The sequence below is a fragment of the Rhodosalinus halophilus genome, assembly GCF_003298775.1.
GTDB classification, from domain to species: Bacteria; Pseudomonadota; Alphaproteobacteria; order Rhodobacterales; family Rhodobacteraceae; genus Rhodosalinus; species Rhodosalinus halophilus.
This window is the reverse complement of sequence record NZ_QNTQ01000006.1, coordinates 335,219-443,721: the sequence shown is the minus strand read 5'-3', so window position 1 is coordinate 443,721 and position 108,503 is coordinate 335,219. Positions and strand designations below refer to the sequence as shown.

Genomic DNA, 108,503 nt, shown 5'->3' with positions numbered 1-108,503 from the left:
AGCATCGCGTGCATCTGGCCGCGGTGCTGCGTGGCATGGTTGAACATGTGCACGATGCAGAGCGCACGGGGGCGCCGGACCTCGCGCCCGGCCGCCCCGGACCACCAGGTCAGATCGCCCTCGACCTCGGTCGGCTCCAGCCCGTCGGCCCAGACGATCAGCCGCGCGTCCATCTCTGCGCGCGCCGCGCCCCAGTCGGCGGCCGAGGGACACAGCTGCGCGCTCTCGCGGATCGTGCCCCCGGGCCCCTCCGCGCCCTCCAGCCGGGCGAGCCAGACCCGGTCCGCCCAAAGCACATGGTTCGCCGTGCCGAGCAGCGAGCCGAAGAAGGCGCCGCGGTCGCGCGTCGCCGCCTCCGCAGGCATCGCCTCCAGCCGGTCGCGCAGCCAGGCGTTCTGCCAGGCGCCGTAGCGCGCCAGCATGCGGCAGTAGTCCGGCCCGATCATCACGGCCCCTGCCAGTCGATCTGGCAGATCTCGGCGCTGCGCCCGTCGAAATCCCAGACCCGGCCGTAGGCGCGCACCCGCCCTTGCGTGGCCGTCGCCACGGTGATGTCGGGCCCCATCCAGTATTGCGTGTTGGTCACCACGATCTCGCGCTCGGGGTCGGCGCCGCGCACCGGTTCCACCGCGCCCTGGATCTTCTTGCCGACCATCAGCCGGCGCGTCGCGCCCTCGGTCTCGAAGACCACCGGCGCGCGCTCGGCACCCAGGAACTCGCTCACCAGCACCGAGAACAGGCCGGTCGTTCCCTTCGCCGCGCCGGAGAATATCCTGACGAGCGCGGCGAAGGCGGCCTCGCTCGCGCGTTCGTCGATGAAGGCCGCCGCCTTCCAGTTGCCGCGCGCCATCTGCCCGGGAATCTCCAGCAGAAGACCCACGTTGAGCCCCGAAAGAACCTCGGCACCGTAGTGGCCTTCGTCGATGCGCACGCCCGCCCAGGCCTGGCACACGCCTTCCGTGGGCGGATGCTTGCCGAGGCTGACGACGCAGGGACAGAACACGGTGCAGTTGCAGTTGAGGATCAGCTCGCCCCGGATCGCCCAGGGCTCGGGCGGCCGCGGGCGCGGGCCGGCCGCGGGGTGGCGGCTGTCGATGGGCTCACGAACGGCGATCCTGTCGGTCATCTCTTTCTCCGGTCATGGGGCGCCGGCCGCGACGAGCGCCGCGGCGGCGAGGAGGGCGATCCCGAGCGGGCGCGTGAGCGCCCGGCCGAGGGAGAGCTTCTCGACGGCCATGAGCACCATGCCCGCCGCCATGAAGCCGAGGTTCATCGTCCCGCCCACGAAGGCGAGCGCCATCAGCGCCCAGCAGCAGCCGAGACACACGGCGCCCAGCCTTAGGCCCATGCGCCAGGGCCCCTCGTCCCAGTGCTGCATGAAGAAGGTGAGCGGCGCACGGCATTTCGACAGGCAGGCGTGCTTGAGCGCGCTGAACTGGTAGAGGCCGGCGAGCGCGAGCAGCGCGGCGGTGAGGGCCGCCGACGTGCTCGCGCCCAGCGGATCGAGCAGACCGGACTGCCAGAGGGCGGTCTGCACGAGCGCCGCCACCGCGGCGAAACCCGCCCAGACGGCGAGATAGCCCCCTGCCAGGGCGCCGAAGCGGGTGCGCGTCGCGCGGCCGAGATCCTCGTAGGTGGCGAAGGCAGGCAAGGCGGTGGGCGTCATCATCGCCGCCCCCATCAGCGCCCACATCGCCCAGAGCCGGGCAATGCCGGCTGCATCGGCGGCCGGCGCGCAGAGCGTCTCCCAGAGCGCGGCGCCATAGGCGCCCGAGAGCGCCGCGAGGTCGGACGCGGCCGCAGCCATCGCCCAGAGCGCGGCCCAGGCCGCGAGGATCGCGGCGTAGAGTGCTCCCCAGTGCGGCGCGCCCATCGCGCGGATGCGGTCTGCCAGCATCGCGGCCCTCCCTCCGGCATTTAGGATTCGCGGCTTTTTCCTGCTTTGTCCACCGCCGCGCGCCCTGCAAACCCCTTGAAATCGCGGCGGCGGGCGTCAATATTGACGGTGTCCCCTCGGGGACTATGGGCATAAACGCGCACGCAATAAGCGGATCGGACCCGGGGGCGGTACCCGGCGGCTCCACCAATACCCCTGTCGTTGGCGGGATCATGGGGCCGAAACAGGATCGACGAACGTGTAAAGGTGTGGCTTTGCCCCGGTGAGGTACCACCGTTATCGGTCCGTAAAGCATAATTGCCAACGACAATCATGCTCCGGTCGCCGTTGCCGCGTAAGCGGTAACGAGACCGAAATCTCGAAGCCCTGACCTCTAGCAAGGTCAGGCGGGGTTCGCAGGCACCTGGCAACAGAAGCCTGCACTTTCCTTCCTACGACAGCTGCAAGCCCGCCAGCGGCGCTGCTTGCGTTGCGCGCCTCCGGGGGGATCCGGTCCGCATGAAGGCGTGGAACAGCGGCGCCGTGGATTGCGGATCGATCGCGGCGCGCTATCACCTCCCTGTCACATCAGGCACCTATGGGCGGGGGTCATGCCCGACGCCGCGCTTTCAGAGATCACCCGCGCCTTCCTGCGTATCGGCGTGCTCAGCTTCGGCGGGCCGGCGGCGCAGATCTCGCTCATGCATCGCGAGCTCGTGGAGGAGCGCGGCTGGCTCTCCGAAGCGGAGTATCTGCGTGCGCTGAGCTTCTGCATGCTGCTTCCCGGGCCCGAGGCGATGCAGCTCGCCACCTATGCCGGCTGGCGGCTTAGGGGCGTGCCCGGCGGGCTGATCGCGGGCGGGCTCTTCGTGGCGCCCGGCGCCGTGGTGATCGGGGGGCTGGCGGCGGGCTACATCGCCTTCGGAGAGGTGCCGCTGGTGCAGGCGGTCTTCGCGGGCGTGCAGGCGGCGGTCGTGGCGATCGTGCTGCAGGCGCTCCTTCGGCTGGGCGGCAAGGCGCTGCGCGGACCCGGAGACTGGACGGTGGCGGGGCTCGCCTTCGCCGCGATCTTCATCCTGGGCTTGCCGTTCCCGGCGATTCTCGCGGCGGCCGCGCTCTGGGGTGCATGGGCCGCGCGCGACGAAGCGGCCGGCCCCACGCCTCCGCCGGGCGCGCGGCCCCGCACCCTGGCGACGGTCGCGCTCTGGGGGGCACTCTGGGCCGCGCCGCTGGTGCCGCTCTGGCTCGCCGGCGCCGGATTCCTGACGGACCTCGCGCTGTTCTTCGGCTGGCTCGCGCTGGTCACCTTCGGCGGCGCCTACGCCGTGCTGGCCTACATGACGCAGGCCGTGGTGGGCGAGTTCGGCTGGCTGACCACGGCGCAGATGATCGACACGCTGGGTCTGGCCGAAACCACGCCGGGGCCGCTCATCCTGGTCACGCAGTTCGTGGGCCATCTCGCGGGACATGCGCAGGGCGGGTGGGCGCTCGGGCTGCTGGCCGGCCTTCTCGTGCTGTGGATGACCTTCGTGCCCTGCTTTCTCTGGATCTTCGCCGGAGCGCCCTATGTCGAGGCGCTCGCGTCGCGCCCGCGCCTGCAGGGCGCGCTCTCGGGCATCACCGCGGCGGTTGTCGGCGTGATCCTCAACCTCGCGCTGTGGTTCGCGCTGCACGTCCTTTTCGGAGACATGCAGGCAGGCCCGGCCTGGCTCGCCGCGCCGCTGCCGGTCTGGAGCAGCCTCGACCCTGTGCGGTTCGGGCTGGTCCTTCTCGCGCTCGCGCTGATCGTCTGGCGCGGCATGGGCGTGGCGCCCGCGATCGCGGCGATGGGCGCGGCGGGCGCGCTCGCCGGGCAGGTGGCGGGATGAGCCCTGCGGCGGCCCCTTTCATATTGTCCCGAATCCCCTATGCTCAGCGACATCGGAGGCGGAGACGGCATGGCGGAGCGGATAGACTACGGCAAGCTCATGCATCACGCGATGCGCGGACTGATCCGTCAGGTTCTGTCCGATGTCGCCCGCGACGGCCTGCCCGGCGAGCATCATTTCTTCATCACCTTCGACACGCAGCATCCGGGGGTCGAGCTCGCGCCTTGGTTGCGAGAACGTTACCCCGAGGAAATGACGATCGTCATGCAGCACTGGTTCGACGCGCTCGAGGTCGATGACGAGGGCTTCGCGGTCACGCTGAGTTTCGGCAATCAGCCCGAGCGGCTCGTCGTGCCGTTCGACGCGCTTCGGACCTTCGTCGATCCGTCGGTCGAGTTCGGCCTGCGTTTCGAGAGCCCGGGTGCGTCCGGGGACGACCTCGACGAAAGCGAAGACGCGTCCGGCCCCGCGCCGGAAGAAGAGGACGACGCGGCCGAGCGCAAGGACGCGGACGTCGTGAGCCTCGACCGCTTCCGCAAGTGAACGTTGCCCTTTCCGGGGGCGCGCGCTAGACGGCATGCGACCGCATACGCGAAGGAGGGGCGCATGACCGCGACGCGCACGGAAACCGACAGCTTCGGCCCGCTCGAGGTGCCGGCGGATCGCTACTGGGGTGCGCAGACCCAGCGCTCGATCATGAATTTCCCGATCGGCTGGGAGCGCCAGCCCGTCGCCATCGTCCGCGCGCTGGGCGTGATCAAGAAGGCCTGCGCGATGGCCAACACCCGCGCAGGCAGGCTGCCGCAGAGGGTGGGCGAGGCGATCCAGCAGGCCGCGCAGGAGGTCGTGGACGGCAAGCTGGACGACCACTTCCCGCTCGTCGTCTGGCAGACCGGCTCGGGCACGCAATCCAATATGAACGCCAACGAGGTGATCGCGAACCGCGCCATCGAGATTCTGGGCGGTCAGATGGGATCGAAGGATCCGGTCCACCCGAACGACCATTGCAACATGGGGCAATCGTCGAACGACACCTTCCCGACGGCCATGCACATCGCCACGGCCATGACGGCGCGCGATGTGACGCTGCCGGGGCTCCGCAAGCTGCACGCGGCGCTCGAGGCGAAGGTCGCGGCCTTCGAACACATCATAAAGATCGGGCGCACCCACACGCAGGACGCCACGCCCCTCACGCTGGGACAGGAGTTCTCGGGCTACGCGCATCAGGTCGCCATGGGCATCGCCCGGATCGAGGCCGCGCTGCCGCGCATCCACGAGCTCGCGCAGGGCGGCACCGCCGTGGGCACCGGGCTCAACACGACCCAGGGCTGGGCCGAGGAGGTCGCGGCGAACATGGCCGAGATCACCGGCATGCCCTTCGTCACCGCGCCCAACAAGTTCGAGGCGCTGGCCGCCCACGACGCGATGGTAGAGATGTCGGGCGCGCTCAGGACGGTGGCCGCGAGCCTCTACAAGATCGCCAACGACATCCGCTTCCTCGGGTCCGGCCCACGATGCGGCCTGGGCGAGCTGATCCTGCCCGAGAACGAGCCGGGCAGCTCGATCATGCCGGGCAAGGTGAACCCCACCCAGTGCGAGGCGCTCACGCAGGTCTGCGCGCACGTCATGGGCAACGACGCCGCCGTGGGCTTCGCCGGCAGCCAGGGGCATTTCGAGCTCAATGTCTACAAGCCGATGATGGCCTACAACGTGCTGCAGTCCATGCAGCTCCTGGGGGACGCCTGCGCGGCCTTCACCGACAACCTCGTCGAGGGGCTCCAGGCCAACGAGGCGCGGATCGACAAGCTGATGCGCGAGTCGCTCATGCTGGTCACGGCGCTCGCCCCCGAGATCGGCTACGACAACGCCACCACCGTGGCCAAGACGGCGCACAGGAACGGCACGACACTCAAGGAAGAGGCGATCCGCCTCGGCTTCGTGGACGAGGCGACCTTCGAGCGCGTCGTGCGACCCGAGAACATGATCGGGCCCAAGCCCGCCTGACGCGACCGGAGACAGCGATGGCCGACGCCCCGATCAACCTCAACCGCTACCGCAAGGCCCGGGCGCGCGCCGAGGCGAAGCGCGAGGCCGACGAGAACGCGGTCAGATTCGGCCGCAAGAAGGCGGAACGCGAGCGCGCCCGCGCCGAAGCGGAGCGCATCGCGCGCGCGCTGGACGGGCAACAGCGCGACGAATGAAGGGCCGGCCGGTCAAGCGTTCGCTCACACTGCGGGGGCACCGCACGTCGGTCTCGCTGGAAGACGAGTTCTGGAAGGCCTTCCGCGAGATCGCGGCGAAGCGGGGCGTGACCGTGAACGCCCTGGCCACCGAGGTCGACGAGGCCCGCGGCACGCAGGCGGGCCTCGCCTCCGCGATCCGGGTCTTCGTGCTGCGGCACTACCAGGACAGAGGAGGCGGCGATGGATGAGACGCGTCTGGAGCGGATCGAGCGCCATCTCGCCGAACTCGCGCGCACGGTGGAAGATCTCTCCGACGCCGTGACGCGTCAGGAGACGGAGCTCGCGCGGCTGTCCCGGCGTGTCGATCTGCTGATGCAGCGCGAGGCCGAACGCGAGGCGGAGGCGGGCACAGCGGTCTTTCCCGACCGCCGCCCGCCGCACTGGTGAGCGGGCGAGACAGGGGCGAGAGTCGGCGTCGCGCACGGCTCGTGGCTCGCTGCTCGTTGGCCCTTGCAGGCCGCCTCGCTGCGAAAAGGCCCACCAGGGCCGATAAGCTCCCCCTTGGCCCGCCCGGCGCCTTCGACCCCGGCTGCGGTCTCAACCGCTCTTGATATCGACCGCGAGAACCTGGCCGTCGTGGAGAAGCAGGTTCTTCCAGATCGGATTGACCCCGAAGCGCTCGTAGATGCTCACGAAGGCGGTGTTCCGCTCCAGACGGTCGATACGCGGCCCGCAGGGCTGGCCGCGGCGCGCGCCGCAGACCTGCCGCTTCAGGCTCTCGTAGGCATCGTCGGTCGCGGAGAAGGGCTGAACCTCGGCGGGCTGCCCGTAACGCAGGAACTCGTGCGTCGAGGGGGCGCCGAACATCGCGAGCGCGGCAGTGAACTGGCGCACGCAGCCGTCGGAAAAACCGGTGATGTAGAAGGCGTGCGGCGCGGTGTTGCCCGGATCGCTGTCGTAGAGCCGATACATCGGCCGTCGCTCGGGAAAGCGCGCGATTTCGCGGCCGAGCCTGCGGTTGGGCACGTCGCAGAGACGGCCGATCGTGCCGTAGGCCAGCCGGTCGCCGAAGGCGATGTCCTGAACCTCGGCGGCGCCGTCCGTCCTGGGCCGGCCGCCCGTATCGCCCCCGAAGAGCCGAGAGAGAAATCCGCCCCCTGCCCCGCCGGTGGCCGGCGCCTCGGGGTCAGCCGCCTCCCGCGCCGCCCCTGCCTCCGACACCGAAGAGGCGGGCGCATCGCGGGCGCCGAAGAGCCGCGAGAAAAAGCCGGCGCCGGCCTTGTCCTGCTCGGGCAGAGCCCGGGCAGCGCCGGCCTCTCCGGCGACCTCGACCTCCGAGAGGCGCTCGACATCGGACACACCACTGCAGGCGGCGGCAACGAGCGCGAGGGCGAACGCGCAGCCCGTCCGCGCCCTGTCACGCCTCCTGAACATCCACGACGCCCGGAAGGCTCTTGAGCGCGCGCCGGATCTCGGCGCTGGCGGCGATCCTGCGGCCGATGTCCACCTCGACCTCGCCCGGCAGACCCTCGCCGATGAGGCACAGCTTGAGCGGCCCCGGCCGGTGGCCGGCGACCTGCGCCACCGGCTCGTCGATCAGGCCCGCCACCGCCTGGATCGCCTCGGGGGCCTCGACGAAGATGCGAAGGCCCGTGGCGCCTGCCTGCGCCACCTCGCCCTCGGCACGCATCACCCCACGGCCCAAAAGCTTGAGCTGATCCGCCTCGAGCGTCGCCTCGACACGCACCACCACCTTCCCCCCCGGCTCCAGCAGTTCGCGCGCGGCCTCCAGCGCCTCGGAGAAGAGCGTGACCTCGTAGGCGCCCGTCGGGTCCGAGAGCTGGACGAAGGCGAAGCGATTGCCGCGCGCCGACTTGCGCTCCTGCCGGCCGGCGACGACGCCGGCCATCTTCACAACGCAGGGGCCGCGCTGCACGCGCTCCTGCACCTCCTCGAGGGTCAGCACGTCGCGCCGGCGCAGCGCCGCCATGTCGTCGTCGAGCGGGTGTCCGGACAGGTAGAACCCCACCGCCGCGAACTCCTCCGCCAGCCGCTCGGCGGGCAGCCAGTCGGGCACATTGGCCAGCCGCGGCTCGGGCAGGTCGTCGCCCGCCTCGCCGAAGAGCGATACCTGCGCCGAGGTCTTCTGCTCGATCACGGCCGCAGAGTAGGCCATGAGCGCGTCGAGGCTCTCCAGCACGCGGCGGCGGTTGGGGTCGAGCGCGTCGAAGGCGCCCGCGCGCGCCAGCATCTCCAGAGGGCGCTTGCCGATCCGCTTGAGCTCCACCCGCCGCGCGACATCGAAGAGCGAGGCGAAGGGCGTCTCGCCCCGCCCCTCCACGATGAGCCGCATCGCGTCCACGCCGACGTTCTTGAGCGCGCCCAGCGCATAGACCAGCCGCCCCTCGCGCACGGTGAAGGTCGCCTCGGAGCGGTTCACGCAGGGCGGTTCCCACGGGAGCTTCAGGCCCTTGGTCACCTCCTCGAAGTAGACGGCGAGCTTGTCGGTCAGGTGGATGTCGCAGTTCATGACGCCGGCCATGAACTCGACCGGGTGGTTGGCCTTGAGCCAGGCGGTCTGGTAGCTGACGACGGCGTAGGCGGCGGCGTGGGACTTGTTGAAGCCGTAGTTGGCGAACTTGTCGAGGAGGTTCCAGACCTCGAGCGCCTTGGCTTCGTCCACGCCGTTCTTCTTCGCGCCCTCGAGGAAGAGCGGGCGCTGCTTGTCCATCTCGGCCTGGATCTTCTTGCCCATGGCGCGGCGTAACAGGTCGGCTTCGCCAAGGCTGTATCCCGCCATCTCCTGCGCGATCTGCATCACCTGTTCCTGGTAGACGATGATGCCCTGCGTCTCGTCGAGGATGTGGTCGATGGACGGGTGGATCGATTCGCGCTCGCGCAGGCCGTTCTTGACCTCGCAGTACTTGGGGATGTTCTCCATCGGGCCGGGGCGGTAGAGCGCCACCAGCGCGACGATATCCTCGATGCAGGTGGGCTTCATGCGCTTGAGCGCATCCATCATCCCTGAACTTTCCACCTGGAACACCGCGACGGTGCGCGCCTTGGCGTAGAGCTCGTAGGTCTTTTCGTCGTCGAGCGGGATCTGCCCGATGTCGTTCTCGGCCCCCTCGAAGGGTTCGTAGATGGTGCTGCCGTCGGCGGCCGTGTGCAGGTCGCGGCCCGAGGCGTGGATCAGGTCGATGGCGTTCTGCACGACCGTCAGCGTCTTGAGGCCGAGGAAGTCAAACTTCACCAGTCCGGCCTGCTCCACCCACTTCATGTTGAACTGGGTGGCCGGCATCTCGGAGCGCGGATCCTGATAGAGCGGCACCAGCTCGTCGAGCGGCCGGTCGCCGATCACCACGCCGGCCGCGTGGGTGGACGCGTTGCGCAGCAGCCCCTCGAGCTGCATCCCGTATTTCAGCAGGCGGTCCACCACCTCTTCGGATTTCGCCGCCTCGGCGAGGCGTGGCTCGTCCTTCAGCGCCTGTTCGATGCTGACAGGCTTCACGCCCTCGACGGGGATCAGCTTGCTGAGCTTGTCCACCTGCCCGTAGGGCATCTGTAGCACGCGGCCCACGTCGCGCACGGCGGCCTTGGAGAGCAGCGCGCCGAAGGTGATGATCTGGGCCACCTTGTCGCGGCCGTATTTCTCCTGAACGTAGTCGATGACCTCCTCCCGCCGGTCCATGCAGAAGTCGATGTCGAAGTCCGGCATGGAGACCCGCTCGGGATTCAGGAACCGCTCGAAGAGCAGCGAGTAGCGCAGCGGGTCGAGGTCGGTGATGGTGAGCGCATAGGCCACGAGGCTGCCCGCGCCGGAGCCGCGGCCGGGGCCCACGGGGATGTCGCGCGCCTTCGCCCACTTGATGAAGTCCGCGACGATCAGGAAATAGCCGGGAAAGCCCATCCCCTCGATGATGCCCAGCTCGAACTCCAGCCGCTTCTCGTAGTCCTCGACCGGCGCCGCGTGCGGGATCACGGCGAGACGCGCGGCCAGCCCCTCCTTCGCCTGCCGGCGGAGCTCCTCCACCTCGTCCTCGGCGAAACGCGGCAGGATCGGGTCGCGTTTTTCGGCGGCGTAGGCGCAGCGGCGGGCGATCTCGACGGTGTTCTCGATCGCCTCGGGCAGGTCGGCGAAGAGCGCGGCCATCTCCTGCGGCGTCTTGAACCGGTGCTGCGGCGTGAGGCGAGGGCGCGGCGCGGACTGGTCCACATAGGCGCCCTCGGCGATGCAGATCAGCGCGTCGTGCGCCTCGTAGTGCTCTTCCCTGACGAAATGCACGTCGTTCGTGGCCACCAGCGGCAGATCCATGGCGTAGGCCATCTCGACGAAGCCGCGCTCCGTCGCCCGCTCGGGCGCCCAGAGGCCTCCGTCCTCGGGATGACGCTGAAGCTCGATGTAGAGCCGCGTGGGGTAGGCCGCCGCGAGGCGGCGGATCAACGTCTCCGCCTCGGCGCGCTTGCCCTCCTGCAGGAGCCGGCCCGCCGGACCGTCCGGCCCGCCACTCAGGCAGATGAGCCCTTCGGCGTAGCGTTCCAGTTCCTCGACCGTCACATGCGGCTCCTGCCCGTCGCCGCGCAGGTAGAGGCAGGAGTTGAGCTTCATGAGGTTCATGTAGCCCGCCTCGGACTGCGCCAGCAGCACCACGGCGCCGGGCCGATCGAGGCTCTGGCGCTGGCCCGGCCGCTCCTCGCGCGGCAGCGCCACGGGCACCTCGCAGCCGATGATCGGCTGGATGCCCGCGCCCATCGCGGCCACCGAAAACTCCAGCGCGCAGAACATGTTGGCTGTATCGGTCACGGCCACGGCAGGCATCCCCGCCTGCCGGCAGAGCTCGGGCAGCTTCTTCAGCCGCACGGCGCCTTTCAGAAGCGAGTATTCGGTATGCAGGCGGAGGTGGACGAAGCGCGGCTCTGTCATGGGCCAAGCCTAGCCTGCCCGGAGTCGGCGCACAATCGGCGACGCAGGGGCCGTCAGCGATGCGCCGCCATCGCCCGCCGCGCAGGCACTTCGCGCCAATCGATGCCGCCGGCGCGTCACGCCGATTGCGGAGCGCCGCCGCCTTCGGCTAAAGCGGACGGGTGCGCGAGCGGGGGACGGCAGCGGCATGACGCGACAGGCCGAGCAGGTGTTGAGCCTCGAAGGGCTGACCAAGGCCTATCCCGGCGTGCTCGCCTGCGACGATATTTCCTTTTCGATCGGACGCGGCGAGATCCACGCCCTGCTGGGCGAGAACGGCGCAGGCAAGTCCACGCTCGTCAAGATGATCTACGGGCTCGTCGCCCCGGATTCGGGACGCATGACGCTCGAGGGCCGCCCCTTCGCCCCGCCCGAGCCACGCGCCGCGCGTGCGGCGGGCGTGGCGATGGTCTTTCAGCACTTTTCGCTCTTCGACGCGCTGAGCGTCGCCGAGAACATCGCTCTGGGCATGGAGGAGGCACCGCCGCCGCGCCGGCTGGCCGCGCGCATCCGCGAGGTCTCGGAACTCTACGGCCTGCCGCTCGACCCGGCGCGCACCGTGGGCACGCTCTCGGCCGGCGAGCGGCAGCGGGTGGAGATCGTGCGCTGCCTGCTTCAGGAGCCCCGGCTGCTCATCATGGACGAGCCGACCTCGGTGCTCACGCCGCAGGAGGTGGAGATCCTGTTCGAGACGCTGCGCCGGCTGGCGCAGGACGGCACCGCGATCCTCTACATCTCGCACAAGCTCGAGGAGATCCGCGCGCTCTGCGACAGCGCCACGATCCTGCGCCGCGGCCAGGTGGTGGCCACCTGCACGCCCGCCGAGACGACGGCGCGCGAGATGGCAGAGATGATGGTGGGCGCGAGTTTCGCCGCCGTCGAGCGCGCCCCGCGCGCGACCGGCGAGGTGGTGCTGGAGGCGCGCGGGCTTTCCGCGCCCGCACCCGGCGCCTTCGGCACGCCCCTGCGCGACATCAGCTTCTCGCTGCGCGCGGGCGAGGTGCTGGGCCTCGGCGGCGTGGCGGGGAACGGGCAGGACGAGCTTCTCGCGGCGCTGGCGGGCGAGCGTCCGTCGCCGCGCGGGATGCTCTTTCTCGACGGGCAGGACATCGGGCGCCTGGGTCCGCAGACCCGCCGCGCGCAGGGGCTGGCCACCGCGCCCGAAGAGCGGCTGGGCCACGCCGCGGCCCCCGAGATGAGCCTGACGGAGAACGGTCTTCTGACCGCGGCGCAAAGCCGCGGTCTGCTCCGGCGCGGCTTCATCGACTGGCCGGGGGCCAGACGTTTCGCCGAGGCGGTCATCTCCCGCTTCGACGTGCGCACGCCGGGGCCGCAGGCTGCCGCGCGGGCGCTGTCGGGCGGCAACCTGCAGAAATTCGTCATCGGGCGCGAGATCGCGCAGAGGCCGCGGGTGCTCGCGGTCAACCAGCCGACCTGGGGCGTCGACGCGGCCGCCGCGGCGGCGATCCGGCAGGCGCTTCTCGACATGGCGGCCCAGGGCGCGGCGATTCTCGTCATCAGCCAGGACCTGGACGAGCTCTTCGAGGTGGCCGACAGGTTCGGCGCGCTGGTGGGCGGGCGGCTGAGCGAGATCCGCCCGATGGCCGAGCTGAGCCTCGAGCGCGTGGGGCTGATGATGGGCGGCGCCCACGACATGGAGGTGGCGCATGTGGGCTGAGTGGTGCGCGCCGCCGCGGCCCGTGCGCCCGGGGCCGGCGCCGCATGGGTATTTGGGGACCATTGAAAGGGCGGGCGCAGCCCGCGCGAAGAGGGACCGTCAGGGACCGATGAGCGCCGCGGCGCGCCGCAGGGGGGCGCGGGCATGATCGCGCTCGAGAAGCGCCCGCAGCCCTCGCGGCTCTGGCGGGCGGCGACGCCGTTGCTGGCGGTCGCGCTGACCATGCTGGCGGGCGGCGTGATGTTCGCGGCCCTCGGCGCCGACCCGGTGGAGGCGATCCGCGTGATCTTCTGGGATCCGCTCTTCGACCCCGACTTCGCCGCCTATTCCCGCCCGCAGCTCCTGGTGAAGGCCGGGCCGCTCATCCTGATCGCGATCGGGCTGGCGATCGGCTTCCGGTCGGGCGTGTGGAACATCGGCGCCGAGGGGCAGTACATCATGGGCGCGATCTGCGGCGCGGGCGCCGCGCTCGCGCTCTACCCGGCCGAGACGCGCGCGATCCTGCCGCTGGCCGTGCTCGCGGGCGCACTGGGCGGCTGGGCCTGGGGCATGATCCCCGCGCTTCTGAAGGTCCGCTTCGGCACCAACGAGATCCTGGTGTCGCTGATGCTCGTCTATGTCGCCGAATCGATCCTGGCCTCCGTGAGTTCGGGGCTTCTGCAGAACCCCGAGGGCATGGGCTTTCCGGGCTCGCGCAACCTCGCCCAATGGGATGCGGCCGCCAACCGCGAGCTGATCGCGGGCACCGGCATGCACTGGGGGGTGCTCACGGCCTTCGTCGCGGTGATCGCGGCCTATGTCCTGATGAGCCGTCACATCCTCGGCTTCCAGCTGCGCCTGTCCGGCGAGGCGCCGCGTGCGGCGCGCTTCGCGGGCGTCGTGCCGGGGCGGGTGGTCGTGATCTGTTTCGCGATCTCGGGCGCCCTGGCCGGCATGGCCGGCTTCTTCGAGGTGGCGGGGCCGGCGGGACAGATCAGCATCGACTTCGGCTCGTTCTACGGCTTCACGGCGATCATCGTGGCCTTCCTCGGGCGTTTGCATCCGGTGGGCATCCTGCTCGCGGGGCTGCTGATGGCGTTGACCTACATCGGCGGCGAGCTCGCGCAGCTGATGCTGGGTCTGCCCGCCGCGGCGATCCAGCTCTTCCAGGGCATGCTGCTCTTCTTCCTGCTCGCGACGGATGTCTTCGTGAACTACCGGCTGCGGCTGGGCCGGCGGGAGGCCGCCTGATGGACCTGACCGCGATCCAGCCCGCGATCCTGATCGCCTCGCTGATGGTTTCCTCCACGCCCATCCTGCTGGCCGCGCTGGGCGAGATGGTGGTCGAGCGCGCGGGCGTGTTGAACCTGGGCGTCGAGGGGATGATGATCACCGGCGCGGTGGCGGGCTTCGCCGTGGCGATCAATTCGGGCAGTCCCGCGCTGGGATTCCTCGGCGCGGCGGCGGCGGGGGCCGCGCTGTCGCTGGCCTTCGCGGTGCTCACGCAGCTTCTGCTGTCCAACCACGTGGCGACGGGGCTCGCGCTGACGCTGGCGGGGCTGGGGCTCTCGGCGCTGGTCGGCAAGCCCTACGAGGGGATGAAGGCGCCCAGCCTGCCGAAGCTCGACCTCGGGCCGCTGGCGGAGATCCCGTTTTTCGGCCGCGTTCTCTTCTCGCACGACGTCATGGTCTATCTCAGCCTCGCGCTGGTCGCCGGCGTCTGGGCCTTCCTGCGCTACACGCGCGCCGGGCTCATCCTGCGCGCGGTGGGCGAGAGCGCCGAGGCGGCCCACGCGCTGGGCTATCACGTGATCCGGGTGCGGATCCTGGCCATCCTCTTCGGCGGCGCCCTCGCGGGGCTGGGCGGGGCCTACATCAGCCTTGTGCGCGTGCCGCAATGGACCGAAGGCATGACGGCCGGGGCGGGCTGGATCGCGCTCGCCATCGTGGTCTTCGCCTCCTGGCGGGCGGGCTGGGTGCTGGTGGGCGCCTACCTTTTCGGCGGCGTCACTGTCCTGCAGCTCAACCTGCAGGCCGCGGGCGCCGCCGTTCCGGTCGCGCTCTTGTCGGCTTCGCCCTATCTGGTAACGATCCTCGTGCTGGTGATCATCTCGGCAAGGGGCCTGCAGGGCGCGCCCGCCGCCCTGGGCCGCAGTTTCCACGCCTCGGGCTAGGCCGGGGCCGACCGCCGCGCGCCCGCGGCGCGATACGTTCAACAGAAGGGGGTATCCCATGCATCGCAGAACGCTTCTTTCCACCGCTGCCGCGCTGGCGATGGGCCTGGGCCTGCCGGCCGCGGCGCAGGACGATCCGATGAAGATCGGCTTCATCTACGTCGGCCCGATCGGCGACGGCGGCTGGACCTATACGCACAACCAGGGCCGCCTCGCCGTCGAGGAGCACTTCGGCGACGCGGTCGAGACCGTCTATCAGGAAAGCGTGCCCGAGGGCGCGGACGCGGTGCGGGCGATGACGCAGATGGCGCTGTCGGGCGCCGACATGATCTTCGCCACCTCCTTCGGCTACATGGACCAGGTGCTCGAGGTGGCCGAGAAGTTCCCCGAGGTGAAGTTCGAGCACGCCACCGGCTACAAGCGCGCCGACAACGTCTCGACCTATTCGGCGCGCTTCTACGAGGGCCGGGCGGTGCAGGGCCACATCGCCGGCCGGATGACCGACACCAACGTGATCGGCTACATCGCCTCCTACCCGATCCCGGAAGTGATCCGCGGCATCAACTCGGCCTATATCCACGCCAAGAAGGCCAACCCCGACGTCGAGTTCCGCGTCGTCTGGGCCTACACCTGGTTCGACCCCGCGAAAGAGGCCGACGCGGCCACCGCGCTTATCGAACAGGGGGCCGATGTGATCCTGCAGCACACCGACTCCACCGCGCCGCTCGCCGCCGCCGAGGCGGCCGGCGACGTGATCGGCTTCGGGCAGGCCTCGGACATGGCCGAATACAAGCCGTCCCCCCGCGTCTCCTCGATCCTCGACATCTGGGGTCCCTACTACATCGACCGTATCCAGGCGGCGATGGACGGTACATGGGAGAGCCAGGACACCTGGCACGGCATCGGCGACGGCATGGTCGGCATCGGCGAGATCACCGACGCGGTGCCCGCAGAGGTGCGCGAGGAGGCGCTGGCGCTCAAGGAGTCGATCGCGTCGGGCGAATATCACCCCTTCACCGGACCGATCAATCGCCAGGACGGCAGCCCCTGGCTGGCCGACGGCGAGACGGCCGACGACGGCACGCTCCTGGGCATGGACTTCTATGTCGAGGGGCTGACCGGCGAGATCCCGAACTGAAGACCGCGCCGCCCCGGCACAAATGTCGGGGCGGCCCTGCCCGCGGGCGGAGCGCTGCGATCGCCGCTATCGCTTTGGTCGTTGCCGCGCCGCCCGCCCCCTTCCGCCCCGCGGCGCCGCGTGCCATCTTCCGCGCCATGACAGCGATCACCTCTCCTGACGGCACACCTGCGAGCCGCTTCGCCTTCGGCGCCATGCAGTTCGGCGGCCGCGCGGACGAGGCCGCCTCGGCCGCGATGTTCGAGGCCGCGCTCGCCGCCGGCATAACCCATTTCGACACCGCCTGGATCTATACCGACGGCCGGTCGGAGGAGATCCTGGGCCGCCTCGCCCGGCCGCACCGCGACCGGCTGACCATCGCCACCAAGGCGGGCTACGCGGGCGGCGCCGGGCCGGACAACCTGCAGGCCCAGTTCGACGCGAGCCGCCGCAGGCTGGGCATGGACCGGGTCGAGATCCTCTATCTGCATCGCTTCGACCCCGAGACGCCGCTCGCGCGAACGATGGACTGGCTGGCCGAGACCCAGGCCGCCGGCGGCTTCGCCCATGTCGGCCTGTCGAACTTCGCCGCCTGGCAGGTGATGAAGGCGCAAGCCCTCGCCGCCGAGCGTGGCACGCGCATCGACGTGATCCAGCCGATGTACAATCTCGTCAAACGCCAGGCCGAGGTCGAACTGCTGCCGATGTGCATGGCGGAAGGCATCCTGCCGGTGCCCTACTCACCGCTGGGCGGCGGGCTGCTCACCGGCAAATATGCGCGCGCAGGCGCGAGCGGGCGGCTTACCGAACAGGAGAACTACGGCCGGCGCTACCGCCTGCCCTGGATGCATGACGCGGCCGTCGTGCTCGGCGATCTCGCCGAGGAGCTGGGCACCCACCCCGCCACGCTCGCCGCGGCCTGGGTCGCCGCGCACCCCGCCCGGCCTGTGCCCATACTCTCGGCCCGCTCCGCGGAACAGCTCGCCCCCTCGCTCGACGCGCTGGCCTATCCGATGGATGCAGCCCTGCGCGCACGGCTCTCCGCGCTCGCGCCCGCGCCGCCGCCCGCCACCGACCGGCTGGAGGAACAGGAATGACCCGACGCCTCGATCTGCCCGACAGCGCCTCTGTCGCCACACCCGGCGCGGGCGGCAAGCTCACCGCGCCCTCCGCCGAGCGCAACGCAGGCCCGATCTGCGACCTCGTCGCGGCGTATGGTCCCGAAGAGGGCCGCGCACTCGAGCTCGCCTCGGGCACGGGGCAGCACGCCGTCGCCCTCGCCCGCCGCCTGCCGGCGCTCGACTGGCAGCCGAGCGAGATCGACGCGGAACGCCGCGCCTCGATCCGCGCATGGGCGGCGGAGGCGCAGCTGCCCAATCTCCGCGATCCGGTCGAGATCGACGCCGCGACCCCGGGCTGGGCGGCACGGCATGGCCCCGCCGACCTGATCCTGCTCGTCAACCTCTTCCATCTGATCCCGGAGGCCGACGCGCGCACCATCGTCGCAGAGACCGCGCAGGCGCTCGCCGCCGGCGGCACCTTCATCCTTTACGGGCCATTCATGCGCGGCGGCGAGCTCACCTCCGAGGGCGATCGCAGCTTCCACGCGCGCCTCGCGGCGCAGGATCCGGAAATCGGCTACAAGGACGATTTCGACGTTGTGGACTGGCTGCACGCGGCAGGCCTCACGCTCGACGCGCTCGTCGAGATGCCGGCCAACAATCTCGCCTTCGTCGCGCGGCGGCCCGGCTGACCCATCGCTTGTCCGCCGTCAATGCGCAGCCGCCCGCGGCCCTCCACGCTCGCGGCACGGCTTTGGCGGAAGGAGATCGACATGAAGGGTTCGGCCATCATCATGGCGGCGGCAGTCGCCGCGCTCGGCACCTGCGCGGCGGCGCAGGACATGAGCCTCGGCGAGGCGGAATACATGAACAGCTGCGCGAAGTGCCATGGCGCCGACGGAACCGGCGACGGGGTGCTCGCCGGCTACCTCAACACCCCGATGCCCGACATCACGCAGCTTCAGGCCAACAACGGCGGCGTGTTCCCGGTCAGCCGCATCTACGACGTGATCGAGAATTCGGTCGAGGTCGCGGGTCACGGCTCCTCGGACATGCCGGCGTGGGGGATGCGCTACAAGTATCGCGCCGACGATGCACTGGGCGAATACGCCGGGCTCCCCGAGCGCGAGGCCTTTATCCAGACGCGGATTCTCGCGCTCATCGAGCACCTCTCGTCGCTGCAGGCGGATTGAGCCGGTAGGCCGCCGGCCGGCTCATCCGGCCGGCCGCGCGAGCCCGCGTGCGACGACGAGGAAGGCCCCGGCGAGCAGCGCGGGAAGCACGAAGATCTTGAACACGAAGACCGCGAGGATCGCGATGAAGCTGCCGATCAGCTCGTCGCCCCGCTCGTAGATCCGCCCGGCCAGCGCGGTGTAGTCGGCAATCCGGTCGAACTGGCGGCGCATCGCCTCCCAGTATCCCTCGTCGTCCTCGGCGACGGGCGCCTCGATCTCGACGCCGCCGGCGATCTCGGACACCACGGCGCTGTGCCGGTCCCAGACATCCTGCGTCAGCCGGTCGGCAACCAGCGCGGAGAGGACGAAGGCCGCCGGCAGCGCCAGGGCGAGAAATCCGCCGTAGGACAAGAGGCGCCGCCCCACCCCGGCCACTCCGCCGGTGATCGCGTGGATGGCAAGCGCGGCGGCCACCATGGACCAGCCCACCGCCCAGACCGGGCCCATAGCGACGGCAAGCACGCCGGTCAGAACCATCACCCCGAAGACGACCCCGGCGATCCGCTCCACGGTGTCGTCCACCGGCTCCAGCACCTTGAGCGGCTGCGCGCTGCCCTCGACGATCAGCCCCGCGCCGACCTCGACCTCCTGCGCGCTCGACAGCACCGCGTTCAGCGTCCGCAGGGTGACGTAGACCGCCGCGCTGGCCGCCGCCACCTCTCCGGCGTAGCCCTCAGCGCCCTGCGTCGCCGGGTTCTCGCGCCAGAGCATCGCCACCGCCAGCGCGAGCACCGCCAGCAGGGCAAGCGCCCAGCGCCGCAGGCCCGCGCCGCCCCGCCCCGTCCCGTAGCTGCTGCCCATCGCCCTCGCTCCCGCTGCCCGCGCACAAGATGCCCTCGCGCGGAACGGCCCTCAACCCGCGACGGACCGCCCCTTCCTCTTGCCCGAAATACCCCGGGGGTGTGGGGGCAGCGCCCCCACAGGCACGCAGTGCCAGAGAACACGCGCGCGGCACGCGCGCGCCGTCAGGAAAGGCGCGGTCAGCCGTCGGCGCGGATGCGGGCGTTCTCCGGGTCGTAGGGGCTGTCGGGCTGCACCTCGGCGTCCCAGAGCCCGTCGAGCATCTTCACCTTCAGCTTCGTGCCGGGCGCTGCCTGCTCCGGGCGGACGTAGCCCATCCCGATGGACTTGCCGAAGGCCACCGAGTAGCCGCCCGAGGTCAGCCGCCCGACGCGCTCCTCGCCCGCGTAGAGCGCCTCGCGCCCCCAGGGGTCGGCGTCCTCCGGCCCGTCGATCAGCACGGTGACGCATTTCGAGCGGATGCCGGTCGCCTCCATCGCCGCCTTTCCGCGGAAGTCCTTGGAGAGGTCCACGAAGCGCGGCAGGTCGGCCTCGAGCGGCGTGGCGTCGCGGCCGAGCTCATGGCCGAACGCGCGGTAGCTCTTCTCCTGCCGGAGCCAGTTCTGCGCCCGTGCGCCCACGAGCTTCAGCCCGTGCGTCTCGCCCGCCCCCTCCAGCAGGTCGAAGAGGTAGTTCTGCATCTCGATCGGGTGATGCAGCTCCCAGCCGAGCTCGCCGGTGTAGGCCACGCGGATCGCGCGCACAGGGCACATGCCAAGCTCGATGGTCCGCATCGAAAGCCACGGGAACCGCTTGTTGCCGAGCACACTCGCGGGGTCCGCGTCCTTCACCACCTCGCGCAGCAGATCGCGGGATTTCGGGCCCGCCACGGCGAAGACGCCCCATTGCGTCGTGACGTCGTGGACGTCGATCCAGCCGAAGCGGTCGCGCCCCTCCTCGGCGGCCTGGCGCAGCCAGTCGCCGTCATAAGCCGTCCAGGCGCCGGCGGAGACGAGGTAGTATTCGTCCTCGGCCAGCCGGACGATTGTGTATTCCGTCCGCGTGGTCCCCGCCTCGGTGAGCGCATAGGTCAGGTTGATGCGCCCCACCTTCGGCAGGCGGTTGCAGGTCAGCCAGTCGAGGAAGGCCGTCGCCCCCGGCCCGCGGACGAGGTGCTTGGTGAAGGCCGAAGCGTCGATCAGGCCGACGCCCTCGCGGATCGCCTTGGCCTCTTCGACCGCGTATTGCCACCAGCCGCCGCGTCGGAAGCTGCGGGCCTCGTGGTCGAAATCCTCGGGCGCGTCCAGCGGGCCGAAGTAGTTCGGCCGCTCCCAGCCGTTGACCTGCCCGAACTGCGCGCCGCGCGCCTTCATGCGGTCGTAGGCGGGCGCCGTGCGCAGCGGCCGGCAGGCCGGGCGCTCCTCGTCCGGGTGATGCAGGATATAGACGTGCTCGTAGGCCTCCTCGTTCTTGCGGGCGGCGTATTCGGTGGTCATCCAGTCGCCGTAGCGGCGCGGGTCGAGGCTCGCCATGTCGATCTCGGCCTCGCCGTGTACCATGACGTCGGCCAGATACTTGCCCGTGCCGCCCGCCGCCGTGATGCCGAAGCTGAAGCCCTCGGCGAGCCACATGTTGCGCAGCCCCGGCGCGGGCCCGACCAGCGGGTTGCCGTCGGGGGTGTAGCAGATCGGGCCATTGTAGTCGTCCTTGAGCCCAACCTCCTCGGACGAGGGGATCCGGTGGATCATCGACATGTATTCCTCCTCGATCCGCTCGAGGTCGAGGGGGAAGAGGTCCGCGCGGAAGCTGTCGGGCACGCCGTATTCGAAGCGCGCCGGGGCGTTCCGCTCATAAGGGCCGAGGATCCAGCCGCCGCGCTCCTCGCGGACGTACCACTTGGCGTCGGCGTCGCGCAGGACCGGGTGCTCGGGGTTGGACTTGCGCCACTCCACCAGCGCCGGGTCGGGCTCGGTGACGATGTACTGATGCTCGACCGGGATCGCCGGCATCTTGATGCCCAGCAGCCGCGCGGTGCGCTGGGCGTGGTTGCCCGTGGCGGTGACCACGTGCTCGGCCTTCACGACGACCTGCTCCTCCGAGGGCACGAGGTTGCCGCCCTTTTCCACCATCTTCGTGCAGGTGACCTCCCAGTGGTCGCCGGCCCAGGCGTAGCCGTCCACCTGCCACCTGCGCTCGATCGTCACGCCGCGCTGGCGCGCGCCCTTGGCCATCGCCTGCGTCACGTCGGCGGGGTTTATGTAGCCGTCCTCGGGGTGGAAGATCGCGCCCTTCAGATCCTCGGTGCGCACCAGCGGCCAGCGCTCCTTGATCTCGGCAGGAGTCAGCCACTCGTAGTGGATGCCCACGGTCTCGGCCGTCGAGGCATAGAGGCGGTATTCGTCCATCCGTTCGTCGGTCTGCGCCATGCGCAGGTTGCCCACCACGTAGAAGCCGGCGTTGAGGCCCGTCTCCTCCTCCAGGGTCTTGTAGAACTTCACGCTGTAGTCGTGGATGTGGCTGACCGCGTAGGACATGTTGAACAGCGGCAGGAGCCCCGCGGCATGCCAGGTCGATCCCGAGGTAAGCTCGTCGCGCTCGAGCAGCATCACCTCGGACCAGCCGGCGCGCGCGAGGTGATAGGCGATGGAGGCGCCGATGGCGCCGCCGCCCACGACGAGGGCCTTCACGTCAGTCTTCATCTCGGGCCGTCTCCCTTCTGCGTTCGGCCCCGTGCTTACTCCTGCAGCCGGCCGGCGCGCGCGACTGCCCCGACGCCTCGAGGCGGGAAAGCGACATGCGGGCCGCACGCGGAAAGGTGCCGGTCGCGCGAGTGGCCGCCCTTTCGCCGACTGCGCTGTCGCCCTATAAGGGCGCACCGCCCGCGCCGGAGAATCGCGGGTCTTCGGGGTATGGCGAGCGGGGTCGACGAGCGCGAATGTTTGGACTGGCGAATCTCACGGGCATCTTCTCGCAGGACATGGCCATCGACCTCGGCACCGCGAACACGCTGGTCTATGTCAAGGGCCGCGGCGTGATCCTGTCGGAACCCTCGGTCGTCGCCTATCACGTCAAGGACGGGGTCAAGAAGGTTCTGGCCGTGGGCGAGGACGCGAAGCTGATGCTGGGCCGCACCCCCGGCTCGATCGAGGCCATCCGCCCCATGCGCGAGGGCGTGATCGCCGACTTCGACGTGGCCGAGGAGATGATCAAGCACTTCATCCGCAAGGTCCACAAGCGCTCGACCTTCTACAAGCCCAAGGTGATCGTCTGCGTGCCCCACGGCGCGACGCCGGTGGAGAAGCGGGCGATCCGTCAGTCGGTGCTGAGCGCGGGCGCGCGCAAGGCAGGCCTGATCGCGGAACCCATCGCGGCGGCCATCGGCGCGGGGATGCCGATCACCGATCCCACCGGCAGCATGGTCGTGGACATCGGCGGCGGCACGACCGAGGTGGCGGTGCTCTCGCTCGGCGACATCGTCTATGCCCGCTCGATCCGCGTGGGCGGCGACCGCATGGACGAGGCGATCGTGAGCTACCTGCGCCGCCAGCAGAACATCCTGGTGGGCGAGGCGACGGCAGAGCGCATCAAGACCTCGATCGGCACCGCGCGGATGCCCGACGACGGGCGCGGTGCCTCGATGCAGATCCGGGGCCGTGACCTGCTGAACGGGGTGCCCAAGGAGACCGAGATCAACCAGGCGCAGGTCGCCGAGGCGCTGGCAGAGCCCGTGCAGGCGATCTGCGAGGCGGTGATGACCGCGCTCGAGGCCACGCCGCCCGACCTTGCCGCGGACATCGTGGACCGGGGCGTGATGCTGACCGGGGGCGGTGCTCTGCTGGGCGATTTGGACCTTGCCCTGCGCGAGCAGACCGGGCTTGCGGTGAGCATCGCGGACGAAAGCCTCTCCTGCGTCGCGCTCGGCACCGGCAAGGCGCTGGAATACGAAAAGCAGCTGCGCCACGCCATCGACTACGACAGCTGAGCCGTCTGCGCCGCCCGAGTTGATTTTGCCGATTGGCAGGACGTGGTTAGATAGGACGCAGGAGCGCAGCGCGGCAGAGGGCGACCGGGCTTGGCACGCGACAGGAGCACGTCGGAGGATTTCGCGACACCGCTGAAGCGACTGCTTCTCGCGGTGCTGGTGCTGTGCCTCGTCGCGATCTTCATCCTCTGGCGGATCGATTCCCCCCGGGTCGAGCGCTTCCGCGCACAGGTCGTGGACGCGGTGATGCCCAGCTTCGACTGGGCGATGGCGCCTGTGACGGCGACGATCGACCTCGCCCGCGATTTCCGCAGCTACCAGCGTATTCACGAACAGAACCGAGAGCTCCGGCGCGAGCTTCAGCAGATGCGCGCCTGGAAGGAGGCCGCGCTCCAGCTCGAGCAGGAGAATGCGCGCCTGCGCGACCTCAACAACCTCGCGCTCGATCCGCAGCTCACGCATGTCACGGGCGTCGTGCTGGCCGATTCGGGCTCGCCCTTCCGCCAGTCGGTCCTGATCAACGTGGGCGCGCATGACGGGATCGTGGACGGCTGGGCCACGATGGACGGCCTCGGCCTTGTCGGGCGCATCTCTGGCGTGGGCGAGACGGTGAGCCGGGTGATCCTGCTGACCGACAGCTCGTCGCGCATCCCGGCAATCATTCAGCCCTCCGGTCAGCGCGCCATGGTCGTGGGCGACAACAGCGCCGCACCGCTGCTCGACTTCGTCGAGAACGCCGAGGCGGTGCGTCCGGGCGACAGGCTCGTGTCCTCGGGTGACGGCGGCGTCTTTCCGCCGGGACTGCTGATCGGGCAGGTCGCCGAAGATCCGCAGGGGCGGCTGCGCGTGCGCCTCGCGGCGGACTACTCGCGGCTCGAGTTCCTGCGCGTCCTGCGGCATCACGGCACGCCCGCCGTCGAGGGGCCGGGCGCCCTAATCCTGCCGCAGGATCTTGCAGAGGCCGAGGAGCCCGGCGATGGCTGAGGCGGCGGGGAGCGGACTCTGGCTGCGGCGCGCGCTTTTCGTGGCGCTGGCCGTGGGCGTGATCTTCTTTGCCCTCCTGCCGCTCGGCAACGCCGCGCCGCGGTGGGCGCCGCCGGACCTGCTGCTGGCGCTCTGCCTCGTCTGGTCCGCGCGGCGGCCCTCCTACGTCCCTGCGCTCTCGATCGCCTTCGTCGCGCTGCTGGCCGATTTGCTTTACCAACGGCCGCCCGGCCTCTACGCGGCCCTGACCCTCGTGGGCTGCGAGTATCTCAAGACCCGCGCGACCATGCTCAGGGATTCGGGATTCTGGATGGAATGGGCGACCGCCGGGGCGGTCATCATCCTGATCGCCTTCGGCTACCGGGTGGTGCTCGCGCTGCTGGCCGTGCCGCAGCCGCCCCTGGGTCTCAGCCTGATGCAGGCCTTCGCGACGGTCGCGGTCTACCCGGCCGTCGTCGTCGTATCGCACGTGGTGTTCGGTCTGCGCCGACCCACTGCCTCGGATCCCTCCGGCACGAGGCTGGGAACATGAGGCGAAGCCCGAAAGAGACCGAGACCAGCGTTCGCCGGGTCAGCAGGCGCGGCCTCATGGTCGCCGGCCTTCAGGCCGGGTTCATGAGCCTCCTGGCGCTGCGGCTGCGCCACATGCAGGTCGAGCAGGCCGACGCGTTCCGCCTGCTGGCCGAAGAGAACCGGATCAACATCCGCCTGATCCCGCCCCGCCGCGGGCGTATCTTCGACCGGCAGGGGCGGCTCATCGCGGGCAACGAGCCCTCCTACCGCATCACCGTGGTGCGCGAGGACGCCGGCGACGTGGCGGAGGTGCTGGCCCGGCTGGCCCACATCGTGCCGCTCACGCAGGACGATATCGACCGCGTGCTCGCCGAGACGGCGCGCTCGGCCCCCTTCCTGCCGGTGACGGTCGCCGACCGCGTGAGCTGGGAGGACATCAGCCGCGTGGCGGTCAACGCACCCGCGTTGCCGGGCATCACCCCCGAAGTGGGCCAGTCGCGCGTCTATCCGATGGGGCACGATTTCGCGCATGTGGTGGGCTATGTCGGGCCGGTCAGCGAGCGCGACCTCGAGCGCTACGCAGATCCCGCGCCGATCCTGCGCATCCCCCGCTTCCAGGTCGGCAAGGTCGGGGTCGAGGCGCGCTACGAAGAGCATCTGCGCGGCCGTGCCGGCACCCGCCGCGTCGAGGTCAACGCGGTCGGCCGCGTCATGCGCGAGCTCGACCGGCAGGAGGGCGAACCCGGCGCCGACATCCAGCTTACCGTCGATCACCGGCTTCAGAACTACGTGCGCGCGCGGCTGGGTCAGGAAAGCGCGAGCGTCGTCGTGATGGACGTGGCCAACGGCGATCTCCTGTCCATCGTCTCCGCGCCCTCCTACGATCCCAACAAGTTCGTGCGCGGCATCTCGGTCGACGATTACGCTGTGCTGCGCGACAACGAGCGCCGCCCGCTGGCGTCCAAGACGGTGCAGGACGCCTATCCGCCCGGCTCCACCTTCAAGATGGTAACGGCGCTCGCGGCGCTCGAGGCGGACGTGATCACCCCGGACGAAACCGTCTGGTGCCCCGGCCACATGGAAGTGGGCGGCCGCCGCTTCCACTGCTGGAAGCGCGTGGGCCACGGCCACATGGACCTCGAGTCGGGTCTGCGCGAAAGCTGCGACGTCTATTTCTACGATCTCGCGCTGAAGGTCGGCATCGACAACATCGCCGCCATGGCGCGGCGGCTGGGGCTGGGCCACGCCTTCGACATTCCGATGTCCGCGGTGGCCGACGGCCTGATTCCCGACCGCGAATGGAAGGCGCGCACGCGCAACGCAGAGTGGCGGATCGGCGACACGGTGAACGCCTCCATCGGGCAGGGCTACGTGCTCTCGTCGCCGCTGCAGCTCGCGGTGATGACGGCACGACTCGCCACCGGGCGCGACCTCGCGCCACGGCTGGTGAAGTCGGTGAACGGGGTCGAGACGGCGCCGCGCACGGGTGCCCCTCTGGGGCTCAACGAGAACCACCTGCGCCGCATCCGTCAGGCGATGTTCACCGCCACCAACAACCGCCGGGGCACCGCCTACAGCTCGCGCATCGTGGCCGAGGCGATGGCCATGGCCGGCAAGACCGGCACCAGCCAGGTTCGAAACATCACCGCGGCGGAGCGCCGCGCCGGCGTGATCCGCAACGAGGATCTGCCCTGGAACCGCCGCGACCACGCGCTGTTCGTCAATTTCGCGCCCTTCGAGGCGCCGCGCATCGCGGTCTCGGTGGTGGTCGAGCACGGCGGCGGCGGCTCGGCGGCCGCGGCCCCGATCGCGCGCGACGTGACGCTTCAGGCGCTCTACGGCGGCGATCCCCCGCTCGAGGCCTATCCCAGCGCCGACCGCTCGCGCATCCGCGCCCAGCAGGAGCGGCTCCGGCGCGAACGCGAGGCAGCCGAGGACGAGGACCGGAGCCGCGCATGAGCTATCTCGAGTATACCGTCAAGACGGTGCCCGCGGGCCCGCGCAAGCTCCTCTTCCTCAACTGGCCGCTCGCCGTGACGCTGATCGCCGTCGCGGGCATCGGAGCGGTGATGCTCTACTCGGTCGCCGGCGGGGACTTCTCACGCTGGGCCGAGCCGCAGCTCGTCCGCTTCACCGCCGGCTTCGGCCTCATGCTGATCGTGGCGATGGTGCCGATCTGGTTCTGGCGCAACATGTCGGTGCTGGCCTACACGATCTCGCTCGCGCTGCTCGTGGCGGTGGAGTTCGTGGGCGTCACCGGCATGGGCGCACAGCGCTGGATCGACCTGGGCGTCATGCGGCTGCAGCCCTCCGAGCTGATGAAGATCACGCTCGTGATGCTGCTGGCCGCCTATTACGACTGGCTGCCGGTGGCCAAGGCCTCGCGCCCGCTGTGGGTGCTGGTGCCCGTGCTGATCGTGCTGCTGCCCACCGCTCTCGTGCTGATCCAGCCCGACCTGGGCACCGCGCTGCTGCTGCTGATCGCCGGCGGGCTGGTGATGTTCATCGCCGGCGTGCACTGGGCCTATTTCGCCGGGGTGCTCGCGGCGGGTGCGGCGCTGGTCGCCACGGTGTTCCAGAGCCGCGGAACCGACTGGCAACTGCTCAAGGACTACCAGTTCCGCCGCATCGACACCTTTCTCGACCCCGCGACCGACCCGCTGGGCGCAGGCTATCACATCACCCAGTCGAAGATCGCACTCGGCTCGGGGGGCTGGACGGGCCGCGGGCTGATGCAGGGCACGCAGACCCGGCTCAACTTCCTGCCCGAAAAACACACGGACTTCATCTTCACCACGCTGGCGGAGGAACTGGGTTTCGTGGGCGGCGTCACGCTCCTGTTTCTCTACGCGCTGATCCTCGCCTTCTGCGTGATCAGCGCGCTGCAGCACCGCGACCGCTTCGCGCAGATCCTCGTCTTCGGCGTGGCCGTCACCTTCTTCCTGTTTTTCGCCGTGAACATGTCGATGGTCATGGGACTGGCACCCGTGGTGGGTGTCCCGCTGCCGCTGGTGAGCTATGGCGGCTCCGCCATGCTGGTGCTCATGCTGGGCTTCGGCCTGGTGCAGAGCGCCCATGTCCACCGGCCGCGTTGATCCCGCATCTCAGGAGAATCGCCTTGCCCGTCACCGTGCTCTTCGCTGCAAAATCCGAACGCTGGGAGGAATACGAGGCGCCCCTGCGCACGGCCCTCGCCGAAAAGGGCGTGACGGCCGACCTTGTCACAGAGGCCGCGCCGGAAACCGTCGACTACATCGTCTACGCGCCCAACTCCGGGCTCGACGACTTCCGCCCCTACACGCGGCTCAAGGCGGTCCTGAACCTCTGGGCCGGCGTCGAGGATGTGGTCGGAAACCCGACGCTCCGCGTGCCGCTCGCGCGCATGGTGGACGACGAAGGCCTCACGCAGGGCATGGTCGAATGGGTCACGGGCCATGTCCTGCGCCACCATCTCGGGATGGACCGGCACATCCTCGGCCAGGACGGCCTGTGGCGCACCGGCGCGCCGCCGCTGGCCTTCGACCGGCGCGTCACCATCCTCGGCCTCGGCGCGCTGGGCGCGGCCTGCGGGCAGGCGCTGGCCCGGCTGGGCTTTCCCGTGACGGGCTGGAGCCGCTCTCCGAAACAGGTCGAAGGGATCGACTGCCTCGCGGGCCCCGAGGGGCTCGACGCCGCGCTCGCCCGCGCCGACATCCTGGTGTTGCTGCTCCCGCTCACGCCCGAGACCGACACCCTGATGGATGCCGCCCGCCTCGCGCAGCTGCCCCGCGGCGCCGTGCTGATCAATCCCGGCCGCGGGGCGCTGATCGAGGACGAGGCGCTGATCGCGGCCCTCGACGCGGACCATCTCGCACACGCCACGCTCGACGTCTTCCGCGAGGAGCCCCTGCCGCCCGAGCATCCCTTCTGGCCGCACCCGAAGATCACCGTCACGCCGCATATCGCCTCGGAGACACGCGCGCCCTCCGCGGCCCGCGTCATCGCCGAGAACATCCGCCGCGCGGAAGCCGGCGCGCCGATGCTGCACCTCGTGGACCGCGAAAAAGGGTACTGAGCGGCCCCTGCGGCCGCGCGGACAGGATACTTCCTCTTGCCGGAAATACCCCTCGGGGGAGTCGGCGCAGCCGACGGGGGGCACCGCCCCCCGACCGCACGAAGTGCCAGAAGGTGTCGCGCCGCAGGCGCGCCATTCAGGGAACCCGCCGCAGGCGCGCCATTCAGGAAACCCGCCGCAGGCGCGCCATTCGGGGAACCCGCCGCTGATGCGCCGCGCGAGGAATACGCCGATAGCGCCCTCGCCCGAGGGGATCAGGCGAAGCGGTTGTCGCGGGGAAAGCCGCGCGGGGCCATGCGGCCGGCCGAGGCGCGCGCGCCCTGCCATTCCGAGAGGTCCGTCTCGCTCCGCGTGCGCCCGGCGGGATCCTTCCAGGCGAGACCCTGCGCCGCCTCGAAGGTCGTCGCGTCCGACAGCCCGCCGTCCTTGTACTTCTGCAGGCGCACGCCCTTGCCCCGGCCCATCTCGGGCAATTCGGAGAGCGGAAAGACCAGCATCTTGCGGTTCTCGCCCACCACAGCGACCATGTCGCCCGCCACGCGCCGGGCGACCTTCGCCACCGCAGGCGCACGCAGGTTCAGCACCTGCTTGCCCGCGCGCGTCTGCGCCACCACCTCGTCCTCCGGCGCGATGAAGCCGTCGCCCGTTGAGGACGCCACCAGCAGCTTGCCGCCGGGGCGGTGGATCAGCAGCGTCACGATGCCCGCCTCGTTGGGCAGGTCGACTGACAGGCGCACGGGCTCGCCCATGCCCCGGCCGCCGGGCAGGTTGGCGACCGACAGCGTGTAGGCCCGCCCGTTCGTGCCCATCAGGATCAGCCGGTCGGTCGTCTCGGCATGGAAGATGAAGCGCGGCCCGTCGCCGTCCTTGTATTTCAGCTCGCGATCCAGCGCGACGTGGCCCGACAGCGCCCGGATCCATCCCATCTGCGAGCAGACCACGGTGACCGGCTCCCGCTCGATCATCGCCTCCAGCGGCACCTCCTCGACTTCGCCGGCCTCGGCGAAGCCGGTGCGCCGCGCGCCGCCCTCGGCCCCTGCGCCGAAGTTCTTCTTCACCTCGCGGAGTTCTTCGGCGATCCGCTTCCACTGAAGCCCTTCGTCGTCGAGCAGATCCTCGAGCTCCGCGCGCTCCTCCATCAGACGGTCGCGCTCGGCGATCAGCTCCATCTCCTCGAGCCGGCGCAGGCTGCGCAAGCGCATGTTGAGGATCGCCTCGGCCTGGACATCCGAGAGCTTGCCCTCGTCGTAGCGGCGCGGCGCCTCTTCGGCACCCGGCACCGCCTCCGCGTCCGGCACCGCCTCAAGGCTGCCCGGATCGACGCCCGCGAGGGGCGAGACGTAATCCGCCTCCGATGTCGCGCGCGTGATCGTCGCCTGATGCGCGCGCGACCAGTCCTCGTACATGAGCGCGGCCTTGGGCGCGTCGTCGTAGCGGATGATGTCGATCACCCGGTCGAGGTTGAGGAAGGCCAGGATGAAGCCCTCGAGCACCTCGAGCCGGTGGTCGATCTTTCCCAGCCTGTGACGCGAGCGGCGCAGGAGCACCTCGCGCCGGTGGTCGAGAAAGGCGCGCAGCACGTCGCGGAGCGAGCAGACGCGCGGCGTCACCCCGTCGATCAGCACATTCATGTTGAGGGGAAACCGCACCTCGAGATCCGAGTTGCGGTACAGCAGTCCCATCAGCACGTCGGGGTCCACGTTGCGCGAGCGCGGCTCGAGCACGATGCGCACGTCGCCCGCGCTCTCGTCCCGGATGTCGGCCAGAAGCGGCACCTTCCGCGTCTGGATGAGTTCGGCGATCTTCTCGATCAGCTTCGATTTCTGCACCTGGTAGGGGATCTCGGTGACGACGATCTGCCACTGGCCGCGGCCCAGATCCTCGCGCTCCCAGCGCGCGCGCAGGCGGAACGCGCCGCGGCCCGTGCGGTAGGCTTCGGCGATGCTCTCGCGCGGCTCGACGATCACGCCACCGGTCGGGAAATCGGGGCCGGGAATGTAGTTGAGCAGGGTGTCGTCCCGCGCCTCGGGCGTCTTGATCAGATGCAGGCAGGCGTCGATCAGCTCGCCCAGGTTGTGCGGCGGGATATTGGTGGCCATGCCCACGGCGATGCCCGAGGCCCCGTTGGCCAGCAGGTTCGGAAAGGCCGCCGGCAAAACCGCCGGCTCACGCAGCGTGCCGTCGTAGTTGTCGCGGTAATCGACCGCGTCCTCGGCCAGCCCCTCCATCAGCGCCTCGGCCAGCACGGTCATCCGCGCCTCGGTGTAGCGGGAAGCGGCGGGGCTGTCGCCGTCGATGTTGCCGAAGTTGCCCTGCCCGTCCACCAGCCGGTAGCGCATGACGAAATCCTGCGCGAGCCGCGCCATCGCGTCGTAGATCGCGGCGTCGCCGTGCGGGTGGTAATTGCCCATCACGTCGCCCGCGATCTTCGCCGACTTGCGGAAGGCCCCGCCGGAACCCAGCCGCAGTTCACGCATTGCATAAAGGATGCGGCGCTGTACGGGCTTCAGCCCGTCGCGGGCATCCGGCAACGCGCGATGCATGATCGTCGAGAGCGCGTAGGTCAGATACCGCTCGCCCAGCGCCCGGCGCAGGGGCTCGGCGGCGGGCGGCAAGGGCTCTTTCGCATCGTCGCGGGGATCGTCCATGCGTCGGACATATCCGCGCCGCGCCGGCCGGTAAAGCCGGTTGGAGGAGGCCGCCGCTTCGTTGCGATTTCGCTTCGGCGAATCTGCAGAATCGCTTAAGAACCGACTCCGTGCCCGCTTTGCGCTGCCTTGGGCACGCGTCGGTACCAGGTTTGGGGGGTTGCGCCCATGTGGGGTTTCATCATCGCGACATTCGTGTTGCTCGCCGTGGTCTTCTATCAGGCGAGCGGCGGGGCCGATTACGCGCCGTCCGCCACGTCCATTCAAGCACAGGAACGCGCCCCAGGGCCCGAAGAGCGGGCCGAGCCCGCATCGAGCGGCGCCGTCGATCGCGTGCCCGCGGCGGCCGACGCCCCCACCTCTGGCGTGCCCCTGGCCTCTGCGCGCACCCAGCCCGAGCCGCCGCGCGGTTTCGATGCCCGGGAGCCGGGCGATGGCGGTCTCTTCACCCGGGTGGTCATGCCCTCGGGCGAGGTCGCGGCGCCGCAGGCCCCTACCGTCGCCACGCCTGTCGTCTCTGCCTCGGCCACCGACATACGGGCCGTCGACGCCGGCCGCGTCAACATGCGCGCGGGGCCGGGCACGGGCTACGGCGTCCTGGCCACCCTGTCGCGCGGCGACCGGGTCATCGTGCTCGACGACCCGGGACAGGGCTGGGTGAAGCTGCGGGTCGAGGACGGCGGCCGGGTGGGCTGGATGGCCGCCTCCCTGCTCGAGCCCATCGACTGAGGCGGTTGCACGTCTGGCCGCGGCGTCCTACCCCCGTCCCCGGGAAGGGACAGGGATGGCGCAGCGCAGGATCCTGATCACCGGCTGTTCGAGCGGCATAGGCCTCGATGCCGCACGGACGCTCGCAAAGCGCGGCTGGCGTGTCTTCGCGGCCTGCCGGACCGAGGCGGATTGCGCGCGGCTGCGCGCCGAAGGGTTTGAAAGCCCCCGCATCGACTACGAGGACGGCGCGAGCGTCGAGGCGGGATTGGCCGAGGTGCTCGCGGCCACCGACGGACGGCTCGACGCGCTCTTCAACAACGGCGCCTACGCGATTCCCGGCCCGCTGGAGGATGTGCCGACCGAGGCGATGCGCGCGATCTTCGAGGCCAATCTGCTGGGCTGGCACGATCTCACACGCCGCGTGCTGCCGGTGATGCGCGCACAGGGCGGCGGGCGGATCGTCAATTGTTCCTCGGTGCTGGGCTTCACCCCGGCGAAATGGCGCGGCGCCTATGTCGCCACGAAATTCGCGCTCGAGGGGATGACGGACGTGCTGCGTCTCGAGATGGCGGGCACCGGCATCCATGTCGTCCTGATCCAGCCCGGCCCGATCGACACGCCCTTCCGCGAGAACGCCGTGAAGCAGTTCGAGAAATGGATCGACTGGGAGAGCTCCCCGCGCGCCGACGACTACCGCGCCACCCTGCTCGACCGGCTCTACAAGGGGGCCGACATGCGCTCGTGGCCGGCCTCGGCGGTGACCGAGGCGCTGATCCGCGCGCTCGACAGCCCGCGCCCCCGCGCCCGCTACGCCGTGACCACGCCGACACGCGCCGCAGCGGTCGTGCGCCGCGCGCTGGGGGGGCGGCTGCTGGACCGCGTGCTGGATCGGTTGTGACGCGCGGGGTTCGCTTTTTCCCCGCAGTCCGCTATCTGCGCCCTTTGACTGCGATCGAAAGGACGGCTCATGGCTTCCGACCCGCTCTTCTACGTCATGGCGATCGCGATGCTCGCCGTGGTGGCGATCCTGCTCACCGGCATCGGCGGCTTCGCCCGCGGCGGGGAGTTCAACCGGAAATATGCCAACAAGCTGATGCGATGGCGGATCATCGCGCAATTCGTCGCCGTGATGCTGATCCTGCTGTTCGTCTGGCTGCGCGGAGGGAACTGAGAATGGTGGTTCTGAACAAGATCTACACCCGGACGGGCGACACGGGCGACACCGCCCTTGGCGACGGCAGCCGCGTGGCCAAGCACGCGCTGCGCGTCACCGCCTACGGCACCGCGGACGAGCTGAACGCAACGCTCGGCGTCGCGCGGCTGCACGCGGAGGGCGAGATGGACGCGCAGCTCGCGCGCATCCAGAACGACCTCTTCGATCTGGGCGCCGATCTCTGCTGCCCCGACATGGAGCGCGACGCCGAGGCCGAGTACCCGCGCCTGCGCATGGCCGACGCGCAGGTGACGCGGCTGGAGAACGAGATCGACGCGATGAACGCGCGGCTCGAACCCCTGCGCAGCTTCATCCTGCCGGGCGGTTCGGCGCTCTCGGCGCATCTGCACATTTGCCGCACGGTGGCGCGGCGCGCGGAGCGCCAGGCGGTCGAACTCGCCACGATGGAGCATGTGAACCCCGCCGCGGTGAAATACCTCAACCGCCTGTCGGACTGGTTCTTCGTCGCGGCCCGCATCGCCAACGACGAGGGCCGCGCCGACGTGCTCTGGGTTCCGGGGGCGAACCGGTGAGCGCAGCGAACCGGCGGGCCGTCCGGTGGACGGACCGGCCAAGGCAAGCGCGAAGCGCCGGCCCGAAGGGCGGGGGCGAACCGGCGGGCCGGAACGAGGCGGCGGCAGGGATGCGCGAACGCGACGTTCCGCGCGCCCCGGGTGACGATTTTGCCCTGTCGCCCGGCGGAATGAGACGCTAAGACCCCGCGGCAGGACGGAGACGCAGCCGGGACGCCGGCGCGCCAAGCAAGGGAGAGACACGCCGATGAAGGTACTCGTGCCTGTGAAGCGCGTGATCGACTACAACGTGAAGGTTCGCGTGAAGGCGGACGGATCGGGCGTCGATCTCGCCAACGTCAAGATGTCGATGAACCCCTTCGACGAGATCGCCGTCGAAGAGGCCATCCGCCTGAAGGAGGCCGGCAAGGTCGAGGAGGTCGTCGCCGTCTCGATCGGTGTGAAGCAGGCGCAGGAGACGCTGCGCACCGCGCTCGCCATGGGCGCCGACCGCGCCATCCTGATCGTCGCCGCCGACGACGTGCACCAGGACATCGAGCCGCTCGCCGTCGCCAAGCTGCTCGCCAAGGTCATCGAGGAGGAAGAGCCCGGTCTCGTGCTCTGCGGCAAGCAGGCCATCGACAACGACATGAACGCCACCGGGCAGATGCTCTCGGCGCTTCTGGGCTGGAGCCAGGCGATGTATGCCAACAAGGTCGAGATCGAGGGCGATCATGCAGTCGTCACCCGCGAGGTGGACGGCGGCCTGCAGACCGTGAAGGTCAAGATGCCCACGATCATCTCGACCGACCTGCGCCTCAACGAGCCGCGCTATGCCTCTCTGCCCAACATCATGAAGGCGAAGAAGAAGCCGCTCGACGAAAAGACCGCCGCCGACTACGGCGTCGACGTCGCGCCGCGCCTCGAGGTGGTCAAGACCGCCGAGCCGCCGACGCGCAAGGCGGGCGAGATGGTGGGCTCGGTCGACGAGCTGGTGTCGAAACTCAAGGAAGCGGGGGTGGTGTGATGGCCGTTCTCCTGATCGCTGAAATCAACGACGGCACGCTGGCGATGGACGCCACGTCCAAGGCGATGACCGCGGCGAAGCAGCTGGGCGAGGTCACGGTTCTGGCCGCCGGCGCCAAGGCCGCCGACGCCGCCGCCGAGGCCGCCAAGATCGACGGCGCGGCCAAGGTGCTTTGCGCCGAGGATCCGCTCTACGGCCACCGCTTGGCAGAACCCACCGCGGCGCTGATCGCGGAGCTGGCCAAGGACTACGATCACATCGTGGCGCCGGCCACCACCGACGCCAAGAACATCCTGCCGCGCGTCGCGGCGCTGCTCGACGTGATGGTGATCTCGGACGTCACGGCGGTGGTCGATGCCGACACCTTCGAACGCCCGATCTACGCCGGCAACGCCATGCAGACGGTGAAGTCCTCGGACGCGAAGAAGGTGCTCACGGTGCGCACCTCGACCTTCGACGCGGCCGGCCAGGGCGGCTCCGCCCCGGTCGAGACCATCGGCGCCGCGGCCGATCCGGGCCTCAGCGAATGGGTCGAGGACAAGGTGGCCGAAAGCGACCGGCCCGAGCTGACCTCTGCCGGGATCGTCGTCTCGGGCGGGCGCGGCATCGGCTCCGAGGAGGACTTCAAGATCATCGAGCAGCTCGCCGACAAGCTCGGCGCGGCCGTGGGCGCAAGCCGCGCCGCAGTCGATTCGGGCTTTGCTCCGAACGACTGGCAGGTGGGCCAGACCGGCAAGGTCGTGGCGCCCGAGCTCTATATCGCCGTGGGCATCTCGGGCGCGATCCAGCATCTGGCGGGCATGAAGGATTCCAAGATCATCGTCGCGATCAACAAGGACGAGGAAGCGCCGATCTTCCAGGTGGCCGACTACGGTCTGGTGGCCGATCTCTTCCAGGCCGTCCCGGAGCTGACGGAAAAGCTCTGAGCCGGACCACCGGCTTGGACAGGCCCGCGCCGGTGTCCCCGGCGCGGGCCTTTCTCATTGTTGAGGCAGATGCGCGCGCAGCACCGGCAGCAGCGCATCCGCCACCTCCTGATGCGCCTGCGGCCCCGGAAGCTGCGCGGCGGCAGGCGCTTCGAGCGGCGGGAAGACCATGCCACAGGTGCCCTCGCCCCGCGCCGCCGGCCCCGGCACCGCCTCTACCACAGCGGCGAGACGCGGCCGCAGGGCCTCGATCATCCCGCGGTCGACGAAGAGCGGCTCGGGCGATTGCGGGCTGCCCGCACGCTCGGGGGGCGGCGCGGCCGCGAACCAAAGCAGCACGACCGGCGCTTCGACACGATCGAGCAGCGCCTCCATCCGGGCCACCCAGGTCTCGCGCAGGCCCGAGCGCAGGCGCCCGAAATGCTCGGGCGCGCGCCGTGCGAGCGCGCCGGTCATGTGGCGCGTGAAATGGAACTCGGTGAAGTCGGTCGCCGGAAACAGGTGGCGCATCAGCGGCGTGGGCCCCAGGAACCGATCGTTGCGGCGCGGGTGCACGCGGTAATAGCGGTTGCTGAGGTTCTGCGCGCCCATCGCCTGAACGATCGTGAGCCTCGCGCGCGACGCCGCCTCGAGCACCTGCGGCTCGCCGAGGAAGCTGTCGAGTCCGGCGTTCACCCCGCCGAAGTTGACGCAGGGAAGCCCCGCCGCCGCTTCGAGCCGCGCAGGCCAAGGCCGCGCCACATATTTCCCATAGGTTTCCGTGCCGCCGAGACAAGCGACGTAGTCGCCCGAGAGCGGTCGGGCCGGCCCGCGGAACAGCATCCGCGAGCGCCCGTAGCGGCACGGCGCATAGTCGAGCCCCCCCGGGCCCGGTGCGTCGTAGCTCATCTTTCCCACCAGTCTTCGTCACCCGGCGTGCAGACTGCGCGACGGATCTTGCGAAAGGCTTAAGCCGCGAAATCCCGACAAATCCCACGCACCCGCGCGGCCTTGGCATCCGGGTCCGCGCTGCATATGGTCGCGGCGCAGCGAACAGGGGATGAAACGCATGGATATCCGGAGCGTGGGGGTCGTCGGCGCGGGGCAGATGGGCAACGGGATCGCCCATGTGATGGCGCTCGCCGGCTACGAGGTGCTGCTCAACGACCTCGACAAGGAGACCCTCGACGCCGCGCTCGAACGGATCGCGCGCAACATGGATCGACAGGTCAGGGGCGGCAAGGTTTCCGAGCAGGACAAGGAAGCCGCGCTCGCGCGGATCAAGACCACGCTCGAGCTCACGGATCTGGGACGCTGCGACCTGATCATCGAGGCGGCCACCGAGCGCGAGGAGATCAAGCAGAAGATCTTCGACACCCTTCTGCCCCACCTCAAGCCCGAGACGATCCTGACCTCCAACACCTCTTCCATTTCGATCACCCGGCTGGCGAGCCGCACGGACCGGCCCGAGCGCTTCATGGGCTTTCACTTCATGAACCCGGTGCCTGTGATGCAACTCGTCGAACTGATCCGCGGGATCGCCACGGACGAGGCCACCTTTCAAGCCTGCAAGGCCGTGGTGGACCGGCTGGGCAAGACGGCGGCCAGCGCCGAGGACTTCCCCGCCTTCATCGTCAACCGCATCCTGATGCCGATGATCAACGAGGCGGTCTATACGCTCTACGAGGGGGTGGGCAGCGTGCAGTCCATCGATCAGTCGATGAAGCTCGGGGCCAATCATCCGATGGGGCCGCTGGAGCTTGCCGATTTCATCGGGCTCGACACCTGCCTCGCCATCATGAACGTGCTGCACGACGGGCTCGCGGACACGAAGTATCGCCCCTGCCCGCTGCTGACGAAATACGTCGAGGCGGGCTGGCTCGGGCGAAAGACCAAGCGCGGCTTCTACGACTACCGGGGCGAGACGCCGGTGCCCACGCGCTGAGCGGCGCGCTCTTCGCCCCTGCCGGGGCTCATCGCCGGGACAGCGAGGACGCCCGTCAGGGCGGACGAGCGGCTCAGCCTGCCCGCAGCGCCAGTGTCCGCTCGCGCAGCCAGGCGACGAAGCCGCGCGGATTGCTGGCCCAGGCCTCGATCTCGGTGCGTTCTATGGGCGCGCCCACGACCGGCGCCTGCGGCTTGTTCAGTGCATGCGCCACCTCGTGCAGCAGCAGCCCCTGCCGCAGCGTCGGCGAGATCCGGTTCGCCATCTGGTACCAGCGCGAATTCGCCCCCGGAAAGAAGATCGGCACCACCCGCGCGCCGGACCGCTGGATCATCTTGGCGGTGAAGGGATTCCATTCCGCCTCGACCGCGGGGCCGAACATCGTCTCGGAGGCCGCCACAACGCCGGAGGGAAACAGTACGATCGCCCCGCCCTGACCGAGATGGGTCATCGCGCGACGCCGCATCTCGAGGTTCTGCTGAAGCGCGTCCTCCTCGTGCGCGAAGGGCACGGGTATCATGAACTCCTCGACCTCGCCGACGCCGGTGAGCAGCGAGCGCGTGAGGATCTTGTAGTCGGTGCGCCGGCGGCCCACGAGCTCGGCCAGCACGATGCCGTCCACCAGCCCGTGAGGATGGTTCGCGGTCACGACGAGCGGCCCCTCGGCGGGAATCCGGGCGATCTGCTCGGGCGGGGTGAGCAGCTCGATTCCCATGACCTCCAGCGCCTGGCGCCAGAAAGGCTGGCCGACCGGCACGCCCATCGCCTCGAACTTGCGGATCAGGCGGAGGAGCTTGAGCTTTCCGGTCATCAGCTCCATCGCCTGGATGGTCTTGACCTTGACCGGGTTGGTGAACGTGTTCGCGTAGCTCAGGCGGCGCCGATCGTAGGGCTGATCGTGAAACGACCCGTCGCCCTGCCGGGCCGGGCGGTCGGGCTGGCCGTGCATCAGCATGGAGCGGTGCTGGGAGCTTTCGACCAACGGGCTGCCTCCGGTCCGGTTCAGGCTCACATCTCCTCGCCGAAACGGTTGGCGACCAGCGCCTCCACCGCATCGGCGAGCGCCGTCGCGTCGGGCCCGGACGCGTGGAGCTCGATCGTGCTTCCCCTGGACGCGCCCAGCATCAGCAAGCCCATGATGGAGTCGCCCGAGGCGGAAAGACCGTCGCGGCTTATTTCGGCCATCGCGTCGAAGCCCTCGACGACCTCCACAAGTTTCGCGGAGGCCCGCGCATGAAGCCCCTTCTCGTTGACGATCGTCAAGGTGCGATGGACGGTCTCGCTCGGCATGAGGGGGTTTAGTCCGCCGAAACGTTCTGGCTGTCAATATACTTCCGGCCGGCCTCCAGCGCGCAGCGCACGGCCTCGCCGACGGGCTTGTTGCGGCTCTTGGCGAGCTTGATCAGCATGGGCAGATTGGCGCCGTAGAGGATGCGGCGGTTCTCCGGCGCGCAGGCGCGCAGACTCAGGTTGGAGGGCGACCCGCCGAACATGTCGGTCACGACGACCACGCCGTCGCCGGAATCCACCGCGTCGGCCGCGGCGACGATCTCGGCCTGTTTGGCGGCGCGGTCGTGATCCGGCTCGATCGCGATGGCCCGGATGCCGCGCTGCTTGCCCATCACATGCTCGATGGCGGCGAGATATTCCCGCGCAAGCCCCCCATGGGCGACGATGACGATCCCGATCACGCGGTCCCCTTTGCGCTTGCGGCGGGGGGCCCGGGGCGCGCCGGAGGCGCCGCCGGCCCTGCACGCTCCAGCTCGCGGTGACGAATTGACACCTGCCAGCCGTCCTCTGCAAGAGCGGCCGCCATGCGCTCGGCCAGCGCGACGGAGCGGTGCCGCCCGCCGGTGCAACCGAAGCCGAGGCCGAAATGCGTCTTGCCCTCCTCGCGGTAGGCCGGCAGCAGAAGCCGCGTCAGATCCAGCACGCGGTCGAAGAAAGGGGCGAAGCGCGGATCGGACGCGACATGGGCCTGAACGGAGGCGTCGCGCCCGTCGAGTGCCCGGAGTGCGGGCGTCCAGTAGGGATTCGCCAGAAACCGGCCGTCGAAGATCATGTCGAGGCCGCGGGGCAGGCCGCGCTTGTAGCTGAAGGAATGCACCGTCACGACGAGCCCGAGGCCCTTTTCGACCGAGAACAGGCGCGCGATCTCAGCACGCAGGTCATGCGGCGTCAGGTCCGAGGTGTCGATGAGAATGTCGGCGCGGGCGCGGACAGGGCGCATCAGGTCCGTCTCGCGCTCGATGCCCGTCTGCGGGTCTTCGGCCGGGGCCAGGGGGTGGCGCCGCCGGGTCTCGGAGAAGCGGCGCAGCAGCACGTCGGCCCGACAGTCGAGATAGAGCAGATCCGCCTCGACGCCCGGGCGCTCCAGGAGCGTTTCCATCAGGTCGAGCAGCGCATCGGGCGCGAAGTCGCGGTTGCGCACATCCAGTCCGAGCGCCAGCGGCCCGCCGATGGGCGGGCCGGCCAGCAGCCGCGGCACGAGGTTGATGGGGATGTTGTCGATCGCTTCGAAACCGAGATCCTCGAGCGCGGCGATCGCGGTGGACCGGCCCGCGCCCGAAGGCCCGGTGACCAGCACCATACGCTGAACCGCTCCGCGTTCCGCTTCCATCTCGTCGTGATCAGGCAAATCTACCACACCGCAGATATTGCAGGATCGCCGCGGGGAAAGCCCGCGTCGCCGGATCGTGAAGCACAGGCACAGCGATGCCCAGAAACCGTGCCATGCGCCGCGGCGGGAGACGCTCGCGCTCCTGCCGCGCGAGGTCCACGGCGAGCGCCACGGGCGCCGGGCCCGCGCGGGGCGCGTGGAGCAGTCCGACCCCACGCGCCTCGATCAGGCCGCCCGCCCGCCGCGGCGGTTCCGCGATCAGCGCGCCGCCCATGCGACGCAGTCGCACGCGATCATCGCCGACGAGCTGGGCGCCCAGCGCCAGAAGTTCGAGCGCGAGCGAGGATTTTCCGCTGCCGGACGGGCCCAGGATGAGCACTGCGCGGCCTTCTGCCGCGACTGCGGAGGCATGCAGCGTCTCCTCCTGCGCCACCGCGCCGTGATCCGGGGCCGGCTCCGGCGGCATCGCGTCAGAGCGGCAGGCCCACGACGAAGCGCGCGCCCAGCGGCTCGGACGTGGGGTCCGCATCGGTCGGGCGGATATTCTCGGCCCAGATCACGCCGCCATGGGCATGCACGATCTGCTCCGAGATCGCGAGCCCGAGGCCCGAATTGTTGCCGAACTCGTTGGCCGGTCGCTCGGAGTAGAAGCGCTTGAAGATCTTCTTCAGCGCGCCTTCGGGGATGCCGGGCCCGGTATCCTCGACCACCACCAGGACGCGGTTGTCACGCTTGCGCGCCCAGAGCCGGATCGCGTCACCATCCTCGCAGAAGCTGATCGCATTGGTGACGAGATTGACGACGACCTGCGCCAGCCGTGCCTCGAGTCCCTGAATGAACACCGGCCCGTCGGGAAGGTCGGTGATGAACTCGACGCCTTTCTCCTGCGCCTGCTGGCCGAGATACTGGCAGAGGTTGTCCAGCATCTTGCGCAGATCGAAGGTCTCCTCGTCCTCCTTGACGAGTTCGCTGTCCAGCCGGGAGGCGTTGGAGATGTCGCTCACCAGCCGGTCGAGCCGGCGCACGTCGTGTTCGATCACGTCGAGCAGCTTTTCGCGGTGGTCCTCGCGCCTGGCGACGCGCAGGGTGCCCACGGCCGACCTGAGCGAGGCGAGAGGGTTCTTTATCTCATGCGCGACATCGGCCGCGAACTGCTCGTTCGCCTCGATCCGGTCGTAGAGCGCCGAGACCATGCCGCGCAGCGCGCCCGAGAGCTGGCCGATCTCGTCGGGACGCGCCGTGAGATCCGGAATGCGGATCCGGCCTGGCCTGCCGAAGCGGCCCTGGTTGCGGGCGCGGCCGCTCTCGGCCGCGGCGGCGAGTTCCGAGATCGGATTGGAGATGGTCGAGGCGAGCACGAGGCTCAGGCCGATGGAGACCAGAATCGCGATCACGAACATCTGCAGCACGCGCTCGCGCTCGGCGCGCACCATCTGGTCGATCTCGCCCGCCGCGCTGGTGACGGCGACGACGCCTGTCGCACCGCCGTCGCGCATGATCGGGGTCGTGACCGAGATGACCGTGCCGCCCTCGGCGTCCAGCCCGGTCTCGACCGCGGCGCGCCCTTCGAGCGCGCTGTCGATCTGTGGCGCGAGCTTCTCCTCGATCGGAAGCGACGTCGGCCCGCCCATCGCGTCGATCGCGCCCTCGACCGCGGTCCAGGCCCCTGCGAGCGCGTCGGTGATGAAGGTACGCGTCGGCGCCTCGCGCAACTCGGACAGACCGCTCGGGGACGCCTGCCCCGCGTCCCGGCCGACGAGGCGGCCATCGGCATCGAAAACGAACACCTCGATCCCACGGCGCAGATCGAGACCGTCGAGGGTTCGCTGCACATCGGGAATGCCTTCGGCACCTTCCGCCTGCGCCTCGAAGACGTCGGCGATGAGTTCGGCCTCGCCGGCCAGTCCGGTGGCGCGCTGCAGCGCGAGGCTCTCGCGCGACCCGTCTAGATAGAGGATGCCGGCGACGAGGATGTTCAGGGCGATGAGGTTGAAGACGATGATCTTGCGCGCGAGCGGCGAGCGTCGCCACGACATGAAGCCCCGCCGCGGGCGCGCCGCCCGCTCCGCCTCGTCGCTCTCGGACTCGGGCGCGACCCAGTCGTCGCCCAGCACGAGATCCTGCTCGCGGTGCGGGGGCGGGCGGCCCAATGCGCTATCTTCCGCGAGCGCCACGACTATTCTTCGTTGTAGCGGTAGCCGATGCCGTAGAGCGTCTCGATCGCCGAGAACTCGCTATCGACGGTGCGCATCTTCTTTCTCAGCCGCTTGATGTGACTGTCGATGGTCCGGTCGTCGACGTAGACCTGATCGTCGTAGGCCACGTCCATCAGCTGATCGCGGCTCTTGACGAAACCCGGCCGTTGGGCCAGCGCCTGCAGCAGAAGGAATTCGGTGACCGTCAGGGTCACGTCCTCGCCCTTCCAGGTGACGGCGTGACGCAGCGGATCCATCGTCAGATGGCCGCGCACCATCACCTTGGACTCGTCCCGCTCGCCCACCGCGTCGCCGGCCACGGCCTCCTGGCGGCGCAGCAACGCGCGGATGCGCTCGACCAGCAGGCGCTGCGAGAACGGCTTCTTCACGTAGTCGTCCGCGCCCATGCGCAGGCCCAGCACCTCGTCGATCTCGTCGTCCTTCGAGGTGAGGAAGATCACCGGCATCGACGATTTCTGCCGCAGCCGCTGCAACAGGTCCATCCCGTCCATGCGCGGCATCTTGATGTCGAGAACGGCCATGTCCGGCAGCTTGCGGCTGAACGCCTCGAGCGCCGATTGTCCGTCGTTGTAGGTGTCGACCTCGAAGCCTTCGGCCTCGAGCGTCATGGACACCGATGTCAGGATGTTCCTGTCGTCGTCCACAAGGGCGATCCGGGACATGGGTGTTTCCTTGCTCTGCTCTTGCGCCTGCCTGTCATTTTCCATCTTCATGGTCGTTTCGGGCTTTACAATCAATCCCAAATCGCGAATCGGCCTGCCGTGTGTCTGATTCCAGACACAATTCCTGAAGCAATGGCTAAATTGCCTCACCCCGCGGAACGCTGCATCGGCATGATTGCGCTAAACCTGGGCTGGTTGCGCTAACAGCTTCCGAGGCTGCTGTTCAGCCCGCCAAAACCCGTGCTAAGCCCACAGCGTTGCCCGGCAGGCGCGCGGCCGTTCAGGCCCCGAGCGTGCCGCCAGGGTCAGCTGCAGGACGGACAGAGGCGGCGCCAGAGCGGCCAGAGGAGCAAGGCACCATGACCATCGGACGGGTGAACCCCGAGTTCCGGCTCGAACATCAGGGGATCGAGGGTTTGGGAGAGGTTCACTACAACCTGATCGAGCCCGCGCTGATCGAAGCCGCGCTCAAGCGCGGCGAGGGCCGGCTGGGCCTGGGGGGCACCTTCCTCGTGAGCACCGGCAAGTTCACCGGCCGTTCGCCCAGGGACAAGCATGTGGTCAACACGCCGGACGTGGCCGAGCACATCTGGTGGGACAACAACGCCGAGATGTCGCCCGAGGGCTTCGATGCGCTCTACGCCGACATGCTCGATCACCTGCGCGGGCGCGACGTCTTCGTGCAGGACCTGGTGGCGGGCGCCGATCCGGCCTACTCGATCGACGTGCGCGTGGTCACCGAGCTTGCCTGGCACGGCCTCTTCATAAGGCACCTGCTGCGCCGTCCCGAGCGCGCGGCGCTCGACCGCTTCACCGCAGATTTCACGGTCATCAATGTCCCGTCCTTCCGGGCCGACCCCGCGCGTCACGACTGCCGGTCGGACACCGTCATCGCGATGAACTTCGCCCGGAAGACGATCCTGATCGGCGGCACGGAGTACGCGGGCGAGAACAAGAAGTCGGTCTTCACCCTGCTCAACTACATCCTGCCCGAGAAGGGTATCATGCCGATGCACTGCTCGGCCAACCACGCGCCCGGCAACCCGGTGGACACCGCCGTGTTCTTCGGGCTCTCGGGCACCGGCAAGACGACGCTCTCGGCCGATCCCGCGCGCGTCCTGATCGGCGACGACGAGCACGGCTGGTCCGACCGCGGCACCTTCAACTTCGAGGGCGGCTGCTACGCCAAGACGATCAATCTCGACCCCGAGGCAGAGCCAGAGATCTACGCCACCACGCGCAAGTTCGGCACGGTGATCGAGAACATGGTCTACGACGAGGAGACGCTCGCGCTCGATTTCGAGGACGACTCGCTCACCGCCAACACGCGGTGCGCCTACCCGCTGGAGTATATCTCGAACGCCTCCGAGACCGCGCTCGGCGGGCATCCGAAGAACGTGATCATGCTGACCTGCGACGCCTTCGGGGTGCTGCCGCCGATCGCGCGGCTGAGTCCGGCGCAGGCGATGTATCACTTCCTGTCGGGCTTCACCGCCAAGGTTGCCGGCACCGAGCGCGGCGTGACCGAGCCGCAGCCCACCTTCTCGACCTGCTTCGGCGCGCCCTTCATGCCGCGGCGCCCCGAAGTCTACGGCAACCTCCTGCGCGAGAAGATCGCGCGGCATGGCGCCACCTGCTGGCTGGTCAACACCGGCTGGACCGGCGGCGCCTACGGCACCGGCTCGCGGATGCCGATCAAGGCCACCCGTGCCCTGCTGAGCGCCGCCCTCGACGGCTCGCTCGCCGACGCGCAGTTCCGCAAGGATCCGAACTTCGGCTTCGAGGTTCCGGTCGCCGTGCCGGGGGTCGCGGAAGTGCTGCTCGACCCGCGCCGCACCTGGGACGACCCCGAGGCCTATGACGCGCAGGCCCGCAAGCTGGTGGGCATGTTCGCCGAGAACTTCGAGCAATACGTGCCCTACATCGACGACGACGTGAAGGCGGCGGCGATCGGGTGACGGCCACGATCGCCGGGGTGGACGGCTGCCCTGGCGGCTGGCTCGCCGTGCTGGTCGGCGGGCTTGGGCCGCGCGCGGCCCGGGCCGCGATAGTCCCGGATCTCCCGGCCCTCCTCGAGGCGGAGGCCGCGCTGATCGGCATCGACATGCCGATCGGCCTGATGGAGACGCCGGGACAGGCGCGCTCCGCAGACCTCGCCGCGCGCGCCTTTCTGGCCGAACGGAACCTGGAGGGCAACCGTGCCCCCGGGTCGCGCGTCTTCGCCGCGCCGAGCCGCGCGCATCTGGACGTGCTCCGCGCGGGCGGCGGGTATCCCGCAATCCGCGCCGCGTTTCCGCAGGGACGGCGCCTTTCGAAGCAGTGCTTCAACATCTGCGACCGGATCGCGGCGCTCGACGATCTCGGCGCCACGCGCCACGTCGACCGGATCTGGGAGGTGCACCCCGAGATCTCTTTTGCGGCGCTCGCCGGACGGACGCTCGCGCCCAAGAAGTCGCCCGCGGGACGCCGCGCGCGGCATCAGGCGCTTTCGCGCATCGGCTTCGACCTCGACGAGCTGGGCGCGTCGCTGGGGCGCAAGGCGCGGCGCTGGAATGCCGACGACCTGCTGGATGCCTGCGCCGCCGCCTGGTCCGTCCTCCGCATCGCGCGCGGCGCGCATCGCACCCTGCCCGATCCGCCCGAGCGCGACAGCCGGGGCCATCGCATGGCGATCCACTACTAGCCCAGAACGCCGCGGCGGATCAGGTTCAAGCCCGCCAGCAACAGCACCACCAGCGTGGCCCGGCGGAAGGCAGCCTGGTCGATCCGGTCCTGCAGACGGTAGCCCAGCCACATCCCGGCCAGCGCCGCAGGCACGAGCACGGCCGAGAAGGCCATGCTGTGGCGCGTCACGACGCCCGATCCGGTATGCGCGATCACGAGCGCGACCGACCCCAGCAGATAGAGCACGCCCTGGATCCGCATCTGTTCGGCCTTGGGCGTGTCCAGCGCTGTCAGATAGGCCACGACAGGGGGCCCCCAGACTCCCGACAGCCCGCCCAGAGAGCCCGCCAGAACGGCCATCGCAACCTCGATCCGGCGGCTCGCCTCCGACAGCGTGAGCGGCCGGCCCAGAAGCTGCCAGACGGCGAAGAACACCAGCGGCACGCCGATCACCGTCAGCAGCACCGCGGCCGGCAGCACCCCCACCAGCTGCGCCGAGGCGAAGAGACAGAGCGCGCCCACGCCCAGAAAGAGCTTGAACCGTGCGAGGCTGGCCAGCGCCGCGCGCAGCCCGTCGCGCATCCCCTGCCAGGCGTTGGTCGCGAGCGTCGGCAGCATCAGGCCCGCGAGCGCGAGTTCCGGCGCGAGAAAGCTGCCCAGCCCCGAGATCAGGATCATCGGCATGGCGAAACCCACCATGCCCTTCACCACGCCTGCGAAGCTCGCCACGAGGATCGCAAGCGCTATGTCGACCATTGAAAGCAAGTCTGGAAAGCCCATGCTCCGGCCCTTAGCACCGGCCGGGGAGGTCCGCAGCAGGGAAATGCGGCGCGCAACAATCGGTCCGAACGTCGCAGGTTGGGGTATTTTCGTTGCGCTGCAACTGCGAAAGGACTAAGGCAGCGGGGATTGCAGGAGGGATGTGAATCGATGGCTCACGACGGACAGGACCTGAGCGCCGCGCAGGCGGCCGTGCTTCCGGATCTGCTGCGTCTGACCGGCGCAGCCGTCGCGCCGGCGGAGGCGATCCTCGACACCGCCAAGGGGCGCCTGCGCGCCGAGGTCACAGAGGACGGTCGCGTCTCGGGGCGCCTCGTCGAGGCGAACCAGACCGCGGCGCACGGTCTTGCCTGGCTCGCCACTTACGTCGAGGCGCTGCGCCAGATGCAGGCCTGGGCCGAGAAGCTCGAAAGCGAGGGCAGGTTCGGCGAGGTCGAGCAGCTGATCCTGCAGATCGCCTTCGGCGAATACCTCTGGCAGATCTACGGCGGCATCCCGATGAGCCAAGGTGAGATCCTGCGCCTGCAGGACATCGGGCTGTCCCAGGAGGACATGCGCGGCCTGATGGCGCCCGAGGTGATGACCCTGACCCAGCAGGGCAACACGCAAGCGGCGCGCACCCGCCTTGTCGAGCTGATGCAGGAGCGCGCGGCCGAGATCACCGTGGGCGCCAGCGGCCTCGACGATGAGCTCGAGATGATCCGCGAGCAATTCCGCCGCTTCGTGGTGGACAAGGTCGAGCCCCATGCCCACGAGTGGCACCTGAACGACGAGCTGATCCCGATGGAGATCATCGGGGAACTGGCCGAGATGGGCGTCTTCGGCCTGACCATCCCCGAGGAATACGGCGGGCTCGGACTGTCGAAGGCGTCCATGTGCGTGGTCTCGGAGGAGCTCTCGCGCGGCTACATCGGCGTGGGCTCGCTCGGCACCCGGTCCGAGATCGCGGCCGAGCTGATCATCGGCGGCGGCACCGATGCGCAGAAGGAGAAATGGCTGCCCGGCATCGCCAGCGCCGAGGTGCTGCCGACGGCGGTCTTCACCGAGCCCAATACCGGCTCCGACCTGGGCGCGCTGCGCACCCGCGCGGTCAAGGACGACAGCGGCGACTACCGCGTGACCGGCAACAAGACCTGGATCACCCACGCGGCCCGCACCCATGTGATGACGCTGCTCGCCCGCACCGATCCGCAGACCACGGACTACCGCGGGCTGAGCATGTTCCTCGCTGAAAAGACGCCCGGCACGGACGAGCACCCCTTCCCCGACGACGGCATCACCGGCGGCGAGATCGAGGTGCTGGGATACCGCGGCATGAAGGAATACGAGCTGGGCTTCGACGACTTCAAGGTGAAGGGCGAGAACCTGCTCGGCGGGCAGGAGGGGCAGGGCTTCAAGCAGCTGATGGCCACCTTCGAAAGCGCCCGCATCCAGACCGCGGCGCGCGCGGTGGGCGTCGCGCAGTCCGCGCTCGATGTCGCGATGCGCTATGCGCAGGACCGCAAGCAGTTCGGCAAGCCGCTGATCGCCTTCCCGCGCGTCTCGGGCAAGCTCGCCATGATGGCGGTCGAGATCATGGTCGCCCGCCAGCTCACCTATTTCTCGGCCTTCGAGAAGGACGAGGGCCGGCGCTGCGACCTCGAGGCCGGCATGGCGAAGCTCTTGGGCGCGCGCGTCGCCTGGGCCTGCGCCGACAACGGGTTGCAGGTCCACGGCGGCAACGGTTTCGCGCTGGAATACGCGATCAGCCGCATCCTCTGCGACGCGCGCATCCTCAACATCTTCGAGGGCGCGGCCGAGATCCAGGCGCAGGTGATCGCGCGCCGCCTGCTGGGCTGAGGAAAGCCTGCGTCGCGCCCGGGCGAGGCCTGGCGCTGGCCACCTCCGGCGGCATGCGTCGGAAGCCTATCGTGGCCGCTGGGTGCATGCCGGCCGGCCGCGCCCGGTATCGTTCGGCTTCACGCGAGGCAAGCACCCGGGCCGTAACGCCGGTCAGCTCGCCGCGGCCTCCGCCCCGTCGGCCACGGGCGCGATCAGGTTAGCGGGGGAGGACACCTGCACGGTGCGCTTCGGCAACGCGAACTCGACGCCCAGCTCATCGGCCAATGCGATGATGTCGATGACGACCGCGTGCTGCGCCTCGATCTGCGAGCCGTAGGAGCAGACCCGAAGATGGAACATGAGCTCGATGTCGATGGACGAGGCGCCGAAACCCCTCAGCCCCACGTAGAGATCCTCCGGGTAGATCCGAGGCTGATCCAGAAGGATCTCGCGCAGGCGTTCGACGAAGATGTCGAGCGTCTCGCGGGGCGTCTCGTAGCTCAGTCCCACCGCGAGGACGACGGAGGCCGCGCGAGTCTCGGCGACGGTCTCCGCGACCTCGGCGTGCGGCGAACCCAGGATGCCGTGGATGCCGACGACCACGATGTCGCACTCTTAGGCGGCAGGGCTGTCGCCAAGATCGCCCTCGGGCACGCGATTGCAGGTCACCGCGAGCGTGCGCGGGGCATCGGCGCCGAAGGACGCGATGACCCGCTCGATCACCGCACCCGTCGTCGTGTCCGGAAGCTGTCTCGAAAACCTGCGGCACGCAGGTGTCGCCAAAGCTCGGCCCCGGGCCTCGCGGCCGGCGTCCAGCCGCGTCCGCCAGGGTTCGGGCGAGCTCTGGTCGATACGCAGGACATCGTCGCGCGCGCGGCCGTGAGACCCTGATCGACTGCCTCCGGGCCAGCATCACGACCGGCTGGGCTCCCTTGGGGAAACCCGTGATTCGGAAGGATCACGCCTGAGGCAGGAGTACTCGGGACACCAGGAATGATCGCGGCGTGGTCAGGGCCCTGGCGGGCGGTCGACCGTGTCGAGCCACGGCTTGATGTCGAGCAGCGGCGTGCCGTCGAAGGCGTCGGTGGCGTCGATCTCGAGGCGGCCGGTCTCCGCGTCGAGCGTCGTGATCCGCACCAGTTGCAGCGCCACCGGGTTCGGGCGCACGGGCGAGCGCAGGGCGAAGGTGCCGCGCGGGCCCTCGGCGTGGGCCGGCGCCTGCACGATCAGGTCGCGCCGACGGTCACCATACCAGGCCAGCAGCCAGATCCACTGGCCTTCCGCCAAGCCGGCGAGGCCGGGGCGATAGGGCGCGTCGATCTCCAGCCGCGCGTGGCCGCCGCCGCGCTCGCGCGCCTGGCGCAGGTTGCGCGGGCAGTCGCCGGCCCGCCAGGCGGAGCGGATGCGCCCGATCGCCGCCACGCCGGCAAAGGACCGATCGCCCGGATCGAAGCCAAGCGCCTCCTCGCCCGCCCGCGCGGTCATGCCGCCCTCCGCGCGAGCAGTTCCACGAAGCGGCGGCGGGCCTCCGGCACCGGGCGATCGCCCAGGTGCGGGGCGAGGTGGTGGTGCAGGAAATGGCCCGTGGTCCCGAGCGCGAGCGCGACCTCGGCATCCTGCGCCTCGCCCTCGCCCAGCAGACAGGGCGGCAGGGGCAGCAGCCGGTCGGCCCAGTCGCCCGCGCCCGCGCGCGACACCGCGCGCCCGCTGCGCGGCGACACGAAGGCCAGATCCCCGGTCGCGCCGGTCACCGCGCAGGCCGAAAGGTCGAGGCCGAAGCCCATCTCGGCGAGCAGCGCGAGTTCCCATTGCAGATAGCCGAGCGGCCAGAGCTCCCGCTCGGGGAGCAGATCGAGGAGCGCGACGGAGCGGCGGTAGAGTGCGGCATGAGGCGCCCGTTCGGGCAGGCAGAAGGCGAGCAGCGCCGTCACCGACTGCAGGCCCGCCAGCGCGCGCGCGTCGCCCATGGCGAGCGCGGCGCGTGCGCGCAGCGGCTCGACGGTGAAGGCGCCGATGTGCTCGGCCAGGCGGGCGCGCCATGTCACGTCGAGCTGTGCGCCGGGTTGCAGCACCGGGGCCATGCGGCGCGACGCGCCGCCGCGCACGACGCCGGCATGCCGCCCCTGCGTCTCGGTGAAGACCTCCACGATGGCGCTCGATTCGCCATGCCGCCGCGCAGAGAGCAGAAGGCCGCTGTCTCGCCACTCGATCATGGCGTGCAGTATCCCGCGCGGCCGTCCGGCCGGCAAGAGCGCCGGAGCGCGCGGGGCACCCTTCCCTAGTCGGAGAGGCCGGGCGCATCGAGAAGGTGGCGCCCGGCGCGATCCTCGACCTCGATCACCCAGAGATCGGGATCCATTCGCCGCTGACGGGCGAGCGCGGCATCGACCTCGGCGTCGGCCCCCTCTTCCAGCAGCTCCCAGCGCCGCGCGCCGGTCTCGAGATCCCAGCGCCGCGCGAAGGCGCGGGCCTGTCCGTCGAGGGTGTTGAGCTTGACCATCACCGCGCCGGCCTGATCGTCGCCATGCGCCGTGACGAAGGCCGGGATCCCCTCGGCCCGCAGCCGCGCGAGATAGGCCTTCACCCAGAACTCCGCCGTCAGCCGCGCCATGCCGTTTCCCTTCGCTCCGGCACGTCCTTAGCGGCCTCGCGGCCCGGGGGCCAGAGCAGCTGCCTTGCCGGAACGGGGTGCGGGCCTATTCTCCCCGCGATGCCGGTCCTGCCGCTCGTCGCAAAGCTCGCCATCGCGCTCGGGCCCGCCGCCAACCTCGCGGCCGCCGCCGGCGCCTTGCGCGGGGCATGGATCCTGCTTCTGCCGCTCGGCAACCTGGTGCTGCTGGCCGTCGCGGGCTGGGTCGTCTGGCGCTGGCTCGCCGAACGCTAGCTGCCGTCGGAGAAGTCGAGGCCCATTTGCCGGTAGCGCTCAGCTTCGTCCATCCAGCCTTCGCGGACCTTGACCTGCACGAAGAGGTGGACCTTGCGGCCGAGGAACTCCTCGAGCTCTTCGCGCGCGGCCTTGGAAATCGCCTTGACGGTCTCGCCGCGGTGTCCCAGCACAATACCCTTGTGGCCCTCTCGGGCGACGTAGATCACCTGGTCGATGCGCGCCGAGCCGTCCTTGCGCTCCTCCCAACTCTCCGTCTCGACGGTGAGCTGATAGGGCAGCTCCTGGTGCAGGCGCAGCGTCGCCTTCTCGCGGGTCATTTCCGCGGCGATCATGCGCAGCGGCAGATCGGCGATCTGGTCCTCGGGGTAGAGCCAGGGCCCCTCGGGCAGGACGGACGCCAGCCAGCGGCGCAGATCCTCGACGCCGTGCCCCTTCTCGGCGGAGATCATGAAGGTGCGGGCGAAGTCGAAGCGGTCGTTGAGCGCCTTCGACAGTTCCAGCAGCGCTTCGGCTTTCACACGGTCGATCTTGTTGATGGCGAGCGCCACGATCCGTCCCTGCGCGATCTCGGGCAGGCGCTCGAGGATCTCCTCGACGCCCGGCGTGATGCCGCGATGCGCCTCTACGAGCAGCACGACGACATCGGCATCCGCCGCACCGCCCCAGGCCGCGGCGACCATTGCCCGGTCGAGCCTGCGGCGCGGACGGAAGAGGCCGGGGGTGTCCACGAAGATAATCTGCGCCTCGCCCTCGATGGCGACGCCCCGGATCCGCGCGCGGGTGGTCTGCACCTTGTGCGTGACGATCGAGACTTTCGCGCCCACCATGCGGTTGGTGAGCGTGGATTTGCCCGCGTTGGGCTCTCCGATCAGGGCGACGAAGCCCGCCCGGGTCGCCGTGTCGCTCATGTCCCGCTCTCCACTTCGGCCAGCAGCGCCTTCGCCGCGGCATGCTCCGCCAGCCGCTTCGACCCCGCCTCGGCGCGGGCGCTGCGGCCGTCCGAAAGCCGCGCCTCGATGGTGAAGCGGGGCGCATGGTCCGGGCCCTCGCGCGCGACTTCCTCGTAGCTGGGCGGCGGCATGCCGCGACTCTGCGCCCATTCCTGCAGCGCGGTCTTGGCGTCGCGTGCGTCTTCGGCCACGCGCCCGATCCGCTCGCCCCAGAGGCGGAGCACCATGTCGCGCGCCGGCTGGTAGCCCGCGTCGAGATAAACCGCCGCGATCACCGCCTCCATCGCGTCGCCCAGCAGCGCCTGCTTGCGGCGGCCGCCCGAGATCATCTCGGACCGCCCGAGCTTGAGCACCTCGCCCAGCCCCGCCTCGCGCGCGACCTCGGCGCAGGTCTCCTTGCGCACCAGGGCGTTGAACCGCGGCGCGAGCTGGCCCTCGGTGGCTGCCGGATCTGCCGCCAGAAGCGCCTCGGCCATGACGAGACCCAGCACGCGGTCGCCGAGGAATTCCAGCCGCTGGTTGTCCGCGCGCCCGACCGCGGCGAAGGAGCCGTGCGTGACCGCCTGCACCAACAGCGCGGGCCGGGTGAAACGATGCCCGATCCGGCCCTCGAAGGCGCGCAAATCGGCCGAGAGCTTCACTCGATCTTCTCGAAGAATCGGTCGCCGCGCCATGTCCAGAAGAACAGCATGCTGCGTCCCGCGGAGGAGAACATCACCCGGTCCGCCCGGCCGATGAGATCGGTATAGGGCACGAAGCCCACGCCGCCGATCTGCTGCGGCACGCGACTGTCGGAGGAGTTGTCGCGGTTGTCGCCCATCATGAAGTAGTGTCCCTCGGGCACCGTATAGACGGGCGTGTCGTCCGAGGCCTGCCGCCCGATGTTCAGGATCGAGTGCGTCTCGCCATTGGGGAGGGTCTCCTCGAACTTTTCCTTGATGCAGATCGCGCCGGTGCCCACGGGCGCGTTGGCGCAGCGCGGGCGGATGCCCTGCGGCCCCTGGGGCGCCATGATCTCCTCGAAGGTGCCGGCGGGGTCGAGTTCGACGGCCGTGCCGTTGATGTGCAGCCTGCCCTCGCGCATCTGGATGCGGTCGCCGGGCAGCCCCACGATCCGCTTGATGAAATCGCGCCCCGTGACCGGATGGCGGAAGACGGCCACATCGCCCCGCTGCGGCTCGCCGCCGAAGAGCCGGCCGTCTCCGCGCTGGAGCCAGCCGCAGAGATCCTCGGCGTCGATGTCGAGCCCGACCGCGGGAATGCGGACCGAGGGGCAGGAGGCGTAGGAGTAGCCGTAGGACATCTTGTTGACGAAGAGGAAGTCGCCGATCAGCAGCGTGTCCTTCATCGACCCCGATGGAATCCAGAAAGGCTGGAAGAAGAGCGTGCGGAAGACGCCGGCGATCAGCAGCGCATAGACGATCGTCTTCAGCGTCTCGACGATCGAGCCGCCCCAGCTCTTCTCTTCGGCCATGCCTGCGCTCCCCGCCCCTCGTGGTCGCGGGCTACATGAGCGGAGGCGCAGGGGGTGTCAAGCAGAGCGCCGCTGCGTCACGCCTCCGGCGGCACGCAGCCGCGCAGCCGGGCGATCGCCGCCGTCGTCTCGGCCCCCGCGGCGGCAACGGCCCGATCCACCGCGCGGTCGAGCACCACGCCGGGAGCCTCGCGCGCAGCGTTCGTGATCTCGGAGAGGCGCGCGGCGCCCGCGTCGAGCGGCGCCAGCCGAAGCTCGAGCGCGTCCAGCCGGGCCGTCAGCGCCCCGCCGCCGCGATCGCCGGCCCCGGCGCGCAGCGCGGCGATCTCCGCCCGCAGCCCGCCCAGCTCTTCGTTGAGCGCGCCGAGTTCGGCCGCAACCGGCGCGATCCGCTCTGCCGTGCCGGTCAGCGCGCTCTCGAAGCGCTCGGTCACGTCGCTCGCGGAGGCGAGCACGCGCCAGGCGAGAAAGAGGCAGAGCGCGACAAGGACCAGCGTGGCGTTGAGCAGCGCCAGCCCGAGATTGCCAAGCGCGCGCAGCAGACGGTTGGAGGTTTCGGCCATGTCGGTCTCTCCCGCGGTGTCGCCACAGGAGTGTCCCCGCCTCAGCCGCCTTGTCCAGCCTTTCCGGCCGCTGCGGGCCGCGCCTCGATCACGACGAAGGCCTGCGCCCAGGGATGATCGTCGGTCAGCGTGACATGGATCACCGCCTCGTGCCCCTCGGGCGTGAGTTCGGCGAGCCGCCGCGCGGCCCAGCCCGTCACATGCATCACCGGCTGCCCGGTGCGCATGTTCGTCACATGCATGTCCTTCCAGGCGATGCCCATGCGCAGCCCGGTGCCCAGCGCCTTGGAGCATGCCTCCTTCGCGGCCCAGCGCTTGGCGTAGGTGCCGGCGGTATCGCGCCGCCGCTCGGCCTTCTTCTGCTCCGCCTCGGTGAAGACGCGGTTGCGGAAGCGGTCGCCGTAGCGCTCCAGCGTCCGCTCGATGCGCTCGATGTTGGCGAGATCGGTGCCGATGCCGAGGATCATGGCCCCTACCCCGCAAACAGCGGAAAGCTCACGCCCAGCGCCCAGGCGAGGATCAGGCCCAGGGCGAGGCCGGGCCCGGCCGCCCCGCCCGCGCGGGCGGCCCAGCGCCCCATGAGGCCGTAAAGCAGGTAGAAGAGCAAGATCACGGGCGCGATCAGCAGCAGGAAGAACAGCCCCTCGAAATCGAGCGCCACGGCGAGGCCGAGCGAGGCGAAGAAGGCGACGCGCGCCGCGATCCGCTGCCAGAAGGGCGCGCGCCCGCCCATGGTGATGAGCGCGTCGGCCAGCATGAAGGGCACCGCGCCGACAGCGAGGGCGAGGATGATCCAGCCGCGCTCCGCCGTGGGCCAGAAGTTGGCGCCGTAGCGGTCGAGCAGGAAGCCGAAGACCACGAGCCCCCAGAGGATCAGCGCGCCGCCCGCGAGCGGCGAGACGCGGCCCAGCGGCACGCCGTAGCGCGCAAGACCCGAGAGTTGCACCACTCCGTAGAGAAGCAAATGCAGCGCGAGGTAGTCCGCGACCAGTACTGGCAGTATTTCAGGGCTGAAAGCAGTCGCGATATATGGGCTCATCACTGCAGGCACCAACAGCAGCAATAAGAATGGACCAAGCGCGAGCGGCTCCCGCTCCACCCGCCGCGCGGGCAAGAGGTGCGACAGCGGCCAGGCGAGCGCGACGACCGCCACGAAGAGCACCAGGAACCACGGACCCGTGCGCGGGACGGACACGGCGCTCTCCCGGTCGTAGGCGGCGTCGAGCCAGGCCACCGCCTCTGCGCGCCCCGGTTTCGAGTAGAGCACCGCGACATGTTCGGCCAGCGGCGCCACCACCGCGCGGCGCACCACCTCGCCCGCGCGCGCCGTCTCGCCCTCGTCCGCGTCCGAATCGACCATCCGCAGCGCGCGCAGTGCGAAGTCGCGCAATCCGGGCTCCCATTCGCCGGTGATCATCAGGAGCCGCTCCGGCGCCTCTGCCGTCACCGCCTGGCTGAAGGGCGAGATTGCCACCACCGGGCCGACGCGGCCGTCGCGCAGCGCGGTGCGGATGATGATGTCGGTTGCCATCGAGTGCCCCAGCAGGGCGACCTCGCCCTCCCATGCCTCGCGCGACAGGCCCGACTCGACCACCGACAGCGTCTGGTCGATCAGAAGTTGCGTGGTGCCGTCGATGCTGTCCACGTCGCCCGACATCGGCACCGGGTTGCGGCCGTGCCCCTCGAAGTCGAAGGCCCAGGCGACGTAGCCCGCCTGCGCGAGGGCGAGGGAATAGGCCTGCATCATCTGCCGCGAGCCTGCGAAGCCGTGCGCCACCACCACGAGCGGTCCGTCGGCGCCGGGTTCGGCGTAGCGGGTCACGGGGGTCTCGCCCACGCGGAAGCTTTCGATCTCCACGCCGGATCGCGCGGACTCGAGCTGCCAGATCGCCAGTAGTGCGGCGAGCACCGCGACCAGCGCGACGGCCCGGCGCCGCAGCAAAATCGGCGCGGGAGTGGGCGCGGTGTCGTCCATGTCAGTCGCCGGCGCGCGCCGCGTCCATGATCCGCCGCATCTCCTCGATCGCAGGGCCGAGGCCGCGGAAGATCGCCTCGCCGATCAGGAAATGGCCGATGTTGAGCTCGCGCACCTCGGGCAGCGCGGCGATGGGGCCGACGCTGTCATAGGTCAGCCCGTGGCCCGCGTGCACCTCGAGCCCGAGTCCCTGCGCGAAGGTGGCCATCTCGGTCAGCCGCGCCAGTTCCGCGTCGCGGTCTTCGGTCCGGCCCTCGGCATGGGCGTCGCAATAGGCGCCGGTATGCAGTTCGATCACCTCGGCCCCGATGCGGTGGGCCGACTCGATCTGGCGGCGGTCGGCGGCGATGAAGATCGACACGCGGCAGCCCGCCTCGCGCAGCGGCGCGATGAAATCCGCGAGCCGGTTCTCGTCCTGCGCCACCTCGAGCCCGCCTTCGGTGGTGCGTTCCTCGCGCTTCTCGGGCACGATGCAGACCGCGTGCGGGCGGTGGCGGAGCGCGATCGCCTGCATTTCCTCCGTCGCCGCCATCTCGAAGTTGAGCGGCACGGTGAGGATTTCCGTCAGCCCCTCGATGTCGGCGTCCGAGATGTGGCGCCGGTCCTCGCGCAGATGCGCCGTGATGCCGTCGGCGCCCGCCTCCTCGGCGAGTTTCGCGGCGCGCAGCGGGTCCGGGTAGGCGCCGCCGCGGGCGTTCCTGACGGTCGCCACATGGTCGATGTTCACGCCGAGGCGCAGCTTCGGGTGCGGCATGGGATGGATCCTTTCGCCTGTCCGGGCCGAGGCTTACTCCGTCCGCTGCCCGGCGTCAGCCCCGGGCGTGCGCTGTGCGCGCATCTTGTGGAGCTTCTCGTCGATCTTGCGGCGGATCTTCGCGGCGCGGCGCTTCTGATAGGCGCGGATCACCGGAACGCTGATCACATAGATGATCGTCGCGGCGACGAGTCCGGGAATGATGCCGCCCACGGTGTATGGCCAGAGCACCTCGTCCCAGAACAGGAGAAGATCGCTCCAGTCCTGCGGCTCGCCGGTGACGAGCGCCCACAGGTTGCGGTTCAGATCCGAGCCCGCGCTGGCGAACTTGTCCCAGAGCGAGCTGCCGGCCCCCTCCTCGAACTCGGTGCCGAGCAGCAGATGCCCTGTCTTGAGCGAGATGGCCGCGATCGGAACATAGGTCAGCGGATTGCCGAAGAAGGTGGCGAGCAGCGCCGCGATGACGTTGCCGCGCATCGCCCAGGCTAGCGCGGCCGACATGAGGAAGTGCAGCCCGTAATAGGGCGTGAAGGTCACGAAGACGCCCGCCCAGATGCCGCGCCCGATGCGCTCGGGCGAGCCGGGCAGCCGGTTGAGGCGGTGCTGCACGTAGAGAAAGGCACGGCGCCAGCCGCCCCGAGGCCAGAGCGCCTCGGCCATGATGCGCCACCACGGGCGCCGGTCGCGGCGTTTGAAGACCAAGGGTGCAGCTCCCCTCTAGCTGGCGCGCGCCTCCGGCGGGCCGGCGGCCGAGGGGTCGCGGAAGCGGTCCACCGCCGCCACGTCGCTCTCGGCCTCGAGCGCCGACACGACCGAATGCAGATGCTCGGCGTCGCGCAGATCGACGCCGATGAGCAAACGATAGAAGTCGGGCTTCCGGTCCACGAACTCGAGGTTGGAGATATTGGCCTTCTGCTCGCCGATCAATGTGCAAACACGTCCCAGCACGCCCGCGTCGTTGCCGATCGTGACGTCGAGCGTGACAGCGTAGACCGGCGGGTGCGTCCCAGTGGACCAGTGCAGATCGAGCCAGCGCGCGGGCTGATCCTCGAAGGCCGCGAGCGCCTCGCAGTCGATGGCGTGCACCACAACGCCGCGGCCCCGCCAGGTGATGCCGACGATGCGCTCGCCGGGCAGCGGCTGACAGCAGGGGGCCCGCTCGAAGCTCTGACCGGGCGCGAGGCCGATGACGGCGCGGCCGCTGTCGATCTCGCCGGTCTCGCGCGGGGCGAGGTCGGGATAGACCGCCTGCACCACGTCGCGCGCGGTGAGCTCCGCCGAGCCCATCCGCGCCAGAACCTCGTCGCGCTCGCGCAGCCGCAGCCGTTTCGCCGCGGTGTCGAGCGCCTTGTCGGTCGCCTTCTTGCCGACGTTCTCGAAGGCCGCGCGCGCAAGCTCGCGCCCAAGCCGGATGAAGCGCGCGCGATCCTGCTCGCGCAATGAGCGCCGGATCGCGGCCTTCGCCTTGCCGGTGATCGCGATGTCGAGCCAGGTGGGCTGCGGCACCTGGCCCTCGGCGGTGATGATCTCGACCGACTGGCCGTTCTTGATCCGCGTCCAGAGCGGCACGCGGAGCCCGTCGATCTTCGCGCCCACGCAGCCCGAGCCGATCCGCGTGTGGATGGCGAAGGCGAAGTCGATGGGCGTGGCCCCGCGCGGGAGCTTGACCACGTCGCCCTTCGGCGTGAAGCAGAAGACCTGGTCGGAATACATTTCGAGCTTCACCGCCTCGAGGAAGCTCTCGTGGTCCTCCTCGGAGTCGAACTGCTCGGTGAGTTGCGCGATCCATTTCGTCGGATCGACGGCGAAGGGATTCTCGGCGCGCACCCCGTCACGGTAGGACCAGTGCGCCGCGACGCCGGTCTCGGCCACGTCGTGCATCGCGCGCGTGCGGATCTGCACCTCGACGCGCTTGCCGTCGCGGCCCGACACCGTGGTGTGGATCGAGCGATATCCGTTCGACTTCGGCTGGCTGATGTAGTCCTTGAACCGGCCCGGCACCGCGCGCCAGCGCTGATGGATCGCGCCGAGCGCGCGGTAGCAGTCCATCTCGCTCGGCACAATGACGCGGAAGCCGTAGATGTCGGAAAGCCGCGAGAACGTCAGCTGCTTTTCCTGCATCTTGCGCCAGATCGAATAGGGCTTCTTCGCGCGGCCGAAGACCTCGGCGGCAATCCCGGCCTTCTCCAGCTCGAGCCGCATGTCCCCGGTGATCCGCGGGATGACGTCGCCCGCCTCCTTCTGCAGCGTGATGAACCGGCGGATGATGCTGGCGCGGCCCTCGGGATTGAGCACGCGGAAGGCCAGATCCTCCAGCTCCTCGCGCATCCACTGCATGCCCATGCGCCCCGCCAGCGGCGCGTAGATCTCCATCGTCTCGCGCGCCTTCTTGCCCTGCTTCTCGGGGCGCATGGCCTTGATGGTGCGCATGTTGTGCAGCCGGTCCGCAAGCTTCACGAGGATCACGCGCACGTCCCGGGACATGGCGATGAAGAGCTTGCGGAAGTTCTCGGCCTGCTGCGTCTCGGTCGAGGAGAGCTGCAGGTTGGTGAGCTTCGTCACCCCGTCAACCAGCACCGCGATCTCGGTGCCGAAGCGGCGCTCGATCTCTGCATAGGTGGACTTGGTGTCCTCGATGGTGTCGTGCAGCAGGGCGGTGACGATCGTCGCGTCATCGAGCTGCTGGCCGGCCAGGATCTCGGCGACGGCCACCGGATGCGTGAAGTAGGGCTCGCCCGAGTGGCGGAACTGGCCCTCGTGCATGGCGCGCCCGTAATCGAACGCCTCCGCGATCAGCCGGCCGTTCGATCGCGGATTGTAGCGCCGCACGAGCGCGACGAGATCCTCTGCGCCGAGCGCCTCGGCCGCCAGCGCCGTCATGCTGCACGCAGGGGCGAGCGCGCCGTCACCGCTCGCCCTGCGCCTCCATCAACTGGCGCAGAAGCGTCTCGTCGGGCATCTCGTCCTCGGCCGGCTTGTCCGGCTCGCCGCCCATGAGAAGCGCCATGGAGTCCTCTTCGGGCTCGTCCACCTCGATCTGGGTCTGGTTGGATTCGATCAGGCGCTCGCGCAGGTCATTGGCCTGCTGCGTTTCCTCGGCGATCTCGCGCAGGGCGACGACAGGATTCTTGTCGTTGTCGCGGTCGACGGTGAGCGGGCTGCCGGCGGAGATTTCGCGCGCGCGGTGCGCGGCGAGCATCACCAGCTCGAAACGGTTGGGAACCTTGTCGACGCAATCCTCGACGGTAACGCGGGCCATTGGGCACTCCAGTCCTGCAGAGACGGGTAATCCGGAAAACTGCTAGGTAACGCCTCGGCGACGAAACCGCAAGCGCCCTCTCACAATGGCGTGACGTCCGAACGCATCTGCGCGGGCAGCGACGCCACCATCTCCGAGACGCTGCGCCCGAACACCGGATGGCGCCAGTCGGGCGCGATATCCGCCAGCGGGATCAGCACGAAGGGACGTTCATGCAGCCGCGGGTGCGGCAGGATCAGTTCCTCGGGCGCCTCCCGACGCTGGCGATCCGCCGGGAGCGCGGCCCAGGCCTCGAAGGTCGCGCGGTCCGGCAGCACCGCATCGCCAAATGCCAGCAGATCCAGGTCGAGCGTGCGCGGCCCCCAGCGCACCGGCCGTTCCCGGCCGAAGCGGCGCTCGACCCGATGCAGCAGCGCGAGTATCTCCGCCGGCCCGCCCGCCCAGGCGAGCGACGCCGCCGCGTTCACGAATTCCGGCCCCGCCCCGGGCGGAAAGGCAGGGGTGCGGTAGAAGCGGCTGACCGCTTGCGGCGCCGCGCCCTCCTCGGCCAGAGCAGCGAGCGCGTGACGCAGCGTCGTATCTGGCGGCTCCCCCCGGAACGGTGCATTCGCGCCGAGCGCAATGAGCACTGAGAGGCCGGTCACGCACGCGGACGATCCATGTCGCTCTTGTGCCACTGGGCGGAGCTCCTATTCTAGTATCTTGACCGGAGATCCGCCCTGGGGCTCCCACTCACCCCTCGCAATGCGGTCGCCGGCCTGAAAAAGGGATATTGATATGTTTTACAAGGACGAACGGCTTGCGCTGTTCATAGACGGTTCCAACCTCTACTCCACCGCGAAGGCGCTCGGTTTCGATATCGACTACAAGTTGCTGCGGCAAGAATTCATGCGCCGGGGCAAGCTGTTGCGGGCCTTCTACTACACGGCGCTGGTCGAGAGCGAGGAGTATTCGCCGATTCGCCCGCTCGTGGACTGGCTGCACTACAACGGCTATTCGATGGTGACGAAACCGGCCAAGGAATACACCGACAGCCAGGGACGGCGGAAAGTGAAGGGCAACATGGATATCGAGCTCACGGTCGATGCCATGGAGCTTGCGCCACGGATGGATCACATGGTGCTCTTCTCGGGCGACGGCGATTTCAAGCCGCTGGTCGAAAGCATGCAGCGTCAGGGCGTGCGCGTGTCGATCGTCTCGACCATCCGGAGCCAGCCGCCGATGATCGCCGACGAATTGCGCCGCCAGGCCGACAACTTCATCGACCTCGACGACCTCAAGGAAGTCATCGGCCGCCCCCCGCGCGAGCAACAGAGCGACCGCGAACTGCGCGTGGCCAACGCGAGCGAGTGACCGGGCAAGTGGCCGCGTGCGCGAGTGCTGACTGACGCCGCGGGGCTGACCGGATTGTTTCTCGCGGCCTTCGGCGCCGCGACGATCCTGCCGTTCCAGTCGGAAGTGGTCTTCGCGGGCCTTCAGGTCGCGGACGCGGCGCCTGTCGCCGCGCTGATTGTCGTGGCGTCGGTCGGCAATACGCTGGGCGCCGTGGTGAACTACGTGCTCGGGCGGGGCGGCGAGCGGCTCGCGCATCGCCGCTGGTTTCCGGCCAGCGAGGCGCAGCTCGCCCGTGCTCAGGCGATCTGGGCGCGCTGGGGCGTCTGGACCCTGCTGCTGAGCTGGGCCCCCTTCGGCGACGCCTTCACCGTGATCGCCGGGCTGATGCGCACCCCCGTCGCGATCTTCCTGACGCTCGTCACCCTCGCGAAGACAGGGCGCTACGTCGTCCTCGCCTGGGCCACGGCGGCGCTCGGGGCCTGAGCGTCAGTTGCCGTAGAGCGCCGCGTTGCGGTTCACCTCTTCGTGGATCTCGATGATGCGCGGGGGCCAGGTGCTCTTGATGTAGGCGAGCACGTCGAGGATCTCCTGTTCGCTGAGAACGTCACCGAACCCCATCATGTTCGAGCGATAGTCGCCGCCCACCACCGCCTCGGTCCCGCGCGTCACGATATCGATCAGAAGCGGATCGGCGTGATGCCAGGTATGGCCGGTCTCGTCATGCGGCGGCGCGCGCATGAGGCCGTCGGGCCCGGGCGAGCGCCAGTCGTCCTCGCCCTCGAGCGCGGCGCCATGACACGCCGCGCAGTAGTCCCGATAGACGGCCTCGCCCGCCGCGACGCGCTCGGGGTCGGTGAAGGGCAGAAGGCTCTCCGCCGTGGCCGGCCCTGCCGTGGCGGCGAAGAGGATCGAGACCAGCAGCATCCGGCGCATGTGCGTCACCTTGCTTCGTCGTTTCACGCGCAGGATCGCCGGCCGGCACGCGCCGTCAACTCACGACTTCGCCAGTCCCTGGCGCTGCATGCGCGAAAAGCGCCGCGCCGAGGCGACCGGTGGACCGAGGTGCTGGACCGGAAGGCGCATGGCGATTAGGTCTGGGGCATGTCCCGGAGACGCGCATGACCAAGCCCGCCCTGACCCTCTACCTCGCCGCGCCGCGCGGCTTCTGCGCCGGCGTGGACCGCGCGATCCAGATCGTCGAGATGGCGCTCGAGAAGTGGGGACCGCCCGTCTACGTCCGCCACGAGATCGTGCATAACCGTCATGTCGTCGAGGGCCTGCGCGCCAAGGGCGCCGTTTTCGTCGAGGAACTCGACGAGTGCCCCGACGACCGCCCGGTGATCTTTTCGGCGCACGGCGTGCCCAAGGCGGTCCCGGCCGAGGCGGCCCGGCGCGAGATGCTCTTCGTCGACGCCACCTGCCCGCTCGTGAGCAAGGTGCATATCGAGGCCGAGCGGCACCACGCCAACGGCCTGCAGATCGTCATGATCGGCCATGCCGGCCACCCCGAGACCGTGGGCACCATGGGTCAGCTCCCGGAGGGAGAAGTTCTGCTGGTCGAGACACCAGACGACGTGGCCGGGCTGGCTGTCCGCGACCCCGAAAAGCTCGCCTTCGTCACGCAGACGACGCTTTCGGTGGACGACACCGCGGAGGTCGTGGAAGCACTCAAGGCACGTTTCCCGGCCATCGTCGGCCCGCACAAGGAAGACATCTGCTACGCCACGACGAACCGGCAGGAGGCCGTCAAGGCCATGGCGCCCCTTTCGGACGCCATGCTGGTGGTCGGCGCGCCCAATTCCTCGAACTCGAAGCGGCTGGTGGAAGTCGGCCGCAAGGCGGGCTGCGCCTATGCACAACTCGTGCAGCGCGCGGGCGACATCGACTGGCGCGCGCTCGAGGGCATCCGAAGCGTCGGGCTCACCGCCGGGGCCTCGGCGCCCGAGGAACTGGTGCAGGAGGTCATCGACGCCTTCCGCGCCCGCTACGACGTGACCCTTCGGGAAGTCGAGACGGCGCAGGAGAACGTGAACTTCAAGGTGCCGAGGGTCTTGCGCGAACCCGCCTGACCGCCGCTGCGACATGACGCCCGCCGAACGACCGGCGGCTCTTGCCCGTGGGCGCGGCCCGCGCCATGTTCCGCGCCATGACCGATATCCCGCGCGTCGCGCTCCTCCTCGGCCTCGCCGGCCTGATACCCTTCGTCTGGGGGGCGCTCACAGTGCTGAACCCGGCGCTGCAGGGCTGGGGCGTGCGGACGATAGGCCCCCGCTTCGTCGGGCCCTACGTCATGCTCTTCTACGGGGCGATCATCCTGTCCTTCATGTCGGGTGTGCTCTGGGGCTTCGCCACGAAGGCCGAGGGCCAGGTTGCGGCCACCGGCTACGCGCTGTCGGTGATCCCGGCGCTCTGGGCCTTCTTCATGACCGGGGGCGGGCCGGTCTGGGCGGGAACCAGTCTCATCGCCGGCTTCGTCGGCCTGCTGGGGCTCGACTGGCTCTTCGCGCGGCAGGGCCTCGCGCCGGCGTGGTGGATGCCGCTGCGGCTCCTGCTCACGGCGATCGTCGTGATCTGCCTCGCCGTGGGGGTTCTCGCGTGAGCACGGACAAGGAGACGCTGGGCGTCTACGACGCCCGGGCAGAGCATTATGCCGAGGTGACCTCCGGCATTCGGGAGGATCCCGATCTGGCCGCCTTCATCGCCGCAATGCCGAAGGGGGGCCGTGTCCTGGACCTGGGCTGCGGCCCCGGCCTCGCGGCGGAGGTCATGGCCCAGGCCGGGCTGACGGTCGATGCGACCGACGCCTCGGCGGAAATGGTGCGGCTGGCCGCCGCGCGGCCCGGCGTGAGCGCCTGGCAGGCGCATTTCGACGAGATCGCGGGGGAGGCGATCTACGACGGGGTCTGGGCGAACTTCAGCCTGCTGCACGCGGACCGCGCAGCGATGCCGCGGCACCTAGCCGCGCTGGCGCGGGCGCTCAGGCCGTCCGGCCGCCTGCATGTCGGGCTCAAGACCGGCACGGGCACCCGCCGCGATTCGCTCGGGCGGCTCTACACCTACTATACCGAGGACGAGCTCGAAGCGCTGCTGCAGGCGGCCGGCTTCACGGTGATCGCCCGCCGCAGCGGACGCGATCCCGGTCTCGACGGCGAGATGGCCGACTGGGTCACGATGGCCGCCCTTGCCGGCTCCGGGCCGCGCGACTAGGGCCGCACCGTGGCGCGACTTTATGCCTATACCGACGGAGCCTGCTCCGGAAACCCCGGCCCCGGCGGCTGGGGCGTGCTGCTGCGCGCCGTGGAGGGTGAGACGGTGCTGAAGGAGCGGGAGATGAAGGGCGGCGAGGCCTGCACCACGAACAACCGCATGGAACTGATGGCGGCGATCTCCGCCCTGGAGGCGCTGGAACGGCCCTCGGCGATCACGGTGGTGACCGACAGCGCATACGTGAAGAACGGCGTGACCGGCTGGATCCATGGCTGGAAGCGAAACGGCTGGAAGACCGCCGGCAGGAAGCCGGTGAAGAACGCCGAGCTCTGGCAGCGGCTCGACGCGGCGCAGGCGCGCCATGACGTGACTTGGGAGTGGGTGCGCGGCCACGCCGGCCACCCCGAGAACGAGCGCGCCGACCAGCTCGCCCGCGAGGGCATGGCGCCCTTCAAGGCGGGCTGACAGCGGCCGCGCGGGCACCTATACCGGCGTCAGCCGCAAGGAGATGCCCATGCCCACTGTCAAGATCGCCCCCTCCATCCTCGCCGCCGACTTCGCCGATCTGGGCGCCGAGTGCCGCGCGGTGGAGGCGCAAGGGGCGGACTGGGTGCATCTCGACGTGATGGACGGCCATTTCGTGCCGAATCTCACGATGGGTCCTGCGATTTGCAAGGCGCTGCGGCCGCACATCTCGACCGTGATGGACGTGCACCTGATGATCGCGCCGGTGGACCCGTTCATCGCCGCCTTCGCCGAGGCCGGTGCGGACATCCTCTCCGTGCATCCGGAGGCGGGGCCGCATCTGCACCGCACGCTTCAGGCGATCCGCGCGGCGGGCGTGCGCGCGGGCGTCGCGCTCAACCCCGCAACGCCGGCCGCCGCGGTCTCTGAGGTGCTCGACCTCGTCGACCTGATCTGCGTGATGACCGTCAACCCGGGCTTCGGCGGGCAGAAGTTCATCGCAAGCCAGCTGCCCAAGATCTCAGAGTTGCGCCGGATGATCGGCGACAGGGCGATTCACCTGCAGGTCGATGGCGGCGTGGACGCGGCAACAGCGCCGCGCGTGGCCGAGGCCGGCGCCGACGTGTTGGTGGCGGGCTCGGCGGTGTTCCGCGGCGGCTCCGCGGCCGACCCTGCCGCCTACGGCGAGAACATCCGTGCGATCCGCGCCGCGGCCGAGGGCGTCCGGACCTGAAGAAGAATTTTCGTCCGAAAATTCTTCGGAAGCGGCCACGTCGCGGGGCGATTTTTCTTACGAAGAATCGCCCGCTCAGCCGCCCTCGTTGAAATGGGCGTAGATCCGTTCGGCCAAGGCGTCCGAGATGCCCTCCACAGCCTTCAGGTCCGCCAGATCGGCGCGCGTGACGGCCTTGGCAGAACCGAAATGGGCCAGCAGCGCCCGCTTGCGCGCCGCGCCGACGCCGGGCACGTCGTCCAGCGGGTTGGCCGACACCGCCTTCGCCCGCTTGGCGCGATGCGTGCCGATGGCGAAGCGGTGCGCCTCGTCCCGGAGCCGCTGCACGAAATAGAGCACCGGATCGTCATGGCGCAGGGCGAAGGGCCGGCGGCCGGGGCGGTGGAACTCCTCCTTGCCGGCGTCGCGGTCGATCCCCTTGGCCACGCCGACCACGGGCAGGTCCGGGACGCCCAACGCCTCCAGGATCTCCTTCACGGCGCTCACTTGCCCCGCGCCGCCGTCGATCAGCAGCAGGTCGGGCCAGGCCTCGGAGCGGCGCTCGGGATCCTCCTGGATCAGCCGCGTGAGACGCCGGGTCAGCACCTCCTTCATCATGCCGAAGTCGTCGCCCGGGGTCAGTTCCTCGCCGCGGATGTTGAACTTGCGATACTGGCTCTTCTCGAAGCCCTCGGGGCCGGCCACGATCATCGCGCCCACCGCGTTGGTGCCCATGATGTGCGAGTTGTCGTAGACCTCGATGCGGCGCGGCGGCGCGTCGAGATCGAGCGCCTCGGCCAGACCTGCCAGCAGCTTCGCCTGCGTTGCCGATTCGGCCATCTTGCGGCCCAGGCTCTCGCGCGCGTTGCGCACCGCACCCTCGACGAGCTCCGCCTTCTCGCCGCGCTTCGGCACCGCGATCTCGACCTTGCGGCCGAGCTTGCCGGAAAGCGCCTCCTGCATCAGGTCGGTGTTCTCGATCGGGTGGGACAGCAGGATCAGGCGCGGCGGCTCCTTGTTGTCGTAGAACTGGCCGAGGAAGGCCTCCATCGCCTCCGCCTCGGACACGTCCGATCCCACCCGCGGGTAGAAGTCACGGTTGCCCCAGTTCTGGTTGGCCCGGACGAAGAAGACCTGCACGCAGGCCTGCCCGCCCTCCATGTGGAGCGCGATCACGTCGGCCTCGGCCACGCCGCGCGGGTTGATCCCCTGCGCGCCCTGCACCTGCGTGAGCGCGCGGATGCGGTCGCGCAGCGCCGCGGCGCGCTCGAACTCCATCTTCTCGGCCGCCTCGGCCATCTGCGCGGCGAGCTCCTCCTGGATCTTCGTGGACCGGCCGGCGAGGAAGCGTTCCGCGTCGCGCACGCTCGCCGCGTAGTCCTCTTCCGAGATCAGCCCGACGCAGGGGCCAGAGCAGCGCTTGATCTGGTAGAGCAGGCAGGGCCGCGTGCGGCTTTCGAACATCGAGTCCGAGCAGTTGCGCAGCTGAAAGACCTTCTGGAGCTGGTTCAGCGTGCGGTTCACGGCACCGGCGCTCGCGAAGGGGCCGAAATAGGCGCCCTTCTGCGTCTTGGCCCCGCGGTGCTTGCGGATCATCGGATAGGGATGGTCCCTGGTGACCAGAATGTTCGGGAAGCTCTTGTCGTCGCGCAGGAGCACGTTGTAGCGCGGCTTGAGCTGCTTGATGAGGTTCTGCTCGAGGAGCAGCGCCTCGGTCTCCGTCCGCGTCGTCAGGAACATCATGGACGCCGTCTCGCGGATCATGCGCGCGATCCGGGGGCTGTGCCCGGTGGGGCGGGCGTAGTTCGCCACCCGCGCCTTGAGATTGCGTGCCTTGCCGACGTAGAGCACGCGGGCCTGCGCATCGAGCATGCGATAGACCCCGGGCGAGGCCGGAAGAGTCTTCAGGTAGCTCTGGATGCAGGCATGTCCGGTCGGTGCCGCGCCGCCGGTCTCTCGGGTCGTCTCGGCCATGTCAGAGAGATACGATTCCCCTTGCCCTGCTGCAATCTGGCGACCCGGTTTTCAAGAGAAAAGACATCCCCGGATCCTGTGGAAAACCCTGTAGGCAAAATCTGTGCCGGTCGAATTTTTCCTTCACTTCACATGCCTTCGCCGCGCTGCCCAATTCTTAGGCACAATATTAACCCGTTGATATTGAACATGATTTTTTTATAGTAAGCTCAAATATATGAAAGAATTGACGAATTTGTGACACTCCGGCGCAGCGCCCCGACGACGTGCACAACTTCCGTGACCGATGCCTGCGCGTCACTCGACGCCCAGCACGTCCGGCGTCTGCCAGGCCAGGTGCTGGCCCCCGTCCACCGCGATCATCTGCCCTGTCACGGCCTCGGCCTCGAGCAGGAAACCGAGCGCCGCCGTGATGCCCGACGGGTCTGCGCCACGGCCGAGGATGGTGGCCTCGCGCTGGCGGGCGAAATGGCTCTCGGACTGCCGCGTGCCGCGCAGGGTCGGGCCCGGCCCGATCGCGTTGACCCTGACACGCGGCGCGAGCCCCTGCGCGGCGGTGCGCGTGAGCGCCCAGAGACCGGCCTTGGCCAGCGTGTAGGTCGTGAATTCCGGCGTGAGCTTCCAGACCCGCTGGTCGATCATGTTGACGACGAGGCCCTGCGCCACGGGCTCGCCGCCCGCGTCCCTGCCCGGCTCGGGCACCTGGTCGGCGAAGCGCTGCGTGAGCACGAAGGGCGCGCGCAGGTTGCTCTCGAAATGGCGGTCCCAGCTCTCGCGCGTGGCAGTCTCGAGCCGGTCGTATTCGAAGATCGAGGCATTGTTGACGAGCACGGTCAGCGGTCCGCCGAGCGCCTCCGACGCCTGCGCGACGAGCGGCTCGACCTGCGCCTCGTCGAGCAGATCGGCCTGCAGGGCGACGGCCCTCCGGCCCATCGACGCGATCTCCTCGGCAACGGCCTGCGCCGGCCCCTCCGAGCTTGCGTAATGCACGGCGACGTCGAACCCGCGCCCGGCCAGATAGAGCGCCATCGCGCGCCCGATGCGCACGCCCGCCCCGGTGACAAGCGCTCCTGCCATTCAGCGATCCCCCTCAGTTGAGCAGGCTGACGACATAGGCCAGATAGGCCGCCGTCAAGCCGATGCCCCAGATGCGCGTGAGGTCGAGGCGGAACACCACGAAGGGCAGGAGCGCGAGCGACGCCGCCAGCATGACCCAGAGGTCGAAACGCAGGAACTCCGGATCCACCGGCACGTCGCCCACCAGCGCCGTGATCCCGATGATCGCCAGGAGATTGAACATGTTCGAGCCGATCACGTTGCCCAGAGCGACATCCGCCTGCTTGCGCAGACCCGCCATCACGGTAGTCGCGAGCTCGGGCAGCGAGGTGCCCAGCGCGATCAGCGTGAGGCCGATCACCGTTTCCGACACCCCGTAGGTGCGGGCGATGATCGTGGCGTTCTCGACCAGGATGTTGGCGCCCAGGGGCAGACCGACGAGTCCCAGGACCAGGAACATCGTGACCTTCCACCACGGCATGTCCGGATCGGCACCTTCGACCTCTTCCGCCTCGGCGGCGCGGGCGGCGTCGCGATGGGCGCGCGCCTCGATGAAGTTCTCGCCAAGGATCGCCGTGAGCGCGGCGAGCAGGATCAGGCCCGACCACCAGGTGAAGATTCCGGTGAAGGCCAGTCCGATGAAGAGCACCGAAGCGGCGAGCATGACGAAATAGCTCTTGCGCGTGTCGCATTCGCTGGTGTTCAGCCCGCTGAGCAGCGCCGGCACACCGAGCACCAGCAGGATGTTCGCCGTGTTCGAGCCGACGACGTTGCCCAGCGCAATCCCCGGCGCGCCCGCGACCAGCGCCTGAACGGAGATCAGAAGCTCGGGCGCAGAGGTGCCGAAGGCCACAACCGTGAGCCCCACGATCAGCGCCGGCACGCCCAGGCGCAGGGCAAGATTCACCGCCCCCTTCACCAGCGCGTCGCCCGCAAGCAGCAGGATGACGAGCCCGAGGCCCGTCAGCAGCCAGACCATCATGCCGTCAGCCCCTTCCCTCGCCGCAGGGGCACGGCCCCTTGCCGATCCGGTACCGCCCGCAGTGCCGGCAGCGCCGGGACGAGAGCGCCTGCCGCCCCGGCAGGCGCGGCAGGCGCAGCTTGCCGAACATGGCCAGCACGGCCATGAAGACGAGGAAAAGGACCGCGACCTTCAGCAGCACGTCAGAGGCCCAGCCGCGCGTAGGCCGCGCGTTCCTCGAGCCCGGCCAGCGCCTGATCCAACGCCGCCGCACCGAGGCGGCTGAAGAGCGGCCGGCGCACGCCGTAGCGGCGGAAGCGGACCTTGTCGCCGTAGAGTTCCTTCATCTTCGGCGCGATATGGCCGATCCCGTCGATCAGCCCCACGTCCTGCGCGGCTTTGCCCAGCCAGATCTCGCCTGTGTAGAGGTCCGGCTCGTCGGCCAGCCGGTCGCCGCGCCGCGCCTTGACGTGGTCGATGAAGCTGCCGTGCATCTGGTCGAGGATGCGGCGGATCCGCGCCACGTCCTCGGGCTTTTCCGGCTCGAAGGGGTCCAGCAGGGTCTTGGACTTGCCGGCGGTATAGATCCGCCGCTCCAGCCCCTGCCGCGCGAGGAAAACATGCGCGCCGAAACTGGCCGAGATCACGCCGATCGAGCCCACGATGGAGCCCGTGTCGGCCCAGATGTCGTCGGCCGCCGCGGCGATCCAGTATCCGCCCGAGGCGGCCACGTCCTCGACGAAGGCGTGGACGGGGATCTTCTTCTCGTCCGCGAGGCGGCGGATGCGATCGCCGATCAGCGAGGACTGCACCGGCGAGCCGCCCGGCGAGTTGATCTCGAGCGCCACGGCCGCCGGCTTGCGCGCGAAGGCGCGCTCGATCGCCGGCGCGATCGCACGGTCGTTGAGCGACGCCCGGCCGCCCGCACCGATCATGCCGGTCATGCGAACCACGGCCACCACGGGATGGCGGGAGAGAAAGGGCAGTGCAACGACCATGAAGCGGCATGTAGATTGCCGGTCGCGGCAGAACAAGGCAGCGCTCAAAAGAAGGAAGGGGCGGGACGCAGCGGCAACAACGGGCTCGGCCCGAGTGGTCTCGGCCATGGGCCGGCAGTGCCGCCCAGGGGGCTGTCTGCCCCCCTCGGCCCTGACGGGCCTCACCCCCCGAGGGTATTTCCGGCAAGAGGAAGGACCGGGGGTGGCGCGACGGAGTCAGGACCGGATGCGCCAGCCGGTGCGGAAGATCCACCAGACCGCGGCGAGACAGAGCGCGAGAAAGCCCGCGATGGCCGCGAGGCTGACCGCGACGGGAACATCGGCGAGCCCGTAGAAGGACCAGCGGAAGCCGGAGATCAGATAGACCACCGGATTGAAGAGCGCGACGGTCTGCCAGGCCGCGGGCAGCATCGAGATCGAGTAGAAGGAGCCGCCGAGGAAAACGAGCGGCGTGACGATCAGCAGCGGCACGAGCTGGAGCTGTTCGAAGTTCTTCGCCCAGATGCCGATGATGAAGCCCATAAGCGCGAAGCTGACGCAGGTGAGCAGCAGGAACAGCACCATCGGCACGGGGTGGGCGATGCGCAGCTCCACGAAGAAGCTGGCCGTGACCATGATGACCACGCCGATGAAGAGCGACTTGGTGGCGGCCGCGCCGACGTAGCCCACCACCACCTCGAGGAAGCTCACCGGCGCCGAGAGCACCTCGTAGATGGTGCCGATGAACTTGGGAAAGTAGATCGCGAAGCTCGCGTTGGAGATCGCCTGCGTCATCACGGTGAGCATGATGAGCCCCGGCACGATGAAGGCACCGTAGCTCACGCCCTCGACCTCGTCGATGCGCGAGCCGATGGCGGCGCCGAAGACGACGAAGTAGAGCGAGGTGGAGATCACCGGCGAGATGAAGCTCTGTGCCAGCGTGCGGAAGAAGCGCCCCATCTCGTAGCGGTAGATGGCCCAGATCGCGCCTGCGTTCATGCCGCATCCTCCTGCACGAGGCCCACGAAGATATCCTCGAGGCTCGACTGACGGGTGGAGAGGTCGCGCAGCGCGAGGCCCGCCGCCTGAAGATCGGCCAGCAGGCGCGTGATGCCCGTGCGCTCGGCCCTGCGGTCGTAGCAATAGACGAGCGCCGCGCCGTCCTGCGCGAGGTCCAGGTCGTATCCGGCGAGCGCCGCCGGGATCGCCGCGACCGGCTCGTGCAGCTCGATCACCAGCTCCTTGCGGCCCATCCGGTCCATCAGCGCGCCGGTCTCCTCGACCAGCAGAAGCTCGCCGCGGTTGATGACGCCCACGCGGTCGGCGAGCGCCTCGGCCTCTTCGAGGTAGTGGGTCGTCAGGATGATGGTGACGCCGTCGGCCTTGAGCCGCTCGACGGTCTCCCACATGCCGCGGCGCAGCTCCACGTCGACGCCCGCCGTGGGCTCGTCGAGGAAGAGCACCCGCGGCTCGTGGGCCAGCGCCTTGGCGATCATCACGCGCCGCTTCATGCCGCCCGAAAGCTCGCGGGTCTGCGCGCCGCGCTTGTCCCAGAGCGACAGCTGCCGGAGCACCGACTCAAGGTGGGCGTCGTCGCGCGGCAGGCCGAAAAGCCCGCGGGAGAAACGCACCGCGTCCCAGACCTTCTGGAAGGGCTCGAGCGCGATCTCCTGCGGGACGAGGCCGATGAGGGCGCGGGCGCTGCGGTAGTCGCGCAGGATGTCGTGGCCGGCCACCCGCGCCCGCCCGCCGGTAGGCACGGTCAGCCCGCAGACGGTCGAGATGAGCGTCGTCTTGCCGGCGCCGTTGGGACCGAGCAACGCGAGGATCTCGCCCGCCCGCGCGGCGAGCGTGACGCCCTTGAGCGCCTCGAAGCCGCGCTCGTAGGTCTTGCGGAGATCCTCGATCTCGAGAATGGCGGTCATCGCGCGCCTCCCTTCTGTCGCCGGCAGAGACTAGACCGGGCCGCGGCGGGCACAAGAGCCGGCGGTGAGCGCGGGCGCGCACAGGGCCTCTGCAGGAACCGGGCGCTTCGGGCTGGCGCGCGGCGCGCGGGGCTGCTAGCGGGAGCATGGAGGAATGCACGCCATGACCTCGCCTGCCACGCCAGTCGCCATGAACGACGCCGCCCGCGCGATCGGGTTCATCCTGCTGGCGATGCTCGCGATCTCGGTCAACGACATGCTCATCAAGTTTCTCTCGGGCGGCTATCCGTTGCACCAGATGGTCTTCGTGCGCTCCTGCATCGGGATCTGCTTCAGCCTGCTCTTCCTCAAGCTCGAGGGCGGCTTCCACCTGTTACGGGTGGACCGGCCGGCGCTGCACGTCCTGCGCGGGCTTCTGGTCGTGGTGGCGAACATGACCTATTTCGCCGCGCTCGCGGTGCTGCCGCTCGCCGAAGCGACGGCGCTCTTCTTCGCCGCGCCGCTCTTTCTCACGCTTCTGTCGATCCCCATCCTGGGCGAGCGCGTGGGGCCGTGGCGGCTGGGCGCGGTGGTGCTGGGGTTCGCCGGGGTGCTGGTGATGCTCCGGCCCTGGCAGGGCGAGCTCGACGTGCCGCGCATCGTGCTGGGCCTGCCGGTGATCGCGGCGCTGACCTATGCGCTGATGCAGCTGCTCACCCGCAAGCTGGGCGTCACGGCCAAGGCCTCTGCCATGGCGATCTATATCCAGGGCACCTTTCTGGTGGTCTCCATCGGCTTCTTCCTGGTCGCGGGCGACGGGCGCCTCGCCGAGGGACTGGAGAACGAAAGTCTCGTGTTCCTGCTGCGGGCCTGGATCTGGCCGGAGGGCCGCGATGTCTGGCTCTTTCTGGCGCTCGGGGCGAGCTCGGCGGTGATCGGCTATTCGCTGTCGGCGGCCTATCGGGCGGCGGACGTGGCGACGGTGGCGCCCTTCGAATACGCAGCCTTGCCGCTGGCCGTGCTCTGGGGCTGGCTGGTCTTCGCCGAGTGGCCGAGCGGCCCGGTCTGGACGGGTATCGCGCTGATCGCGGGCGCGGGGCTCTTCGTGTTCCTGCGCGAGCGGCAAAAGCGCCGGCCCGTGGCGCTGCGCGCCCGCGTGCGGCGGCGCTACTGAGCGCCGAGGCGCACGGCGCGCACCCACCATCCCGGGCGGGCGAGCGCGCGGGCGGCCCGCGCCGCGGACGTGGAATCAGGGAACAGCCCGAAGCAGGTCGCGCCCGATCCCGACATGCGTGCGAGCCGGCAGCCGTCGGCTTGCGCGAGCGCGGCCAGCGCGGCGCCGACCTCCGGCGCGATCGTCTGCGCGGGGCGCTCCAGATCGTTGCGCTGCCCGGCGAGCCAGTCCGCGAAAGCCGCCGCATCGGGGAATGTCGGGAAGCGCTCGGGCATGGGGGCATTCGCGCGGCGGTCGAGACGCGCGAAGACCTGCGGTGTCGGCACGGCGATGCCGGGGTTCACCAGCACGGCATCGAGCGCGGGCAGGCCGTCCACGGGCGAGAGGGTTTCACCGATGCCGCGCATCCGCATCGGGCGCGGCTCCATGCAGACCGGCACGTCGGCCCCAAGCGCGAGCACCTCCCGCGGCAGCGGCCGGCCGGTCATGCGGGACAGCGCGCGCAGGGTCGCGGCCGCGTCGGAGGAGCCGCCGCCGATACCGCCGGCCGGCGGCAGGTGCTTTTCCAGCTCGATCTCGGCCGTCACGCCCATCAGGGCCGCGGCGCGCAGCACGAGGTTCGAAGAATCGGTGGGAACGCCAGCCGCCATCGGCCCGGTCACGCGCAGGGCGGGGGCGTCCGCCGGTCGGACGCGCACGACATCGGCTGCATCCGCGAAGACGACCAGCGAGTCGAGGAGGTGATATCCGTCGGGCCGGCGGCCCGTGACATGCAGGGTCAGGTTGACCTTCGCCGGCGCGCGCGCCTCAGCCGCCGTCATCCGTTGCGCCGTTAGCCACCTCGAGCGGCGGCGCCCCTTCTTCGGCCAGGACGCGATCCAGGCCGACCTCCAGCTTGCGCCGGATCCGCTCGGCCTCGTCCGGCTCGGGATCGAAGGAGAGCGCACGCTGCCACTGGAAGCGCGCTTCCATCCTGCGCCCGACGGCCCAGTAGACGTCGCCCAGGTGATCGTTCACGATCGGGTCCACCGGCATGAGCTCGGCCGCCCGCTCCATGTGCTCGACGGCCTCCGCGTAGCGCCCGAGGCGGTAGAGCGCCCAGCCGAGGCTGTCCACGATGTAGCCCGAATCGGGCCGCGCCTCGACCGCGCGCTCGATCATTTCGAGCGCCTCCTCCAGCTTCTCCTGCTTCTCGACGAGCGAGTAGCCGAGATAGTTCAGCACCTGCGGCTGGTCGGGATTGAGCCGCAGCGCCTGCCGGAAATCGGCCTCCGCCTCCGGCCACATGTCCTGTCGTTCGTAGGCAATGCCCCGGGCGTAATAGAGGAACCACTGCGCGGTGTCCGGATCGTCGTGGAGCGCGATGGCCCTGTCGTAGGCCTGCGCGGCCTCGTCGTAGCGCTCGAGCATGCGCAGCAGATCGCCGCGCGCCGAATGCACCGCCGGCAGGTCGCCATGCGTCTCGGCGAGCTGCTCCAGCACCTCGATGGCGGCATCGGGCTTGTCCGCGAGGCGCAGCGCCTCTGCACGGCCGAGCTCGGCCGCGTGATAGGAGGGATGATCGCGCGGCACGCGCTTGTAGGTCTCGGTGGCGAGTTCGTACTGGCTCAGCCGCTCGAGCAGCTCCGCCGACATCAGAAGCGCCTCGATGTGTCCGGGGCGCAGATGTTCCGCCACGCGGGAGTAAAGCAGCGTGAAGTCGTCGCTCGCCTCGTTGCGCAGCGCCCCGGCGATGGTGAAGAAGACCTCCGCCAGCCCGTCCTGGGGCCGCGTGACCATGGTGAAAGGCAGCGTCTCGCCGGCTTCGAGGGCGTCTCGCATGTCCCGGAGGCCGGGGTCGAGCTCCGGGCCGAAAGCCTCCTGCATGAGGGCGAGCGCGTCTTCGTTGCGGTCGATCTGGCTGAGAACCTCGAGGTGCGCGATCACGCCGCGCCGGGTCATCTGCATCGCCCCTGCGGTGTCAGAGGCATAGATCGCCTCCGCCCCCTCGAAATCGCCGACAGAGGCCAGCGCCAGAGCCTTGTGATAGAGCGCGAAGCCCTGCAGCCCGCGCTCCTCGCCGATCTCGTCGAAGGCGATCAGCGCCTCGGACATGTTGCCCCGGCCGAGTTCCGCCCAGGCCCTCACGAGACCGTCCACCAGAAGGCCGACGCCGTTGCCGTCGCCCACGATATCGAGAAGCCGCTCGTATTGCCCCTCGGCGCCGTAGTGGGCGACGAGCGCCATGTTGGCCACCTGGTTCGGGCCGGCCGTCTCGATCAGCCGACGCGCGACCGGCAGGGCGCGGTCCACCTGTCCCAGCGCGAGATACGACACCGTCGCTGCCTCGAGCAGCTTGGGATTCGAGGGATCCTGCGCCAGTGCACGCGTGTAGTACCGCGCCGAGGAAAGGAAATCGGACTGATAGCCCGCCTGACGCGCTGCAAGGTAGTCGCCTGACGGAACGGGCTCGGACAAGGCGGGAAGCGGCGCCGCGAGGCACATGGCGACGGCGAGGGATTTCAGAAGGGATGCGCGCAAAGGGGAGCCTGCCTGATCTGTCGCTTGATGCAGGCTCAAGGGTAAGGCCGGGGCGCGCCCTTGTCCATGCATGGGCAGGGCCGGAGGCCGCGATCCGCGGTCGCGGCGCCTGTTCTGCGCGCGCCCGCCGGTCTCACATGCCCGGATAGTTCGGACCGTCGCCCCCCTGCGGCGTGGTCCAGACGATGTTCTGCCTGGGATCCTTGATGTCGCAGGTCTTGCAATGCACGCAGTTCTGGAAGTTGATGACGAACTTGTCGTTGCCCGCGTCGTCCTTGACGAATTCGTAGACGCCCGCGGGGCAATAGCGGGCCGAGGGGCCGGCATATTCCGGCAGGTTCACCTTCACGGGGAGGTCCGGATCCTTGAGCTTCAGATGCGCCGGCTGGCTCTCCTCGTGGTTCGTCATGGCGTAGCTGACGTTGGTCAGCCGGTCGAAGCTGATCTTGCCGTCGGGCTTGGGGTAGTCGATCGGCGTGTGCTTGCTGGCCGGCTCGGTGGCCTCGGCATCTGTCTTGCCGTGCCGCACGGTGCCGAAGAACGAAAAGCCCAGCGTGTTCGTCCACATGTCGAGCCCGCCGAGGGCCAGCCCCCCCATGAGCCCGTATTTCGACCACAGCGGCTTCACGTTGCGCACGCGGTTGAGGTCACGGCCGATGCGGCCGGTACGCACCCGCTCCTCGTAGTCGGACAGCTCGTCCTGCGCGCGGCCGGCGGCCAGCGCCTCGGCCGCCACCTCGGCGGCCGCGATTCCCGAGAGCATGGCGTTGTGGTTGCCCTTGATCCGCGGGACGTTGACCATGCCCACGGAGCACCCCAGGAGCGCCACGCCCGGCGCGACCATCTTGGGCATGGACTGGTAGCCGCCCTCGGTGATCGCGCGGCCGCCGTAGGCGATGCGCTTGCCGCCCTCCAGAAGGCGCTTCACCATCGGATGGTGCTTGAAACGCTGGAACTCCATGTAGGGATAGACATAGGGGTTCGCGTAGTTGAGGTGGACCACGAAGCCGAGCAGCACCTGGTTGTTCTCAGCGTGGTAGATGAAGCCGCCGCCGCCGGCGTTGCTGCCCAGCGGCCAGCCCATCGTGTGCGTGACCTCGCCCTCGTTGTGCCTGTCCGGGTCGACCTCCCAGATCTCCTTCATGCCGAGGCCGAATTTCTGCGGCTCGCGGCCCTTCGACAGGTCATGCCGCGCGATCACCTGCTTTGAGAGCGACCCGCGCACGCCCTCGGCGAGGAAGACGTATTTGCCCAGAAGCTCCATGCCCGGCTCGTAGTTCGGCCCCGGGGTGCCGTCCGCCTGCAGGCCGAACTCGCCGGCGACGACGCCCCTGATCTCGCCGTTCTCGCCCCAGACGATCTCGGAGCAGGCCATGCCGGGAAAGATCTCGACGCCGAGCGCCTCGGCCTGTTCGGCCAGCCAGCGACAGACGTTGCCCATCGAGACGATGTAGTTGCCGTGATTGTCCATCAGCGGCGGCATCGGCCAGTTGGGGATGCGCAGCCGGCCGGCCTCGCCGAGCAGGTAGAAGTTGTCTTCCGTCACCTCGGTGCGCACCGGCGCGCCGCGCTCTTTCCAGTCGGGAAAGAGCGTGTCGAGACCCACGGGGTCGAGCACGGCCCCCGACAGGATGTGCGCGCCCACCTCGGAGCCCTTCTCGAGCACGACGACTTCGAGGTTGGGATCGACCTCCTTGAGGCGGATCGCGGCCGAGAGACCCGCAGGCCCCGCCCCCACGATCACCACGTCGTATTCCATCGACTCGCGCGTCACCTCTGCCATCTGGCGCACTCCCCGCGTACCCTGCTCGCCTCGATCCTGACCGCTGACCTAGCCCGCCGCTTCCGCAAAGGTCAATGTCAACCGGGCGTCACGGCGGTGCGAAACGGTGCCGCGCCGGTCAGCGCCGCCCCCCTTGCAAAATCCGCGCGGGTCGGGGCAGTCTGGCCGCCAGCACGACGGGGCGCGCCCCTCAATAACCGCGACTTGCCGCGCCGGGCCGCTCGCCCCGGCGCGCCTTGCCGAGTGAGGCCCATGGAAAAGATCCCGATGACCCGCGCGGGCCACGCCGCGCTGGAAGCCGAGTTGAAGCAGCTCAAGTCCGAAGAACGCCCGGCGATCATCCGCGCCATCGCCGAGGCCCGCGAGCACGGCGACCTCTCGGAGAACGCCGAGTATCACTCCGCCCGCGAGAAGCAGAGCTTCATCGAGGGCCGGATCAAGGAGCTGGAAGGCGTGCTCGGCCGCGCCGACGTGATCGACCCGGCCACGCTTTCGGGCCCGGTGAAGTTCGGCGCGACCGTGACGCTGGTGGACGAGGACACCGACGAGGAGCGCACCTGGCAGATCGTCGGCGAGCACGAGGCCAACGTCGAGAAGGGTCTGCTCAATATCAAGTCGCCCATCGCCCGCGCCCTGATCGGCAAGGAGGAGGGCGACAGCGTCGAGGTCCGCACGCCCGGCGGCGAGAAGACCTACGAGATCCTGTCCGTCCGCTACGAGTGAGAGCACGGCCGATGGCCGAGACCCCCCAGCAAGGCGGCAAGCCCCTCGGCCTCTACGCTCGGCCTGAGCGCCCGCGCGTCTCGGGGATCGAGATCGCCGCGGCGGCGCTCAGCGTGGGCTGGCTCGCGCTGGCGGGGGGCTTCCTTCTGATCTGGGGCGACGATCCGGGTACGGGCGTGGAGCGTCTGCGCTTCGCGATGACGGCGCTCGCGCTGTTTTTGCCGGTGGGCATGATCTGGGTGGCCGCCATGGCGGCGCGGGCGAGCCGGGTGATGCGCGACGAAAGCCGCCGGTTGCAGGCCGCGATCGACGCGATCCGCCACGCTTACCTCAGCCAGGCGCAGCAGAACGCGGCGGGCGTCTCGGACACCGCGCTCAGCCAGAAGCTGGACGAGATCGCGACGGCCCAGAAGAAGACCGAAACCGCGCTGGCGATGTTCACCACATCCCGCACGGTGGCCACACAGTCGGCCGAGCCGCCGCGCGCGCCGGCATCCGCCGAGGAACAACCCAGCCTGGCGCTCGGCACGCCGGCCGAGGCGCTCGGGCCGCCGCTCGCGCACGACGACTTCGTCCGCGCGCTGAACTTTCCCGAGACGGCCCAGGACAAGGAAGGCTTCGCCGCGCTGCGCCGCGCGCTGCGCGACCGACAGACCGCGCAGTTCGTCACCGCGGCGCAGGACGTGCTCACCCTGCTCAGCCAGGAGGGCATCTACATGGACGACCTGCGCCCCGACATGGCCCGCCCGGAGGTCTGGCGCCGCTTCGCCGAGGGCGCGCGCGGCCGTTCGGTCGCGGCGCTCGGCGGCGTGCACGACCGCGCCGCGCTGTCGCTCACCGCCACGCGGATCAAGCAGGATCCGATCTTCCGCGACGCGGCGCACCATTTCCTGCGACTCTTCGACCGCCGCTTCGCCGAGTTCGCCAAGACGGCGAGCGACGCCGAGATCTCGGCCTTCTCGGAGACGCGGACGGCGCGCGCCTTCATGCTGCTCGGTCGCGTCGCCGGCACCTTCGACTGACCCGCAGCGAAGAATTTTCGAACGAAAATCCTTCTGATCCGAAGGAACCCGCACAGCGATTCTTAGTACGATAAATCGCTGTGCTTCACGCGAGGCTGTCGATTATCGGGCAGTCCGGTCGATCGTCACCGTGGCAGGCCCGCACCAGGACCGAAAGCTCGTCGTGCAAGGCTTGCAGCGCGCGCTGCTTGGCCTCGATCTCCGCCAGGCGCTTCTCGGCAATACGCTTGACGTCCGCGCTCGAGCGCCCGCGATCCTCATAGAGCCCCAGCAGCTCGCGGCACTCCTCGATGGAAAAGCCGAACTCGCGCGCGCGGCGCACGAAAGCGAGCTTGCGCACCGTGGCGTCGTCGTATTCCCGGTAGCCGGAGGCGCTGCGCCCCGCTGGCGCGACGAGCCCGATGTCGGCGTAGTAGCGCACCGTCTTGACCGGCAAACCGGCCGCCTCGGCCGCCCTCGAAATGTTCATCCTGCAACCCTCCAGTTCATGGAAAGCTAGGAGCTCCATCGCCGAACCGCAACGTTTGAGAGAGACTGCGTGGCGGCGCGCGCTGCAAACGATCGCACCACGATCGGCGCCCCGCCGGCGTTCAGGCGCCCGACATGCGCGCCCGCGCGGTGGCGAGATCCTCGGGCGTGTTGACGTTGAAGAAGGCTTCCTCGTCCTCGAACATCACGATCTCGGCGCCCTGCGCCGCGGCCCAGTCGCGCACCTTCGCCGCCCCCCGGTCCAGCGCCTCGCTCAGCGCGCCACGCAGGGCCACCGGCCAGATCGCGCAGAGCGGATGCAAGCCACCAGGCGTCGCGGCCAGCGCCGGCCGGGCCGCGCCCCCGGCGGCCGCTTCCAGTCGCGGAACCAGATTATCCGGCAGGAAGGGCGTGTCGGCCGGCGCCGTGACCGCCGCCGCGGCGCCTTCGTCCGCCGCCCAGTCCAAGGCGGCGAGGACGCCCGCGAGCGGGCCGGGCCGGCCGGGCAGCAGGTCGGGGAGCACCGGCAGCCCCAGCCCCGCGAAGCGCGCGGGATCGCCGTTGGCGTTGAGCCCGAGCGCGCGGACATGCGCGCGCAACCGATCGGCCACATGCATGGCGAGCGGGCGGTCGCCGAGCCGGATCAATGCCTTGTCCTGCCCGCCCATCCGGCGCGCGCGTCCCCCCGCGAGGATCACGCCGACCGGCTTCACCCGGCCACCCCGGCGGTTTGCATCCTCGGCGCGGCGGGTCTATGGGCGGGGTCTGTCGAAAAACGGAGACTGTGCATGGCGCCATCTTCCCCGCGGCACGCCTTCGTGCAAGGGGCGCGCGACGCGTTGCCCTTCACCTTCGTGGTCTCGCCCTTCGCACTGCTCTTCGGCGTGGTCGCCACGGAAGCCGGGCTGAACGTGGTCGAAACACTGGCCTTCTCGATCGCCGTGCTCGCGGGCGCGTCGCAGTTCGCCGCCCTGCAGCTTCTGACCGAGAACGCGCCGACCGTGATCGTTCTCGCCTCGGCGCTCGCGGTGAACCTGCGGATGGCGATGTATTCCGCCTCGCTCACCCCGCACCTGGGGGAGGCGCCGCTGTGGCACAGGGCGCTGGCCGCCTATTTCATCGTGGATCAGTCCTATGCGCTCAGCATCATCAAGTACGAGCGCGAGCGCCTGACCCTGACCGAACGTCTGGCCTATTTCTGGGGCTCGGTCGCGCCGGTATGCCCGATGTGGTACGTCATGACGCTCGTCGGCGCGCTCGCGGGCACGGCGATTCCGGAGAGCGTGCCGCTCGATTTCGCCGTGCCGATCACCTTCATCGCGCTGATCACGCCGATGCTGCGGACGCTCGCGCATGTGGTGGCGGCGGTGGTCTCGGTCGCGCTCGCGCTGGGCTTTGCCTTCCTGCCCTACAATCTGGGATTGATGGTGGCCGGCGTCGGCGCGATGATGGCCGGCGCCCAGACCGAGGTCTGGATGAACCGCCGGCGCGGGGCCGCTCAATGATCTCCGGCGGCTCGATTCCCACCGCCGAGCTCTGGTTCGTCATTCTCGGCCTCGGCGCGGGGAGCTTCGCGCTGCGCTTCGTCTTTCTCGGACTGGTGGGCGACCGCCGTCTGCCGCCCTGGCTGCTCAGGCATCTTCGTTACACGGCGGTGGCGGTGCTGCCGGGGCTGGTCGCGCCGATGGTGCTCTGGCCTGCGGCGACGGGCGGGACGCCCGACCCCGGGCGGCTCGCGGCGGCGGGTGTCACGCTCGGGCTCGGCGTGCTGACGAAGAACGTGCTGCTCTCGATCCTGGCCGGCGCGGCGACGCTCTGGGCCGGTGTCTGGCTTTTCTGATCAGGGGGCCCGGGTCAGGTCCGGCCCCTGATAGGACAGGATCGCCTTCATCTTGTCGGGATCGTCGTATTCCACCAGCTTCTCGGTCCGGACGCCCGGCAGGCGGCCGAAATCCTCCATCAGCCGCTTGGGAAACCAGACGGGGCGGATGCTCTCGAAGCCCGGCAGCTCGGAGAGCAGGCGCGCCGTTACCAGCGTGCATTGCGCCGGCTGGACGGGGCCCGCGCGCTGGACCTTGCGCAGGGCCATCTCGGCGACCTCGGCGCTCACCGGCTTCGTCATGACGACGACATGATAGGTCTCGCGCGCATGGGCGCTGCGATAGATGCGCTCGAACTCGGGCGTGACGCCGAAGAGCACGTCGTTGCGCTCGGGCACGCTGGGGTGCTCGACGTTGCCGGCCGGGTCGAAGATCACCTGCTGCGAGGCGTTGATGAGCAGGCTGGTATGCGCGCCGGCCCCCGAGCGGTTGTTGACCATCGTGTAGAGACGGATGATCGGCGGCCGGTCGCTGACGTAGGCGGCGCGCGTGACGAGTTCGTCAGGCGCCCAGGTGCCGGTGTTCGGCGGCCCGCAGCCCGCGACGGCGGCCGCGAGCGGCAGAAGCAGAAAGCGCCGCCTGTGCATGCACGCACCGGTCCCGGGCCGCACGGCGATCTTCAGGAGTTGAAGATCGCGAGGAACACCAGCACGAAGATGGCCACACCGGCCACCCAGATCGAGGCCTTCACGAAGCCCTCGAAGGTCTTCTCCTGCTCGGTGATGTCCATGTTGCCGTGCTTGTGATCGTCTGCCATCGGGTCTTGTCTCCGGTCGGCTGCTGCTTGCGTGTGCTGTTCCCCAATACCGCGCGGGCCGGCACCGGGCAAGGCGGCGCGGCGCCGCGGTCAGTCTGCGCGGCGATATCGCCAGGCGCCGCGATCGTCGAGCCGGCGGACGGCGCGGCCCGCCTGATGCAGATGGTTGAGATGGGCGACCGCCTCGACCAGGGCCAGGCCGTATTCCTGCGCGCCGATCTCGCGCCTGAAGAGCGGCGGGAAGCACTCCGCGGCGGTGCGCGGCGTCTCGAGATGCCGCTCCAGCCGCGCGAGCGCGCCGTGATGGTTGTCGATCAGCTGGCGCAGCCGCATCGGCAGCCCGGTGAAGGGCAGCTTGTGCCCCCCGAGCGCAAGCTGGTCGGGACGCGCCCAGGCCGACAGCCGCTCGCAGGACTCGAGCCAGTCGGCGACCGGGTCGGCCTCGGGCTCGGTGGCGTAGACGCCGATATTCGAGCTGATCGACAGGATGATCTGATCGCCCGTGAGCACCAGCCCGTCGTCGCGGCTCCAGAAGGTCGCGTGCTCGGGGGCGTGCCCGGCGCCGCAGCGGATGTCCCACGTCCGCCCGCCCATGCGGATCGCGTCCCCCTCCTTGAGCCGCGTGAAGCCCAGCGGCAGGGGCCAGACGATATCGGCGAAGTTGAAGGGGCGCTCGGCCGCCCGCTCGGCCAGGATCTCCTCGGCCATGCCGGCGCGGCGCCAGAAGGTCAGCGTCTCGGGCGGCGGGCGATCCTGTTCGTCGAGCGTCAGCATCCGTGCGAAGAGCCATGCTGTGCGCGTTGTCAGAAGTTCGGCGCCGTGCGCGCTCTGGAACCACCCGGCAAGGCCGATGTGGTCGGGGTGGTGGTGCGTGGCCACGACGCGGCGCACCGGCCGGCCCGACAGCGGGCCGGCCAGCAGGCGTTCCCAGATCTCGCGCGTCCGGCGGGTGTTCATCCCGCTGTCGATCAGCGTCCAGCCGTCGCCGTCGTCGAGCGCGTAGACGTTGACATGGTCGAGCTTCATCGGCAGCGGCAAGCGCAGCCAGAGCACGCCCTCGGCCACCTCCACCGCCTCGCCGGCGGCGGGCGGGCTCTCCCACGGGGTGCGGATGCCGGCGGCGCCGTCCATCATGCCGCGAGATCCTCGTCGGACAGCGCGTAGAGATCCGCGCCGCCCGCCCGCGCCTCGGCCAGAAGCCCGGCGTGCTCGGGCAGCAGCCGGCGAACATAGACCTGCGCGAGCGCCGTGCGCGGCCCTGCGCCGCCCTCGGCCAGCGCGGCGCGCAGGTGGTAATGCGCGCCCAGCACCCGCGCGAAACCCCGCAGATAGGGCACCGATCCCGCGAAGCGCTCGGTCGGATCGGTGGTGGCGACGATCGCCTCGGTCGCCTCGCGCAGCGTCTCCGCCGCCTGCCAGAGGGGGCCCGCCAGATCGGGCAGCCGCGCGCGCGCCGCCTCGGCTTCGGCCTCCACCTCGTCGATGAGCGCCTGCGCGGCGTCGCCGCCATCGGCCATCTTGCGGCCGACAAGATCCATCGCCTGGATGCCGTTGGTGCCCTCGTAGATCGTCGTCACCCGCACGTCGCGCCAGTATTGCGCCGCGCCCGTCTCCTCGATCACGCCCATGCCGCCGTGGATCTGGATCCCCGTATCGGCGAGCTTCAGCCCGGTGTCGGTGCCGAAGGCCTTGGCGATCGGCGTGAGGAGCGCGGCCCGCGCGGCCCAGGCCGGGTCCTCCGTCGCCGTCTCCATGTCGATCGCGACGGCGCAGGCCACGGCGATGGCACGCGCAGCGAAGAGGTCGGCCTTCATCGTGGCCAGCATGCGGCGGACGTCCGCGTGCTCGACGATCGCGCCGGAGCCGCCCTCGACGGGCGTGCGCCCCTGCCTGCGCTCCAGCGCGAAGGCGAGCGCGTGCTGGTAGGCCCCTTCGGCCACGCCGATGCCCTGCATACCGACACCCAGGCGGGCGTTGTTCATCATGGTGAACATGCAGCGCATACCCTTGTTCGGCTCGCCGATCAGCCAGCCGGTCGCGCCCTCGTAGGACATCACGCAGGTCGCGCTCGCGTGCAGGCCCAGCTTGTGCTCCAGGCCGACCACCCGCAGCGCGTTCTGCGCGCCCGGTGTGCCGTCCTCGCGGGGCAGCCGCTTGGGCACGAGAAAGAGGCTGATCCCCTTCGTCCCCGGCGGCGCGTCGGGCAGACGGGCGAGCACGAGGTGGCTCACGTTCTCGGCGAAGTCGTTGTCGCCGCCCGAGATGTAGATCTTCTGCCCGGTGATCCTGTAGGTGCCGTCGTCTGCCGGCTCGGCCCGCGTCGTCAGCGCGCCCACGTCGGAGCCTGCCTGCGGCTCGGTCAGGTTCATCGTCGCGGTCCACTCGCCCGAGGCGAGCCTGGGGATGTAGAGCTCCTTGATCCATTCCGGCGCGTGGTGGTCCAGCGCCTCGATCTGCCCCTGCGCCATCAGCGGCGAGAGATGCGACGCGAGGCAGGCGCCCGACATCATCTCGTTGAGCGCGGTCGCGATGCTGATGGGCAGGCCCAGACCGCCGTGCTCGACGGGGCCCGAAACACCCAGAAAACCGCCCTCGCCCACCGCGCGGTAGGCCTCTGCGAAGCCGGGCGAGAGGCGCACGACCCCGTTCTCCAGCCGCGTCGGCTCGGTATCGCCGCTGCGCTGCAGGGGTGCCAGCACCTCTTCGCAGATGCGGCCCGCCTCGGTCAGCATGGCCGCGACCACGTCCGGCGTCGCCTCGGCGAAGCGTTCCGTCGCAGCCACCTGCGGGAATCCTGCGACATGTTCGAGCACGAAGCGGTAATCGGCGACAGGAGCGCGATAGGGCATGGGCGACCTCGGCAGGCTTGGCATGTCTCCGGGGCGCGTGTATGGCCCCTCTCGCCGCGGAAGGCTAGGCCAAAGCGCGCGCCCTGCAACTTCTACGCCGCGTCAGTGATGCCCGACCGCCCCGAACGCCTCGCTCCCGATCACGCCGGCATCGCCCGCGCCGTGGCGCTCCTGCGTGCGGGGGACCTCGTCGCGATCCCGACCGAGACGGTCTACGGCCTCGCGGCCGACGCGCGCAACGACGCCGCCGTTGCCGCGATCTTCGCCGCCAAGGGACGGCCCGACTTCAATCCGCTGATCGCCCATGTCGCCGATGCGGCCGCGGCGCGGGAGCTCGTGCGCTGGTCCGACCGGGCCGAGGCGCTCGCACAGGCGTTCTGGCCCGGGCCGCTCACCCTCGTCCTGCCGCTCCGCGAGGGGCACGGGCTCTCGCCGCGGGTCACCGCCGGGCTCGACACGCTGGGGGTGCGGGTGCCCGACCGGGCGGCGACGCTGGCGCTGCTCAGGGCCTTCGGCGGCCCGGTCGCAGCCCCTTCGGCGAATCCCTCCGGGCAGCTCAGCCCAACGACGCCGGCGCATGTCGTCGCGGGCCTCGGCCCCAGGGTCGCGGCGGTGCTGGACGCGGGCCCCTGCCCCGTGGGCGTCGAATCGACGATCCTCGCGCTCGATCCCGCGCCGCGGCTGCTGCGGCCGGGCGGGGTGCCAGGCGAAGCGATCGAGGCGGTGCTCGGGCAAGCGGTGGCGGAGCCTGCGCAGAACCCGGAGCGCCCGGACTCGCCCGGACAGCTCGCCTCGCATTACGCGCCACGGGCCGCACTCCGGCTCGACGCGACCGACTGGCGGCCGGGCGAGCGGCGGCTGGGCTTCGGGCCGGTGGACTGCGACCTCAATCTCTCGGCGGCGGGCGATCTGGCGGAGGCGGCGGCCAATCTCTTCCACCACCTGCATGCGCTCGACGACGGAGAGGCGGTCATCGCCGTCTCGCCCATCCCGGAAACCGGCCTCGGCGTCGCGATCAACGACCGGCTGCGCCGTGCCGCCGCGCCGCGTGGTTGAGCCGCCATTCGTTCGGGAGCGATATGCGCTGCCTCAGGCGCGGCCGCCGCTGCCCGAGAGCATGAGCGCGTCGATCCCCAGCGTGCCGAGTGCCGCCTGCCACTTGCCAGCGTCGTCCTCGGAGAAAACGAGATCCGGCGTGGCCTCGGTCGTCAGCCAGGCGTTCTGCGCCAGTTCCGATTCGAGCTGGCCCGGTCCCCAGCCCGCGTAACCCAGCGCCATGAACGCCTGCGCCGGCCCCGCGCCGCGCGCGAATTCCTCGAGGATGTCGAGCGTCGCGGTCATGCCGAAGCGCTCGTCGACCTGGAGCGTGGACAGCGACGAGGTGTAGTCCGGCCCGTGCAGCACGAATCCGCGCCCCGTCTCGACCGGACCGCCGAAATGCACGCGCATCTGGCGCGCGTCGGGCCCCGACTCTATCGAGAGCTGCTCGAACAGATCGGCGAGCGTCACGTCATCGGTCGGCTTGTTGAGGATGAGGCCCATCGCCCCCTCCTCGGAATGCGCGCAGACGAAGACGACGCCCCGCTCGAAGCGCGGATCGCCCATCGCGGGCATCGCGATCAGCAGCTTTCCGGTAAGTTGCGTGCTCTCGGCCATCGGCCCTCTCTGTTCGGCTGAATCAACATGACCCCGGCAGATGAAGGGTTCAAGGCCGCGCGCTCGCCGCAACGTGACAGGGTATGACTTGGCAAAGCGCGTCGGCTGCGCAATGTGGGCGGCATGACTGCTCGCCCATTTCTCGCCGCCGCCGTGGCGGCCGCGCTGGCCCTGCCTGCGCCTGCCCATGCCCTCGACGTGATCGAGGGGGAGATCCTGCCAGGATGGCGGCTCGCCGACGGCACGCATATGGCCGGGCTGCGGCTGTCGCTCGCGCCCGGCTGGAAGACCTACTGGCGCGCGCCGGGAGACGCCGGCATCCCGCCGAGCTTCGACTGGGGCGGGTCCGCAAATCTCGACGGCGTCGAGATCGCCTGGCCGGTGCCCGAGGTCTTCGACCAGAACGGCATGCGCACGATCGTCTATGCCGACGAGGTCGTGCTTCCCCTGCGCGTCTCGCCGGCGCAGCCCGGCGAGGCCATCCACCTCTCGGCCGAGATCGCGCTTGGGGTTTGCGAGGATATCTGCATCCCGGCGCAGATCAGCGTGCAGGGCAAGCTTCCCGCCGGGGCCGCCCGGCCGGACCCTGCCATCGCCGCGGCCCTCGCCGCGCGGCCACTGAGCGCCGAGGAGGCCGGGGTGCGGCAGGTCACCTGCCGGATGGAGGCGACGGAGCGCGGGCTCGCGCTTACCGCCGAGATCGAGATGCCGCGCGCCGCGCTGACCGAGGCCGCGGTGATCGAGCCCGGCGATCCGCAGATCTGGGCCTCCGAGCCCGAGCTCGCGCGGCTCGCGCCGGACGTGCTCGCCGCGGCCAGCCGGATGGAACACATGAGCGGCGAAGGCTTCGCCATCGACCGCGGCGCGGTGCGCATCACGCTGCTGGGCGATGGCACCGCGGTCGAAATCCGCGGCTGCCCCGCCGACTGAGGGCCCGCGCGCTCAGGTCGCGCGGCGGGATGCAACGCGCGCGGCGGCGAAGGTGCCGAACAGCGTGACCAGCGCCAGGGCCGCCACCCCCGCCAGGTAGCACAGCAGCGCCGCCCCCAGCGGCGGCATCGCGGCGAGCGGCGGCCAGACCTCGGCCAGCGGCGGCGCCAGCGCGCCGGTCACCGCGGTCCAGCCGAGCGTCGCCCCCAGCCAGGCGAGCGCCGCGAACAGGCCCAACGCGAACCCGCCGCGCGGCACGCGCCGCGGGTGGCGCAGCGCACGGCGGAAGGCCTGCAGCGGGCGGCCGGCATCGGCCTGCATCGCCACCAGCGCCGGCACCAGCAGCAGAACCAGCAGCATGCCGAAGCCCAGCCCGTAGACGAGCGTTATGACCGTGGGCTTGAGGAATTCCGCCTGGCTCAACCCTTCGTAGAGCAGCGGCGTGAGCCCCAGCACGGTGGTCGCCGTGGTCAGCATCACCGGCCTGAGCCGATCCGCCGCGCCGTCCACGATGGCGGGGAAAAGCCCGCGCGTGCGGGCCTTCTCGTCGATCGTCGTCACCAGCACGATGGAGTCGTTGATGATGATGCCCGTCATGCCGAGCAGGCCCACGACCGAGAACATCGACAGCGGAACGCCCCAGGCGTGGTGGCCCCAGACGGCCCCCACGAGGCCGAAAGGGATCACCGCCATGACGACGACCGGCCGCGTCCAGCTGCCGAAGATCCAGGCGAGCGCGAGATAGATGCCGGTGAGGCACAGCAGCAGGCCGGTCAGCGCGTCCGAGAGAAACGCATCTTCCTGCTCCGAAAGTCCGGCGAGGCGCCAGTCCACCTGTCGCTCGGCGGCGATGGCGGGCAGGATCTCTTCTTCGAGTGCGGTCCGGATCTCGGCGGCGCGCGCGGCGTCGTCCATGTCGATGTCGCCGGTCACGGAGACCACCCGCAGCCCGTTCTCGCGCCGCACGGTCGAGAAGCCGGTGCGCCGCTCGACCGAGACGATATCGGCCAGCGGCACGTAGGCGCCCGCCGGCGTGCGCAGCTGCGTGCGCTCCAGGAAATCCGCCGTCAGTTCGCCCTCGGGAAGTTCAACGCGGATCGCCGCACTGCGCGGGCCGGCCGGGTAGGTGGCCGCCTCGATCCCGCCCAGCCTGTTCCGCAGCACGCGGCCCAGCGCGTCTGTGGAAAAGCCCAGCGCCTGCCCCTGCGGCGTGAGCTCGAGGATCAGCTCCTCCTTGTCGTAGGCGAGGTTGTCCTCGACGCCCGAGACCTCGGGAAAGCGCGCAACGGCCGTCTCGAGATCCTCGGCCGCGGCCTTCAGCGTCTCGGCCTCGGCGCCGTAGAACTGCACGTCGAGCGCGTCGCCCCCCGGCCCCGAACGCCAGCCGCGGAAGCTGACCGTCTCGGCCATCGGGTGCTGGACGACGCGCTCCTGCAAGGCCCCCACGAAGGCGAAGGCGGAATAGGGACGCAGGTCTGCGTCGATCAGCTCGATCGAGATGCCGCCCAGCTGATGCGGCTCCTTGGTATCGGTCCCCGCCATGCCCCAGCCGGCGTTGCCGCCGACCTCGGCCAGCACGTAGAGCACCGGATCGCGCCCGTAGTCCGCCTCGTATTCGGCGGCCAGTTCCTCGACCGCGCGCTGCATCTCGGCCATCTGCTCGAGGCTGTCCTCGCGCGTGGCGCCGGCCGCCATGGCGAAGTTGCCCGTCACCGAGCTCCGCTCGGGGGCGTTGAAGAAGCGCCAGGGCACCTCGCCCGTCATCACCAGCGCCACCTGGCTCGCCAGAACCGCGACAGCGCCGGCGAGCACGACGTAACGCGCCCGCACGACGAGCCCCATGAACGGCCGGAAGAGCCGCTCGCGGACGAGGCGAAATCCGCGGTTCACCTGGCGCGAGGGCCAGTCGTACCAGTGCCGCCTGTCCGCGGCCTTCAACGCGTGGCTCATGTGGTTGGGCAGGATCAGGAAGCACTCGACCAGACTCGCCAGCAGCACGGCGATCACGGTGAAGGGGATGTCGGCGATCAGGTCGCCGAAGCGCCCCCCGACGGCCACCAGCGCGAAGAAGGCGATCACCGTGGTCAGGGTGGCCGCGAAGACCGGCATCGCCATGCGCCGCGCCGCGTTCTCGGCCGCGACCACCGGCGGCTCGCCGAGATTGCGATTGCGGTGATCGGCATGCTCGCCCACCACGATGGCGTCGTCCACCACGATGCCCAGCGTGATGATCAGCGCGAAGAGCGAGATCATGTTGATGGTGAGGCCCGCGGCATACATCACCGCGATGGCCGCGAACATCGCGGTCGGGATGCCGGCGGCGACCCAGAAGGCCGTCCGCGCGTTAAGGAACAGGAAGAGCAGCAGCACCACGAGCCCAAGGCCCATGAGCCCGTTGTCGATCAGGATGTCGAGCCGGCCGGTGATGTAATCCGCCCGCGTGCGGATCAGATCCACGCTCACGCCCTCGGGCAGGGTCGCCTGAAGTTCGGCCGCAACCTCTTCCACCGTACGCTGGATTCCGATGGCGTCGCCCCGGTCGGAACGGTCCACGCGAATCGACATCGCCGGGTTGTCGCCCACGAAATAGCTGCGCTCGCGATCGGCGCCCTCGACACGCACCGTCGCCACCTCGCCGATGGTGAGCGAACCGCCGGACGGGTCCGAACGCAGCACGATTCCCGCGATTTCGTCGGCGCTCCGCTTCTCCACGCCGGTGCGCACGCGCGTCGTCGCGTCCGACACGTCGCCCGCGGGATCGGCGTTCACCTCCGCCGCGATGGCCGCCGCGATCTCCTGCATGGTCAGATCGTGGGCGACGAGCGCGGCCTGCGGCACCTCGACCACCATCTCGGGCGCGGCGAGCCCGCGGATCGTGGTGCGCGTGACGCCCTCGACGAAGAGACGCGCCACCAGTTCGTCGGCGTAGCGCGCGAGCTGTTCGACCCCCACGGGCCCCGTGATGACCACATCCGTCACCCGGTCGCGCCACGCGCCGCGGCGCACCTCGGGCTCCTCGGCCTCTTCGGGAAGGGTGGTGATCTGGTCCACCGCCGTCTGGACGTCGTCCGCGGCGCGCGACATCTCCCAGCCGGGCTCGAAGTCCACGCGGATGCTCGCGCGTCCCTCGCGTGAGGTGGACTCGGTGCTCTCGACGCCCTCGACGCTCAGGAGCGCGGGCTCGAGCACCTGCACGATGGCCGAGTCCACATCCTCGGCCCCCGCGCCTCGCCAGACGACCGAGACGGCGACGTCGTCCACCACCACGTCCGGAAAGAACTGCGCCCGCATGTTGGGGAACGACACCAGCCCTGCAACCAGCATGAGCACCAGCAGCAGGTTGGCCAGCGTCGGATGGCGCGTGAAGTAGGACAGAACGCCGCCCGCGCCTGCGGGAATGTCCCGGGCCACCGCCTCAGCCCCCCATCCGCGATTCGATGCGCTCGACGATACGGACCGGCACCTCCGGCTCGGCCAGCCGCGCGAGGATGCGCGCCTTGGCCGCCTCCGGCATCTCGCGGTTGTCGCGGATGAAGGCCACCAGCCGCGCACGGCGCTCCTCCGAAAGCTCGAGCGTCGGCTCCGGCGCCGGCGCGGCGGCCTGGCCGGACTCGACCGGGCGCACCTTCACGCCAGGGCCAAGCAGGGGCGTGCGCGCGGCCACCACCTGCCGCCCTGCGAGGCCGGGCGCGCGCACCAGCACGTCGTCTCCCTGCCGCCGCAGCAACGTCACCGGCATCGTCTCGAGACGGTCTTCTTCGCCCAGAACCAGAACCGTTCCACCGGCGTCGAGCGCCGTGGCCGGAAGGCGCACGACCTCCGGCAGGGGCGGCTCCTCGATCCGCACGGTGACGAAATCCCCCGGCTTGAACCCGCGCGCGCCCTCGAGCCGCGCGAAGAGGAGCCGACCCGTCTGCCCCTGCCCGACGGCGGCGCTGTCGCGGCTGAGACGCCCCGTCGCGGTCAGATCGGCGCCGAACACGTCAAGCCGCACCTCGACCGGCGCCTGCCGCAATGCGCCCGCGTCGTCCAGCAGGCGGGCATATTGCGGCGTCGAGACGCGCAGGGCGACCTCGAGCGCATCCGGGTCGATCAGCCGCGCCAGGCGCTCGTTGGCGGAGACGAGACCGCCCTCGATCGCCGCGACCTCCGCGAGCGATCCGTCGAAATCCGCCCGCAGAACGGTATCGGCGAGCCGCCGTCGGGCCTCGTCGAGAGCGATCTCGCTGCGCGCGATCCGCGTCTCGGCCTGATCGACGCGCGCTTCGGCTTGTGCCACCGCCTGCCGCCGCGCCACCACGGCCTGCCGCGCCGAAGAGGCGGCCAGTTCGGCCGCCTCCACGGTGGCGGCAGTTCCCACGCCGCGCTCCGCCAGATCCCGCTGCCGCGAAAGCGCGCGCTCGCGCAGTTCGGCCTGCTCGCGCGCGGCGGCCAGCTCGTCCTGCGCGAGGCCCAGCGCACGCTCGGCCTCGCGCGCCTCTGCCTCGGCATCCATGAGATCGGCCTGGGCGCGGTCGAGCCCCGCCTGTGCGTCCGCCGGATCGATCCGCACGAGCACCTCGCCTTCGGTGACGTGCCCGCCTTCCACGAAACTGTCCGACAGGGCGACGACCCGTCCCCCCGTCGCCGCGCGCAGCTCGAGCGTCCGCCGGCTCTGCACCTCGCCGAAGGCGGTGAGCACGGGCGTCTCGGTGCCGGCCGTCGCGCGCACGACATCCACGGCGAAGACCCGCTCGCGCGCCTGCGGCACGCGTGGCTCGTCGGCCATGCGATCCTGCACCGCGCCCTGGATCAGCGCACCGGCATAGAAGAGCAGTCCCAGCGTCGCCGACACCAGAAACAGCCCCAACGCGCTCTGTCTGAGAAATCTCATCCGTCGTCCTCGAACGACCCCTTTGGGGCCAGACTACGCAGATAGGCAGCCGCCCGGAATTCCCAAGCCCGCTGTTTCGCCGCGCGCCCGCTGCGCCCTTCCGTCGCGGCGTCAGTCGAACATCTCGGCGAAGAGCGGGCGCAGCGGCGCGATCACCTCGAACCGAAGAAGCTGCGCGGGCGTCAGGAAGGCGAAGCCGGCCCCTTCGCCAAGCCGCACGTCGCGCGGCGCGATGCTGCGGTCCGTGTGGAAGACGTAGAGAACGCCGTCGGGGCGCGCGTGCGAGGGCACGCGCACGAGCGGCGCGAGTTCATCCTCCGAGAGCCAGATGCCCGTCTCCTCGCGGAATTCGCGCACCGCCGCCTCCACCAGCGTCTCCTGCGGCTCGACTCCGCCGCCGAACATGCCCCATTGCCCCGGCGCGGCGATGTCGTGCCGGTCGTCGCGCAACTGCATGAGCACGCGGCCCGCTTCGTCCTGCGCCATCACGAGCGCGCCGCGCCAACCCTCGACCTCGGGCAGCGCGCCGAGGGTCCGGAACCCGGTCACTTCCGGCGCTGATGCTCGTCGAGCCGCGGCAGGATCTCGACGAAGTTGCAGGGACGGTGACGGTAATCGAACTGCGCGCCGAGGATCTCGTCCCAGGCGTCGCGGCAGGCCGAGGGGCTGCCCGGCAGCGCGAAGAGATAGGTACCCTGCGCCACGCCGCCCGTCGCCCGGCTCTGCACCGCGGAGGTGCCGATCTTGTGCCAAGAGACGAGCGCGAAGATCGTGCCGAAGGCCTCGATCTCCTTCTCGTAGACGTCGCGATGCGCCTCCACGGTCACGTCCCGGCCGGTGAGCCCGGTCCCGCCGGTCGAGATCACCACATCCACCTGCGGGTCCGCGATCCAGCGGCGCAGCTGTTCGGCGATCATCTCTCGTTCGTCGGGCAGAATGCGCCGGTCGGCCAGCACGTGGCCCGCCGCCTCGATCCGCTCGAGCAAGGCGGCGCCCGAACGGTCATCGTCCGGCGTGCGCGTGTCGCTGACCGTCAGCAGCGCGATGCGGACGGGCATGAAGTCGCGCGAGTCGTCGATCCGGCTCATGCCGCCGACCTTGCGCCGAGGACGAGGCGCAACGCAAGAAGCCCGAAGATGGTGGCCGAGACGATCGCCGCGATCCGCTGGAAGCGGCCGTCCCGCGCGAACCGCGCCGCCACGCCGCCCGCCATGAGCCCGACCAGCGTGTTGACGAGAAAGCCGCCGAGCGCAAGCAGCGCGCCCAGGATCAGGAACTGCGCGAGGATCGCGTCCGCCTCGGGCCGCACGAACTGCGGCAGGAAGGCGAGCGTGAAGAGGATCACCTTGGGGTTGAGCAGATTGACGGCGAGCCCGGCGCGAAAGGCCCGCGCCGGCCGCGCGGCAGGGACGTCGGGCCGCGCGGCCTGCACCCGCAGCGCCTGCGCCGCCAGCCACAGCAGATAGGCCGCGCCCAGCCAGCGGATCGCCTCGAGCGCCGCCGGCGCCGCCGCGATCAGAGCGGCGAGGCCCAGTCCCGCCGCCGCGGCGTGGATCATCACGCCCAGCGAGATGCCCGCGCTCGCCGCCACGGCCGAGGCGCGCCCGCCGGAGAGACCCTGCCCGAGGGCGAACATCATGTCCGCCCCCGGCGTCAGGTTGAGCGCCAGCGCCGCGGGCAGGAAGGCCAGCAGGATCAGCGGGTCGATCACCCTGCCTCCAGCCGCTCGGCGAGCGTCAGCATGTCCTCCCAGGCCATGCGCTTGGCGTGCGGATTCCGCAGCAGGTAGGCCGGATGCAGCATCGGCAGCGCCGGCCGCCCCAGCGCCTCGTCCCACCGCCCGCGCATCCGGGTGATCCCCTTCCGGCCCAGAAGCGCCTGCGCGCTGGAGTTGCCCATGATCACCAGAACCTCGGGCGCGGCGAGCTCCACGTGCCGACGCAGGAAGGGCAGCATCATCGCTGTCTCCTCGGCCGTGGGTTCGCGGTTGCGCGGCGGGCGCCAGGGCAGGACGTTCGTGATGTAGACACCTCGATCGGCCGCTTCCGCGCTCCGGTCGAGACCGATCGCCGCGAGCATCCGGTCGAGCAGCCGCCCGGCCCGCCCCACGAAAGGCCGGCCCTCGAGATCTTCTTCCCGGCCCGGCGCCTCGCCCACGATCATCACCCGCGCCCCAGGAAGGCCGTCGGCGAAGACGAGATTTCGCGCGCCCTGCTTCAGCGCGCAATGCGGATAGGCCGCGAGCGCAGCGCGGAGGGCCGGCAGATCCGCTGCCGCCTGCGCCGCCGCCTCCGCCTCGGCCACGGGATCGGGAGCAGCCTCCCCGCGGGCCGAGGCCGCCGGGGCTTCGGCCGGGCGCTCGGACGCGCGCCGCGCCTCTTCGGCTGCCGCGAAGCGATCCACGGGCGCGTCGCAGATCGCGTCCGTCGCACCGAGCTCCACCTGCCACTCCAGCAGGGCCCTCGCGGTATGCCAGTCCAGCGCCGTGTCCATGGCGCAAGACTAGGCGCCGCGGCCGCCCGCCGCCAGCCCCGTCGCGCGGCGCCAACAGGCAGAAAAATCTTCGTACGAAGATCTTTCGGACACCCGCCGACCGAAGAATTTTCGAACGAAAATCCTTCTTCCGTGGGACCGCCGCAGCGTCGCCGCCACGCCTTGCCCCATTTGCCTGCGCCGCCTATACGGGCGCCAGCCGGCGAAGAGGGCGCGCATGGGCTTCACCGACCGACATCTGCTTGGCATCGAGTCGCTGAGCCCCGCGGCGATCACCGAGATCCTCGACCTCGCGGACAGCTACGTCGACTTCAACCGTCAGCCCGCCCGCCACGCCGACGCGCTGGCCGGCGCCACGCAGATCAACATGTTCTTCGAGGCCTCCACCCGCACGCAGGCGAGCTTCGAGCTGGCCGGAAAGCGGCTCGGCGCGGACGTGATGAACATGGCCATGCAGGCCTCGTCGCTGAAGAAGGGCGAGACGCTCATCGATACGGCGACGACGCTCAACGCGATGGGGCCCGACCTGCTCGTGGTGCGGCATCCGCATTCCGGCGCGGTGAACCTGCTGGCCGAAAAGGTAACCTGCGCGGTGCTCAACGCCGGCGACGGCCGGCACGAGCACCCGACCCAGGCGCTGCTCGACGCGCTGACCATCCGTCGCGCGAAGGGGCGGCTCCACCGGCTCTCCGTGGCGATCTGCGGCGACATCGCGCATTCCCGCGTCGCGCGCTCCAACATCCTGTTGCTCAACCGAATGGAAAGCCGCATCCGCCTGATCGCGCCGCCCACGCTGCTGCCGGCGGGCATCGAGGCCTTCGGCGTCGAGGTCTTCGAGGACATGGAGGAGGGGCTGAGGGACGTCGACGTGGTGATGATGCTGCGCCTGCAGAAGGAGCGGATGGACGGCGGTTTCGTGCCCTCGGAGCGGGAATACTACCACCGCTACGGGCTCGATCACGACAAGCTCGCCTTCGCGAAGTCCGACGCCATCGTGATGCACCCCGGCCCGATGAACCGCGGGGTGGAGATCGACGGGACGCTGGCCGACGACATCAACCGCTCGGTGATCCGCGAGCAGGTCGAGATGGGGGTAGCGGTCCGCATGGCGGCAATGCACCTGCTCGCGCGGAACTGGCGCGCGGCGACGGCGGAGGCCACGGCATGAGCGAGTGCATCGAGGTTCCCGCGCATGAAGCCGGCGTGATCCGCCTGTTCGCGCTCGATCTCGAGCCGGCAGAGGCCGCGCGCTGGCGCGAGCCCGAGGGGGAAGATCCCCTCGCGGCAGCGCTCGGTGCCGACCCCTTCGACCGGACGTATGCGGAGGTGTTCCGCCTGTCCGATCTCGGCGCGATGCCGCTCTCGACCTATCTCGCCGAGGGCTACGGGATCCCCGAGGATCAGCTCGTGCATCTGCGGGGACGGCTTGACGCGATGACCGGCCATGTCGCGGTGGTCATGTCGCGCGCCTTCGGCGGCGCGGCGCAGACGCTCGCGGTGCGCGCGCCGCTCCGCTTCGTCGCGCGGCTCACCGAGGCCGCGGCGGAGACACCGCATGTCGCGCTCGGCACGGGGGCCGCACGCGGCACGCTCTCGCCCGCGCCGATCCCGCCCGGGGCCGAGGGGTCGGGACGGCTTCGGCGCTGGCTGCTGGGCACGATCGTGCTGGTCGTGCTGGGCTTCCTGCTCGCCGCCGCGCTCGTCGGAGCCGGCGGATGAGCACGACCTTCCGCCCGGACCGGGCCACCTATATCCGTGACCACGCCTGGATGGCGGCGCTGGCGATGGCCGGCGCCATGGCGGTGCTCTGGGCGATCGGCAACCCGCATGTCTGGACCGGCGCGGTGGCCGGGCTCGCCGCGGTGGGGGTGCGCGCCTGGTATCTCGCCTCCGAGGAGCTGTCGCACGAATGGCGGCTGGAGGACGGCGCGCTGCACGGCCCCGGCGGGCGGCACGTCCCCCTCGACCGGATCGCGCGGCTCAACACCCTCGGCAGCGCCGTGCAGGTGGTCACGCGCGGCGGCGACAAGCATCTCATCAAGTATCTCGCCGACCGTGACGCGGCGCTTGCCGCGATCCGTACGGCAGCGGGGAGGGATCTGTGACCGCGACGCTCATCGAGAACGCCCGCCTGATCGACCCCGAGGCGCAGAGCGAGACGCGCGGCTGGCTGCTTATGCGCGACGGCCGGATCGCGGCCGTGGGCCGCGAGGAGGCCCCGCCCGGGGCCGACGAGCGGATCGACGCGCGCGGCAAATGCCTCGCGCCAGGTATCGTCGATTGGGGCGTGAAGATCGGCGAGCCCGGCGAGCGCCACAAGGAAAGCTTCCGCTCCGCGGGCCGGGCGGCCGCCGCCGGTGGTGTCACGACGCTGATCACGCGGCCCGACACGGTGCCGCCGCTCGACAACCCCGAGGCGCTGGAGTTCGTCCGCCGCCGCGCCGCCGAGGCCGCGAGCGTGCGCATTCGTCCGATGGCCGCGCTCACCAAGGGCTGCGCCGGCGAGGAGATGACCGAGATCGGATTCCTGCTGGATGCGGGCGCCATCGCCTTCACCGACGCCACGCGCGTCGTGGCCCGGAGCCGCATCCTTGCCCGCGCCCTGACCTACGCGAAGGGCCTCGGCGCGCTGGTCGTCACGCATCCGCAGGAGCCGGGGCTGTCGCAGGGCGCGGCCGCGACCTCGGGCAAGTTCGCCACGCTCAAGGGGCTGCCCGCGGTCTCGCCCATGGCCGAGCGCATGGGGATCGACCGGGACATCGCGCTCGTCGAGATGACCGGCGCGCGCGTGCATTTCGACCAGATCACCACCGCCCGCGCCCTGCCCGCGCTGGAACGGGCGAAGCGCAACGGACTCGACGTCACGGCGGGCGTCAGCATCCATCACCTGACTCTCAACGAGCTCGACGTGGCCGACTATCGCACCTTCTTCAAGCTTACGCCCCCGCTGCGCTCCGAAGACGACCGGCTCGCCGCGGTCGAGGCGCTGCGCAGGGGCCTGATCGACGTGCTCTGCTCGATGCACACGCCCCAGGACGAGGAAAGCAAGCGCCTGCCCTTCGAGGAGGCGGCGGCGGGCGCGGTGGGGCTCGAGACTCTTCTGCCCGCAGCGCTGCGGCTGTTCCATGCGGGCCAGCTGACCCTGCCGGAGCTCTTCCGCGCGATGGCGCTCAATCCCGCGCGCCGCCTCGGGCTCGAGGCCGGCACGCTCGGCGAGGGCGCGCCGGCCGATCTGGTGCTCTTCGACCCGGACGCGCCCTTCGTGCTCGACCGCTGGACCATGCACTCCAAGTCCAAGAACACCCCCTTCGACGGCGCCCGCCTGCAAGGCCGGGTGCTCGGCACCTGGGTCGGCGGCCGCCGCATCCACGGAGAGGCCTGATGCCGGCGATCGAGAGTGCATGGACGCTGCTGGTTTTCTGGGCTGCTGCCGGCTATCTGCTGGGCTCGGTGCCTTTCGGCCTCGTCATCACGCGCGTCTTCGGGCTGGGTGACCTGCGTGCGATCGGCTCCGGCAACATCGGCGCGACCAACGTGCTGCGCACGGGCAGCAAGAGCGCGGCGGCGGCGACGCTGATCCTCGACAGCGGCAAGGGCGCGGCGGCGGTGCTGCTCGCGCGGGGGCTGGCGGGCGAGGATGCCGCGCAGATCGCGGGGCTCTGCGCCTTCCTCGGGCATTGCTTTCCGGTCTGGCTGCGGTTCCAGGGCGGCAAGGGTGTGGCGACCTTCCTCGGCACGCTGCTGGCGCTCGCCTGGCCCGTCGGCCTCGCCGCCTGCGCGACATGGCTCGCGACCGCCGCGATCGCGCGCATCTCTTCGCTCTCTGCCCTGGTTGCGGCCGTGCTCTCGCCGCTCTGGGCGGCGCTCCTCGGCCGGGGCGAGACGGTGGCGCTCGCCGCCGCGCTGGCCGTCGTCGTGCTGTGGCGCCACCGCGAGAACATCGCCCGCATGCGGGCAGGCACCGAGCCCCGGATCGGCCGCAGACGCGGCGGCTGAGAGCCCCTTTCAATCGTCCCCGATCAGCCTTTGGGACTCCGCGTCAGCGGAGGGCCGCCCGCCCTCCGGCAAGCCCAGGAAACGACGGATCTCGCGCGCCACGGTCTCGGGATGCGTCACCGGCGCCATGTGGCCCGCCCCTGCGATCGTCACGCGCCGGGCACCGGGAATGCGCGCGACGAGCCCCTCGTCGATCGCGGCGATGTAGGCAGGGCTTTCGGCGCCGTCGATCAGCAGCACCGGCGCGGCGACACCCCCCAGCGCGCCGGAGCGGAACACTCCGCCGCCATCGGCGCGGATCACCTCCGAGGCCGCCTCGACCACGCGAATCCGTCGGGCAAGCGTCTCGCGCTGCTGCGCCGTGAGGCCCTCCCAGGGACGCGCGTCACCCCATTTCGCCATGAAGAGTCGCGCGGCCTCGGCCCAGTCGCCGCGCGCGACCGCGGCAGAATAGTCCGCCATCTCGGCATCGTGACGGGCGATCAGATCGGGCCGATCCTCCGGCAGGAGCTGAAAGAAGACCGGCTCGATCAGCGTCAGGCTGCGCACCTTCTCGGGCTGCTCGACGGCGAGCCTGAGCGCCACCGTGGCGCCGAAGGAGTGGCCGATCAGATCGGCCTCGTCCTCGATCAGCTCGGCCGCCATCGCCACGGCCTGCGCCTGCACGTCGCCCCGCCCCGCCCAGTCGCCCGCGCGGCCGTGGCCCGGCAGGTCGAAGGCGGTGAGCGCGAGCGCGTCGGCGAGCCGTTCCGCGACCTCCGCCCAGAGTGCGGACTGGCCGAGCGAGCAATGGATGAGCAGCGCCGCGCGGGGCCCTGCGCCCCAGCGGCGCAGATAGGTCGGAAAACCGCCCGCGGTGGCCGGCCCGGCCGCCTGCACGCCCATCCTCAGAGCTGTCCGCCGAGATGCAGGTCGAGATCCTCGAGCCGGTCCTGGCCCCAGAACCGCTCTTCTCCCACGACGTAGAAGGGCGAGCCGAAGACGCCGGCCTCGACCGCCGCCTCGAGATTGCGGCCATAGGTCTCTGCGCCGGCCAGAAGGCCGCGATCGGCCAGCGCGGGATCGAAGCCCGCGCGCTCAAGGCAGTCCCGCACCACCGCGTCCTCGGCGATATCGCGTTCGTCCGCCCAGCAGGCGGTGAGGATGGCCCTCACCAGCGCGCCGGTGTCGCCGCTGCCGTCCTGCTGCGCGGCGATGACGGCATAGGAGGAAGGGGCGGCGTTCGTGGGGAAATGCGCGGGCTGGAGCACGATGGGCATGTCGCGCTTCTTCGCCTGCCGCCTGAGCTCCTGCAGCCGGTAGGCCTGCCGCGACGGGTGCCGCTCGGCCGGTGGCGTGCCGCCCGTGCGCGCGAAGAGCGCGAGGATGTCGACGGGCTTGTAGACGATCTCGGCCCCGTGGCGCGCGGCGATCTGCTCAAGCCGGTCGCCCGCGAGATAGGCGAAGGGCGAAAGGGTGGAAAAATAGTAGTCGATACGGGCCAAAGCGCCTCTCCCCGACCGCCGGCTTTGCGCCACCCTAGGCGCGTGCTAAGCGGTGTCAACGTCACGAATCTGTCAAGCGCCCCCTTCGGACGGAGCCCCCTGTCATGCCCAATCCCGTCGAGCCCAAGCTGATCTCGGGCAACGCGAACCTGCCGCTCGCACGCGCCATCGCGCGCCGGATGTCCCTGCATCGCGGCATGAACGTCGAGCTGGTGGACGCCCGGGTCGAGCGGTTCAACGACGCGGAAATCTTCGTCGAGGTCTTCGAGAACGTCCGCGGCGAGGACATGTTCATCATCCAGCCGACCTCGAACCCCGCCAACGACAACCTCATGGAGCTGCTGATCATGACCGACGCGCTGCGACGGTCCTCGGCGGCGCGGATCACGGCGGTGATCCCCTACTTCGGTTACGCGCGGCAGGACCGGCGCACCAAGGCGCGCACGCCGATCTCGGCCAAGCTGGTGGCCAACATGATGGTCGAGGCCGGGATCGAGCGAGTGCTCACGATGGATCTGCACGCGGCCCAGATCCAGGGCTTTTTCGACATCCCCGTGGACAACCTCTATGCCGCCCCCGTCTTCGCCCTCGACATCGCCGAGCGGTTCAATGGTCATCTCGACGAGGTCACGGTGGTCTCGCCGGACGTGGGCGGCGTGGCCCGCGCACGCGAACTGGCCACACGCATCGGCGGTCAACTCGCCATCGTGGACAAGCGCCGCGAGAAGGCCGGCGAAGTGGCGGGCATGACCGTGATCGGCGAGGTCGCGGGGCGGCGCTGCCTGATCGTGGACGACCTCTGCGACACGGCGGGCACACTGGCCAAGGCGGCCGAGGTGCTGATGGAGAACGGCGCAGAGGAGGTGCACGCCTACATCACGCACGGCGTTCTCTCCGGCCCGGCGGTCGAGCGGATCACGAACTCGGTCATGAAGAGCCTCGTGATCACCGACACGATCGCGCCGACCGAGGCGGTCAAGGGCGCGCGCAACATCCGCATCGTGCCGACGGCGCCGGTCTTCGCCCAGGCGATCCTGAACATCTGGAACGGCACCTCGGTCTCGTCGCTCTTCAACACCGAGATGCTCGAACCGCTCTACGAGGGCCAGTTCAAGGACTGACGCGCCCCCGCATCGAGGCCGGTCTCAGTAGAGCGTCCAGTCGTCCGGGTTCGGCATCTGGCCCAGCGCGATCCAGCCCACGCGGATCTGGGCGATCCGCGTGTCAGCCCAGGTGCGGAAGACGATGTCGAAGCCCTCTTCCGACACGCGTTCGGCCGAGAGTTCCGCGCGCGCGTTCGCGCCCTTGTCGAAATCCCACAACGTGACCGAGACGTGCACGACAGGCCGCGTGGCGAAGGGGCGGGAAAAGCTCACGCGATGGCGCCGCGCGCGCGCGCCGTCGCCAGTCCACATCGGGCCTCCGTCGGCATAGTCGGAAAAGAGCGTGGCCTCGCCCTGATCGATACCGAGTGGCCGGGATTCGAAGGTCTTCATGGCGCTCCTGCCGATGGCTTGGCAGCCGGCACGACACGGTCGACCATCATCGCGGCCGGTTCAAGCGAAAAGGCCCCGCCGGAGCGGGGCCTATGCGTAACCGTCTGCGATCGTGGCTTCAGAGACTCGCCTGGCGGGTGTCGAGCCCGATATGCGAGCCGACCGCCACCATGTCGGCGAGCAGCTTGGCGGCGTCGTCCACCGGGCCGGGCTCGTTCTGGAAGACTTCCTTCGCCTTCGCGTGCGCCTCGCGCGCCTCGGCGATCATCTCGTCGAGATGCTCCTGCGTCATGTCGGCACGGGGCACGGCGCGTTCGGCGAGCACGGTGACGCCCTCGGCCCCGATCTCGGCGAAGCCGCCGGTCACGACATACTCGCCCTCGCCCTCCGGGCCGCGCGCCTTCAGAAGACCGGGCCGCAGCGTGGTGATCGTGGGCGTGTGGCCCGCCATCGCCGTCATGTCGCCCTCGGCGCCGGGGATCTCCACCTCGGTCGCCGCCATCGAGGCCACCCGGCGCTCTGGGCTCACGAGATCGAATTGCATCGTGTCAGCCATGCTCTCTCCTCGAAGGGGTCGCCCCGGCGCAGGGCCGGGGCGCATGGATCATCGGGCTCAGGCGGCCTCGGCCGCCATCTTCTCGGCCTTGGCCTTCACGTCCTCGATGCCGCCGACCATGTAGAAGGCGCCCTCGGGCAGGTGGTCGTATTCGCCCGCCACCACGGCCTTGAACGACGAGATCGTGTCCTCGAGCGAGACCTGGACGCCGGGCGAGCCGGTGAAGACCTCGGCGACGTCGAAGGGCTGCGACAGGAAGCGCTGGATCTTGCGTGCCCGTGCCACGGTCAGCTTGTCCTCTTCGGAGAGCTCGTCCATCCCGAGAATGGCGATGATGTCCTGCAGCGCCTTGTAGCGCTGGAGAACGCCCTGGACGTCCCGCGCGACCTGGTAGTGCTCTTCGCCGATCACGGCCGGGTCGAGGAGCCGCGAGGTCGAGTCGAGCGGGTCCACCGCCGGGTAGATGCCCAGCTCGGAGATGGCGCGGCTGAGAACGGTGGTCGCGTCGAGGTGAGCGAAGGAGGTGGCGGGCGCCGGGTCGGTCAGGTCGTCCGCGGGCACGTAGATCGCCTGCACCGAGGTGATGGAGCCCTGCCGCGTCGAGGTGATCCGCTCCTGCAGCGCGCCCATGTCGGTGGCGAGCGTCGGCTGGTAGCCCACGGCCGAGGGAATGCGGCCCAGAAGCGCCGAGACCTCGGAGCCTGCCTGCGTGAAGCGGAAGATGTTGTCGACGAAGAACAGCACGTCCGTTCCCGACTGGTCGCGGAACTGCTCGGCGAGCGTCAGGCCCGACAGCGCGACGCGGGCACGCGCGCCCGGCGGTTCGTTCATCTGGCCGTAGACGAGCGCCACCTTCGACTTCTCGAGGTCATCCTCGTTGATGACGCCGGATTCGATGAATTCGTAGTAAAGGTCGTTGCCTTCGCGCGTGCGCTCGCCCACCCCGGCGAACACGGAATAGCCCGAGTGCACCTTGGCGATGTTGTTGATGAGCTCCTGGATGAGCACCGTCTTGCCCACGCCGGCGCCGCCGAAGAGGCCGATCTTGCCGCCCTTGGCGTAGGGCGCGAGCAGGTCGATCACCTTGATGCCGGTGACGAGGATTTCCGACTCGGTCGACTGGTCGATGAACTCCGGCGCCGGGGCGTGAATCGGGCGCGTCTCTTCGGTCTTGACGGGGCCCTTCTCGTCGATCGGCTCGCCGACGACGTTCATGATGCGGCCGAGCGTCGCATCGCCCACCGGCATGGTGATCGGACCGTCGGTGTCGGTCACCTCCTGCCCGCGCACGAGACCTTCGGTCGCGTCCATCGCGATGGTGCGCACCGTGTTCTCGCCGAGGTGCTGCGCGACCTCCAGAACCAGCCGGCGGCCGTTGTTGTCGGTCTCCAGCGCGTTGAGGATCTCGGGCAGGTGGTCGTCGAACTGCACGTCCACCACGGCGCCGATGACCTGCGTCACTTTGCCTTTCGCTTTCGCCATTTTGAAGTCTCCGGTTCCGTTAGAGCGCCTCGGCGCCCGAGATGATCTCGATGAGCTCGTTGGTGATCGCGGCCTGACGCGAGCGGTTGTATTCGATGGTCAGCTTGTCGATCATCTCGCCCGCGTTGCGCGTGGCGTTGTCCATCGCGGTCATCCGCGCGCCCTGCTCGGAGGCGCCGTTCTCGAGCAGCGCCGAGAAGATCTGCGTCGCCACGGCCTTGGGCAGCAGCTCCGCGAGGATCTCCTCCTCGCCCGGCTCGTAGTCGTAGAGCGTCGTCGCGGCCCCTTCTTCGGGCGCATCGAAGTCGGCCGGTATGACCTGCGTCGCGGTGGGGATCTGGGTCACCACGTTCTGGAAGCGCGAGAAGAAGACCGTGGCCACGTCGAACTCGCCGTCCTCGAAGCGGTCAAGGATGTCCTTGGCGATCCGCTGCGCGTCGCCGTAGCCCACGCGCTTGACTTCCGCCAGATCGACGTGGCCGACGAAATACTCGCTCCAGTCGCGGCGCAGGGCGTCACGGCCCTTCTTGCCGACGGTCAGGATCTTGACGGTCTTGCCCTTCTCGATCAGCTCCGCGGCCTTCTGCTTGGCGAGCTTCGCAATATTGGCGTTGAAGCCGCCGCACAGCCCGCGTTCGGCGGTCATCACCACCAGCAGGTGGGTCTGATCGCTGCCCGTGCCGGCCAGCAGCTTCGGCGCTGTGTCGCTGTCGCCGACGCTCGCCGCGAGCTGCCCCATGACGGCGGCGAACCGCTCGGTATAGGGGCGCGACATCTCGGCCGCTTCCTGGGCGCGGCGGAGCTTGGCCGCCGCGACCATCTGCATGGCCTTGGTGATCTTCCGGGTCGACTTGACCGACTCGATCCGGTTCTTGAGGTCCTTGAGGCTCGGCATGTCGCCTTGGTCCTTTGTCCCTGGGGATCAGGTCAGCTGAAGTCTTTCGCGTATTCGTCGATCGCGGCCTTCAGCTTGTCGGCGGCCTCGCCCTTGATCTTGGGATCCTCGTCGGCGATCCAGTCGAGGATATCCTTGCGCTTGCCGCGCAGGTGCTTGAGCAGCCCCTCCTCGAAGCGGCCCACGTCCTCCACCTTTAGCTTGTCGAGATAGCCCTCGGTGCCCGCGAAGATCACGCAGACGATCTCGGCGTTGGTGAGCGGCGAGTACTGCGGCTGCTTGAGCAGCTCGGTCAGCCGCGCGCCGCGGTTGAGCAGGCGCTGGGTGGCGGCGTCGAGGTCGGAGCCGAACTGCGCGAAGGCAGCCATCTCGCGATACTGCGCGAGCTCCAGCTTCAGCGAGCCGGCGACCGATTTCATCGCGGCGGTCTGCGCCGAGGAGCCCACGCGGCTCACGCTGAGGCCGGTGTTCACGGCCGGGCGCACGCCCTGATAGAAGAGGTCGGTCTCGAGGAAGATCTGACCGTCGGTGATCGAGATCACGTTGGTCGGAATGAAGGCCGAGATGTCGCCGGCCTGCGTCTCGATGATCGGCAGCGCGGTGAGCGAGCCGGCGCCGTTGTCCTCGTTCATCTTCGCCGCGCGCTCGAGCAGGCGGGAGTGCAGGTAGAAGACGTCGCCCGGGAAGGCCTCGCGGCCCGGCGGGCGGCGCAGCAGCAGCGACATCTGGCGGTAGGCCACGGCCTGCTTCGACAGGTCGTCGTAGGTGATGAGCGCGTGGCGGCCGTTGTCGCGGAAGTACTCGGCCATCGCGCAGGCGGCGTAGGGCGCGAGATACTGCATCGGCGCCGGGTCCGAGGCGGTCGCGGCGACGACGATGGAATATTCCATCGCGCCGTTCTCCTCGAGCTTCTTGACCAGCTGCGCGACGGTCGAGCGCTTCTGTCCGACCGCGACGTAGACGCAGTAGAGCTTCTTGCTCTCGTCGTCGCCGGCGGCCTCGTTGTAGCTCTTCTGGTTGAGCATCGTGTCGAGCGCGACGGCGGTCTTGCCGGTCTGGCGGTCGCCGATGATGAGCTCGCGCTGGCCGCGGCCGATCGGGATCATGGCGTCGATCGCCTTGAGACCGGTGGCCATCGGCTCGTGCACCGACTTGCGCGGAATGATGCCCGGCGCCTTCACGTCGGCGACGCGGCGCTCGGCCGCCTTGATCTCGCCCTTGCCGTCGAGCGGCTGGCCCAGCGCGTCCACCACGCGCCCCAGCAGCGCGTCGCCCACCGGCACGTCCACGATCGACTTGGTGCGCTTGACGACGTCGCCCTCGCCGATGTCGCGGTCGGAACCGAAGATCACGACGCCGACGTTGTCCACCTCGAGGTTCAGCGCCATGCCGCGGATGCCGCCGGGGAACTCGACCATCTCGCCGGCCTGGATGCTGTCGAGGCCGTAGACGCGGGCGATGCCGTCACCGACGGAGAGGACGCGGCCGACCTCGGCCACTTCGGCTTCCTGGCCGAAGGACTTGATCTGCTCCTTCAGGATCGCCGAGATCTCGGCAGCTTGGATACCCATCTATCCGACCTCTTTCATTGCGTTCTGGAGTGCGTCGAGCCGCGCGCGGACCGAAGTGTCGATCATCAGCGAGCCCACCTTCACGACGAGGCCGCCGATGAGATCCTCATCGACGGCGGCATTGATCTTGACGTCCTTGCCGACGCGCGCGCGCAGCGTCTCCGCAAGCTTCTTCGACTGTTCGTCGCTGAGCAGCCGGGCCGAGACGACGTCGGCGGTCACCTCGCCCTTGTGGCGCGCGATGCGCTCGCGCAGCTCGCGCATGAGGGCCGGCAGCACGAAAAGCCGGCGCTTTTCGGCCATCAGGCCCAGCGCATTGCGCAGGCCCGGCATGAGCCCCATCTTGTTGGCGACAGCAAGGATCGCCGCCTTCTGCTCGTCGCGCGAATACAGGGGCGACGAGATCAGCGCGCGCAGATCGGCGCTCTCGTCGAGCGCCGCGCTCAGATCGTCCACACCGCCCTCGAGGTCCGCGAGCGCGTCCGACTCGAGCGCGATCTCGAAGATGGCGGTGGCATAGCGGGCCGCAATGCCGGAGGAAATCGAAGCAGGTTCGGACACGTCCACCCTTCCGCTCTGAAGCCCCGGCTCGCGGCACAGGACGCGCCGCCCGGGGGCGTTGAGGCGCCCGGCCGGGCGCCGAGCCGCAAAATCGAGGTGCGTGTAGCAGAGGCTTTCACGGCGGGCAACAACCTATCCCGCCTTTCGTGGGCTGCCCACCTGGCGGTGCATGAGGCCTGTGCCCGGCGGGTCGGGGCGGACACGCCGCACCGCGGCGCACGAGTGGACTCGCGGGGCGTCCCGGTCAGCGTTCGCATGCCTCCGAGCGAAGGTGCCCGACGCGCTGCGCTGCCTGCGCATGCCGCCGCGTATGAGCCGGGTCACAGGATGGGTCGACGCAAGCTTCATCTGCGGAAGAGCACCCCGGAGCGCATCCGGACGGGCGACAGGTGGCAACCGTATCGCAATGAAAGGAAGCAGCCGCGCGGCCCCGCGTCAGGCCGGCTTCGCCTCGGGCGCGAGCACGCCGGCCGGCTCACGCACCCGGTCGGCGAGTCCGCCGGGGCGCGCCGGTGTGCGCTTGGCCGCCTCCACCAGCAGCACGCCGCCCGCGAATACCGTGTGCAGCTTGCGCCCCATCCGCTCCCACATGGGCCCCGACCGCATCCAGAAGCGCCGCGCGCTGGGGGGCTGGAAGAGCGCCGCGGCGTGCCGTTCGGGAACGAAGTCGTGCGCGGCGAGCTGCGCCTCGAGCTGGCCCAGCGAATAGG

Annotated in this window: 115 protein-coding genes and 1 other RNA gene (2 of these 116 running past the window's edge); 51 read left to right on the top strand and 65 right to left on the bottom strand. The window is 69.9% G+C overall.

Annotation, left to right across the window (positions count from 1 at the left end; genetic code table 11):
- The 3 genes in view from DRV85_RS08755 to DRV85_RS08745 are tightly spaced (at most 12 nt apart) and all read right to left on the bottom strand, a layout consistent with a single transcriptional unit that may run on beyond the window.
- Positions 1 to 446, bottom strand: the 5' portion of a protein-coding gene (locus tag DRV85_RS08755) for a DinB family protein (RefSeq protein WP_113289060.1). The gene continues 70 nt to the left of window position 1, outside the view; the window shows 446 of its 516 coding nt (coding positions 1-446); its start codon is at positions 444 to 446; its stop codon lies beyond the left edge, outside the window.
- Positions 446 to 1,126 (bottom strand): DUF1326 domain-containing protein, encoded by a 681-nt coding sequence (locus DRV85_RS08750; RefSeq protein WP_113289059.1) that lies wholly within the window; start codon positions 1,124 to 1,126, stop codon positions 446 to 448. The genes DRV85_RS08755 and DRV85_RS08750 overlap by 1 nt, the downstream gene beginning before the upstream one ends.
- 12 nt (positions 1,127 to 1,138) lie before the next feature.
- Positions 1,139 to 1,897 carry a DUF2182 domain-containing protein gene (locus tag DRV85_RS08745; RefSeq protein ID WP_233495446.1) on the bottom strand — a complete coding sequence of 253 codons (759 nt, stop codon included), beginning with the start codon at positions 1,895 to 1,897 and terminating at the stop codon, positions 1,139 to 1,141.
- A 71-nt stretch (positions 1,898 to 1,968) separates the two neighbouring features.
- On the opposite strand from DRV85_RS08745, the gene ssrA reads away from it, so the two are divergent.
- The 7 genes from ssrA (at position 1,969) to DRV85_RS08710 (ending at position 6,374) form a co-directional block, all read left to right on the top strand.
- Positions 1,969 to 2,321, top strand: a transfer-messenger RNA (tmRNA) gene (gene ssrA / locus DRV85_RS08740).
- Positions 2,322 to 2,487: 166 nt separating this feature from the next.
- On the top strand, positions 2,488 to 3,744 hold the full coding sequence (gene chrA / locus DRV85_RS08735) for a chromate efflux transporter (RefSeq protein ID WP_113289058.1): 1,257 nt from the start codon (positions 2,488 to 2,490) through the stop codon (positions 3,742 to 3,744).
- Between the two features lie 69 nt (positions 3,745 to 3,813).
- Positions 3,814 to 4,287: an SspB family protein gene (locus tag DRV85_RS08730; protein WP_113289057.1), complete on the top strand. Its 474-nt coding sequence runs from the start codon at positions 3,814 to 3,816 to the stop codon at positions 4,285 to 4,287.
- A 63-nt stretch (positions 4,288 to 4,350) separates the two neighbouring features.
- Complete coding sequence (gene fumC, locus DRV85_RS08725; protein ID WP_113289056.1) at positions 4,351 to 5,748, top strand: class II fumarate hydratase; 1,398 nt, start codon at positions 4,351 to 4,353, stop codon at positions 5,746 to 5,748.
- 17 nt (positions 5,749 to 5,765) lie between these two features.
- Positions 5,766 to 5,945: a DUF4169 family protein gene (locus tag DRV85_RS08720; RefSeq protein ID WP_113289055.1), complete on the top strand. Its 180-nt coding sequence runs from the start codon at positions 5,766 to 5,768 to the stop codon at positions 5,943 to 5,945.
- Positions 5,942 to 6,175, top strand: coding sequence for a ribbon-helix-helix domain-containing protein (locus DRV85_RS08715; protein WP_113289054.1), 234 nt, complete (start codon positions 5,942 to 5,944; stop codon positions 6,173 to 6,175). Before DRV85_RS08720 ends, DRV85_RS08715 begins: the two co-directional genes overlap by 4 nt.
- On the top strand, positions 6,168 to 6,374 hold the full coding sequence (locus DRV85_RS08710; RefSeq protein ID WP_113289053.1) for a SlyX family protein: 207 nt from the start codon (positions 6,168 to 6,170) through the stop codon (positions 6,372 to 6,374). The genes DRV85_RS08715 and DRV85_RS08710 overlap by 8 nt, the downstream gene beginning before the upstream one ends.
- Before the next feature lie 150 nt (positions 6,375 to 6,524).
- On the opposite strand, the gene DRV85_RS08705 is transcribed toward DRV85_RS08710, so the two are convergent.
- Positions 6,525 to 7,286, bottom strand: coding sequence for a hypothetical protein (locus DRV85_RS08705; protein WP_113289052.1), 762 nt, complete (start codon positions 7,284 to 7,286; stop codon positions 6,525 to 6,527).
- Positions 7,287 to 7,344: 58 nt separating this feature from the next.
- Positions 7,345 to 10,851: a DNA polymerase III subunit alpha gene (gene dnaE / locus DRV85_RS08700; RefSeq protein WP_113289051.1), complete on the bottom strand. Its 3,507-nt coding sequence runs from the start codon at positions 10,849 to 10,851 to the stop codon at positions 7,345 to 7,347.
- A 187-nt stretch (positions 10,852 to 11,038) separates the two neighbouring features.
- Here dnaE and DRV85_RS08695 point away from each other — a divergent pair, with 187 nt between their 5' ends.
- From DRV85_RS08695 to DRV85_RS08665, 7 genes are all read left to right on the top strand, one after another.
- A complete protein-coding gene (locus tag DRV85_RS08695) occupies positions 11,039 to 12,568 on the top strand; it encodes an ABC transporter ATP-binding protein (RefSeq protein ID WP_113289050.1) in 1,530 nt (509 codons plus the stop codon).
- Between the two features lie 144 nt (positions 12,569 to 12,712).
- Positions 12,713 to 13,798 (top strand): ABC transporter permease, encoded by a 1,086-nt coding sequence (locus tag DRV85_RS08690; protein WP_113289049.1) that lies wholly within the window; start codon positions 12,713 to 12,715, stop codon positions 13,796 to 13,798.
- Positions 13,798 to 14,721: an ABC transporter permease gene (locus DRV85_RS08685; protein ID WP_199525869.1), complete on the top strand. Its 924-nt coding sequence runs from the start codon at positions 13,798 to 13,800 to the stop codon at positions 14,719 to 14,721. The genes DRV85_RS08690 and DRV85_RS08685 overlap by 1 nt, the downstream gene beginning before the upstream one ends.
- 58 nt (positions 14,722 to 14,779) lie before the next feature.
- Positions 14,780 to 15,859 carry a BMP family ABC transporter substrate-binding protein gene (locus DRV85_RS08680; protein WP_113289048.1) on the top strand — a complete coding sequence of 360 codons (1,080 nt, stop codon included), beginning with the start codon at positions 14,780 to 14,782 and terminating at the stop codon, positions 15,857 to 15,859.
- Positions 15,860 to 15,996: 137 nt separating this feature from the next.
- Positions 15,997 to 16,935: an aldo/keto reductase gene (locus DRV85_RS08675; protein WP_113289216.1), complete on the top strand. Its 939-nt coding sequence runs from the start codon at positions 15,997 to 15,999 to the stop codon at positions 16,933 to 16,935.
- A complete protein-coding gene (locus DRV85_RS08670; RefSeq protein WP_113289047.1) occupies positions 16,932 to 17,591 on the top strand; it encodes a DUF938 domain-containing protein in 660 nt (219 codons plus the stop codon). The genes DRV85_RS08675 and DRV85_RS08670 overlap by 4 nt, the downstream gene beginning before the upstream one ends.
- Before the next feature lie 81 nt (positions 17,592 to 17,672).
- Positions 17,673 to 18,092: a c-type cytochrome gene (locus tag DRV85_RS08665; RefSeq protein WP_158540130.1), complete on the top strand. Its 420-nt coding sequence runs from the start codon at positions 17,673 to 17,675 to the stop codon at positions 18,090 to 18,092.
- Between the two features lie 21 nt (positions 18,093 to 18,113).
- Here DRV85_RS08665 and DRV85_RS08660 read toward each other — a convergent pair whose 3' ends face one another.
- Both DRV85_RS08660 and DRV85_RS08655 read right to left on the bottom strand, forming a co-directional pair.
- Positions 18,114 to 18,935, bottom strand: coding sequence for a hypothetical protein (locus DRV85_RS08660; protein ID WP_113289045.1), 822 nt, complete (start codon positions 18,933 to 18,935; stop codon positions 18,114 to 18,116).
- 179 nt (positions 18,936 to 19,114) lie between these two features.
- A complete protein-coding gene (locus DRV85_RS08655) occupies positions 19,115 to 21,613 on the bottom strand; it encodes a GcvT family protein (protein WP_113289044.1) in 2,499 nt (832 codons plus the stop codon).
- Positions 21,614 to 21,849: 236 nt separating this feature from the next.
- Between DRV85_RS08655 and DRV85_RS08650 the strand changes: the two genes are divergently transcribed.
- The 6 genes from DRV85_RS08650 (at position 21,850) to DRV85_RS08625 (ending at position 28,447) form a co-directional block, all read left to right on the top strand.
- Complete coding sequence (locus DRV85_RS08650; RefSeq protein ID WP_113289043.1) at positions 21,850 to 22,896, top strand: rod shape-determining protein; 1,047 nt, start codon at positions 21,850 to 21,852, stop codon at positions 22,894 to 22,896.
- Between the two features lie 90 nt (positions 22,897 to 22,986).
- Positions 22,987 to 23,880 carry a rod shape-determining protein MreC gene (gene mreC / locus DRV85_RS08645; protein ID WP_113289042.1) on the top strand — a complete coding sequence of 298 codons (894 nt, stop codon included), beginning with the start codon at positions 22,987 to 22,989 and terminating at the stop codon, positions 23,878 to 23,880.
- Complete coding sequence (locus DRV85_RS08640) at positions 23,873 to 24,412, top strand: rod shape-determining protein MreD (RefSeq protein WP_113289041.1); 540 nt, start codon at positions 23,873 to 23,875, stop codon at positions 24,410 to 24,412. The genes mreC and DRV85_RS08640 overlap by 8 nt, the downstream gene beginning before the upstream one ends.
- The gene (mrdA, locus tag DRV85_RS08635) at positions 24,409 to 26,352 is read left to right on the top strand and encodes a penicillin-binding protein 2 (protein WP_113289040.1); all 1,944 of its coding nucleotides are present in this window, start codon (positions 24,409 to 24,411) and stop codon (positions 26,350 to 26,352) included. The genes DRV85_RS08640 and mrdA overlap by 4 nt, the downstream gene beginning before the upstream one ends.
- Positions 26,349 to 27,488, top strand: a complete 1,140-nt coding sequence (gene rodA / locus DRV85_RS08630; protein WP_113289039.1) for a rod shape-determining protein RodA — start codon at positions 26,349 to 26,351, stop codon at positions 27,486 to 27,488. The genes mrdA and rodA overlap by 4 nt, the downstream gene beginning before the upstream one ends.
- 23 nt (positions 27,489 to 27,511) lie before the next feature.
- On the top strand, positions 27,512 to 28,447 hold the full coding sequence (locus DRV85_RS08625; protein WP_113289038.1) for a 2-hydroxyacid dehydrogenase: 936 nt from the start codon (positions 27,512 to 27,514) through the stop codon (positions 28,445 to 28,447).
- Between the two features lie 254 nt (positions 28,448 to 28,701).
- Here DRV85_RS08625 and DRV85_RS08620 read toward each other — a convergent pair whose 3' ends face one another.
- Entirely contained in the window at positions 28,702 to 31,095 is a 2,394-nt protein-coding gene (locus DRV85_RS08620) for a DNA topoisomerase IV subunit A (protein ID WP_113289037.1), read from the bottom strand.
- A gap of 168 nt (positions 31,096 to 31,263) precedes the next feature.
- Here DRV85_RS08620 and DRV85_RS08615 point away from each other — a divergent pair, with 168 nt between their 5' ends.
- The 6 genes from DRV85_RS08615 (at position 31,264) to DRV85_RS08590 (ending at position 35,484) form a co-directional block, all read left to right on the top strand.
- Complete coding sequence (locus tag DRV85_RS08615) at positions 31,264 to 31,824, top strand: SH3 domain-containing protein (protein WP_113289036.1); 561 nt, start codon at positions 31,264 to 31,266, stop codon at positions 31,822 to 31,824.
- Between the two features lie 55 nt (positions 31,825 to 31,879).
- Positions 31,880 to 32,704 carry an SDR family NAD(P)-dependent oxidoreductase gene (locus DRV85_RS08610; RefSeq protein ID WP_113289035.1) on the top strand — a complete coding sequence of 275 codons (825 nt, stop codon included), beginning with the start codon at positions 31,880 to 31,882 and terminating at the stop codon, positions 32,702 to 32,704.
- Positions 32,705 to 32,773: 69 nt separating this feature from the next.
- Complete coding sequence (locus DRV85_RS08605) at positions 32,774 to 32,977, top strand: twin transmembrane helix small protein (protein WP_113289034.1); 204 nt, start codon at positions 32,774 to 32,776, stop codon at positions 32,975 to 32,977.
- Positions 32,978 to 32,979: 2 nt separating this feature from the next.
- Positions 32,980 to 33,552, top strand: coding sequence for a cob(I)yrinic acid a,c-diamide adenosyltransferase (locus DRV85_RS08600; protein WP_113289033.1), 573 nt, complete (start codon positions 32,980 to 32,982; stop codon positions 33,550 to 33,552).
- Positions 33,553 to 33,799: 247 nt separating this feature from the next.
- On the top strand, positions 33,800 to 34,558 hold the full coding sequence (locus DRV85_RS08595; protein WP_113289032.1) for an electron transfer flavoprotein subunit beta/FixA family protein: 759 nt from the start codon (positions 33,800 to 33,802) through the stop codon (positions 34,556 to 34,558).
- Positions 34,558 to 35,484 (top strand): electron transfer flavoprotein subunit alpha/FixB family protein, encoded by a 927-nt coding sequence (locus tag DRV85_RS08590; RefSeq protein WP_113289031.1) that lies wholly within the window; start codon positions 34,558 to 34,560, stop codon positions 35,482 to 35,484. The genes DRV85_RS08595 and DRV85_RS08590 overlap by 1 nt, the downstream gene beginning before the upstream one ends.
- 54 nt (positions 35,485 to 35,538) lie before the next feature.
- Here the strand turns inward: DRV85_RS08590 and DRV85_RS08585 are convergent, their stop codons facing one another.
- Complete coding sequence (locus DRV85_RS08585) at positions 35,539 to 36,372, bottom strand: DUF6473 family protein (protein ID WP_113289030.1); 834 nt, start codon at positions 36,370 to 36,372, stop codon at positions 35,539 to 35,541.
- 160 nt (positions 36,373 to 36,532) lie between these two features.
- Between DRV85_RS08585 and DRV85_RS08580 the strand changes: the two genes are divergently transcribed.
- Positions 36,533 to 37,408 carry a 3-hydroxybutyryl-CoA dehydrogenase gene (locus tag DRV85_RS08580; protein WP_113289029.1) on the top strand — a complete coding sequence of 292 codons (876 nt, stop codon included), beginning with the start codon at positions 36,533 to 36,535 and terminating at the stop codon, positions 37,406 to 37,408.
- Between the two features lie 73 nt (positions 37,409 to 37,481).
- Here DRV85_RS08580 and DRV85_RS08575 read toward each other — a convergent pair whose 3' ends face one another.
- Genes DRV85_RS08575 through DRV85_RS08545 form a run of 7 tightly spaced genes read right to left on the bottom strand, consistent with a single transcriptional unit; the run spans position 37,482 to position 42,906 of the window.
- Entirely contained in the window at positions 37,482 to 38,357 is an 876-nt protein-coding gene (locus tag DRV85_RS08575) for a lysophospholipid acyltransferase family protein (protein WP_113289215.1), read from the bottom strand.
- 59 nt (positions 38,358 to 38,416) lie between these two features.
- Positions 38,417 to 38,698 (bottom strand): HPr family phosphocarrier protein, encoded by a 282-nt coding sequence (locus DRV85_RS08570; RefSeq protein ID WP_113289028.1) that lies wholly within the window; start codon positions 38,696 to 38,698, stop codon positions 38,417 to 38,419.
- 8 nt (positions 38,699 to 38,706) lie between these two features.
- Positions 38,707 to 39,099 carry a PTS sugar transporter subunit IIA gene (locus tag DRV85_RS08565; RefSeq protein WP_113289027.1) on the bottom strand — a complete coding sequence of 131 codons (393 nt, stop codon included), beginning with the start codon at positions 39,097 to 39,099 and terminating at the stop codon, positions 38,707 to 38,709.
- On the bottom strand, positions 39,096 to 40,028 hold the full coding sequence (gene rapZ / locus DRV85_RS08560) for an RNase adapter RapZ (RefSeq protein ID WP_113289026.1): 933 nt from the start codon (positions 40,026 to 40,028) through the stop codon (positions 39,096 to 39,098). The genes DRV85_RS08565 and rapZ overlap by 4 nt, the downstream gene beginning before the upstream one ends.
- A gap of 10 nt (positions 40,029 to 40,038) precedes the next feature.
- Complete coding sequence (locus DRV85_RS08555) at positions 40,039 to 40,461, bottom strand: HPr kinase/phosphorylase (RefSeq protein WP_233495445.1); 423 nt, start codon at positions 40,459 to 40,461, stop codon at positions 40,039 to 40,041.
- A gap of 37 nt (positions 40,462 to 40,498) precedes the next feature.
- The gene (locus DRV85_RS08550) at positions 40,499 to 42,178 is read right to left on the bottom strand and encodes a sensor histidine kinase (RefSeq protein WP_233495444.1); all 1,680 of its coding nucleotides are present in this window, start codon (positions 42,176 to 42,178) and stop codon (positions 40,499 to 40,501) included.
- Between the two features lie 26 nt (positions 42,179 to 42,204).
- Positions 42,205 to 42,906, bottom strand: a complete 702-nt coding sequence (locus DRV85_RS08545) for a response regulator transcription factor (RefSeq protein ID WP_113289023.1) — start codon at positions 42,904 to 42,906, stop codon at positions 42,205 to 42,207.
- 359 nt (positions 42,907 to 43,265) lie between these two features.
- Between DRV85_RS08545 and DRV85_RS08540 the strand changes: the two genes are divergently transcribed.
- Both DRV85_RS08540 and DRV85_RS08535 read left to right on the top strand, forming a co-directional pair.
- Positions 43,266 to 44,864 carry a phosphoenolpyruvate carboxykinase gene (locus DRV85_RS08540; RefSeq protein ID WP_113289022.1) on the top strand — a complete coding sequence of 533 codons (1,599 nt, stop codon included), beginning with the start codon at positions 43,266 to 43,268 and terminating at the stop codon, positions 44,862 to 44,864.
- Positions 44,861 to 45,589: a DUF429 domain-containing protein gene (locus DRV85_RS08535; RefSeq protein ID WP_158540129.1), complete on the top strand. Its 729-nt coding sequence runs from the start codon at positions 44,861 to 44,863 to the stop codon at positions 45,587 to 45,589. Before DRV85_RS08540 ends, DRV85_RS08535 begins: the two co-directional genes overlap by 4 nt.
- Here the strand turns inward: DRV85_RS08535 and DRV85_RS08530 are convergent.
- Positions 45,586 to 46,326, bottom strand: coding sequence for a sulfite exporter TauE/SafE family protein (locus DRV85_RS08530; protein WP_233495443.1), 741 nt, complete (start codon positions 46,324 to 46,326; stop codon positions 45,586 to 45,588). The genes DRV85_RS08535 and DRV85_RS08530 overlap by 4 nt on opposite strands.
- Before the next feature lie 174 nt (positions 46,327 to 46,500).
- Between DRV85_RS08530 and DRV85_RS08525 the strand changes: the two genes are divergently transcribed.
- Positions 46,501 to 48,189, top strand: a complete 1,689-nt coding sequence (locus DRV85_RS08525) for an acyl-CoA dehydrogenase family protein (RefSeq protein ID WP_113289019.1) — start codon at positions 46,501 to 46,503, stop codon at positions 48,187 to 48,189.
- A gap of 153 nt (positions 48,190 to 48,342) precedes the next feature.
- Here the strand turns inward: DRV85_RS08525 and DRV85_RS08520 are convergent, their stop codons facing one another.
- The 4 genes from DRV85_RS08520 to DRV85_RS08505 all read right to left on the bottom strand — a co-directional run bounded on the left by DRV85_RS08520 (position 48,343) and on the right by DRV85_RS08505 (position 50,782).
- Positions 48,343 to 48,774 carry a mechanosensitive ion channel gene (locus DRV85_RS08520; RefSeq protein ID WP_158540128.1) on the bottom strand — a complete coding sequence of 144 codons (432 nt, stop codon included), beginning with the start codon at positions 48,772 to 48,774 and terminating at the stop codon, positions 48,343 to 48,345.
- Positions 48,775 to 49,179: 405 nt separating this feature from the next.
- Entirely contained in the window at positions 49,180 to 49,656 is a 477-nt protein-coding gene (locus tag DRV85_RS08515) for a TrmO family methyltransferase domain-containing protein (protein ID WP_113289017.1), read from the bottom strand.
- The gene (gene recO, locus DRV85_RS08510) at positions 49,653 to 50,381 is read right to left on the bottom strand and encodes a DNA repair protein RecO (RefSeq protein ID WP_113289214.1); all 729 of its coding nucleotides are present in this window, start codon (positions 50,379 to 50,381) and stop codon (positions 49,653 to 49,655) included. The genes DRV85_RS08515 and recO overlap by 4 nt, the downstream gene beginning before the upstream one ends.
- A gap of 68 nt (positions 50,382 to 50,449) precedes the next feature.
- A complete protein-coding gene (locus tag DRV85_RS08505) occupies positions 50,450 to 50,782 on the bottom strand; it encodes a DUF1491 family protein (RefSeq protein ID WP_113289016.1) in 333 nt (110 codons plus the stop codon).
- 99 nt (positions 50,783 to 50,881) lie between these two features.
- On the opposite strand from DRV85_RS08505, the gene DRV85_RS19145 reads away from it, so the two are divergent.
- Complete coding sequence (locus DRV85_RS19145) at positions 50,882 to 51,055, top strand: hypothetical protein (RefSeq protein WP_158540127.1); 174 nt, start codon at positions 50,882 to 50,884, stop codon at positions 51,053 to 51,055.
- On the opposite strand, the gene era is transcribed toward DRV85_RS19145, so the two are convergent.
- The 11 genes from era to folK form a co-directional block, all read right to left on the bottom strand.
- Positions 51,052 to 51,966, bottom strand: a complete 915-nt coding sequence (gene era / locus DRV85_RS08500; RefSeq protein WP_113289015.1) for a GTPase Era — start codon at positions 51,964 to 51,966, stop codon at positions 51,052 to 51,054. The genes DRV85_RS19145 and era overlap by 4 nt on opposite strands.
- Entirely contained in the window at positions 51,963 to 52,649 is a 687-nt protein-coding gene (gene rnc, locus DRV85_RS08495; RefSeq protein WP_113289014.1) for a ribonuclease III, read from the bottom strand. The genes era and rnc overlap by 4 nt, the downstream gene beginning before the upstream one ends.
- On the bottom strand, positions 52,646 to 53,482 hold the full coding sequence (gene lepB, locus DRV85_RS08490; protein ID WP_113289013.1) for a signal peptidase I: 837 nt from the start codon (positions 53,480 to 53,482) through the stop codon (positions 52,646 to 52,648). The genes rnc and lepB overlap by 4 nt, the downstream gene beginning before the upstream one ends.
- A gap of 77 nt (positions 53,483 to 53,559) precedes the next feature.
- Positions 53,560 to 54,045, bottom strand: coding sequence for a hypothetical protein (locus tag DRV85_RS08485; protein ID WP_113289012.1), 486 nt, complete (start codon positions 54,043 to 54,045; stop codon positions 53,560 to 53,562).
- 41 nt (positions 54,046 to 54,086) lie between these two features.
- Positions 54,087 to 54,512 carry a holo-ACP synthase gene (gene acpS, locus DRV85_RS08480; protein ID WP_113289011.1) on the bottom strand — a complete coding sequence of 142 codons (426 nt, stop codon included), beginning with the start codon at positions 54,510 to 54,512 and terminating at the stop codon, positions 54,087 to 54,089.
- A gap of 5 nt (positions 54,513 to 54,517) precedes the next feature.
- Positions 54,518 to 56,020: an alpha/beta hydrolase gene (locus DRV85_RS08475; protein ID WP_113289010.1), complete on the bottom strand. Its 1,503-nt coding sequence runs from the start codon at positions 56,018 to 56,020 to the stop codon at positions 54,518 to 54,520.
- Position 56,021: 1 nt separating this feature from the next.
- The gene (locus tag DRV85_RS08470) at positions 56,022 to 56,774 is read right to left on the bottom strand and encodes a pyridoxine 5'-phosphate synthase (RefSeq protein ID WP_113289009.1); all 753 of its coding nucleotides are present in this window, start codon (positions 56,772 to 56,774) and stop codon (positions 56,022 to 56,024) included.
- 33 nt (positions 56,775 to 56,807) lie between these two features.
- Complete coding sequence (locus DRV85_RS08465; RefSeq protein ID WP_113289008.1) at positions 56,808 to 57,476, bottom strand: DUF2062 domain-containing protein; 669 nt, start codon at positions 57,474 to 57,476, stop codon at positions 56,808 to 56,810.
- Positions 57,477 to 57,491: 15 nt separating this feature from the next.
- Entirely contained in the window at positions 57,492 to 59,654 is a 2,163-nt protein-coding gene (locus DRV85_RS08460; RefSeq protein ID WP_113289007.1) for a RelA/SpoT family protein, read from the bottom strand.
- 25 nt (positions 59,655 to 59,679) lie between these two features.
- Entirely contained in the window at positions 59,680 to 60,033 is a 354-nt protein-coding gene (gene rpoZ, locus DRV85_RS08455; protein ID WP_113289006.1) for a DNA-directed RNA polymerase subunit omega, read from the bottom strand.
- An 80-nt stretch (positions 60,034 to 60,113) separates the two neighbouring features.
- On the bottom strand, positions 60,114 to 60,677 hold the full coding sequence (gene folK / locus DRV85_RS08450; protein WP_113289005.1) for a 2-amino-4-hydroxy-6-hydroxymethyldihydropteridine diphosphokinase: 564 nt from the start codon (positions 60,675 to 60,677) through the stop codon (positions 60,114 to 60,116).
- A gap of 133 nt (positions 60,678 to 60,810) precedes the next feature.
- Between folK and DRV85_RS08445 the strand changes: the two genes are divergently transcribed.
- Together DRV85_RS08445 and DRV85_RS08440 are read left to right on the top strand one after the other, a co-directional pair.
- Positions 60,811 to 61,386 carry a LabA-like NYN domain-containing protein gene (locus tag DRV85_RS08445; protein WP_113289004.1) on the top strand — a complete coding sequence of 192 codons (576 nt, stop codon included), beginning with the start codon at positions 60,811 to 60,813 and terminating at the stop codon, positions 61,384 to 61,386.
- A gap of 24 nt (positions 61,387 to 61,410) precedes the next feature.
- A complete protein-coding gene (locus tag DRV85_RS08440) occupies positions 61,411 to 61,851 on the top strand; it encodes a YqaA family protein (protein WP_113289003.1) in 441 nt (146 codons plus the stop codon).
- 3 nt (positions 61,852 to 61,854) lie between these two features.
- Here the strand turns inward: DRV85_RS08440 and DRV85_RS08435 are convergent, their stop codons facing one another.
- Entirely contained in the window at positions 61,855 to 62,301 is a 447-nt protein-coding gene (locus DRV85_RS08435) for a c-type cytochrome (RefSeq protein ID WP_338066964.1), read from the bottom strand.
- Positions 62,302 to 62,486: 185 nt separating this feature from the next.
- Here DRV85_RS08435 and ispH point away from each other — a divergent pair, with 185 nt between their 5' ends.
- The 5 genes from ispH to rpe all read left to right on the top strand — a co-directional run bounded on the left by ispH (position 62,487) and on the right by rpe (position 65,773).
- Complete coding sequence (gene ispH / locus DRV85_RS08430; protein WP_113289002.1) at positions 62,487 to 63,437, top strand: 4-hydroxy-3-methylbut-2-enyl diphosphate reductase; 951 nt, start codon at positions 62,487 to 62,489, stop codon at positions 63,435 to 63,437.
- A 77-nt stretch (positions 63,438 to 63,514) separates the two neighbouring features.
- On the top strand, positions 63,515 to 63,967 hold the full coding sequence (locus tag DRV85_RS19500; RefSeq protein WP_233495442.1) for a DUF3429 domain-containing protein: 453 nt from the start codon (positions 63,515 to 63,517) through the stop codon (positions 63,965 to 63,967).
- Positions 63,964 to 64,575, top strand: a complete 612-nt coding sequence (locus DRV85_RS19495) for a class I SAM-dependent DNA methyltransferase (protein WP_233495441.1) — start codon at positions 63,964 to 63,966, stop codon at positions 64,573 to 64,575. Before DRV85_RS19500 ends, DRV85_RS19495 begins: the two co-directional genes overlap by 4 nt.
- Before the next feature lie 9 nt (positions 64,576 to 64,584).
- Positions 64,585 to 65,040 (top strand): ribonuclease HI, encoded by a 456-nt coding sequence (rnhA, locus tag DRV85_RS08420; protein ID WP_113289000.1) that lies wholly within the window; start codon positions 64,585 to 64,587, stop codon positions 65,038 to 65,040.
- Between the two features lie 49 nt (positions 65,041 to 65,089).
- Entirely contained in the window at positions 65,090 to 65,773 is a 684-nt protein-coding gene (gene rpe / locus DRV85_RS08415) for a ribulose-phosphate 3-epimerase (protein ID WP_233495440.1), read from the top strand.
- Between the two features lie 75 nt (positions 65,774 to 65,848).
- Here the strand turns inward: rpe and uvrC are convergent, their stop codons facing one another.
- From uvrC to DRV85_RS08385, 7 genes are all read right to left on the bottom strand, one after another.
- Complete coding sequence (gene uvrC, locus DRV85_RS08410) at positions 65,849 to 67,726, bottom strand: excinuclease ABC subunit UvrC (RefSeq protein WP_113288998.1); 1,878 nt, start codon at positions 67,724 to 67,726, stop codon at positions 65,849 to 65,851.
- 297 nt (positions 67,727 to 68,023) lie between these two features.
- Positions 68,024 to 68,803 carry an SDR family oxidoreductase gene (locus tag DRV85_RS08405; RefSeq protein WP_113288997.1) on the bottom strand — a complete coding sequence of 260 codons (780 nt, stop codon included), beginning with the start codon at positions 68,801 to 68,803 and terminating at the stop codon, positions 68,024 to 68,026.
- 13 nt (positions 68,804 to 68,816) lie between these two features.
- Entirely contained in the window at positions 68,817 to 69,764 is a 948-nt protein-coding gene (locus DRV85_RS08400; protein ID WP_113288996.1) for a calcium/sodium antiporter, read from the bottom strand.
- A 4-nt stretch (positions 69,765 to 69,768) separates the two neighbouring features.
- Entirely contained in the window at positions 69,769 to 69,945 is a 177-nt protein-coding gene (locus DRV85_RS19380; RefSeq protein WP_199525867.1) for a hypothetical protein, read from the bottom strand.
- A gap of 1 nt (position 69,946) precedes the next feature.
- Complete coding sequence (locus DRV85_RS08395; protein WP_113288995.1) at positions 69,947 to 70,741, bottom strand: S49 family peptidase; 795 nt, start codon at positions 70,739 to 70,741, stop codon at positions 69,947 to 69,949.
- A gap of 216 nt (positions 70,742 to 70,957) precedes the next feature.
- Positions 70,958 to 71,719 (bottom strand): ABC transporter permease, encoded by a 762-nt coding sequence (locus DRV85_RS08390; protein WP_113288994.1) that lies wholly within the window; start codon positions 71,717 to 71,719, stop codon positions 70,958 to 70,960.
- Entirely contained in the window at positions 71,716 to 72,645 is a 930-nt protein-coding gene (locus DRV85_RS08385) for an ABC transporter ATP-binding protein (RefSeq protein WP_113288993.1), read from the bottom strand. The genes DRV85_RS08390 and DRV85_RS08385 overlap by 4 nt, the downstream gene beginning before the upstream one ends.
- 190 nt (positions 72,646 to 72,835) lie before the next feature.
- On the opposite strand from DRV85_RS08385, the gene DRV85_RS08380 reads away from it, so the two are divergent.
- The gene (locus DRV85_RS08380) at positions 72,836 to 73,798 is read left to right on the top strand and encodes a DMT family transporter (RefSeq protein WP_233495439.1); all 963 of its coding nucleotides are present in this window, start codon (positions 72,836 to 72,838) and stop codon (positions 73,796 to 73,798) included.
- On the opposite strand, the gene DRV85_RS08375 is transcribed toward DRV85_RS08380, so the two are convergent.
- The 3 genes from DRV85_RS08375 to DRV85_RS08365 form a co-directional block, all read right to left on the bottom strand.
- Complete coding sequence (locus DRV85_RS08375; protein ID WP_113288991.1) at positions 73,792 to 74,619, bottom strand: 4-(cytidine 5'-diphospho)-2-C-methyl-D-erythritol kinase; 828 nt, start codon at positions 74,617 to 74,619, stop codon at positions 73,792 to 73,794. The genes DRV85_RS08380 and DRV85_RS08375 overlap by 7 nt on opposite strands.
- Positions 74,606 to 76,282: a tetratricopeptide repeat protein gene (locus DRV85_RS08370; RefSeq protein WP_113289212.1), complete on the bottom strand. Its 1,677-nt coding sequence runs from the start codon at positions 76,280 to 76,282 to the stop codon at positions 74,606 to 74,608. The genes DRV85_RS08375 and DRV85_RS08370 overlap by 14 nt, the downstream gene beginning before the upstream one ends.
- Before the next feature lie 169 nt (positions 76,283 to 76,451).
- Positions 76,452 to 78,101, bottom strand: a complete 1,650-nt coding sequence (locus tag DRV85_RS08365; RefSeq protein WP_113288990.1) for an electron transfer flavoprotein-ubiquinone oxidoreductase — start codon at positions 78,099 to 78,101, stop codon at positions 76,452 to 76,454.
- Positions 78,102 to 78,353: 252 nt separating this feature from the next.
- Here DRV85_RS08365 and greA point away from each other — a divergent pair, with 252 nt between their 5' ends.
- Complete coding sequence (gene greA, locus DRV85_RS08360) at positions 78,354 to 78,824, top strand: transcription elongation factor GreA (RefSeq protein ID WP_113288989.1); 471 nt, start codon at positions 78,354 to 78,356, stop codon at positions 78,822 to 78,824.
- Positions 78,825 to 78,835: 11 nt separating this feature from the next.
- Positions 78,836 to 79,846, top strand: coding sequence for a hypothetical protein (locus DRV85_RS08355; RefSeq protein WP_113288988.1), 1,011 nt, complete (start codon positions 78,836 to 78,838; stop codon positions 79,844 to 79,846).
- A gap of 85 nt (positions 79,847 to 79,931) precedes the next feature.
- On the opposite strand, the gene cueR is transcribed toward DRV85_RS08355, so the two are convergent.
- Together cueR and mobA are read right to left on the bottom strand one after the other, a co-directional pair.
- Positions 79,932 to 80,315, bottom strand: a complete 384-nt coding sequence (gene cueR / locus DRV85_RS08350) for a Cu(I)-responsive transcriptional regulator (RefSeq protein WP_113288987.1) — start codon at positions 80,313 to 80,315, stop codon at positions 79,932 to 79,934.
- A 121-nt stretch (positions 80,316 to 80,436) separates the two neighbouring features.
- Positions 80,437 to 81,027 (bottom strand): molybdenum cofactor guanylyltransferase MobA, encoded by a 591-nt coding sequence (mobA, locus tag DRV85_RS08345; protein WP_275401714.1) that lies wholly within the window; start codon positions 81,025 to 81,027, stop codon positions 80,437 to 80,439.
- 75 nt (positions 81,028 to 81,102) lie between these two features.
- On the opposite strand from mobA, the gene DRV85_RS08340 reads away from it, so the two are divergent.
- Together DRV85_RS08340 and DRV85_RS08335 are read left to right on the top strand one after the other, a co-directional pair.
- Entirely contained in the window at positions 81,103 to 81,819 is a 717-nt protein-coding gene (locus tag DRV85_RS08340; RefSeq protein WP_113288986.1) for an AzlC family ABC transporter permease, read from the top strand.
- Positions 81,816 to 82,154, top strand: coding sequence for an AzlD domain-containing protein (locus DRV85_RS08335; protein WP_113288985.1), 339 nt, complete (start codon positions 81,816 to 81,818; stop codon positions 82,152 to 82,154). The genes DRV85_RS08340 and DRV85_RS08335 overlap by 4 nt, the downstream gene beginning before the upstream one ends.
- Here the strand turns inward: DRV85_RS08335 and DRV85_RS08330 are convergent, their stop codons facing one another.
- The 4 genes from DRV85_RS08330 to DRV85_RS08315 form a co-directional block, all read right to left on the bottom strand.
- Complete coding sequence (locus DRV85_RS08330; protein WP_113288984.1) at positions 82,155 to 82,781, bottom strand: hypothetical protein; 627 nt, start codon at positions 82,779 to 82,781, stop codon at positions 82,155 to 82,157.
- A 32-nt stretch (positions 82,782 to 82,813) separates the two neighbouring features.
- On the bottom strand, positions 82,814 to 82,951 hold the full coding sequence (locus DRV85_RS08325) for an aa3-type cytochrome c oxidase subunit IV (protein WP_113288983.1): 138 nt from the start codon (positions 82,949 to 82,951) through the stop codon (positions 82,814 to 82,816).
- Between the two features lie 90 nt (positions 82,952 to 83,041).
- Entirely contained in the window at positions 83,042 to 84,085 is a 1,044-nt protein-coding gene (locus tag DRV85_RS08320; protein ID WP_113288982.1) for an MBL fold metallo-hydrolase, read from the bottom strand.
- A complete protein-coding gene (locus DRV85_RS08315; RefSeq protein WP_113288981.1) occupies positions 84,082 to 85,800 on the bottom strand; it encodes an acyl-CoA dehydrogenase in 1,719 nt (572 codons plus the stop codon). Before DRV85_RS08315 ends, DRV85_RS08320 begins: the two co-directional genes overlap by 4 nt.
- Before the next feature lie 108 nt (positions 85,801 to 85,908).
- On the opposite strand from DRV85_RS08315, the gene DRV85_RS08310 reads away from it, so the two are divergent.
- Complete coding sequence (locus DRV85_RS08310; RefSeq protein WP_113288980.1) at positions 85,909 to 86,856, top strand: L-threonylcarbamoyladenylate synthase; 948 nt, start codon at positions 85,909 to 85,911, stop codon at positions 86,854 to 86,856.
- Positions 86,857 to 86,889: 33 nt separating this feature from the next.
- Here DRV85_RS08310 and DRV85_RS08305 read toward each other — a convergent pair whose 3' ends face one another.
- Positions 86,890 to 87,456 (bottom strand): YqgE/AlgH family protein, encoded by a 567-nt coding sequence (locus DRV85_RS08305; RefSeq protein ID WP_113288979.1) that lies wholly within the window; start codon positions 87,454 to 87,456, stop codon positions 86,890 to 86,892.
- A gap of 123 nt (positions 87,457 to 87,579) precedes the next feature.
- On the opposite strand from DRV85_RS08305, the gene DRV85_RS08300 reads away from it, so the two are divergent.
- Positions 87,580 to 88,386, top strand: coding sequence for a protein-disulfide reductase DsbD domain-containing protein (locus DRV85_RS08300; protein WP_113288978.1), 807 nt, complete (start codon positions 87,580 to 87,582; stop codon positions 88,384 to 88,386).
- Between the two features lie 12 nt (positions 88,387 to 88,398).
- On the opposite strand, the gene DRV85_RS08295 is transcribed toward DRV85_RS08300, so the two are convergent.
- From DRV85_RS08295 to DRV85_RS08270, 6 genes are all read right to left on the bottom strand, one after another.
- Positions 88,399 to 91,797, bottom strand: a complete 3,399-nt coding sequence (locus DRV85_RS08295; protein WP_113288977.1) for an efflux RND transporter permease subunit — start codon at positions 91,795 to 91,797, stop codon at positions 88,399 to 88,401.
- A 4-nt stretch (positions 91,798 to 91,801) separates the two neighbouring features.
- Complete coding sequence (locus DRV85_RS08290) at positions 91,802 to 93,259, bottom strand: efflux RND transporter periplasmic adaptor subunit (protein WP_113288976.1); 1,458 nt, start codon at positions 93,257 to 93,259, stop codon at positions 91,802 to 91,804.
- Between the two features lie 111 nt (positions 93,260 to 93,370).
- The gene (locus tag DRV85_RS08285; protein WP_113288975.1) at positions 93,371 to 93,808 is read right to left on the bottom strand and encodes an NUDIX domain-containing protein; all 438 of its coding nucleotides are present in this window, start codon (positions 93,806 to 93,808) and stop codon (positions 93,371 to 93,373) included.
- Positions 93,805 to 94,347 carry a molybdenum cofactor biosynthesis protein B gene (moaB, locus tag DRV85_RS08280; protein WP_113288974.1) on the bottom strand — a complete coding sequence of 181 codons (543 nt, stop codon included), beginning with the start codon at positions 94,345 to 94,347 and terminating at the stop codon, positions 93,805 to 93,807. Before moaB ends, DRV85_RS08285 begins: the two co-directional genes overlap by 4 nt.
- Positions 94,344 to 94,970: a LysE family translocator gene (locus tag DRV85_RS08275; RefSeq protein WP_113288973.1), complete on the bottom strand. Its 627-nt coding sequence runs from the start codon at positions 94,968 to 94,970 to the stop codon at positions 94,344 to 94,346. Before DRV85_RS08275 ends, moaB begins: the two co-directional genes overlap by 4 nt.
- Positions 94,967 to 95,752 carry a uracil-DNA glycosylase gene (locus DRV85_RS08270; protein ID WP_113288972.1) on the bottom strand — a complete coding sequence of 262 codons (786 nt, stop codon included), beginning with the start codon at positions 95,750 to 95,752 and terminating at the stop codon, positions 94,967 to 94,969. Before DRV85_RS08270 ends, DRV85_RS08275 begins: the two co-directional genes overlap by 4 nt.
- 217 nt (positions 95,753 to 95,969) lie before the next feature.
- Between DRV85_RS08270 and DRV85_RS08265 the strand changes: the two genes are divergently transcribed.
- From DRV85_RS08265 to plsY, 5 genes are read left to right on the top strand one after another with little or no spacing between them, the layout of a single operon-like run.
- On the top strand, positions 95,970 to 96,920 hold the full coding sequence (locus DRV85_RS08265) for an aspartate carbamoyltransferase catalytic subunit (protein ID WP_113288971.1): 951 nt from the start codon (positions 95,970 to 95,972) through the stop codon (positions 96,918 to 96,920).
- The gene (locus tag DRV85_RS08260; RefSeq protein WP_113288970.1) at positions 96,917 to 97,471 is read left to right on the top strand and encodes a hypothetical protein; all 555 of its coding nucleotides are present in this window, start codon (positions 96,917 to 96,919) and stop codon (positions 97,469 to 97,471) included. Before DRV85_RS08265 ends, DRV85_RS08260 begins: the two co-directional genes overlap by 4 nt.
- Positions 97,468 to 97,857, top strand: a complete 390-nt coding sequence (locus tag DRV85_RS08255) for a hypothetical protein (protein ID WP_113288969.1) — start codon at positions 97,468 to 97,470, stop codon at positions 97,855 to 97,857. Before DRV85_RS08260 ends, DRV85_RS08255 begins: the two co-directional genes overlap by 4 nt.
- Positions 97,854 to 99,134, top strand: a complete 1,281-nt coding sequence (gene pyrC / locus DRV85_RS08250) for a dihydroorotase (protein ID WP_113288968.1) — start codon at positions 97,854 to 97,856, stop codon at positions 99,132 to 99,134. The genes DRV85_RS08255 and pyrC overlap by 4 nt, the downstream gene beginning before the upstream one ends.
- Positions 99,134 to 99,748, top strand: a complete 615-nt coding sequence (gene plsY, locus DRV85_RS08245; RefSeq protein ID WP_113288967.1) for a glycerol-3-phosphate 1-O-acyltransferase PlsY — start codon at positions 99,134 to 99,136, stop codon at positions 99,746 to 99,748. Before pyrC ends, plsY begins: the two co-directional genes overlap by 1 nt.
- Positions 99,749 to 99,757: 9 nt before the next feature.
- Here the strand turns inward: plsY and DRV85_RS08240 are convergent, their stop codons facing one another.
- Together DRV85_RS08240 and DRV85_RS08235 are read right to left on the bottom strand one after the other, a co-directional pair.
- Complete coding sequence (locus DRV85_RS08240) at positions 99,758 to 100,633, bottom strand: alpha/beta fold hydrolase (RefSeq protein ID WP_113288966.1); 876 nt, start codon at positions 100,631 to 100,633, stop codon at positions 99,758 to 99,760.
- Between the two features lie 2 nt (positions 100,634 to 100,635).
- Positions 100,636 to 101,232 (bottom strand): 2-hydroxychromene-2-carboxylate isomerase, encoded by a 597-nt coding sequence (locus DRV85_RS08235; protein WP_113288965.1) that lies wholly within the window; start codon positions 101,230 to 101,232, stop codon positions 100,636 to 100,638.
- Between the two features lie 104 nt (positions 101,233 to 101,336).
- Between DRV85_RS08235 and DRV85_RS08230 the strand changes: the two genes are divergently transcribed.
- Positions 101,337 to 102,353, top strand: a complete 1,017-nt coding sequence (locus tag DRV85_RS08230) for a ribose-phosphate pyrophosphokinase (RefSeq protein ID WP_113288964.1) — start codon at positions 101,337 to 101,339, stop codon at positions 102,351 to 102,353.
- A gap of 24 nt (positions 102,354 to 102,377) precedes the next feature.
- On the opposite strand, the gene DRV85_RS08225 is transcribed toward DRV85_RS08230, so the two are convergent.
- The 7 genes from DRV85_RS08225 to DRV85_RS08195 all read right to left on the bottom strand — a co-directional run.
- Complete coding sequence (locus DRV85_RS08225; protein WP_113288963.1) at positions 102,378 to 102,728, bottom strand: H-type lectin domain-containing protein; 351 nt, start codon at positions 102,726 to 102,728, stop codon at positions 102,378 to 102,380.
- 118 nt (positions 102,729 to 102,846) lie between these two features.
- Positions 102,847 to 103,284: a F0F1 ATP synthase subunit epsilon gene (locus DRV85_RS08220; protein ID WP_113288962.1), complete on the bottom strand. Its 438-nt coding sequence runs from the start codon at positions 103,282 to 103,284 to the stop codon at positions 102,847 to 102,849.
- 57 nt (positions 103,285 to 103,341) lie between these two features.
- Positions 103,342 to 104,766 (bottom strand): F0F1 ATP synthase subunit beta, encoded by a 1,425-nt coding sequence (atpD, locus tag DRV85_RS08215; protein WP_113288961.1) that lies wholly within the window; start codon positions 104,764 to 104,766, stop codon positions 103,342 to 103,344.
- A 19-nt stretch (positions 104,767 to 104,785) separates the two neighbouring features.
- Positions 104,786 to 105,661: a F0F1 ATP synthase subunit gamma gene (locus DRV85_RS08210; protein ID WP_113288960.1), complete on the bottom strand. Its 876-nt coding sequence runs from the start codon at positions 105,659 to 105,661 to the stop codon at positions 104,786 to 104,788.
- A gap of 32 nt (positions 105,662 to 105,693) precedes the next feature.
- Complete coding sequence (gene atpA, locus DRV85_RS08205; RefSeq protein ID WP_113288959.1) at positions 105,694 to 107,232, bottom strand: F0F1 ATP synthase subunit alpha; 1,539 nt, start codon at positions 107,230 to 107,232, stop codon at positions 105,694 to 105,696.
- Entirely contained in the window at positions 107,233 to 107,799 is a 567-nt protein-coding gene (locus DRV85_RS08200) for a F0F1 ATP synthase subunit delta (protein WP_113288958.1), read from the bottom strand.
- A 429-nt stretch (positions 107,800 to 108,228) separates the two neighbouring features.
- On the bottom strand, positions 108,229 to 108,503 hold the end of the coding sequence (locus DRV85_RS08195) for a methyltransferase domain-containing protein (protein WP_113288957.1). It continues 457 nt past the right edge of the window; only the last 275 of its 732 coding nucleotides appear in the window; its start codon lies off the right edge, out of view — the gene reads right to left on this strand; its stop codon occupies positions 108,229 to 108,231.

Excerpts from the sequence above, each read along its gene's own strand:
- DRV85_RS08515 (WP_113289017.1), bottom strand. The coding sequence starts at position 49,656 with ATGACCGCGCGGGCGGGCGAGGAGGCGCTTGGCTTCGATCCGGGCGAT.
- DRV85_RS08650 (WP_113289043.1), top strand. The coding sequence starts at position 21,850 with ATGTTTGGACTGGCGAATCTCACGGGCATCTTCTCGCAGGACATGGCC.
- DRV85_RS08710 (WP_113289053.1), top strand. The coding sequence starts at position 6,168 with ATGGATGAGACGCGTCTGGAGCGGATCGAGCGCCATCTCGCCGAACTC.
- DRV85_RS08580 (WP_113289029.1), top strand. The coding sequence starts at position 36,533 with ATGGATATCCGGAGCGTGGGGGTCGTCGGCGCGGGGCAGATGGGCAAC.
- DRV85_RS08220 (WP_113288962.1), bottom strand. The coding sequence starts at position 103,284 with ATGGCTGACACGATGCAATTCGATCTCGTGAGCCCAGAGCGCCGGGTG.
- DRV85_RS08585 (WP_113289030.1), bottom strand. The coding sequence starts at position 36,372 with ATGAGCTACGACGCACCGGGCCCGGGGGGGCTCGACTATGCGCCGTGC.
- plsY (WP_113288967.1), top strand. The coding sequence starts at position 99,134 with ATGCCGGCGATCGAGAGTGCATGGACGCTGCTGGTTTTCTGGGCTGCT.
- DRV85_RS08260 (WP_113288970.1), top strand. The coding sequence starts at position 96,917 with ATGAGCGAGTGCATCGAGGTTCCCGCGCATGAAGCCGGCGTGATCCGC.
- dnaE (WP_113289051.1), bottom strand. The coding sequence starts at position 10,851 with ATGACAGAGCCGCGCTTCGTCCACCTCCGCCTGCATACCGAATACTCG.
- DRV85_RS08315 (WP_113288981.1), bottom strand. The coding sequence starts at position 85,800 with ATGCCCTATCGCGCTCCTGTCGCCGATTACCGCTTCGTGCTCGAACAT.
- DRV85_RS08590 (WP_113289031.1), top strand. The coding sequence starts at position 34,558 with ATGGCCGTTCTCCTGATCGCTGAAATCAACGACGGCACGCTGGCGATG.
- DRV85_RS08690 (WP_113289049.1), top strand. The coding sequence starts at position 12,713 with ATGATCGCGCTCGAGAAGCGCCCGCAGCCCTCGCGGCTCTGGCGGGCG.
- DRV85_RS08445 (WP_113289004.1), top strand. The coding sequence starts at position 60,811 with ATGTTTTACAAGGACGAACGGCTTGCGCTGTTCATAGACGGTTCCAAC.
- DRV85_RS08720 (WP_113289055.1), top strand. The coding sequence starts at position 5,766 with ATGGCCGACGCCCCGATCAACCTCAACCGCTACCGCAAGGCCCGGGCG.
- atpA (WP_113288959.1), bottom strand. The coding sequence starts at position 107,232 with ATGGGTATCCAAGCTGCCGAGATCTCGGCGATCCTGAAGGAGCAGATC.
- DRV85_RS08600 (WP_113289033.1), top strand. The coding sequence starts at position 32,980 with ATGGTGGTTCTGAACAAGATCTACACCCGGACGGGCGACACGGGCGAC.
- uvrC (WP_113288998.1), bottom strand. The coding sequence starts at position 67,726 with ATGGCCGAGACGACCCGAGAGACCGGCGGCGCGGCACCGACCGGACAT.
- DRV85_RS08370 (WP_113289212.1), bottom strand. The coding sequence starts at position 76,282 with ATGTGCCTCGCGGCGCCGCTTCCCGCCTTGTCCGAGCCCGTTCCGTCA.
- mrdA (WP_113289040.1), top strand. The coding sequence starts at position 24,409 with ATGAGGCGAAGCCCGAAAGAGACCGAGACCAGCGTTCGCCGGGTCAGC.
- atpD (WP_113288961.1), bottom strand. The coding sequence starts at position 104,766 with ATGGCGAAAGCGAAAGGCAAAGTGACGCAGGTCATCGGCGCCGTGGTG.
- DRV85_RS08355 (WP_113288988.1), top strand. The coding sequence starts at position 78,836 with ATGGCCGAGACCCCCCAGCAAGGCGGCAAGCCCCTCGGCCTCTACGCT.
- DRV85_RS08750 (WP_113289059.1), bottom strand. The coding sequence starts at position 1,126 with ATGACCGACAGGATCGCCGTTCGTGAGCCCATCGACAGCCGCCACCCC.
- DRV85_RS08210 (WP_113288960.1), bottom strand. The coding sequence starts at position 105,661 with ATGCCGAGCCTCAAGGACCTCAAGAACCGGATCGAGTCGGTCAAGTCG.
- lepB (WP_113289013.1), bottom strand. The coding sequence starts at position 53,482 with ATGGCCGAAGAGAAGAGCTGGGGCGGCTCGATCGTCGAGACGCTGAAG.
- DRV85_RS08265 (WP_113288971.1), top strand. The coding sequence starts at position 95,970 with ATGGGCTTCACCGACCGACATCTGCTTGGCATCGAGTCGCTGAGCCCC.
- DRV85_RS08225 (WP_113288963.1), bottom strand. The coding sequence starts at position 102,728 with ATGAAGACCTTCGAATCCCGGCCACTCGGTATCGATCAGGGCGAGGCC.
- DRV85_RS08475 (WP_113289010.1), bottom strand. The coding sequence starts at position 56,020 with ATGGACGACACCGCGCCCACTCCCGCGCCGATTTTGCTGCGGCGCCGG.
- DRV85_RS08695 (WP_113289050.1), top strand. The coding sequence starts at position 11,039 with ATGACGCGACAGGCCGAGCAGGTGTTGAGCCTCGAAGGGCTGACCAAG.
- DRV85_RS08365 (WP_113288990.1), bottom strand. The coding sequence starts at position 78,101 with ATGGCAGAGGTGACGCGCGAGTCGATGGAATACGACGTGGTGATCGTG.
- DRV85_RS08745 (WP_233495446.1), bottom strand. The coding sequence starts at position 1,897 with ATGCTGGCAGACCGCATCCGCGCGATGGGCGCGCCGCACTGGGGAGCA.
- DRV85_RS08540 (WP_113289022.1), top strand. The coding sequence starts at position 43,266 with ATGACCATCGGACGGGTGAACCCCGAGTTCCGGCTCGAACATCAGGGG.
- DRV85_RS08330 (WP_113288984.1), bottom strand. The coding sequence starts at position 82,781 with ATGCACAGGCGGCGCTTTCTGCTTCTGCCGCTCGCGGCCGCCGTCGCG.
- DRV85_RS08335 (WP_113288985.1), top strand. The coding sequence starts at position 81,816 with ATGATCTCCGGCGGCTCGATTCCCACCGCCGAGCTCTGGTTCGTCATT.
- DRV85_RS08230 (WP_113288964.1), top strand. The coding sequence starts at position 101,337 with ATGCCCAATCCCGTCGAGCCCAAGCTGATCTCGGGCAACGCGAACCTG.
- DRV85_RS08685 (WP_199525869.1), top strand. The coding sequence starts at position 13,798 with ATGGACCTGACCGCGATCCAGCCCGCGATCCTGATCGCCTCGCTGATG.
- DRV85_RS08655 (WP_113289044.1), bottom strand. The coding sequence starts at position 21,613 with ATGAAGACTGACGTGAAGGCCCTCGTCGTGGGCGGCGGCGCCATCGGC.
- DRV85_RS08385 (WP_113288993.1), bottom strand. The coding sequence starts at position 72,645 with ATGACCGCCATTCTCGAGATCGAGGATCTCCGCAAGACCTACGAGCGC.
- greA (WP_113288989.1), top strand. The coding sequence starts at position 78,354 with ATGGAAAAGATCCCGATGACCCGCGCGGGCCACGCCGCGCTGGAAGCC.
- rpoZ (WP_113289006.1), bottom strand. The coding sequence starts at position 60,033 with ATGGCCCGCGTTACCGTCGAGGATTGCGTCGACAAGGTTCCCAACCGT.
- DRV85_RS08325 (WP_113288983.1), bottom strand. The coding sequence starts at position 82,951 with ATGGCAGACGATCACAAGCACGGCAACATGGACATCACCGAGCAGGAG.
- DRV85_RS08715 (WP_113289054.1), top strand. The coding sequence starts at position 5,942 with ATGAAGGGCCGGCCGGTCAAGCGTTCGCTCACACTGCGGGGGCACCGC.
- rodA (WP_113289039.1), top strand. The coding sequence starts at position 26,349 with ATGAGCTATCTCGAGTATACCGTCAAGACGGTGCCCGCGGGCCCGCGC.
- DRV85_RS19145 (WP_158540127.1), top strand. The coding sequence starts at position 50,882 with ATGCCGGTCCTGCCGCTCGTCGCAAAGCTCGCCATCGCGCTCGGGCCC.
- DRV85_RS08620 (WP_113289037.1), bottom strand. The coding sequence starts at position 31,095 with ATGGACGATCCCCGCGACGATGCGAAAGAGCCCTTGCCGCCCGCCGCC.
- DRV85_RS08610 (WP_113289035.1), top strand. The coding sequence starts at position 31,880 with ATGGCGCAGCGCAGGATCCTGATCACCGGCTGTTCGAGCGGCATAGGC.
- DRV85_RS08375 (WP_113288991.1), bottom strand. The coding sequence starts at position 74,619 with ATGACGGCGGCTGAGGCGCGCGCGCCGGCGAAGGTCAACCTGACCCTG.
- DRV85_RS08730 (WP_113289057.1), top strand. The coding sequence starts at position 3,814 with ATGGCGGAGCGGATAGACTACGGCAAGCTCATGCATCACGCGATGCGC.
- DRV85_RS08470 (WP_113289009.1), bottom strand. The coding sequence starts at position 56,774 with ATGCCGCACCCGAAGCTGCGCCTCGGCGTGAACATCGACCATGTGGCG.
- DRV85_RS08525 (WP_113289019.1), top strand. The coding sequence starts at position 46,501 with ATGGCTCACGACGGACAGGACCTGAGCGCCGCGCAGGCGGCCGTGCTT.
- moaB (WP_113288974.1), bottom strand. The coding sequence starts at position 94,347 with ATGAGCCGGATCGACGACTCGCGCGACTTCATGCCCGTCCGCATCGCG.
- fumC (WP_113289056.1), top strand. The coding sequence starts at position 4,351 with ATGACCGCGACGCGCACGGAAACCGACAGCTTCGGCCCGCTCGAGGTG.
- era (WP_113289015.1), bottom strand. The coding sequence starts at position 51,966 with ATGAGCGACACGGCGACCCGGGCGGGCTTCGTCGCCCTGATCGGAGAG.
- DRV85_RS08400 (WP_113288996.1), bottom strand. The coding sequence starts at position 69,764 with ATGATGGTCTGGCTGCTGACGGGCCTCGGGCTCGTCATCCTGCTGCTT.
- DRV85_RS08570 (WP_113289028.1), bottom strand. The coding sequence starts at position 38,698 with ATGCCGAGCGAGACCGTCCATCGCACCTTGACGATCGTCAACGAGAAG.
- DRV85_RS08390 (WP_113288994.1), bottom strand. The coding sequence starts at position 71,719 with ATGAACGCAGGCGCGATCTGGGCCATCTACCGCTACGAGATGGGGCGC.
- DRV85_RS08290 (WP_113288976.1), bottom strand. The coding sequence starts at position 93,259 with ATGAGATTTCTCAGACAGAGCGCGTTGGGGCTGTTTCTGGTGTCGGCG.
- DRV85_RS08255 (WP_113288969.1), top strand. The coding sequence starts at position 97,468 with ATGAGCACGACCTTCCGCCCGGACCGGGCCACCTATATCCGTGACCAC.
- DRV85_RS08680 (WP_113289048.1), top strand. The coding sequence starts at position 14,780 with ATGCATCGCAGAACGCTTCTTTCCACCGCTGCCGCGCTGGCGATGGGC.
- DRV85_RS08435 (WP_338066964.1), bottom strand. The coding sequence starts at position 62,301 with ATGCGCCGGATGCTGCTGGTCTCGATCCTCTTCGCCGCCACGGCAGGG.
- rapZ (WP_113289026.1), bottom strand. The coding sequence starts at position 40,028 with ATGGAAGCGGAACGCGGAGCGGTTCAGCGTATGGTGCTGGTCACCGGG.
- DRV85_RS08545 (WP_113289023.1), bottom strand. The coding sequence starts at position 42,906 with ATGTCCCGGATCGCCCTTGTGGACGACGACAGGAACATCCTGACATCG.
- DRV85_RS19500 (WP_233495442.1), top strand. The coding sequence starts at position 63,515 with ATGACCGATATCCCGCGCGTCGCGCTCCTCCTCGGCCTCGCCGGCCTG.
- DRV85_RS08530 (WP_233495443.1), bottom strand. The coding sequence starts at position 46,326 with ATGGTCGACATAGCGCTTGCGATCCTCGTGGCGAGCTTCGCAGGCGTG.
- chrA (WP_113289058.1), top strand. The coding sequence starts at position 2,488 with ATGCCCGACGCCGCGCTTTCAGAGATCACCCGCGCCTTCCTGCGTATC.
- ispH (WP_113289002.1), top strand. The coding sequence starts at position 62,487 with ATGACCAAGCCCGCCCTGACCCTCTACCTCGCCGCGCCGCGCGGCTTC.
- DRV85_RS08660 (WP_113289045.1), bottom strand. The coding sequence starts at position 18,935 with ATGGGCAGCAGCTACGGGACGGGGCGGGGCGGCGCGGGCCTGCGGCGC.
- DRV85_RS08380 (WP_233495439.1), top strand. The coding sequence starts at position 72,836 with ATGAACGACGCCGCCCGCGCGATCGGGTTCATCCTGCTGGCGATGCTC.
- DRV85_RS08485 (WP_113289012.1), bottom strand. The coding sequence starts at position 54,045 with ATGGCCGAAACCTCCAACCGTCTGCTGCGCGCGCTTGGCAATCTCGGG.
- DRV85_RS08575 (WP_113289215.1), bottom strand. The coding sequence starts at position 38,357 with ATGCACGGCCAGCCCGACCGCCCGGCCCGGCAGGGCGACGGGTCGTTT.
- DRV85_RS08240 (WP_113288966.1), bottom strand. The coding sequence starts at position 100,633 with ATGGGCGTGCAGGCGGCCGGGCCGGCCACCGCGGGCGGTTTTCCGACC.
- DRV85_RS08340 (WP_113288986.1), top strand. The coding sequence starts at position 81,103 with ATGGCGCCATCTTCCCCGCGGCACGCCTTCGTGCAAGGGGCGCGCGAC.
- DRV85_RS08605 (WP_113289034.1), top strand. The coding sequence starts at position 32,774 with ATGGCTTCCGACCCGCTCTTCTACGTCATGGCGATCGCGATGCTCGCC.
- DRV85_RS08505 (WP_113289016.1), bottom strand. The coding sequence starts at position 50,782 with ATGGCGCGGCTGACGGCGGAGTTCTGGGTGAAGGCCTATCTCGCGCGG.
- DRV85_RS08615 (WP_113289036.1), top strand. The coding sequence starts at position 31,264 with ATGTGGGGTTTCATCATCGCGACATTCGTGTTGCTCGCCGTGGTCTTC.
- DRV85_RS08305 (WP_113288979.1), bottom strand. The coding sequence starts at position 87,456 with ATGGCCGAGAGCACGCAACTTACCGGAAAGCTGCTGATCGCGATGCCC.
- DRV85_RS08320 (WP_113288982.1), bottom strand. The coding sequence starts at position 84,085 with ATGATGGACGGCGCCGCCGGCATCCGCACCCCGTGGGAGAGCCCGCCC.
- DRV85_RS08395 (WP_113288995.1), bottom strand. The coding sequence starts at position 70,741 with ATGGTCGTTGCACTGCCCTTTCTCTCCCGCCATCCCGTGGTGGCCGTG.
- DRV85_RS08310 (WP_113288980.1), top strand. The coding sequence starts at position 85,909 with ATGCCCGACCGCCCCGAACGCCTCGCTCCCGATCACGCCGGCATCGCC.
- DRV85_RS08595 (WP_113289032.1), top strand. The coding sequence starts at position 33,800 with ATGAAGGTACTCGTGCCTGTGAAGCGCGTGATCGACTACAACGTGAAG.
- DRV85_RS08665 (WP_158540130.1), top strand. The coding sequence starts at position 17,673 with ATGAAGGGTTCGGCCATCATCATGGCGGCGGCAGTCGCCGCGCTCGGC.
- DRV85_RS08670 (WP_113289047.1), top strand. The coding sequence starts at position 16,932 with ATGACCCGACGCCTCGATCTGCCCGACAGCGCCTCTGTCGCCACACCC.
- rpe (WP_233495440.1), top strand. The coding sequence starts at position 65,090 with ATGCCCACTGTCAAGATCGCCCCCTCCATCCTCGCCGCCGACTTCGCC.
- DRV85_RS08675 (WP_113289216.1), top strand. The coding sequence starts at position 15,997 with ATGACAGCGATCACCTCTCCTGACGGCACACCTGCGAGCCGCTTCGCC.
- cueR (WP_113288987.1), bottom strand. The coding sequence starts at position 80,315 with ATGAACATTTCGAGGGCGGCCGAGGCGGCCGGTTTGCCGGTCAAGACG.
- DRV85_RS08460 (WP_113289007.1), bottom strand. The coding sequence starts at position 59,654 with ATGACGGCGCTGGCGGCCGAGGCGCTCGGCGCAGAGGATCTCGTCGCG.
- DRV85_RS08640 (WP_113289041.1), top strand. The coding sequence starts at position 23,873 with ATGGCTGAGGCGGCGGGGAGCGGACTCTGGCTGCGGCGCGCGCTTTTC.
- DRV85_RS08270 (WP_113288972.1), bottom strand. The coding sequence starts at position 95,752 with ATGGACACGGCGCTGGACTGGCATACCGCGAGGGCCCTGCTGGAGTGG.
- DRV85_RS08405 (WP_113288997.1), bottom strand. The coding sequence starts at position 68,803 with ATGGCAGGAGCGCTTGTCACCGGGGCGGGCGTGCGCATCGGGCGCGCG.
- DRV85_RS08300 (WP_113288978.1), top strand. The coding sequence starts at position 87,580 with ATGACTGCTCGCCCATTTCTCGCCGCCGCCGTGGCGGCCGCGCTGGCC.
- acpS (WP_113289011.1), bottom strand. The coding sequence starts at position 54,512 with ATGATCCTCGGCATCGGCACCGATCTCGCCAACATCGAGCGCATCGAG.